This is a genomic window from Pseudomonas brassicacearum (assembly GCF_000585995.1).
In the GTDB taxonomy this organism is placed as follows: Bacteria; Pseudomonadota; Gammaproteobacteria; order Pseudomonadales; family Pseudomonadaceae; genus Aquipseudomonas; species Aquipseudomonas brassicacearum_A.
Window position 1 is genome coordinate 6,093,924 of the sequence record NZ_CP007410.1, and the last position, 115,343, is coordinate 6,209,266.

General features: G+C 61.2%; 101 protein-coding genes, 1 pseudogene and 1 riboswitch (1 of these 103 only partly in view). Of the genes and pseudogenes, 53 read left to right on the forward strand and 49 right to left on the reverse strand.

The annotated features are described in order from the left end of the window. Positions 1–92: 92 nt before the first annotated feature. From CD58_RS26245 to CD58_RS26260, 4 genes are all read left to right on the forward strand, one after another. Entirely contained in the window at positions 93–1,223 is a 1,131-nt protein-coding gene (locus tag CD58_RS26245; RefSeq protein WP_025215845.1) for a PepSY-associated TM helix domain-containing protein, read from the forward strand. Then, complete coding sequence (locus CD58_RS26250; protein ID WP_025215846.1) at positions 1,220–1,399, forward strand: hypothetical protein; 180 nt, start codon at positions 1,220–1,222, stop codon at positions 1,397–1,399. Before CD58_RS26245 ends, CD58_RS26250 begins: the two co-directional genes overlap by 4 nt. Before the next feature lie 205 nt (positions 1,400–1,604). Further along, positions 1,605–2,903 carry an MFS transporter gene (locus tag CD58_RS26255; protein WP_025215847.1) on the forward strand — a complete coding sequence of 433 codons (1,299 nt, stop codon included), beginning with the start codon at positions 1,605–1,607 and terminating at the stop codon, positions 2,901–2,903. Between the two features lie 101 nt (positions 2,904–3,004). Further along, positions 3,005–3,634: a glutathione S-transferase N-terminal domain-containing protein gene (locus tag CD58_RS26260; protein ID WP_025215848.1), complete on the forward strand. Its 630-nt coding sequence runs from the start codon at positions 3,005–3,007 to the stop codon at positions 3,632–3,634. On the opposite strand, the gene CD58_RS31170 is transcribed toward CD58_RS26260, so the two are convergent. The 6 genes from CD58_RS31170 to CD58_RS26290 all read right to left on the reverse strand — a co-directional run bounded on the left by CD58_RS31170 (position 3,631) and on the right by CD58_RS26290 (position 9,136). After that, positions 3,631–3,891, reverse strand: a complete 261-nt coding sequence (locus tag CD58_RS31170) for a hypothetical protein (RefSeq protein WP_025215849.1) — start codon at positions 3,889–3,891, stop codon at positions 3,631–3,633. The genes CD58_RS26260 and CD58_RS31170 overlap by 4 nt on opposite strands. Beyond that, entirely contained in the window at positions 3,888–5,261 is a 1,374-nt protein-coding gene (gene creD / locus CD58_RS26270; RefSeq protein ID WP_025215850.1) for a cell envelope integrity protein CreD, read from the reverse strand. Before creD ends, CD58_RS31170 begins: the two co-directional genes overlap by 4 nt. 54 nt (positions 5,262–5,315) lie before the next feature. Further along, positions 5,316–6,290: an alpha/beta hydrolase gene (locus tag CD58_RS26275; RefSeq protein ID WP_025215851.1), complete on the reverse strand. Its 975-nt coding sequence runs from the start codon at positions 6,288–6,290 to the stop codon at positions 5,316–5,318. Between the two features lie 171 nt (positions 6,291–6,461). Beyond that, positions 6,462–7,880, reverse strand: a complete 1,419-nt coding sequence (gene creC / locus CD58_RS26280) for a two-component system sensor histidine kinase CreC (RefSeq protein ID WP_025215852.1) — start codon at positions 7,878–7,880, stop codon at positions 6,462–6,464. Beyond that, positions 7,880–8,560 (reverse strand): two-component system response regulator CreB, encoded by a 681-nt coding sequence (creB, locus tag CD58_RS26285; RefSeq protein WP_025215853.1) that lies wholly within the window; start codon positions 8,558–8,560, stop codon positions 7,880–7,882. Before creB ends, creC begins: the two co-directional genes overlap by 1 nt. Before the next feature lie 69 nt (positions 8,561–8,629). Then, positions 8,630–9,136, reverse strand: coding sequence for an ATP-dependent zinc protease (locus tag CD58_RS26290; RefSeq protein ID WP_025215854.1), 507 nt, complete (start codon positions 9,134–9,136; stop codon positions 8,630–8,632). Positions 9,137–9,428: 292 nt separating this feature from the next. On the opposite strand from CD58_RS26290, the gene CD58_RS26295 reads away from it, so the two are divergent. Then, entirely contained in the window at positions 9,429–10,316 is an 888-nt protein-coding gene (locus tag CD58_RS26295) for an acyltransferase (protein ID WP_025215855.1), read from the forward strand. Here CD58_RS26295 and CD58_RS26300 read toward each other — a convergent pair whose 3' ends face one another. Continuing rightward, positions 10,317–10,895 carry a DUF2780 domain-containing protein gene (locus CD58_RS26300; protein ID WP_025215856.1) on the reverse strand — a complete coding sequence of 193 codons (579 nt, stop codon included), beginning with the start codon at positions 10,893–10,895 and terminating at the stop codon, positions 10,317–10,319. It abuts the gene before it with no gap. A gap of 297 nt (positions 10,896–11,192) precedes the next feature. On the opposite strand from CD58_RS26300, the gene CD58_RS26305 reads away from it, so the two are divergent. From CD58_RS26305 to CD58_RS26315, 4 genes are all read left to right on the forward strand, one after another. Next, positions 11,193–11,600: a hypothetical protein gene (locus CD58_RS26305; RefSeq protein ID WP_025215857.1), complete on the forward strand. Its 408-nt coding sequence runs from the start codon at positions 11,193–11,195 to the stop codon at positions 11,598–11,600. A 106-nt stretch (positions 11,601–11,706) separates the two neighbouring features. Beyond that, positions 11,707–12,282: a hypothetical protein gene (locus CD58_RS26310; RefSeq protein ID WP_025215858.1), complete on the forward strand. Its 576-nt coding sequence runs from the start codon at positions 11,707–11,709 to the stop codon at positions 12,280–12,282. A gap of 408 nt (positions 12,283–12,690) precedes the next feature. After that, positions 12,691–12,858 (forward strand): hypothetical protein, encoded by a 168-nt coding sequence (locus CD58_RS31310; protein ID WP_200868896.1) that lies wholly within the window; start codon positions 12,691–12,693, stop codon positions 12,856–12,858. Positions 12,859–13,037: 179 nt separating this feature from the next. After that, positions 13,038–13,283: a cold-shock protein gene (locus CD58_RS26315; protein ID WP_025215859.1), complete on the forward strand. Its 246-nt coding sequence runs from the start codon at positions 13,038–13,040 to the stop codon at positions 13,281–13,283. A gap of 96 nt (positions 13,284–13,379) precedes the next feature. Here CD58_RS26315 and fdhA read toward each other — a convergent pair whose 3' ends face one another. The 8 genes from fdhA to CD58_RS26355 all read right to left on the reverse strand — a co-directional run bounded on the left by fdhA (position 13,380) and on the right by CD58_RS26355 (position 23,536). Further along, entirely contained in the window at positions 13,380–14,579 is a 1,200-nt protein-coding gene (gene fdhA / locus CD58_RS26320) for a formaldehyde dehydrogenase, glutathione-independent (RefSeq protein ID WP_025215860.1), read from the reverse strand. 223 nt (positions 14,580–14,802) lie between these two features. Continuing rightward, on the reverse strand, positions 14,803–15,660 hold the full coding sequence (purU, locus tag CD58_RS26325; RefSeq protein ID WP_025215861.1) for a formyltetrahydrofolate deformylase: 858 nt from the start codon (positions 15,658–15,660) through the stop codon (positions 14,803–14,805). Between the two features lie 157 nt (positions 15,661–15,817). Beyond that, positions 15,818–16,450, reverse strand: coding sequence for a sarcosine oxidase subunit gamma (locus CD58_RS26330; protein WP_025215862.1), 633 nt, complete (start codon positions 16,448–16,450; stop codon positions 15,818–15,820). A 192-nt stretch (positions 16,451–16,642) separates the two neighbouring features. Next, a complete protein-coding gene (locus CD58_RS26335; protein WP_025215863.1) occupies positions 16,643–19,660 on the reverse strand; it encodes a sarcosine oxidase subunit alpha in 3,018 nt (1,005 codons plus the stop codon). Then, positions 19,657–19,986, reverse strand: a complete 330-nt coding sequence (locus CD58_RS26340) for a sarcosine oxidase subunit delta (RefSeq protein ID WP_003177604.1) — start codon at positions 19,984–19,986, stop codon at positions 19,657–19,659. The genes CD58_RS26335 and CD58_RS26340 overlap by 4 nt, the downstream gene beginning before the upstream one ends. Before the next feature lie 14 nt (positions 19,987–20,000). Next, positions 20,001–21,251: a sarcosine oxidase subunit beta gene (locus tag CD58_RS26345; protein WP_003177603.1), complete on the reverse strand. Its 1,251-nt coding sequence runs from the start codon at positions 21,249–21,251 to the stop codon at positions 20,001–20,003. A 21-nt stretch (positions 21,252–21,272) separates the two neighbouring features. After that, positions 21,273–22,526 (reverse strand): serine hydroxymethyltransferase, encoded by a 1,254-nt coding sequence (glyA, locus tag CD58_RS26350; protein WP_025215864.1) that lies wholly within the window; start codon positions 22,524–22,526, stop codon positions 21,273–21,275. Between the two features lie 305 nt (positions 22,527–22,831). Next, positions 22,832–23,536: a TraX family protein gene (locus CD58_RS26355; RefSeq protein ID WP_025215865.1), complete on the reverse strand. Its 705-nt coding sequence runs from the start codon at positions 23,534–23,536 to the stop codon at positions 22,832–22,834. Positions 23,537–23,731: 195 nt separating this feature from the next. On the opposite strand from CD58_RS26355, the gene CD58_RS26360 reads away from it, so the two are divergent. Next, a complete protein-coding gene (locus CD58_RS26360) occupies positions 23,732–24,772 on the forward strand; it encodes a threonine aldolase family protein (protein ID WP_025215866.1) in 1,041 nt (346 codons plus the stop codon). Positions 24,773–24,926: 154 nt separating this feature from the next. Here CD58_RS26360 and gbcB read toward each other — a convergent pair whose 3' ends face one another. Beyond that, positions 24,927–26,027 carry a glycine-betaine demethylase subunit GbcB gene (gene gbcB / locus CD58_RS26365; RefSeq protein WP_025215867.1) on the reverse strand — a complete coding sequence of 367 codons (1,101 nt, stop codon included), beginning with the start codon at positions 26,025–26,027 and terminating at the stop codon, positions 24,927–24,929. A gap of 281 nt (positions 26,028–26,308) precedes the next feature. Between gbcB and gbcA the strand changes: the two genes are divergently transcribed. Next, positions 26,309–27,604 carry a glycine-betaine demethylase subunit GbcA gene (gene gbcA, locus CD58_RS26370; protein WP_025215868.1) on the forward strand — a complete coding sequence of 432 codons (1,296 nt, stop codon included), beginning with the start codon at positions 26,309–26,311 and terminating at the stop codon, positions 27,602–27,604. 114 nt (positions 27,605–27,718) lie between these two features. On the opposite strand, the gene CD58_RS26375 is transcribed toward gbcA, so the two are convergent. From CD58_RS26375 to CD58_RS26420, 10 genes are all read right to left on the reverse strand, one after another. Continuing rightward, positions 27,719–28,963, reverse strand: coding sequence for a metallophosphoesterase (locus CD58_RS26375; protein WP_025215869.1), 1,245 nt, complete (start codon positions 28,961–28,963; stop codon positions 27,719–27,721). Between the two features lie 27 nt (positions 28,964–28,990). Continuing rightward, positions 28,991–30,859, reverse strand: coding sequence for a c-type cytochrome (locus tag CD58_RS26380; protein WP_025215870.1), 1,869 nt, complete (start codon positions 30,857–30,859; stop codon positions 28,991–28,993). A 154-nt stretch (positions 30,860–31,013) separates the two neighbouring features. Next, on the reverse strand, positions 31,014–34,466 hold the full coding sequence (locus CD58_RS26385) for a GMC oxidoreductase (RefSeq protein WP_025215871.1): 3,453 nt from the start codon (positions 34,464–34,466) through the stop codon (positions 31,014–31,016). A 1,136-nt stretch (positions 34,467–35,602) separates the two neighbouring features. Continuing rightward, on the reverse strand, positions 35,603–36,169 hold the full coding sequence (locus tag CD58_RS26390) for a GNAT family N-acetyltransferase (RefSeq protein ID WP_025215872.1): 567 nt from the start codon (positions 36,167–36,169) through the stop codon (positions 35,603–35,605). Between the two features lie 323 nt (positions 36,170–36,492). Further along, entirely contained in the window at positions 36,493–37,263 is a 771-nt protein-coding gene (locus CD58_RS26395) for an electron transfer flavoprotein subunit beta (RefSeq protein WP_025215873.1), read from the reverse strand. A 12-nt stretch (positions 37,264–37,275) separates the two neighbouring features. Then, entirely contained in the window at positions 37,276–38,496 is a 1,221-nt protein-coding gene (locus CD58_RS26400) for an electron transfer flavoprotein subunit alpha/FixB family protein (protein WP_025215874.1), read from the reverse strand. After that, positions 38,496–40,445: a dimethylglycine demethylation protein DgcB gene (gene dgcB / locus CD58_RS26405; protein WP_025215875.1), complete on the reverse strand. Its 1,950-nt coding sequence runs from the start codon at positions 40,443–40,445 to the stop codon at positions 38,496–38,498. The genes CD58_RS26400 and dgcB overlap by 1 nt, the downstream gene beginning before the upstream one ends. Positions 40,446–40,652: 207 nt before the next feature. Next, the gene (gene dgcA / locus CD58_RS26410; RefSeq protein WP_025215876.1) at positions 40,653–42,713 is read right to left on the reverse strand and encodes a dimethylglycine demethylation protein DgcA; all 2,061 of its coding nucleotides are present in this window, start codon (positions 42,711–42,713) and stop codon (positions 40,653–40,655) included. Between the two features lie 15 nt (positions 42,714–42,728). After that, positions 42,729–43,259 (reverse strand): DUF5943 domain-containing protein, encoded by a 531-nt coding sequence (locus tag CD58_RS26415; RefSeq protein WP_025215877.1) that lies wholly within the window; start codon positions 43,257–43,259, stop codon positions 42,729–42,731. 80 nt (positions 43,260–43,339) lie between these two features. Further along, entirely contained in the window at positions 43,340–44,317 is a 978-nt protein-coding gene (locus CD58_RS26420; RefSeq protein WP_014340593.1) for a dipeptidase, read from the reverse strand. A 235-nt stretch (positions 44,318–44,552) separates the two neighbouring features. On the opposite strand from CD58_RS26420, the gene CD58_RS26425 reads away from it, so the two are divergent. The 5 genes from CD58_RS26425 (at position 44,553) to CD58_RS26445 (ending at position 47,120) form a co-directional block, all read left to right on the forward strand. Next, positions 44,553–44,954, forward strand: coding sequence for a lysozyme inhibitor LprI family protein (locus CD58_RS26425; RefSeq protein WP_025215878.1), 402 nt, complete (start codon positions 44,553–44,555; stop codon positions 44,952–44,954). A 102-nt stretch (positions 44,955–45,056) separates the two neighbouring features. Continuing rightward, the gene (locus CD58_RS26430; RefSeq protein ID WP_025215879.1) at positions 45,057–45,311 is read left to right on the forward strand and encodes a type II toxin-antitoxin system RelE family toxin; all 255 of its coding nucleotides are present in this window, start codon (positions 45,057–45,059) and stop codon (positions 45,309–45,311) included. Beyond that, entirely contained in the window at positions 45,295–45,618 is a 324-nt protein-coding gene (locus tag CD58_RS26435; RefSeq protein WP_025215880.1) for a helix-turn-helix domain-containing protein, read from the forward strand. Before CD58_RS26430 ends, CD58_RS26435 begins: the two co-directional genes overlap by 17 nt. 222 nt (positions 45,619–45,840) lie before the next feature. Then, complete coding sequence (locus CD58_RS26440; RefSeq protein WP_025215881.1) at positions 45,841–46,617, forward strand: hypothetical protein; 777 nt, start codon at positions 45,841–45,843, stop codon at positions 46,615–46,617. A gap of 86 nt (positions 46,618–46,703) precedes the next feature. Further along, the gene (locus tag CD58_RS26445) at positions 46,704–47,120 is read left to right on the forward strand and encodes a DUF3010 family protein (protein WP_025215882.1); all 417 of its coding nucleotides are present in this window, start codon (positions 46,704–46,706) and stop codon (positions 47,118–47,120) included. Between the two features lie 173 nt (positions 47,121–47,293). Here the strand turns inward: CD58_RS26445 and CD58_RS26450 are convergent, their stop codons facing one another. Together CD58_RS26450 and CD58_RS26455 are read right to left on the reverse strand one after the other, a co-directional pair. Continuing rightward, the gene (locus tag CD58_RS26450) at positions 47,294–48,469 is read right to left on the reverse strand and encodes an AAA family ATPase (RefSeq protein WP_025215883.1); all 1,176 of its coding nucleotides are present in this window, start codon (positions 48,467–48,469) and stop codon (positions 47,294–47,296) included. A gap of 68 nt (positions 48,470–48,537) precedes the next feature. Beyond that, a complete protein-coding gene (locus tag CD58_RS26455) occupies positions 48,538–49,497 on the reverse strand; it encodes a GlxA family transcriptional regulator (RefSeq protein ID WP_025215884.1) in 960 nt (319 codons plus the stop codon). Positions 49,498–49,717: 220 nt separating this feature from the next. Here CD58_RS26455 and CD58_RS26460 point away from each other — a divergent pair, with 220 nt between their 5' ends. From CD58_RS26460 to CD58_RS26485, 6 genes are all read left to right on the forward strand, one after another. Further along, positions 49,718–50,662 (forward strand): choline ABC transporter substrate-binding protein, encoded by a 945-nt coding sequence (locus CD58_RS26460; protein WP_025215885.1) that lies wholly within the window; start codon positions 49,718–49,720, stop codon positions 50,660–50,662. Between the two features lie 71 nt (positions 50,663–50,733). Next, on the forward strand, positions 50,734–51,621 hold the full coding sequence (locus tag CD58_RS26465) for a 3-keto-5-aminohexanoate cleavage protein (RefSeq protein ID WP_025215886.1): 888 nt from the start codon (positions 50,734–50,736) through the stop codon (positions 51,619–51,621). Between the two features lie 184 nt (positions 51,622–51,805). Continuing rightward, the gene (locus CD58_RS26470) at positions 51,806–52,771 is read left to right on the forward strand and encodes an L-carnitine dehydrogenase (RefSeq protein ID WP_025215887.1); all 966 of its coding nucleotides are present in this window, start codon (positions 51,806–51,808) and stop codon (positions 52,769–52,771) included. 181 nt (positions 52,772–52,952) lie between these two features. Beyond that, entirely contained in the window at positions 52,953–53,429 is a 477-nt protein-coding gene (locus CD58_RS26475; RefSeq protein WP_025215888.1) for a thioesterase family protein, read from the forward strand. 22 nt (positions 53,430–53,451) lie between these two features. Then, positions 53,452–54,615 carry a gamma-butyrobetaine dioxygenase gene (locus tag CD58_RS26480; RefSeq protein ID WP_025215889.1) on the forward strand — a complete coding sequence of 388 codons (1,164 nt, stop codon included), beginning with the start codon at positions 53,452–53,454 and terminating at the stop codon, positions 54,613–54,615. Positions 54,616–54,996: 381 nt separating this feature from the next. Further along, positions 54,997–55,260, forward strand: a complete 264-nt coding sequence (locus tag CD58_RS26485) for a hypothetical protein (protein ID WP_025215890.1) — start codon at positions 54,997–54,999, stop codon at positions 55,258–55,260. A gap of 143 nt (positions 55,261–55,403) precedes the next feature. Here CD58_RS26485 and CD58_RS26490 read toward each other — a convergent pair whose 3' ends face one another. Beyond that, complete coding sequence (locus CD58_RS26490) at positions 55,404–56,507, reverse strand: GlxA family transcriptional regulator (protein ID WP_025215891.1); 1,104 nt, start codon at positions 56,505–56,507, stop codon at positions 55,404–55,406. Positions 56,508–57,096: 589 nt separating this feature from the next. Next, on the reverse strand, positions 57,097–58,473 hold the full coding sequence (locus CD58_RS26495; protein WP_025215892.1) for an L-serine ammonia-lyase: 1,377 nt from the start codon (positions 58,471–58,473) through the stop codon (positions 57,097–57,099). Positions 58,474–58,902: 429 nt separating this feature from the next. Here CD58_RS26495 and CD58_RS26500 point away from each other — a divergent pair, with 429 nt between their 5' ends. From CD58_RS26500 to yccS, 12 genes are all read left to right on the forward strand, one after another. Continuing rightward, positions 58,903–59,850 (forward strand): choline ABC transporter substrate-binding protein, encoded by a 948-nt coding sequence (locus CD58_RS26500; protein WP_025215893.1) that lies wholly within the window; start codon positions 58,903–58,905, stop codon positions 59,848–59,850. 66 nt (positions 59,851–59,916) lie between these two features. Further along, complete coding sequence (gene choW, locus CD58_RS26505; protein WP_025215894.1) at positions 59,917–60,762, forward strand: choline ABC transporter permease subunit; 846 nt, start codon at positions 59,917–59,919, stop codon at positions 60,760–60,762. After that, a complete protein-coding gene (gene choV, locus CD58_RS26510) occupies positions 60,759–61,937 on the forward strand; it encodes a choline ABC transporter ATP-binding protein (RefSeq protein WP_025215895.1) in 1,179 nt (392 codons plus the stop codon). Before choW ends, choV begins: the two co-directional genes overlap by 4 nt. A gap of 476 nt (positions 61,938–62,413) precedes the next feature. Beyond that, positions 62,414–63,034, forward strand: coding sequence for a transcriptional regulator BetI (betI, locus tag CD58_RS26515; protein WP_025215896.1), 621 nt, complete (start codon positions 62,414–62,416; stop codon positions 63,032–63,034). 79 nt (positions 63,035–63,113) lie between these two features. Continuing rightward, positions 63,114–64,586 carry a betaine-aldehyde dehydrogenase gene (gene betB, locus CD58_RS26520; protein ID WP_025215897.1) on the forward strand — a complete coding sequence of 491 codons (1,473 nt, stop codon included), beginning with the start codon at positions 63,114–63,116 and terminating at the stop codon, positions 64,584–64,586. A gap of 218 nt (positions 64,587–64,804) precedes the next feature. Next, the gene (gene betA / locus CD58_RS26525) at positions 64,805–66,508 is read left to right on the forward strand and encodes a choline dehydrogenase (RefSeq protein WP_025215898.1); all 1,704 of its coding nucleotides are present in this window, start codon (positions 64,805–64,807) and stop codon (positions 66,506–66,508) included. A gap of 368 nt (positions 66,509–66,876) precedes the next feature. Continuing rightward, positions 66,877–68,319: a TldD/PmbA family protein gene (locus tag CD58_RS26530; protein ID WP_025215899.1), complete on the forward strand. Its 1,443-nt coding sequence runs from the start codon at positions 66,877–66,879 to the stop codon at positions 68,317–68,319. Continuing rightward, complete coding sequence (locus tag CD58_RS26535; RefSeq protein WP_025215900.1) at positions 68,319–69,656, forward strand: TldD/PmbA family protein; 1,338 nt, start codon at positions 68,319–68,321, stop codon at positions 69,654–69,656. Before CD58_RS26530 ends, CD58_RS26535 begins: the two co-directional genes overlap by 1 nt. Before the next feature lie 197 nt (positions 69,657–69,853). Further along, complete coding sequence (gene mdtD, locus CD58_RS26540) at positions 69,854–71,281, forward strand: multidrug transporter subunit MdtD (protein WP_025215901.1); 1,428 nt, start codon at positions 69,854–69,856, stop codon at positions 71,279–71,281. Positions 71,282–71,587: 306 nt separating this feature from the next. Further along, positions 71,588–72,925 carry an ATP-dependent RNA helicase DbpA gene (dbpA, locus tag CD58_RS26545; RefSeq protein ID WP_235195335.1) on the forward strand — a complete coding sequence of 446 codons (1,338 nt, stop codon included), beginning with the start codon at positions 71,588–71,590 and terminating at the stop codon, positions 72,923–72,925. Between the two features lie 194 nt (positions 72,926–73,119). After that, positions 73,120–74,298 (forward strand): NAD(P)/FAD-dependent oxidoreductase, encoded by a 1,179-nt coding sequence (locus tag CD58_RS26550; RefSeq protein WP_025215903.1) that lies wholly within the window; start codon positions 73,120–73,122, stop codon positions 74,296–74,298. 276 nt (positions 74,299–74,574) lie between these two features. Further along, on the forward strand, positions 74,575–76,758 hold the full coding sequence (gene yccS, locus CD58_RS26555) for a YccS family putative transporter (protein ID WP_025215904.1): 2,184 nt from the start codon (positions 74,575–74,577) through the stop codon (positions 76,756–76,758). 121 nt (positions 76,759–76,879) lie between these two features. On the opposite strand, the gene CD58_RS26560 is transcribed toward yccS, so the two are convergent. Beyond that, complete coding sequence (locus CD58_RS26560) at positions 76,880–77,617, reverse strand: substrate-binding periplasmic protein (RefSeq protein WP_025215905.1); 738 nt, start codon at positions 77,615–77,617, stop codon at positions 76,880–76,882. Positions 77,618–77,878: 261 nt separating this feature from the next. Here CD58_RS26560 and CD58_RS26565 point away from each other — a divergent pair, with 261 nt between their 5' ends. Then, positions 77,879–78,331, forward strand: coding sequence for a GNAT family N-acetyltransferase (locus CD58_RS26565; RefSeq protein WP_025215906.1), 453 nt, complete (start codon positions 77,879–77,881; stop codon positions 78,329–78,331). A 98-nt stretch (positions 78,332–78,429) separates the two neighbouring features. Here CD58_RS26565 and CD58_RS26570 read toward each other — a convergent pair whose 3' ends face one another. The 3 genes from CD58_RS26570 to CD58_RS26580 are packed head-to-tail and all read right to left on the reverse strand — an operon-like array spanning position 78,430 to position 81,399. After that, positions 78,430–78,726 (reverse strand): winged helix-turn-helix domain-containing protein, encoded by a 297-nt coding sequence (locus CD58_RS26570; RefSeq protein ID WP_025215907.1) that lies wholly within the window; start codon positions 78,724–78,726, stop codon positions 78,430–78,432. Between the two features lie 4 nt (positions 78,727–78,730). Then, positions 78,731–79,234, reverse strand: a complete 504-nt coding sequence (locus CD58_RS26575) for a M48 family metallopeptidase (protein ID WP_025215908.1) — start codon at positions 79,232–79,234, stop codon at positions 78,731–78,733. Positions 79,235–79,275: 41 nt separating this feature from the next. Further along, a complete protein-coding gene (locus CD58_RS26580) occupies positions 79,276–81,399 on the reverse strand; it encodes a putative bifunctional diguanylate cyclase/phosphodiesterase (protein ID WP_025215909.1) in 2,124 nt (707 codons plus the stop codon). A 323-nt stretch (positions 81,400–81,722) separates the two neighbouring features. On the opposite strand from CD58_RS26580, the gene CD58_RS26585 reads away from it, so the two are divergent. The 6 genes from CD58_RS26585 (at position 81,723) to CD58_RS26610 (ending at position 86,543) form a co-directional block, all read left to right on the forward strand. Beyond that, the gene (locus CD58_RS26585) at positions 81,723–82,388 is read left to right on the forward strand and encodes a polysaccharide lyase family 7 protein (protein ID WP_025215910.1); all 666 of its coding nucleotides are present in this window, start codon (positions 81,723–81,725) and stop codon (positions 82,386–82,388) included. A gap of 280 nt (positions 82,389–82,668) precedes the next feature. Next, the gene (locus CD58_RS26590; RefSeq protein WP_025215911.1) at positions 82,669–83,337 is read left to right on the forward strand and encodes a polysaccharide lyase family 7 protein; all 669 of its coding nucleotides are present in this window, start codon (positions 82,669–82,671) and stop codon (positions 83,335–83,337) included. Between the two features lie 330 nt (positions 83,338–83,667). Then, on the forward strand, positions 83,668–84,336 hold the full coding sequence (locus CD58_RS26595) for a polysaccharide lyase family 7 protein (protein ID WP_025215912.1): 669 nt from the start codon (positions 83,668–83,670) through the stop codon (positions 84,334–84,336). Between the two features lie 738 nt (positions 84,337–85,074). Next, on the forward strand, positions 85,075–85,359 hold the full coding sequence (locus CD58_RS26600) for a hypothetical protein (protein ID WP_025215913.1): 285 nt from the start codon (positions 85,075–85,077) through the stop codon (positions 85,357–85,359). Between the two features lie 129 nt (positions 85,360–85,488). Then, on the forward strand, positions 85,489–85,767 hold the full coding sequence (locus CD58_RS26605; protein ID WP_025215914.1) for a ribbon-helix-helix domain-containing protein: 279 nt from the start codon (positions 85,489–85,491) through the stop codon (positions 85,765–85,767). Between the two features lie 266 nt (positions 85,768–86,033). Further along, complete coding sequence (locus CD58_RS26610; RefSeq protein ID WP_025215915.1) at positions 86,034–86,543, forward strand: RICIN domain-containing protein; 510 nt, start codon at positions 86,034–86,036, stop codon at positions 86,541–86,543. A 537-nt stretch (positions 86,544–87,080) separates the two neighbouring features. On the opposite strand, the gene fba is transcribed toward CD58_RS26610, so the two are convergent. The 6 genes from fba to tkt form a co-directional block, all read right to left on the reverse strand. Next, positions 87,081–88,145, reverse strand: coding sequence for a class II fructose-bisphosphate aldolase (fba, locus tag CD58_RS26615; protein ID WP_003177554.1), 1,065 nt, complete (start codon positions 88,143–88,145; stop codon positions 87,081–87,083). A 245-nt stretch (positions 88,146–88,390) separates the two neighbouring features. Continuing rightward, positions 88,391–88,726, reverse strand: coding sequence for an MliC family protein (locus CD58_RS26620; protein WP_025215916.1), 336 nt, complete (start codon positions 88,724–88,726; stop codon positions 88,391–88,393). Positions 88,727–88,782: 56 nt separating this feature from the next. Further along, positions 88,783–89,010 (reverse strand): hypothetical protein, encoded by a 228-nt coding sequence (locus tag CD58_RS26625; RefSeq protein ID WP_025215917.1) that lies wholly within the window; start codon positions 89,008–89,010, stop codon positions 88,783–88,785. Positions 89,011–89,041: 31 nt separating this feature from the next. Then, the gene (locus tag CD58_RS26630; protein WP_025215918.1) at positions 89,042–90,205 is read right to left on the reverse strand and encodes a phosphoglycerate kinase; all 1,164 of its coding nucleotides are present in this window, start codon (positions 90,203–90,205) and stop codon (positions 89,042–89,044) included. A 24-nt stretch (positions 90,206–90,229) separates the two neighbouring features. Then, complete coding sequence (gene epd, locus CD58_RS26635) at positions 90,230–91,300, reverse strand: erythrose-4-phosphate dehydrogenase (protein ID WP_025215919.1); 1,071 nt, start codon at positions 91,298–91,300, stop codon at positions 90,230–90,232. 148 nt (positions 91,301–91,448) lie between these two features. Continuing rightward, positions 91,449–93,446, reverse strand: a complete 1,998-nt coding sequence (gene tkt, locus CD58_RS26640; RefSeq protein WP_025215920.1) for a transketolase — start codon at positions 93,444–93,446, stop codon at positions 91,449–91,451. Between the two features lie 30 nt (positions 93,447–93,476). On the opposite strand from tkt, the gene CD58_RS31025 reads away from it, so the two are divergent. The 3 genes and pseudogenes from CD58_RS31025 to metK all read left to right on the forward strand — a co-directional run bounded on the left by CD58_RS31025 (position 93,477) and on the right by metK (position 95,923). Beyond that, entirely contained in the window at positions 93,477–93,707 is a 231-nt protein-coding gene (locus tag CD58_RS31025) for a hypothetical protein (RefSeq protein WP_144238637.1), read from the forward strand. Between the two features lie 11 nt (positions 93,708–93,718). Continuing rightward, positions 93,719–94,713 (forward strand): annotated as a pseudogene (locus CD58_RS26645) (ArsR/SmtB family transcription factor). Between the two features lie 19 nt (positions 94,714–94,732). After that, the gene (metK, locus tag CD58_RS26650; RefSeq protein WP_025215921.1) at positions 94,733–95,923 is read left to right on the forward strand and encodes a methionine adenosyltransferase; all 1,191 of its coding nucleotides are present in this window, start codon (positions 94,733–94,735) and stop codon (positions 95,921–95,923) included. Between the two features lie 255 nt (positions 95,924–96,178). Here the strand turns inward: metK and CD58_RS26655 are convergent, their stop codons facing one another. After that, positions 96,179–96,799: a LysE family translocator gene (locus CD58_RS26655; RefSeq protein WP_025215922.1), complete on the reverse strand. Its 621-nt coding sequence runs from the start codon at positions 96,797–96,799 to the stop codon at positions 96,179–96,181. 208 nt (positions 96,800–97,007) lie between these two features. On the opposite strand from CD58_RS26655, the gene ligB reads away from it, so the two are divergent. Continuing rightward, positions 97,008–98,681, forward strand: a complete 1,674-nt coding sequence (ligB, locus tag CD58_RS26660) for an NAD-dependent DNA ligase LigB (protein WP_025215923.1) — start codon at positions 97,008–97,010, stop codon at positions 98,679–98,681. A gap of 91 nt (positions 98,682–98,772) precedes the next feature. Further along, entirely contained in the window at positions 98,773–99,177 is a 405-nt protein-coding gene (locus CD58_RS26665) for a DUF1090 domain-containing protein (protein ID WP_025215924.1), read from the forward strand. Between the two features lie 138 nt (positions 99,178–99,315). Here CD58_RS26665 and CD58_RS26670 read toward each other — a convergent pair whose 3' ends face one another. Beyond that, positions 99,316–99,765: a c-type cytochrome gene (locus CD58_RS26670; protein ID WP_025215925.1), complete on the reverse strand. Its 450-nt coding sequence runs from the start codon at positions 99,763–99,765 to the stop codon at positions 99,316–99,318. Between the two features lie 125 nt (positions 99,766–99,890). Between CD58_RS26670 and CD58_RS26675 the strand changes: the two genes are divergently transcribed. Beyond that, the gene (locus CD58_RS26675; RefSeq protein WP_025215926.1) at positions 99,891–101,078 is read left to right on the forward strand and encodes a murein transglycosylase A; all 1,188 of its coding nucleotides are present in this window, start codon (positions 99,891–99,893) and stop codon (positions 101,076–101,078) included. Between the two features lie 152 nt (positions 101,079–101,230). On the opposite strand, the gene CD58_RS26680 is transcribed toward CD58_RS26675, so the two are convergent. Together CD58_RS26680 and CD58_RS26685 are read right to left on the reverse strand one after the other, a co-directional pair. Continuing rightward, a complete protein-coding gene (locus CD58_RS26680; protein ID WP_025215927.1) occupies positions 101,231–101,614 on the reverse strand; it encodes an MAPEG family protein in 384 nt (127 codons plus the stop codon). A gap of 49 nt (positions 101,615–101,663) precedes the next feature. After that, positions 101,664–102,497, reverse strand: a complete 834-nt coding sequence (locus tag CD58_RS26685; RefSeq protein ID WP_025215928.1) for an EamA family transporter — start codon at positions 102,495–102,497, stop codon at positions 101,664–101,666. Positions 102,498–102,692: 195 nt separating this feature from the next. Between CD58_RS26685 and CD58_RS26690 the strand changes: the two genes are divergently transcribed. Continuing rightward, complete coding sequence (locus CD58_RS26690) at positions 102,693–103,853, forward strand: MFS transporter (protein ID WP_025215929.1); 1,161 nt, start codon at positions 102,693–102,695, stop codon at positions 103,851–103,853. Positions 103,854–103,900: 47 nt separating this feature from the next. On the opposite strand, the gene CD58_RS26695 is transcribed toward CD58_RS26690, so the two are convergent. Continuing rightward, positions 103,901–104,782, reverse strand: a complete 882-nt coding sequence (locus tag CD58_RS26695; protein ID WP_025215930.1) for a formate/nitrite transporter family protein — start codon at positions 104,780–104,782, stop codon at positions 103,901–103,903. A gap of 250 nt (positions 104,783–105,032) precedes the next feature. Further along, on the reverse strand, positions 105,033–105,434 hold the full coding sequence (locus tag CD58_RS26700; protein WP_025215931.1) for an acyl-CoA thioesterase: 402 nt from the start codon (positions 105,432–105,434) through the stop codon (positions 105,033–105,035). A gap of 192 nt (positions 105,435–105,626) precedes the next feature. After that, a riboswitch (S-adenosyl-L-homocysteine riboswitch) is annotated at positions 105,627–105,733 on the forward strand. 23 nt (positions 105,734–105,756) lie between these two features. Here CD58_RS26700 and ahcY point away from each other — a divergent pair. From ahcY to CD58_RS26720, 4 genes are all read left to right on the forward strand, one after another. After that, a complete protein-coding gene (gene ahcY, locus CD58_RS26705) occupies positions 105,757–107,166 on the forward strand; it encodes an adenosylhomocysteinase (RefSeq protein WP_025215932.1) in 1,410 nt (469 codons plus the stop codon). 161 nt (positions 107,167–107,327) lie between these two features. Continuing rightward, on the forward strand, positions 107,328–108,173 hold the full coding sequence (gene metF, locus CD58_RS26710; protein WP_025215933.1) for a methylenetetrahydrofolate reductase [NAD(P)H]: 846 nt from the start codon (positions 107,328–107,330) through the stop codon (positions 108,171–108,173). A 155-nt stretch (positions 108,174–108,328) separates the two neighbouring features. Further along, entirely contained in the window at positions 108,329–109,105 is a 777-nt protein-coding gene (locus tag CD58_RS26715) for a transporter substrate-binding domain-containing protein (RefSeq protein ID WP_025215934.1), read from the forward strand. A 266-nt stretch (positions 109,106–109,371) separates the two neighbouring features. Then, positions 109,372–111,249 carry a DEAD/DEAH box helicase gene (locus tag CD58_RS26720; protein WP_025215935.1) on the forward strand — a complete coding sequence of 626 codons (1,878 nt, stop codon included), beginning with the start codon at positions 109,372–109,374 and terminating at the stop codon, positions 111,247–111,249. A 248-nt stretch (positions 111,250–111,497) separates the two neighbouring features. Here the strand turns inward: CD58_RS26720 and CD58_RS26725 are convergent, their stop codons facing one another. The 3 genes from CD58_RS26725 to CD58_RS26735 form a co-directional block, all read right to left on the reverse strand. After that, positions 111,498–112,094 (reverse strand): YceI family protein, encoded by a 597-nt coding sequence (locus tag CD58_RS26725; RefSeq protein ID WP_025215936.1) that lies wholly within the window; start codon positions 112,092–112,094, stop codon positions 111,498–111,500. Between the two features lie 32 nt (positions 112,095–112,126). Next, a complete protein-coding gene (locus CD58_RS26730; RefSeq protein ID WP_025215937.1) occupies positions 112,127–112,678 on the reverse strand; it encodes a cytochrome b in 552 nt (183 codons plus the stop codon). A gap of 309 nt (positions 112,679–112,987) precedes the next feature. Then, positions 112,988–114,760, reverse strand: a complete 1,773-nt coding sequence (locus tag CD58_RS26735; RefSeq protein WP_025215938.1) for a flavin monoamine oxidase family protein — start codon at positions 114,758–114,760, stop codon at positions 112,988–112,990. Between the two features lie 224 nt (positions 114,761–114,984). Between CD58_RS26735 and CD58_RS26740 the strand changes: the two genes are divergently transcribed. Then, on the forward strand, positions 114,985–115,343 hold the beginning of the coding sequence (locus tag CD58_RS26740; RefSeq protein ID WP_025215939.1) for an adenosylmethionine--8-amino-7-oxononanoate transaminase. 1,048 nt of this gene lie beyond the right edge of the window; the window shows 359 of its 1,407 coding nt (coding positions 1–359); its start codon is at positions 114,985–114,987; its stop codon lies off the right edge, out of view.

The window sequence follows — 115,343 nt, forward strand, 5'->3', positions numbered from 1 at the left end:
CACCGCTTTCGCGAGCAAGCTCGCTCCCACAGGTTTCGCGGCTTGACTGATGGAGCTCAGGCATCAGGGTCCTCTTGCATTTCGGATCGCTCATGAAAAGCAAAACCATCCGCCGCTGGTCCTTCGTCCACACCTGGACCAGCCTGATCTGCACGGTGTTCCTGCTGATGCTGGCGATCACCGGGCTGCCGTTGATTTTCCATCATGAAATCGAGCAACTGCTGGGCGACGCGCCCGAATTCCGGGAGATGCCCGCCGACACGCCACACCTGGATCTCCAGCAATTAGTGGAAAAGGCCAAGGCCCATCGTCCAGGCGAAGTGGTCCAGTATTTCGGCTGGGACGAAGACGAGCCCAACGGCATCTTCACCATCATGGCGCCGACACCGGACACCGAGCCCAATTCCTCCCATACCTTCATGCTTGATGCGCGTACCGGCGATGCCCTGGAAATGCCCTCGGCCAATGGCGGCTTCATGATGGTCATGCTGCGCCTGCACGTGGACATGTTCGCCGGGTTGCCGGGCAAGTTGCTGCTCGCCTTCATGGGCTTGTTGTTTGTGGTTGCCATTGTTTCCGGCGTGGTCCTGTACCTGCCGTTCATGCGGCGCTTGAAGTTCGGCACGGTGCGCCAGGACAAATCCACACGCCTGCGCTGGCTCGACCTGCACAACCTGATCGGCGTGGTGACGCTGGTCTGGGCACTGACCGTGGGCGTTACGGGCGTGATTGCCGCGTGCGCCGACCTGATCATCGCCGCCTGGCGCAACGACAGCCTCAGCGCCATGGTCGAACCCTATCGCAACACCCCGCCGCTGACGCAATTGGCACCGGCCACCCGTTTGCTCGACATCGCCAAGGACGTCGCGCCGGGCATGGAGCCGAGTTTCATCGCCTTCCCCGGCACGCTGTTTTCCAGCCAACACCACTACGGCGTGTTCATGAAAGGCAGCACCCACCTGACCTCCCATTTGCTGACGCCGGTATTGATCGATGCCAGCACCCTGGAAGTCACCGCCGTGGCCGAGCGGCCGTGGTACATGGACGTCATGAGCCTGTCCCTGCCGTTGCACTTCGGCGACTACGGTGGCCGGCCAATGCAGATCTTCTGGGCGACCCTCGACGTGCTGACCATCATCGTCCTTGGCAGCGGCGTCTACCTGTGGCTGGTGCGGCGCAAAGCGGCCAAGCGCGCAACCGTTGGCACGGAGGTCGCCTTGTGAAGCCTCGGCAGTCGAGTTTCTGGAAGGTGTTTGGTATTCCCCTGGTGATCGGTGCGCTGTGCGCGGCAGGGTTGTTCAGCGCATTGCTGGGTGACGGTCTGTGGGACGCCGTCAGTTGGCTGGGGTTGGGTATACCCTCCGTGTTGGCGGTGTGGGGATTGATCCCACGCCGCTGATTCATCCAGGCGTGCACTTGCCAGAGTGGGCGCCCCCTCTCTCTTCGTCCTACGACAACCGCGAGCGCGCTGGTTGTTTCAGACCGCCCAGCCTTTGACATATTTGTTGACAAATTAATTCTTGACCCTCTATAAGTGCGCACGTTGTACGACAACCTACAACAAGCATGCGACGCCAAATCCAAAAATAATTGATGGTGAAGTAATGAAAATCAAAGGCATCCGCTGGTGGATGGTCGGCCTGGTCACGGCCGGCCTGATGGTCAACTACCTGGCTCGCAACACCCTCTCGGTGGCCGCGCCCACCCTGATGAGCGAAATGAACATCTCCACCGAGCAGTACTCTCACATCGTCGTGGCCTGGCAGATTTGCTATGCCCTGATGCAACCAGTGGCCGGGTACATCATCGATGCCATCGGTACCAAGATGGGCTTCGCCATTTTCGCCTTCGCCTGGTCCATCGCCTGCGCCGCAGCGGCCATGGCTTCGGGCTGGCAGGGCCTGGCGTTTTTCCGCGGTTTGCTTGGCCTGACGGAAGCCGCGGGGCTGCCGGCTGCGGTAAAGACCTCAACCGAATGGTTCCCGGCCAAGGAACGCTCGGTGGCCATTGGCTGGTTCAACATCGGTTCATCAATCGGCGCCGTGCTGGCTCCGCCGCTGGTGGTCTGGGCGATCCTGAACAGTGGTTGGGAGCTGGCGTTCCTGATCGTTGGCGGCCTGGGCGTGGCCTGGACGTTTCTCTGGCTGATCTTTTACAAGCATCCACGCGACCAGAAGCTCCTGGGCGACACCGAGCGTGATTACATCCTCAGCGGCCAGGAAGCTCACTTTCAAGACCCGACGCCGAAGAAAGGCAGCTGGAAACGCATCATCGCCAGCCGCAACTTCTACGCCATCGCCAGCGCGCGGATCCTCTCCGAGCCGGCCTGGCAGACGTTCAACGCCTGGATCCCGCTGTACCTGATGACCGAGCGGCACATGAACATCAAGGAGATCGCGATGTTCGCCTGGCTGCCGTTCCTGGCCGCCGACCTGGGCTGCGTGCTGGGCGGCTACCTGAGCCCGTTCTTCCACAAGTACTGCAAGGTGTCGTTGTTCACCTCGCGCAAGATGGTCCTGCTGTTCGGCGCCTCGTGCATGATCGGCCCGGCTTGCATCGGCCTGGTCGCCAGTCCGTACACCGCGATCGCCCTGCTGTGCGTCGGCGGGTTTGCCCACCAGACCTTGTCCGGAGCGCTATACGCCATCACGTCCGACTCGTTCGGCAAGAATGAAGTCGCCACCGCCACCGGCATGGGCGGGATGTTCGGTTACCTGGGCGCCGCGGCCTTCACCCTGCTGTTTGGCGTGATGGTGACCAAGATCGGCTACAGCCCGCTGTTCGTGCTGCTGGCCATCTTCGATGTGGTCGCCGCGTTCATCGTCTGGACCGTCGCCCGGGAACTCAAGCAGCAACCGACTACATCGGCGCCAGAGCCGCAGGCTCTTCAACCGGCCACCTGATGCATCGCGCGACCGGGCGCCTTCGCCTCGGTCGCGCCTGCCTTGAACACGGATGAACGCGCTATGCTGCGCAACAAGTCCCATTGAATCGAGACGTTGCCATGTCCACCCCCAGCATGACGCTGTTCCACAACCCCGCTTCGCCCTTCGTTCGCAAGGTCCTGGTGCTGCTGCACGAAACCGGTCAGCAGGACCGCGTGGCGTTGCAGCTCAGCCAGCTCACGCCGGTCAAGCCGGATCGGGCACTCATCGATGACAATCCGCTGAGCAAAATCCCGGCCCTGCGCCTGGCCAACGGCAGCGTGATCCACGACAGCCGGGTCATTCTCGATTACCTCGACCACCAGCACGTCGGCAACCCGCTGATCCCCCGCGATGGCGCGGCTCGCTGGCGGCGCCTGACCCTGGCCTCCCTGGCCGACGGGATCATGGATGCGGCCGTGATGATCCGCTACGAGACTGCCCTGCGCCCAACGGAAAAGCACTGGGACGAATGGCTCGAGGCGCAACGGGACAAGATTCGCCGCGCCTTGGGCATGCTCGAGGCCGAGGCAATTGCCGAACTGGCTTGCCATTTCGACGTGGCCTCCATCAGCGTGGCCTGCGCCTTGGGCTACCTGGACCTGCGCCATCCGGACCTGGAATGGCGCAAGGCCCACACGCAACTGGCGGCGTGGTTCGCCGAGGTCAGTTTGCGGCCTTCAATGGTAGCGACCGTGCCCAAGGTTTAGTGCTGCACTGGCTGTACCGGCCCCATCGCGAGCAAGCTCGCTCCCACATTTGATCCGTTGCCCGGATAATCGAGGTCTCCTGTGGGAGCGAGCGCACTCCCACATTTGGCTTCGTTGCCTGGGTAAACGAGGTCTCCTGTGGGAGCGAGCTTGCTCGCGATAGGGCCACTGCGGTCCAGCGGAAACAACCCGGCAATCAGCGCCACCAGCATCGCCCCCTCCCGCTGATCCTCACGCAACCCCAACGACCGGCTCATTTCACCTCTCCCAGATCGAAGGCCATTGCAGCGGCCGGCTTCGACCCCACCCCATACCAGTCCAGCTTGCGGGTCAGCACCATGAACACGCCCAACAGGCCGAACAGCAACAGCGAGCCCATCAACAAGGCGTAGTCCTCTGCGCTCAACAAGCCGTAGAGCAAGCCGTACAACCCCGCCAGCCCCGCCGAAAACCCCAGGCCATGGCTCACGCTGCGCAGCACATGGCAGACATAAAAGCCGATCAGCAACACACAGGCACTGGCCGATACCAGGTACGCCAGGGCGAAGCCAATGTGCTCCGACAATGACAGCAGCAACAGGTAAAAGAACGCCAGCGCCACACCCACCAGCGCGTACTGGACCGGGTGCACCGCCAGGCTCTTGAGCACTTCGAAAAGGAAGAAACCGGCGAAGGTCAGGGCGATGAACAGCAGCGCATATTTGATCGCCCGGTCGCTCTTGAGGTACTGGTCCACCGGGTCGACGAAACTCACACCGAAGGCACGGCTGCGGAACGCTTCACAGCCATCGCTGGGCTCGCAGGCTTGCAGTGTTTCCAGGAGGTTGGTGGAGAAAAACGACGTCTGCCAGTCCGCACTGAAGCCCTGTTCATTGATGTCGCGTTTGATGGGCAGGAAATTGCCGATGAAGCTGGGGTGCGGCCAGTCGGCTGACAGATGCACTTTGGTGGACTTGCCCACCGGCAGAATCTGCAGCTCGCCCGTGCCTTGCAGGCGCAGGTCGAAACCGAAGGTCAGCTCAGGGCTGCCCTGGGCAGTGACCATCGGCAGCGGCACATGCACACCCTGCCCCAGCCAGCCGAGCCGCGAGCCAGGCAGGAAGTCGACGGTCTGCTGGTTGAGCGTCAGGGTCAGCGCGTTCTCAATGCCGCGGATGTCACTGATGCCCACGCTCAGGTACGGTTCGTCGAAGCGGTAATCGGCAAAGTCCTTGGTGGCGACACCGTAATGCTCAGGCACCTTGAAGCGGCCATCGATCCGGCTGTCGGCATGGAACAACCGCGCTTCGTAAATCCCCCGGGCACGGGTTTCGGTGCGGACCTGGCCATCGAGCTCGAATTCCTCTGGCAAGAAATACAACTCGCCACTTTGCTCGACGGTTTCCAAGAACCGCACACCGGTCTTCTCATTGGTATTCCAGACCTTCACGTTCTTGCGAAACGGCACCACGATCATCGGCCCGATGAGTTGCTGGCTGTGGCTGGAGCTGCGGGCGATGTCCTGCAACACCCCGTCGCGCAGCTCCTGGCGCTCGTCGATGAGGCCGTTGATCATCATCAGCGGGATCATCAGCAAGAGAATCAATAGGGCGATCATGCCCAGTTTTATGGCGAGGCTGCGGTTCATGTGGGGCTCTCCCTGTTCGAATGAGGGAGAGTCTGGGGTGGCTGTGTGCTCGGCTTATGGAGCGATTGTGGAGATTGTGTGGAGACTGCCCTCGTCGTGCTGGGCGCGAACGCCGGTATCCGCCACGTCCACGACCTGGAAAGCTTCGCGCAGGGAATCCTCCATCAGTTGCCAAGCCTCCTCGGCCGACTCGTCCGGCCCCAGGTGGGTGAACATATGGTCGCAACCTTCAAACATTCGCTGACGCACGGGCACGCCGGCCTGACGCAATTTCTCGGCGTAGGCCTCGCCCTCGCCGCGCAAGATATCGTACTGCGCAGTGATCACCGTGGCCGCCGGCATCCCCACCAGCGCATCGACCGGCGCCAGCAAGGGCGACGCCAACGGGTCGAGCGCCTGTACCGGATCGCTCAGGTAGCAGCGGGTGAAGAAGCGCATCAGGCCGACGCCGAGCAAGGGACGAGCAATGGTGGAAGTCTTCAGCGCCGGGTCCTGGGCCAGGTCCAGCGCCGCATAGTCGATCAATTGATGCACCACTTTCAGTGTTCGATGACCTCGCGCCAGACCTGCCACCACGGTGGCCAAATTGCCGCCGGCGCTATGGCCACCGACGGCGATCCGCTGGGGATCGATGCCCAACGCTTCGGCCTGGGCAGCCAACCACTCGAGCACGGCAAAACATTGCCGTGGCCCGGCGGGAAAGACCTGCTCTGGCGCCAGCGCATAGTCCAGGTTGACCACCAGGCAGTTCAGGTTGTGGGCCAGTCGACGGCAATAGCTATCGTCGTGCTCGGGTGTCCCGGCGACAAAACCACCTCCGTGGAAATTCAAATACACCGGCAGCGGCGTCGATGACTGGGAATGGGGCCAGTAGAACAACGCCCGCGCTGGCCCCCACGGAGTGGCAATGATTTGTTCGGCCACGGCGCGCAACGGAAACAGCGCGGCGTCATAGGTGAACTTCGCCTTCATTCGCTTGGCGAAGGCACGCAGCAACTTGGCCTGCCATTTTTGCCAGAGGGTGACCATGCTCATACTCCCGGTTGTGTAGCCACGAATAGGACCAACGGACCGAAAGTCATCGCGCCGTAAGGCAGGGCGTGCTGACAGGTCTAGTTATTGTTCGTCAGTGCTGAGCGAAAACTAAACCTAAAAATTGATTATGTAAATTAACCAATAACAAAATTAATCAAATTTCCCTCAAGGCAACCGCAGCACCACCTCCACCCCACCCTCGACATTGCCAATCCTGAATTCACCCCCGTGCAACTGCACCACTTCCTCCACAAAGTTGAGCCCCAGGCCGGTACTCTTGCGGCCGCTGTCCGGTCGCGGCAGGGAGTAGAAGCGCTCGCTCAGGCGCGGCAGGGCGTAGTCGGGAATCGGGTCGGCCTGATTGAACAAGCGGATCTCGACGTGGCTGCCGACGCGCTCGGCACTGATGCGCAGCAATCCATGGGCGGGGGTAAAGTCCAGGGCGTTTTCCAGCAGATTACCCAGGGCCTGGCGCAACAGAAATGCCTCGCCCGTTAGCGTCAGGTCGGCGGCAATGTGTTGCTCGACCTTTAGCTGACGACTTTCGATCCAGCCACCGCGCGCTTCCAGCAGCTCATCCAGCAAAGCCACCAACGGCACGGCGACCACGTCCTCCAACCCCTGTCGTTGTTCGACCTGGGCCAGGTTGAGCAAGCGTTCGATCAGTTGCTGCATGCGCACGCTTTCGCTGCCGATGTTGCTGACAAACCGCTGGTGCTGGGCCGCAGGCATATCACTTTGCAGCAGCTCGGCAGCTCCGCGGATCGCCGCCAGCGGGCTCTTGAGCTCGTGGGTCAGGGTGTGCACGTAACGCTCGACGTAGGCCTTGCCTTCGAGTTGGGTGCGCATGTGTTCCACCGCGCCCGCCAGTTGCTCGAACTCGCCGCCGCGATAATGCGGCACTTCCACCCGGCGTCCCTGGCTGACCGCCTGGGCGTAGGTCGTCAAACGGCGCAACGCTGCGCTGAGCCACCACGACAGCAAGGCCCCCAACAACAGGCCCAGGACGACCAACCCCGCGCCATACGCCAAGAGCCGCCGCTCCGTGCGGTCGATATAAGGCTGCAGCGAGCTGTTGGGCTTGGCGACAGTGACGACACCAATGATCCGGCCATGGTCGCGAATCGGAGCGCCGACGTGCATCACCGAAGACGTAGGATCATCCGCAACGCTGCGGGTCGAACGGGCGCCATAGTGACCGCGCAGGGTCAGGTAAACGTCGTTCCAGCGCGAATAATCCTGGCCCACCGCCACGCCACTGGAATCGAGCACCACGATGCCCTTGGCATCCGTGACGTAGATGCGATGGCTGACCTGGTTTTTCGGCAAGCCCCAGATCGTCGCCGCCGGTTGGCGCTCGCCATAGGCCTTGAGCAGCTGCGGCCAACGATTCTGGTTGAGGGTGCCGGCCTTGAAATCGTCCCGCAGGATCTCGGCCATCAGGTTGGCGGTGTCCACCAGGGTTTCTTCGGTGGACTGGCGCACGCCGGGGCGGATCTCTTCCATGACCGTGTTGAGCACGAAATACCCGGTCAAACCGATAAACAGTACATACACCAGGAAGATCCGGATCCCCAGTGACATCAGCTGTGCCCCGGGCTGTAGCTGTAGCCCAGGCCCCGGTGCGTCTGGATCGGTTCGGCCTCAGCCCGGACCAGGCGCAACTTGGCGCGCACACTCTTGATATGGCTGTCGATGCTGCGCTCATAGCCGGCATCACTGGCCACGCCCAGGGCGTCGAGCAATTGTTCGCGGCTGAAGACCCGCTCGGGTTGTTCCAGCAGACAATTCAGCAGGCGAAATTCGTGGCGCGTGAGGTTCAGCGGTTTACCGCGATAGTTGATCTGCACCCGGTCGCTGTCCACCTGGAACAACGCCGTGCCCACGTCCGCCGTCGGTCGCGGCGCCACGCGCTTGAGGATCGCCCGGACCCTGGCCGCCACCTCGCGGGGGCTGAAGGGTTTGACCACATAATCGTCGGCGCCGATTTCCAGCCCCACGACCCGATCGATCTCGCCATCCCGGGCTGTAAGAAAGATGACCGGAACGTCGCTGAAACGTCTGAGATTTTTACAAGTCTCGAATCCGCTGATATCCGGCAGGCCCACATCAAGGATGATCAGGTCGGCCGGGGTGTTTTTCTGGTGCTCGAGCGCCGCGGCGCCGAGGCTCAGCCATGTGGTGTCGAAACCCTCCCCTTGCAGGGCAAACACCAACGTATCGGCGATGGCGGCTTCGTCTTCGACAATCAGGATATGAGGCATGGCTTGCGAGCCCGGCAATAAAGTTGCCGGAACGGTGCCCCAAGGCTTGGGGCACGTCAATCAGGGAAATCAGCAGTCGGGTTTGTCCGCCGTAAAGCGACGGGCCGGGTTCACCGCCGCACCAAACTCGCGCAGGGCCTTGGCGCCGATCAGCAGCGGGTAATTGAAGCTGCTGCGGTCGGTCAGGTTGACCTCCACGGTGCGCTTGACGTTACCCAGGCACAGTTCCAGATCCACCACCGGGCGCTTGGTCGGCGCGATTTTTTCGTCGTCATCCTCATCCTCTTCGGAGCGGGTCTTGATCTTGCTGATGCGCGCGATCTTGTGCTCGTAGAGTTTATTGCTCGCACCTTTGGTCGCCAGGCGGAAGCGCACCCAGTCGTCGCCGTCGCGGGTGAACGTTTCGATGTCCTTCGCCGACAGCGAGGCAGTCAGGGCGCCAGTGTCCATCTTGGCCTTGAGCACTTCGCCACCGATTTCCGGCAGCGCGATGTATTCGTAGCGCCCGTACAGGGTCGGCTCGGCGGCCAGCACTGGAAGGGCCACCAGGGAAAGCAGGGCGAGAAAGGATTTCATGCAATAGGGCTTCCTGTGTGGGTGGGGGTTTAGACCGTGACGGGTGAATTCGTTCGGTTGGACAGGTACCTGTGGCGAGGGATCTTGCTCCCGCTCGACTGCGCAGCAGTCGCAAAATCGACTCGATCATGGCCACTATGGGGGGCCGCTTCGCAGCCCAGCGGGAGCAATCTCTGGCCACAAAAGCCAACCCAGCATACCCGCCAAAAGGTGAAACATTCGTCCACGCCGATTTGGCCTGCCGCCCGAAGCTGCTTATCATGGCCCGCCCACCCGTTTGCAAGAGTCATGTATGCGCCGCCTGCTCACCGGCTGTTTCGTCACGTTGCTGTTGTTACTCAACACCCTGGTGCTGTTTGGGCCGCTGATGGTGTTCGCCCTGCTCAAACTGATCCTGCCCGGGCGCTTTCGCGACTATGCCTCCTGGGCAGTGATGTGGATCGCCGAGACCTGGGCCGAAATCGACAAACTGATCTTTGCCCTGTGCATCCCCACCCGCTGGGACATTAGCGGTGGCGCGAACCTGCGTGGCGATACGTCTTACCTGGTGATCAGCAATCACCAATCCTGGGTAGACATCCCTGCCCTGGTCCAGACCCTCAACCGGCGCACGCCGTTCTTCAAATTCTTCCTAAAGAAAGAGCTGATCTGGGTGCCGTTCCTCGGCCTGGCCTGGTGGGCATTGGACTACCCCTTCATGAAGCGCTACACCAAGGCCTTCCTGGCCAAGAACCCGGAGCTGGCTGGCAAGGACTTGGAGATCACCCGCCAGGCCTGCGAACTGTTCAAGCGCCAACCGGTCACCGTGGTGAACTACCTCGAAGGTACGCGCTTCACCGCCGCCAAAAGCCAACAGCAACAGTCACCCTTCACCCACCTGCTCAAACCCAAGGCCGGTGGCGTAGCGTTCGTGCTGGCGGCGATGGGAGAACAACTGGACGCGGTACTGGACGTGACGGTGGTGTACCCGCAAGAGCGGATTCCCGGGTTCTGGGATTTGATCAGCGGCGCGGTGCCCCGGGTCATCATCGACATCCAGACCCGCGAGCTGGACCCGGCGCTGTGGCAGGGCGATTACGAAAACGACCCGCTGTTCCGCCAGCATGTCCAGGACTGGGTCAACCAGCTCTGGAGCGAAAAGGATCGGCGCATCGCGGCCTTGCGCAGCGAGCGTGGCTGATCAGATACCGGCGCCGGCACCCCAGATACCGCCCAGGTTTTGTAGCAGCGAACTGGCCACGCCTTGTTGGCCGAGGTATTGAAGGATCACTGGAGCAAACTGGCCAATCATGCCGCTGTCCATGCCCAGCGCACTGAAGGCATTGTTCAGGTCATGGGTGTCCTTGACGTTACCCAGCAGCCCGTCGAGCAAAGCATTTTTATCCGATCCACCACCGAGCAAGCCGCCAAGGCCATTGAGCCCGCCGATGGCGCTGTTACCGGCGATCTGATCGAGGCCCGGCACGCTTTTGCTCAGTTCAGAAAACTGCGGCTCGCTGAGCCGGTTTTTCGCCAGCCCCAACATTGCACCGGCACCGCCGATGGCCTGTTCCGGAGTGATCTTAAGCTCCGAGCCCAGGGTGTTGAGCAGCCCCGCGGCTTTCGGTGCAGCGGCCACAGCGCCCTCTCCCTGTTCAGCCTGATTGCCCTGCATTGCCGACACCACATTGGCCGCATCACTGAGGCTGAACTGCGCGAAGGCTGGGCTGGCTGCCAGCGTCAACAGGCAAGACAGGGCAAAACCGCGTGAAACCTTCATTCGAACATCCTCTGAACCCTGAAAAAACCGCCCGTGAGGGGCGGCGCAAAATCGAGCGTTGGACTGGGTTGGGCAAGGATTGTTCCTCCTCCGCGATTTACATCCGAATATGCCTGAATCCATTAAATCCTTCGGTCACTTCCACTTTTCATGAAGTTTTGAGTTTGTTATCGCCAAACGCTTGCAGATCAATCGTACGTAATTCCAATTCAAGATAAACAACTGTCAGTCTTGACAGTAGTTCTCGCCACACATAGCCGCAAACATGTCGCCGACACAAAAAGTGGAGGCTGACACATGCGAAACATACTGACTGTCGGCGGCGCTGGAATGCTCTTGCTAATCATCGGCCATGTCCATGCCGGTGAGATAACCTGTCCTGCCGTCACGCAAATCCATAGGGACACTGGATCGATAGAGGTTCAGGATGATCACGAATGGGAGAGCCACAGCGTCGTGGGAGTGGCCAACCCTGCCCTGTTGCAATTCAACGGTGCCGAGTTCGCGATCCATGAATCGGACGCAGATAACCAGGCCCCGACGAGGGCAACCATTACTTGCAAGTACGGTGCGATCAACCTGACGCTGGAATATCTTCAAGTCCAAGAGCCGACCCTGCTGCCATGGACGGATAATCGTTGTGAAAGCCCGGACATAAAAACGTGCAAGCTGATCAATGCTGATGACTTCCACGGTAGCTTTTGACGGTGAATCACAACGAATTAATTGTCCCAGCGCTGCGCCTCTAAAACACCCTGCCATTGGTTGCACGGTTACCGTACAGTGCCGCTTCCTCCTGCAGAGTTTGCCTATGAATGTAAAAATTGGCGGAGCGACCCTCGCGGTCATCCTGGCGGGCATGCTCATTGCCTTCGGCGTCACCGAATGCCAGCGGGGCCCGCTGAATCCGGAACTTGCCGACGACATCAGCGAAGCGCAAAAGACCTGGCTGACCATCGAACACCGCATCAAGCGCTCCGATCCGGCCCTGACCGAGGTGAGCCGCGATCGGCAGGCGCTGACCGTGCTCTACCGTCCAGGTGCTTGCGCGGATGACTGCGAGCCCTGGGTCCCGCACATGCTGCGCGTGGTCGGCCACGGCCTGGCGGCGCTCAATGGCGCGCCAGGAGGCAAGCAATACACGCAAGTGACGGTCAAGGCACGAGTGCTCGCCGACGATGACGTGGAGCTGGTCTACGACATGCAGGGCTTCGACGCCATCAAGACGCAACAGGGTGGCTACGTCACCTTTGCCAGCATGCCCCGCAATCTGAATTTCAGCGGCGCTGCATTGGCCCAGGCGCAAGACTATTGCCAAGGCCCTAGCGCGCGGGGTTTCTACCCTGAATTCTGCGACCGGGTCGGGGCCGCAACTGCACGTCAATAACCGTGGCGAGGGAGCTTGCTCCCGCTCGAGTGCGAAGCGCTCGCCGCTGGTATCTGAAACGCAGGGGGCTGCTGTCCCTTTGTGGCGAGGGGATTTATCCCCGCTGGGCTGCGAGCAGCCCTAAAGCCGCGAACTCAATCCTCCTGACACACCGAGTTGCCTGGTTTGGGGGCTGCTTCGCAGCCCAGCGGGAGCAATCTCTGGCCACAGTGGACGCGGTGTTCCTGCCTGAATACTCACGACCAAAAATCCCACAACTACTTGGGAAATCCCCCGCAACTTCGAACCTTGCACCGCTCTACAGACGAAAACCTATAGTTCGTCTCGGTCGTCCAGTGGGCGACCCGGGTTTGGCGACTCGGAAAACCACGGTCAGAACTCCTATTTTTTATCAATGAGGCTCTAGCCATGAACCCATACATCCCCATCACCGGCGTCGACTGCACCCCTGCCACCCTGTTCATCGATACCCAAGCCCCCCTCGACTTCGCCCTGCTCCTGGCGATTCCGTTGCGCGATGGCTGCGATGTACTGGACGTGATCGGCCGCCGCTTACAGGTGCAAGCCATGGCATGACCGCCACGTGACCGTCATCTGAATATCACCTGTAATCGGTTATTCCCTCTCGGTATTGCCTACTGTCAACTCTGACAGTAGGCAGCGATTTGCCCCGATCCTAAGCTCCCGTTGTGTCAACGAAAACAAGGCCATGGGCAACCACGCCTTTATCCATTCGGGCAAGCAGGACAATAAAAATGAACGACCGAATCAAGGGAACCGTTAAATGGTTTAACGATGCAAAGGGCTATGGCTTCATTACGTGCGGCAAAGGCGGCGAGGAATTGTTCGTTCACTACTCGGCGATATCCGGGGAAGGTTATAAAACCTTGAAAGAGAGACAAACCGTCTCCTTTGAAATCGAGCAGGGAGCCAAAGGCATGCAGGCCACGAGAGTGACGCCGGAAAAAAGACTGCACCATTCAGGGAACTGCGAAGATTAACTCCTGAGCGACAGCAGTGCCAGAACGGTGCTGTCTAAACCGACGAATAAAAAGGGCGACATCACTGTCGCCCTTTTTCCGTCTTGCCTTTACCGCTTACGCCGCACTAAACAACTTATGCGGATCAATCACAAACTTCTTCGGCACGCCCGCATCGAACTCGCCATAGCCTTTCGGCGCGTCGTCCAGGCTGATCACCTGTACGCCGACGATTTCCGCGATGTTGATGCGGTCCCACATGATCGCCTGCATCAGCTGGCGGTTGTACTTCATCACCGGGGTCTGGCCGGTGTGGAAGCTGTGGGATTTAGCCCAGCCAAGGCCGAAGCGGATGCTCAGGCTGCCCATTTTCGCCGCGGCATCGACTGCGCCCGGGTCTTCGGTGACGTAGAGGCCGGGGATGCCGATCTTGCCGGCGACACGGACCACGCCCATCAACGAGTTGAGTACGGTGGCCGGGGCTTCGTGCTTGACGCCGTCATGGCCATGACCACGGGCTTCGAAGCCGACGCAGTCAACGGCGCAATCCACTTCTGGCTCGCCCAGCAGTGCAGCGATTTGCTCGTGCAGCGGGGTGTCGGTGGACAGGTCGACAACTTCGAAACCTTGAGCCTTGGCATGGGCCAGGCGGACTGAGTTGACGTCACCGATGATCACTACCGCAGCGCCCAACAGGCGTGCGGAAGCGGCAGCCGCCAGGCCAACCGGACCGGCGCCGGCGATGTAGACGGTGCTGCCAGGCCCCACGCCCGCGGTAACGGCGCCGTGGTAGCCGGTCGGCAGGATGTCGGACAGGCAAGTCAGGTCGCGGATTTTCTCCATGGCCTTGTCGCGGTCCGGCAGTTTCAGCAGGTTGAAGTCGGCGTACGGCACCAGCACGTATTCGGCCTGGCCACCGGTCCAGTCGCCCATGTCCACGTAACCGTAGGCACCGCCGGCACGGGCCGGGTTGACGGTCAGGCAGACGCCTGTGTGTTGCTCTTTGCAGGAACGGCAGCGCCCGCAAGCCACGTTGAACGGCACCGACACCAGATCACCGATTTTCAGGTTCTCGACATCGCTGCCCTTTTCAATCACTTCACCAGTGATTTCATGACCCAGGACCAGACCGGTCTGAGCCGTGGTACGGCCGCGCACCATGTGCTGGTCAGAGCCGCAGATGTTGGTGGAGACCACGCGCAGGATGACACCATGCTCAATCTTCCTGCCGCGCGGGTCCTGCATTTTTGGATAGTCGATTTTCTGTACTTCGACCTTACCGTTGCCGAGATACACGACACCACGATTACCAGACATGCTTTCACCTCGCTGTTGTTTTTATGGAACTGCGTTGCCCAGGCAGGCAGCGCGTTGATTGCTCGGGTAGTGCTTGTGTCTTGTTTCTTTGTTGGTTGTAAGGGCCTCTTCGCGGGCAAGCCCGCTCCCACATTGTGTTTTGGTGGACTTGGCATCTTCTTACCGACACAAATCCTGTGGGAGCGGGCTTGCTCGCGAATGGCTGCGAAGCGGCCCCAAAAATCTAAAGAACGACCGTGCGATTGGCGTTCAAGAACACCCTTCTTTCAATGTGATACCCCACCGCCCGGGCCAAGGTGAGCCCTTCGATATCCCGGCCCTTGGCGATCAGGTCTTCGGGATAGTGGCTGTGGTCCACCACTTCCACGCCTTGGGCGATGATCGGGCCTTCGTCCAAGTCGTTGTTGATGTAGTGCGCCGTGGCGCCGACCAGTTTCACGCCCTTGTTGTAGGCCTGGTGATACGGCTTGGCGCCCTTGAAACCCGGCAGCAGGGAGTGGTGGATGTTGATCGCCTTGCCGTCGAGCTTGCGGCACAACTCCGGCGACAACACTTGCATGTAGCGGGCGAGAATCACCAACTCGGCGCCGGTGTCTTCGATCACCTGCCACACCTGCCGCTCCTGGGAGGGCTTGTCGTTCGGGTCCAGGGGGAAATGGTAGTAGGGAATCTGGTGCCAGTCGGCCAACGGCTTGAGGTCCGGGTGGTTGGACACCACGGCCACCACGTCCATGGACAATTGGCCGATGCGTTGACGATAGAGCAGGTCGTTGAGGCAGTGATCAGCCTTGGACACCATGATCACGACTTTGGGCCGGTAGTTGGGCGCGGTCAGTTCGAAGACCATGCCAAAGGCTTCGGCACGTTCGGCCAGGCCGCTGCGAAAGTTTTGCTCGTCAAAGCCATCCGGCTGGCGGAATTCCACGCGAATGAAGAAACGCCCCGAGAGCCGGTCGTCGAAGGAATGGTGCTCGGTGACGTAGCAGCCCTGCTCGAACAGAAAGCGGGTCACCGCATCCACCGTACCGAGCACACTGGGGCAGTCGGCGGTGAGAATCCATGTGTCTGGGGCGCGACTCATTGCGGTGACTCCTGTTCAAATTAACTGGGCGACAAACAACCCTGTGGCGAGGGAGCTTGCTCCCGCTCGGTTGCGTAGCAACCGCCAAAAGCGAGGGCCGCTTCGCAGCCCAGCGGGAGCAAGCTCCCTCGCCACAAAAGCAGTCCAAGGCCATCAATCAGGCCTGCACGCTCAACCCATACTCAGCCGCGGCATCCTGCAACCATAGCCACCAGTAATCGGAGAAGCTGCGGCGGATCACCAGTTCCCAGGTGTCTTCGGCGGTGTGGCGGATCACCAGTTGCGACTTGGCAAACACAGTGCCCACGGCCTTGCCCACCGGGAAGTTGCTGGGATGTACATCGTAGCTGGTGGATTTCATCAGCACGTCGCGCACGTTCGGGCCGGACAGCTCAAGGATCTGCTGGCCGCCGCTGACGTTGACGATCTGGATATGCAGGTCACCCAAGGCTTCGCGCAATTTTTTCTCGGCGGCAAACTCTTCACCGCTTGGCACCACCAGCAGCCACTCGTCCGGGCCGAGCCATTGCAGGCTGGTTTCACCCTTGACGATGACGGCCAGGGCGCCCGGCAATTCCAGGCCCAGGGCCTTGTGCACGCCGGCGGCGAACGCCGGGTCGTGGCCATCGCCACGAATGGTCAGATGGCCCAGGAGTTTTTTCTCGCGCACGGTCACACCGGCGTTCTTGCGGCCCTTGCCTACCAGGCTGGCGAGGTCGGCATGGTGCAGCGACGACTCGGCCTTGGCCCCGGTGGTTGGGCGTTGTTGGTACACGTTGACTGCGGTCATGTGGAGCACCTGTCTGAATGCTGTTGAGTCAAACTCTTGTGGTGGCTGTGAGGCCGTCATCGCGAGCAAGCTCGCTCCCACAATGGATTGATGCCTGGCTCAAATTTCATTGGCGACTTCGATCCTGTGGGAGCGAGCTTGCTCGCGATGGGAGCGACTCGGTATCGCCCCCTCCCACAGCACCTCAAGCCACTAAATATTCTGCCGATCCCCCTTCGGATCGAAGAACACCGAAGAAACAATCTCTGCCTCGATCACGCTGCCATCGGCCAATGGCGCGAACACTCGCTCGCCCATCCGCTTGAGGCCGCCCTTGACCACACCCATGGCAAATGAATAACCCAGGGAGTTGTGGGCATAGCTGGAGGTCACGTGGCCGACCATGGTCATCGGGATCGCCTGCTTGGTGTTGAACACCAGTTGCGCGCCTTCCGGCAGCCAGACATTCGGGTCGATCGGCTTGAGGCCCACCAGTTGCTTGCGGTCCTCACGCACACAGTCTTCGCGATTCATGCCACGCCAGCCGATCCACGAGAAAGGTTTGGTGCGGCCTACGCACCAGCCCATGTTCAAGTCGTCCGGGGTCATCGAGCTGTCGGTGTCCTGGCCGACGATGATGAAGCCCTTCTCGGCCCGCAGTACGTGCATGGTCTCGGTGCCGTACGGGGTCAGGTTGTATTTCTTACCCGCCTCGACGATCTGCTCGAGCACGCCCATGGCGTAGTCGGCCTGTACGTTGATTTCGTACGACAGCTCACCGGTGAACGAGATCCGGAACACCCGCGCCGGCACGCCGCCCACCAGGCCTTCCTTCCAGGTCATGAACGGGAAAGCGTCCTTGTCCAGGTCGATGTCGGTGACGTCGCTCAGCAGCTTGCGGCTGTTGGGGCCCGACAGGGTCATGGTCGCCCAGTGGTCGGTGACCGAGGTGAAGTACACCTTCAGGTCCGGCCATTCGGTCTGGTGATAGATCTCCAGCCATTGCAGCACGCGCGCCGCGCCGCCAGTGGTGGTGGTCATCAGGAAGTGGTTGTCCGCCAGACAGGCCGTTACGCCGTCGTCGAAGACCATGCCGTCTTCCTTGCACATCAGGCCGTAGCGGGCCTTGCCCACGTCGAGCTTGGTCCAGGCGTTGGTGTAGACGCGGTTGAGGAACTCGCGGGCATCCGGGCCCTGGATGTCGATCTTGCCCAGGGTCGAGGCGTCCAGCAGGCCGACGCTGTCGCGCACGGCCTTGCATTCGCGCTTGACCGCAGCGTGCAGGTCTTCGCCATTCTTTGGGAAGTACCATGGGCGCTTCCATTGGCCGACGTCTTCGAATTCAGCACCGTTTTTTACATGCCAGGCATGCAGCGCGGTGAAGCGCACCGGTTCGAAGATGTGCCCACAGTGCCGGCCGGCTACGGCGCCGAAAGTCACTGGCGTGTAGTTCGGGCGGAACATGGTGGTGCCCATCTGCGGGATGCTCACGTTCAGCGAGCGGGCCGCGATGGCCAGGCCGTTGACGTTGCCCAGCTTGCCCTGGTCGGTGCCGAAGCCCAGTGCGGTGTAGCGCTTGACGTGCTCCACCGACTCGAAGCCTTCGCGGGTGGCGAGTTCGATGGCGGCGGCGGTGACGTCATTCTGCAGGTCGACGAATTGCTTCGGCGCCCGTGCGGTGGATTTTTCGTGCGGCACCTGGAACAGCGCCAGGGTCGGTTCTTCATGACGGCTCAGGGCTTTGGGCAACACGCCCTCCACCGCTTTGAAGCCGGCTTCACTGGCCGCGCGCACGCCGCCCTCGAAGCCATCGGCCAAGGTATCGCCGAGGCTGTAGACGCCATTCACGCCGCCCACGCACACACGTTTCTGCGGTGCCTCGCCCGGTACGAAACCGAGGATGTCTTCACGCCAGATCGGCTTGCCGCCCAAGTGCGAAGCCAGGTGAACCACCGGGCTGTAGCCGCCGGAAGTGGCCACCAGGTCGCAGTCCAGCCATTCGCCAGGGCTGGTGACTTTATGGGCACGGACGTCGATCGCGGCAACACGTGCCCCGGTGACGCGCTTGCTGCCACGGGCCTCGACCACGGCGCTGCCGGTGAGGATGCGAATGCCTTTGGCACGCGCCTCTTCTACCAGCGCACCACGAGGGTTGGTGCGGGCGTCGGCGATAGCCACCACTTGCAGGCTGGCGTCGATCCAGTCCAGGGCTACGCGATAGGCGTGGTCGTTGTTGGTGCTCAACACCAGTTTCTTGCCCGGTGCCACGCCGTAGCGGCGCACGTAGGTGGACACCGCGCCGGCCAGCATGTTGCCCGGCACGTCGTTGTTGCCGTAGACCAGTGGCCGTTCGCAGGCACCGGTCGCCAGCACCACGCGCTTGGCGCGGACACGGTTGATGCGCTGGCGGACCTGGCCAATCGGCGCACGGTCACCGAGGTGGTCGGTGAGGCGCTCGTGAATGGTCAGGAAGTTATGGTCGTGGTAACCGTTCACCGTGGCGCGAGGCAGCAGCACCACGTCGGGCATCGACTTGAGTTCAGCGACAACAGAGGCTACCCATTCGGTTGCTGGCTTGCCGTCCAGGCTCTCGCGGGAGTCGAGCAGGCTGCCGCCGAACTCTTCCTGCTCATCAGCCAAAATCACCCGTGCACCGCTGCGGGCTGCGGCCAATGCGGCGGCCAGGCCGGCAGGGCCGGCGCCGACAATCAGCACGTCGCAGTGACGGTTCATGTAGTCGTAGGTGTCCGGATCGTTCTCGGTCGGCGAGCGACCTAACCCTGCGGCCTTACGGATGTACTTCTCGTAAGTCATCCAGAACGATTGCGGGTACATGAAGGTTTTGTAGTAGAAACCCGGCGGCATCAGCTTGCCGCCGACCTTGCCGAGAATGCCCATCATGTCGTTGTTCACGTTCGGCCAGCCGTTGGTGCTGGTGGCGACCAAACCTTGATACAGCGCCTGTTGCGTGGCGCGCACGTTAGGGATCTGCGTGGCTTCGGTAGCACCGATCTGCAGCACCGCGTTCGGCTCTTCGGCGCCGGCGGCGAAGATGCCGCGCGGGCGGGAATACTTGAAGCTGCGACCAATGATGTCGACGCCGTTGGCCAGCAATGCCGCGGCCAGGGAATCGCCCTCAAAGCCTTTGTAGGTCTGGCCGTTGAAGGTAAAGCTCAGCACTTTGTTGCGGTCGATCCGTCCGCCGTTGGACAGGCGATTGATCTGGCTCATACCTTCTCTCCCAGAGCCTGTGCAGCCGCTTTCGGACTGTCAGCCTTGTCGGTGAACTGCGGCTTTTGGCCGATCTTGTAGGTTTCGAGAATCTCGTAGGTCACGGTGTCACGGGTCGCGTTGAAGTACTGACGGCAACCGGCGACGTGGTCCCACAATTCATGGTGCAACCCGCGTGGGTTGTCACGGAAGAACATGTAGTCGCCCCACTCCGCGTCGGTGCAGGCGTTCGGATCCAGCGGACGCGGGATGTGCGCCTGGCCGGATGCATGGAATTCCTCTTCGGAGCGCAGTTCGCCGCAGTGAGGACAGAAGATGTGCAACATAGGGATTTCTCCTGTTAGTGGGCGACGGCAGCAGCGCCGTGTTCGTCGATCAGTGCGCCGTTGTGGAAACGGTCGATGGAAAACGGCGCGGCCAGTGGGTGCATTTCACCCTTGGCCAGGCTTGCAGCGAAGACGTTGCCCGAGCCCGGGGTGGCCTTGAAGCCGCCGGTGCCCCAACCGCAGTTGAAGAACATGTTCGGCACCGGAGTCTTGGAGATGATCGGGCAGGCGTCCGGCGTGGTGTCGACGATGCCGCCCCACTGGCGGTTCATGCGCACTCGCGAAAGCACCGGGAACATCTCGACGATGGCCTGGACGGTGTGTTCGATCACCGGGTAGGAGCCGCGCTGGCCGTAGCCGTTGTAGCCGTCGATACCGGCACCGATCACCAGGTCGCCCTTGTCGGACTGGCTGATGTAGCCGTGCACGGCGTTGGACATGATCACGCTGTCGATAATCGGCTTGATCGGCTCGGACACCAGCGCTTGCAGCGGGTGGGATTCGATCGGCAGGCGGAAGCCGGCGAGCTTGGCCATGTGCCCGGAGTTACCGGCGGTCACCACACCGACGCGCTTGGCGCCGATGAAGCCCTTGTTGGTTTCCACACCGATGCACACGCCGTTTTCCTTGCGGAAACCGATCACTTCGGTCTGCTGGATCAGGTCCACGCCCAAGGCATCGGCGGCCCGGGCAAAGCCCCAGGCCACGGCATCGTGACGGGCCACGCCGCCGCGACGCTGGACGGTGGCGCCCATCACCGGGTAGCGGGTGTTTTTCGAGCAATCCAGGTAAGGAATTTCGTCAGCCACTTGCTTGGCGTTGAGCAGTTCGCCGTCCACGCCGTTGAGGCGGTTGGCGCTGACTCGACGCTCGGAATCACGGATGTCCTGCAGGGTGTGGCACAGGTTGTAGACGCCACGCTGGGAGAACATCACGTTGTAGTTCAAGTCCTGGGACAGGCCTTCCCAGAGCTTCATCGCGTGTTCGTACAGGTGGGCCGATTCGTCCCACAGGTAGTTGGAGCGCACGATGGTGGTGTTGCGCGCGGTGTTACCGCCGCCCAGCCAGCCTTTCTCGACCACGGCCACGTTGGTGATGCCGTGTTCTTTAGCCAGGTAATAGGCGGTCGCCAGACCATGCCCGCCGCCGCCGACGATGACCACGTCGTAGACTTTTTTCGGTGTCGGCGTACGCCACATCCGCTGCCAGTTTTCGTGATGGCTGAGAGAGTGCTTGAAGAGGCCGAAGCCCGAATAGCGTTGCATAGTCATTACTCCAAAACCGACTCAGCGATAAACCGGGAAGTCCGCGCACAGGGCCGCTACTTGCTGGGCAACGTTGGCCTCGACATCGGCGTCGCCGAGGTTGTCGAGGATGTCGCAGATCCAGCCGGCCAGCGTGACGCACTGGGAGACCTTGAAACCGCGAGTGGTCACCGCCGGGGTGCCGATGCGCAGACCCGAAGTCACGAACGGCGATTGCGGATCGTTCGGCACAGCGTTCTTGTTCACGGTGATGTGGGCGCGGCCCAAGGCAGCATCGGCATCCTTGCCGGTCAGGCCCTGACGAATCAGGCTGACCAGGAACAGGTGGTTATCGGTGCCACCGGACACTACATCGTAGCCGCGCTTGATGAACACGCCAGCCATGGCCTGGGCGTTATCGATCACTTGCTGCTGGTAAACCTTGAAGCCTGGCTCCGCCGCTTCCTTGAAGCACACTGCCTTGCCGGCGATCACGTGCATCAGCGGGCCGCCCTGGGCGCCCGGGAATACTGCGGCGTTGAGCTTTTTCTCGATCTCTTCGTTGGCCTTGGCCAGGATCAGGCCACCACGTGGACCGCGCAGGGTTTTGTGGGTGGTGGTGGTGACCACGTCGGCGTACGGCAGCGGGTTCGGGTACAGACCGGCGGCGACCAGACCGGCCACGTGGGCCATGTCGACGAACAGCAGGGCACCGACTTTGTCGGCGATCTGACGGAAACGTGGGAAGTCGAGGGTCTTGGAGTAAGCCGAGAAACCGGCCACGATCATTTTCGGCTTGTGCTCGACCGCCAGGCGCTCAACTTCGTCGTAGTCGATCAGGCCGGTGGTGGTGTCGATGCCGTATTGCACCGCGTTATAGAGCTTGCCCGAGGACGACACTTTGGCGCCGTGGGTCAGGTGACCACCGTGGGCCAGGCTCATGCCCAGGATGGTGTCGCCGGCCTGCAGCAAGGCCAGGTACACGGCGCTGTTGGCCGAAGACCCGGAGTGCGGCTGGACGTTGGCGTAATCGGCGCCGAACAGTTGCTTGGCGCGTTCGATGGCCAGGGCTTCGACTTTGTCGACGTGCTCGCAGCCACCGTAGTAGCGCTTGCCCGGATAGCCTTCGGCGTACTTGTTGGTCAGGCCGCTGCCCTGGGCCTGCATCACGCGCTTGCTGGTGTAGTTTTCTGACGCGATCAGCTCGATGTGATCTTCCTGGCGTTGCTCTTCGGCGTTCATCGCCGCCAGCAGTGCATCGTCGTAACCTTGAATCTGATCTTGCTTGCTGAACATCGCGTCTCTCCCAGCGGCGGCGGTGCGCCTTTCGTCTCGGTGAGGCACGGACCATTCGGTCGTGCCCTTTGGATGCGATGGTATGGCCGGCGCAGGCAGGTCAAATGCCTATGGACGCCACACAAAGGTGCGTTTACGACATGCACTCAAATGGAATGGAACACCGACCCTGTGGCGAGGGAGCTTGCTCCCGCTCGACTGCGAAGCAGTCGTAAAACCGGCAAAAGCGGTGCAGCTGACAAATCACCTTCTCAGGCTTGGGCTACTTCGTAGCCCAGCGGGAGCAAGCTCCCTCGCCACAAGGGCTATGCGGCGATCTGGCGAACCGCGAGCAACAGTAGAAAATGCGCGGGATAAAGGCCATACGCCCAGCGCCGCATCGCCGGTGGCTGAAAACGACCGGCCTGTCGCAAAAGCATCAGCCCAAGCCCTGGCGCAATCAGGCAAGCCACCAACCCCCACAACGCCACCGCATCCCCCAGCCACGCCGCGCCATACAACACCCGCCATTGATTGGCCGCCACGCACACCAACCCTGGCAACAACGCGAAATACCAGGGCCGGCGCAACACCAGCAACATCGCCAGCGGCAGCAGCACGCCAAAGAAGCCGAACATCAATTGCGACGAAAACAACGCCGCCAACAGCAACGCTCCCAGCGCCAGGCCTCGCGCCTCCAAGGTCGGCGTCTGCCAGCTACGCGCCACCAACAGCCCCAGGGTCAGGGTTGGCAGTACATTCAGGGTGGCGGGGTCGGGGAAGAACAGCCGGTAGGGAATCTCGCTCACAGCGCTGAACAACAGCAGCCAGCCCAAATAACGCCACGGGCCGGCGCTGGCTCCGGTACGCCCCAGGTTCGCTGCCATTGCCAGACAGAACCACGGAAACGCCAGGCGTCCCGGTACGTACAGCCAATCGACGGAGAACCCGACATATCGCAGATGATCGAGCACCATCGCCAACAGAGCCAGCCACTTGAGCAGGTCCAGGGCCCCGTCACGGCGGCTCATGTGTACAGCGGCCCAATGGCTTTGTGAGTTTCTGACAGCAACATCCGGTGTGTTCCCCCGCTAATCTTGGGTAAAGTGCGCACCAACATCGACCACGGCGCTGCGGACCCAAGCACGCCAGACCATGGAACCCCTCACCCGGGAATTCCGCCAGGGAACTCTTTACCCAGGACTCTCTACCTCAGGAGCAAGGCCATGACCGACAAGAGTCAACAGTTTGCCAGCGACAACTATTCCGGTATTTGCCCCGAAGCCTGGGCGGCCATGGAAGAAGCCAACCAGGGCCACCAGCGTGCCTACGGTGACGACGAGTGGACCCATCGCGCGGCGGACGATTTCCGTGCCCTGTTCGAAACCGACTGCGAAGTGTTCTTCGCGTTCAATGGCACGGCGGCCAACTCCCTGGCGCTGTCCTCACTGTGCCAGAGTTACCACAGCGTGATCTGCTCGGAAACCGCCCACGTCGAAACCGACGAATGTGGCGCGCCAGAATTTTTCTCCAATGGTTCCAAGCTGTTGGTCGCACGCACTGAAAACGGCAAGCTGACCCCCGAAGCCATCCGCGAGATCGCCCTCAAGCGCCAGGACATTCATTATCCCAAGCCACGGGTCGTGACCCTGACCCAGGCCACGGAAGTCGGCAGCGTCTACACCCCGGATGAAATCCGCGCCATCAGCGTCACCTGCAAGGAATTGGGGCTGAACCTGCACATGGACGGCGCGCGGTTCTCCAATGCCTGTGCCTTCCTCGGCTGCTCCCCGGCGGACCTGACCTGGAAGGTCGGCGTGGACGTGTTGTGTTTCGGCGGTACGAAAAACGGCATGGCGGTGGGTGAAGCGATCCTGTTCTTCAATCACGACCTGGCGGTGGACTTCGACTACCGCTGCAAACAGGCCGGGCAACTAGCCTCGAAAATGCGCTTTCTCTCCGCGCCCTGGGTCGGCCTGCTGCACAACGATGCCTGGCTCAAGCACGCCCGCCACGCCAACCACTGCGCCCAATTGCTCGCGCAACTGGTGAGCGACATTCCTGGCGTGGAACTGATGTTCCCGGTCCAGGCCAACGGCGTATTCCTGCAACTCTCGGAACCGGCCATCGCCGCCCTCACTGCCCGGGGCTGGCGTTTCTACACCTTCATCGGCAAGGGCGGCGCCCGCTTCATGTGTTCGTGGGATACCGAAGAAGCGCGGGTGCGGGAATTGGCGGTGGCTATTCGGGAAGTGATGAGTCTTTAAGGCGTCTACCCAAAGCCAGGGTGGCTTTGGGAGGCTTTTGTGGCGAGGGAGCTTGCTCCCGCTGGGCTGCGCAGCAGCCCCCAGATTTCAGAAGCAACGACTGCTGCGCAGCCGAGCGGGAGCAAGCTCCCTCGCCACAGGGGGCCGCCGCTGATCAGAACTCGATCCGCACATCCCCCTTCGGCACGCTGCAGCACGACAGGATGTACCCTTCGGCCTCGTCGTCCTCGGTGATCCCGCCGTTGTGGTCCATTTCCACTTCCCCGCCCAGCTTCAATACCTTGCAGGTTCCGCAGATGCCCATGCCGCAAGCCTTGGGGATCATCATGCCGAGCTTGGCGGCGGCGGCGTGGACGGTTTCGCCCGGGCCCACGCGAATGCTTTTGCCGGAAGAGGTGAACTCCACCAGATGCAGATCGGCGGCATCGACTTGCGGTGCGTCGGCGGCCTGTTCGGCTTGTTCCACGGCGTCGGCGCGGGCTTCCGGTGGCGTGGCGCCGAAGGACTCCTCGTGATAACGCGTCATGTCGAAGCCGGCGGCTTCCAACAGACGCTTGACCGCATTCATGTACGGCGTCGGGCCGCAGCAGAATACTTCGCGCTCCAGGAAGTCCGGCGTCATCAGCTCCAGCATCTTGTGGTTCAGGTAACCGCGATAACCGGCCCAAGGCTCACCCAAACCGTGCTTTTCGCAAATCAGATGCAGGTTGAAGTTGTCGATCCGCGACGCCATGTGCTCCAGCTCGCGGTGGTAGATGATGTCCTTGGGCGAGCGGGCGCTGTGGATGAATACCATGTCGACGTTGGCGTTGGTGTCGTAGTACCAACGCGCCATGGACATCACCGGGGTGATACCGACGCCGCCGCTGAGGTAAAGCACCTTGGGGCTGGAGAAGTCGATGGCGTTGAACAACCCAACCGGCCCGTGCACCGCCAGCTCCTGGCCTTCGTGCAGGGTGTCATGCAGCCAGTTGGAAACCTTGCCCCCCGGCACGCGCTTGATGGTCACCGAGAAACTGTAGGGCACCGACGGCGAGCTGGAGATCGTGTAGGAGCGCATGATCGGCTGGCCTTCGATTTCCAGCTCGAGGGTGACAAACTGTCCTGGCTTGAAAAAGAACAGGATCGGCTGGTCAGCCATGAAGCAGAACGTGCGCACATCCCAGGTTTCCTGGATGACTTTGACGCAACGCACGATATGTCGGCCATTGGCCCAGGTCTGGGTCGTGACCGGGTTCAGGAAGTTATTGGACATGCTGATCTCCACGGCCGACTACCGGCCTTCATGATGGCGATTGTGCGCAGGCGCCTGAACGGCCATTTACCTATCTGCGACATTCACATACTTATCGCGACCAGCCCTTAACTACAGGGCCTTACGCGTCGGGAACAGATTGGGCCATGTCGCCCATGGATAAGGTTCGGCCCCTGCGCGGCCCCACACTCGCCCCAACAGACAAACAATATTTTTTGCCTTGCGTAGCACAACCGATCAGCCACTTTCGCGGCCACGTAGAGGGCCTTGAGGATAAAACGATGGACGTCACCACTACCCTGAGCCTGGGCGATCCGCTGGAACCCGCACGCAAGGCCACCGCACAGATGCTACAGGAGCGCGAGCGCACGTTCTCGCTGCCTCAGCCGTTCTACAGCGATGAGCGCCTGTTTGATATCGACATGCAGGAAATCTTCCAGAAGGAATGGTTGATCGCCGGCATGACCTGCGAAATCCCGGCCAAGGGCAACTACCTGACCCTGCAAGTCGGCAAGAACCCGATCATCGTGATTCGCGGCGCCGACGGCGTGGTGCATGCCTTCCATAACGTTTGCCGTCACCGTGGTTCGCGGTTGTGCACCAGTGAAAAGGGCAAGGTCGCCAAACTGGTTTGCCATTACCACCAGTGGACCTACGAGCTGGACGGTCGCCTGCTGTTCGCCGGCACCGAAATGGGCGCCGACTTCGACATGAAGCAATACGGCTTGAAACCCGTGAACGTGAAGACCGCCGGTGGCTACATCTTCATCAGCCTGGCGGAGAACCCGCCGGCCATTGATGACTTCCTGGCGACCTTGACCCACTACATGGAACCCTACGACATGGAAAACACCAAGGTGGCGGTGCAAACCACCTTGATGGAAAAGGCCAACTGGAAGCTGGTGCTGGAAAACAACCGCGAGTGCTACCACTGCGGCGGCGCGCACCCGGAACTGCTCAAGACCCTGCTGGAATGGGACGACGTCACCGACCCGCGCGCCGACCAGGCCTTCAAGGACCACGTGGCCGCCTCCGCCGCCGCCTGGGATGCCGAGAAGATCCCTTACGCCCACGCCAGTTTCGGCCTGCGTAACCGCATCGTGCGCATGCCGCTGCTCAAGGGCACCGTGTCGATGACCATGGACGGCAAGCAAGGCTGCGCCAAGCTGATGGGCCGCATCAAGAACCCGGACCTGGGCTCGATGCGCATCCTGCACCTGCCGCACTCGTGGAACCACTGCATGGGCGACCACATCATCGTGTTCACCGTGTGGCCGATCAGCGCCCAGGAAACCATGGTCACCACCAAGTGGATCGTGCACAAGGACGCGGTCGAAGGCGTGGACTACGACGTGGCGCGCATGCGCCAGGTCTGGGACGCCACCAACGACCAGGACCGTCGCCTGGCCGAAGAAAACCAGCGCGGCATCAATTCCACCGCCTACCAACCGGGCCCGTACTCCAAGACCTATGAGTTCGGCGTGGTGAACTTCGTGGACTGGTACAGCGAGCGCATGCTCAACAACCTGGGGGCCGAGCCAGCGCCGTACCTCAAGGGCGTTCCGGTCCAGGGCTAAAATCAAAAGCTTCGCGAGCAAGCCCGCTCCCACAGTTGACCGAGTTTCTTCAGAAAGAATGCGGTCGAATGTGGGAGCGGGCTTGCTCGCGAAGACGGTCTCCCATTCACCCGATTACTGTGAAGACCACCGCACCGACCCATCCTCCCCATAAAACGTCTCGACAATCTCCTCCCCCTTCAGCCGCACCTTCACATACCCATTCAACACCCGCTGCGGATACGCCTCGTCTCCCGCCAACTGCGTTTCCGACCACAACACCCGGGCATGCCCATTCAACTCGCTGGTAGTACCGTAGGGAATCGCCCCGTGCCCGGCGCAGCGCGCATGCAGCCCGCCTTGCGGCGCGTAGCAGATACCGTTGTGCAAATGCCCCCAATACCAATAATCCGGCTCGCGCCCCAAGGCATCGCACACCGGTTGGTAAAGCGCCGTCTTGTTGTGACCGGAAATATCAAAACCCTGGTGATGACTGAGCACCATGAGTTTCTTGCGCTTGGGCAGGGTCTTCATCCACTCGATCTGCTGGGTGTTTAGGGTACCGTCCATGTACAGGTTCATGGCATCCGAGGCGTAGGCGCTGTCGAGGCCGACCACCAGCCAGTCGTCGTTGTACAAGGCAAAGTAGCTGGTGCCCTGCTGCACCGGGAAACGCTTGGACAGTTCCTTGAAATAGCCGTGGGCACCGCTGTACATCTCGTGGTTGGAGTTAAGGGTGAACGAGCCATGCTTACCCTGAGGCCAGCCGACCATGTCGACGTCTTCCTGGGAATGGGTGCCAGCGTAATACACGTCACCCAGATGGATGGTGAAATCGGCCAGGGCCAGTTGCATCTGGTTGGCCACCGCCACCGCCGGCGCATGACTGTCGAACGGCCCGGTGCCCCAGTCGCCAGCGATAGCCAGCACCACGTCGTTGTCCATTTTCACCAACGCCGGGTTGGTAGCGAACGGCGCGTGGTGGCGCAGGTTCTCGATCCACTTGAGCAGCGCCTCGCTCCACAACAGGTCCAGCAGTTCCCATTTGCGACAACCCAGCAAGGTGCCGTCCTTGAGCACCCGGGTCGGCAACTCGTCCTCGCTTTGCGGCAGGGGCGTGGCGTTGCCGATCTTGAGGATCGACAAGCCGTGCGACAACTCCCATGGCACGGCCGGTTCGTCATCCGGCAGGTCGCCGTGGTCGATGACGTGCCGCGCCTGGTCGTGCCCCCTTTGCAGCAACTTGACGATGGCCTGGAACTCCTCGGGTTCCAGATCGTTGACGAGTTTCTTCCAGGACATCTCCAGCCGTGTGACCAACCCGTGCAGGCGGACCTTGACCTTGTCGAACTCATGTTCCCAATGGTGCAGTAATGACATGTGAACGCTCCTTCGCATTGCCCTGGGCTACAGGGTTTTCATGAATTCGATCAGGGCCCGTTTGTCGACGTCCGACAGCTGCGTGCCATACAAATGGCCGCTGTTGTGGTTGCCTTCCAGGCGGGTGTCGTATTTGAAATCTGCCGACGCCTTCATCTGCGCGCCGCTGGTGATAAAGCCAACCTTCTCCTGGTCGTAAATGTCGGAGCCGGTGTAGAACACTTGCGGCCGTTGCTCCGGCGGTTGCAGCAAATCCCACAGGGTCGGCACCGAGCCGTTGTGCAGGTACGGCGCCCGCAGCCAGACGCCGTCGGTGGGCGTGTTGCTGTAGCTTTGGGTCTTGCGGTAGGCGCCGAAGTCGAACGGTGGTTTCTTGAAGCCGTGGAACGCCGTCACCAGCCCGGTGGTGAAGGAGTTCAGGCGATGGGGGTCGGTGCCCAACTGATCGATGTTGGTGGTGACCTGGCCCGTGTCGGTGCGGCCGAAGTCATGACAACTGGCGCAGTTTTTCTCCCAGATCGGTTTGCCCTGGGCGACTTTCGCCTGATCCAGGGCGAACGGCCAGGCCGGTGCCTTGTGCCCCAGCAACCAATTGGTCACCCGGTTGAAACTCGGCGGCAGCACCGATTGCGGCGTCGCCCCCACGGCCATGGCCGCTGCGTAATTGCGCTCGTGGATCTTGTTGTTATTGCCGTCCCAATGCAGGTACATGGACTCGCGGGGTTTCTGGTTCCAGACCTGGGGTAAGTCCACGGTGCCAATGGTGGAGTCATCCGGGAAGCCGAACACCACCATTTTGGTCGGGTTGAAAGTGTCGGTCCGCCCCGGCCCCTGGGCTGGCCGCAGTTTCTGCCAGGCGTAGGCCTGCTTCTGCTTGAGCAGCGCACTCTTGGCCATCGGGATGATCAGGTAACGGTTGTACAGCTTCTCGAAAAAGCCCAGTTGGAACTTGCCATTGATCGCCGCCATCACCGCATCCGGGGTGAATTTCGGGTCGCTGGCGCAATCGTAGGCGAACCACTGGAAGGCTTGCAGTTGCAGGGTATTGGCCGGCGCGGTGGCGACCGGAACCGCTACGTCACTGGCGTTGGCCCGGTAGGAACCGGTGTGGCACAGGGCGCAGTTCGGTTCCACCGTGGGGTAGCCGAGCTGCCGCTTGGCCATGCCGATGGGCAGGTCCTTGCCGTTTTCGTAGAGAAAACCGAACACCTCGTAACCGCCCGGCTTGGGCAGTTTTTCCGGGCACATCTGCGGCAATACGGCGAACAGGTAATACGGAATCCGTGCCTCGATGCCCAGGCCGATGGCGGCGTATTTGTAATGGTCTTCATCGGAGGCGAAGTCTGGCTGTGGCACTTCGCGGATCATCTGGTACCAGGTCTGGTAGCCGATGAAACCCAGCACCAGCACAACCACCAGCATGCCGACCTTGAAGCCATGGCTGTGCCAGCGCCGCGCCCAGCCGGCACGCCATTCGCGCCAACCGGCGCAGAGCAAGGCCAGTGGACGATTGGCCACCGGGCTGCCCAGGTACAGCAGCACGCCCAGGATCAGGAACATGCTCAAGTCGCCCATCAACATGGGGATGAACAATGGGCCCTGGTTGTTGGTGTTGATCAAGTAGATCCAAAACACCACCGCCACCAACCGCGACAGCACGCACAACCACGAATGCACCACGAAACGCGGCGCGTTGAACCCCGAGGGCATGTAGAACAGGCTGATCCCCACCAGCAACATGCCGGCGTTCTCGAGCCAGGGATCGGACAACACGGGCGGCAGGCCGAGCATGGACGTCAGCAACGCCGGCGCGAACAGCGCCGGAATCGCGAAGACCATGTTCATGACAATCCCCACCCAGATGATGCGTTGGAACCAGCGGATGTAAGTGTTCATGGCATCCATTTCCTTATTCTTGAACCGGAGCAAAGCTTTTGTGGCGAGGGAGCTTGCTCCCGCTGGGTCGCGCAGCGGCCCCCAGATTTCAGGAGCGACGACTGCTTCGCAGCCGAGCGGGAGCAAGCTCCCTCGCCACGGGTCAGTTGTCCTCCTAACCGAGGGCGGTCTTCTCCAGGTGCTCAAGAATGATCGGATACACATCCACCACCGCATCCTTGCCGAACATGCAATCGATGTGGCCGTAGCCCGGCACTTCGTGGCGGCTGAACAATTGCGGGCCGTGCATATCGCACAGTCGCTCATAGGTCTTGAGGGTGCTCTGCGGCAGGTAGCATTGGTTGTCGGCGCCGCTGATGAAGCAGATCGGCAACTTCAGCCGATCGAAATGCGGCATGTAGACGTCGTTGCCCTTGAAGTCCACCAAGTGCCCCTTACGCACAATCAGCGCCAGGTGCTCGAAAGTGTGCATGTTCGATTCGCCGAACAATTCGTGCAGGTTGTCGTGCAAGGTTTCGTTGAGGGTGTCGTGGCGGTACAGCGACGCATACATGAATGTGATGCGGTGGCAGACCGGGTTGGTGCAGTAGCCCTGGGCCTCGATCCGGGCATAACCGTTGAGGGCCTTGTCGTAGAGTTTGTTGAACCAGTTTTCCTTGGTGTCGGCGTAAGCCGTGAGGGACTTGATGCCAATGGCGTCGAGCATGCCCGGCAAGTGCAGCCCGGCTTTCAAACCGGTAGCGGTGGCCACCACCGTGTCGGCGGCGATCTGTGAACAGACCACCGAGCGCACCCCTTGCAACCCCGCCAGCATCGACATGAAGAAGGTCGTCGCGCCATAACAATGCACCACGCACTGCACGTCACGGGCCAGGGTCGCTAGCTGGATCTGCTCGATAGCCGCCTTGAAATCGTACTGGGCCACCTGGTCGCCGTTCCATTCGTGCTTGCTGGCCGGCAACAGGATGCTCACCCGCAAGTCCAGGAGCCAGACGTCGTACTCGTGCTTGCACAGGTACTCCAGCAAGTTGGTATGGATGGTGTCGGTGGAGAAAATATTCGAGCCCACGCCCAGGCCATGCACCAGCATCACCGGGCCCTTGCTGCCGGCCTGGTAACGGGTCAGGCGCAGCTCGACGTTGTCTTCGGTCGGGAAGAAATGCACGGTCGGCGCCGGGGCATCCAGCGGTCGTTTGAGACGGGGCGGGGCGTCCGGGTTGAAGTAGATATCGCCGGCGAAGACCCCGCCATAGCTCTCCCACAAGATGCCGGCGAAGAACTTGCCGAACCGCGCCAGCGCCTCCACGCGCTCGCGCTCGTTGCGGGCGTTGAGCACTTTCATGGTGGTCATCTGCTTGGCGAAGTCAGCCGGCAGAATGTGCATCACCCCCGAGCCGATCACCTCGCCGGTCTTGTCCGGTCCGCGATACAGCGTGACATACAACGTGCTGGTGTCGTGCCAGATGTTCAGCACGCCGTCGTCCTCGGGCACGGTCTTGAAGGCGCTGAAGTAGTAATCGCTGCCGTCCTCGGCAGTCAGCTTCATGTCGTAGTTCATGTGCCGCACGCCGACCTGTTCCTGGTATTGCTCGAACAGGTTGAACACGCCATTGCTGGCGACCAGTGGTTTAGGCGAGAGCAGCGGCGCATCCAGGGTGCCCACCAGGGTCGCGGCGTGTTCCGGTTCCTTGATCAGCCGATTGAGGTCGGCGGCGGTGATGGTCAGGGTGAACTCGATGGACGAGTTGTCGGCCTTGCCGCGCTTGGCCGCCGCTTCGTACAGGGTCAGATCGGTGCCCTGGGCCTGGGTGAAGGCGCTGGAAAAGTAGCCCTTCATGGTTTCGGTGAACTGCACGCCGAGGGTCGGCGGCGCCACGGGTTTGCGTGGGGCCGAGGGCAGCGTGTAGTCGATGATCCAGCCCCAGTCAGCCGCCAGCAGACCCATGTTGCGCTCGCTCACCGCCGAGATGGTCAGCAGCGGGTTGACCGCCAGGGAGGTGGGGATCACCGCACCGTCGGTCACGTAGAGGCCGGGGTAGACATCCGTGCCGCTGGCGCCGCTGAACACCTGGCCCTTATGGTTGACCACGCCTTGCGTCGCATCTTCACCCATCACGCAACCGCCCAACGGATGGACCGACACGATGCTGTGCTTGAGCAGCTTGGTCCAGATCGGGTTCTCGACCCAGATCCCACCGAGCGCCTTGGTGCTCTGGTGCAAGCGCTCATTGCCGAGGGTGACGTTTTCCTGCTCGCCAACGCCGGGCCAATCGATGCGCAACTGGTCCTTGTTGTCGAGCACCATGCGGCCTTTGCCGTTGTCGTGACTCATGATCAGGTAGGTCTGCATGTTATGCAGCGCGCCGTAATACGGGCCACGCAGGAAACTCTCGGCTTCCCGGCCTTTGTATTTGAGGCTGGCCCCGAACCCCGTGTCGGTGGGCACCCCGATCATCTCGGCGAACGCGGCCATGCTCGGCACCATGGGCCGGCCAAGGGCGCCGGGGATCGAGCCCTCCTCGATGACCATGCGGCTGCGCCAGTCGCCTTCGGTGCGCATGTCGATGATCGAGGTGATGCACGGGCCCACCGGCTCCAGCTCCTTGGCCGAATGGGCGCCGAAGCCAATGCCGTTGATGGTCTGGTCGCAGTTGTGGCCGAAGCCGAGGATGTCGCCGTTGCCGCTCATGTTCTCGCCCAACTGGGCGGACATCGACAGGCCTTTGTCCCGGGACCGCAACATGATCTCGGTGGAACCCAGGGTCCCGGCGGACACCACCACGATGTCGGCACGCACGAACAGGGTCGGCGCCGAGAACAGCTCGCGGCCACTGCCCAGGTACTGGAAGTGCACGATCCAGCCATTGCCGTCGCGCTCCAGGTGCCTGACTTCGGCCTGGCAGAAAATCTCCGCGCCGTGGTTCCAGGCATCTGGCAGGTAATTCATCAACGTGGTGTTCTTCGCCTTGTTGTTACACCCCGAGACGCAATCGCCACAACCGTTGCACGGCAATTGCTCGACGCCGACGTGGTTGAGGTTGTTGGGCAGTTTGTCGAAGGTCACATTGATGGGCGGCTTGTAGAAATGCGCGTCCTGCTTGAGGTAACTCGCCGATTTGCGGTTGGCGTCGAGCTTGGGCAGCTTCGGCGACGAATCCGGATAAGGATTGGGCTTGAGCATCTCCCGGGCCCGCGCATAGCCCTCCTTGAGCAGCGTGTCGCGGTGTTCACGCACCGCCAGCGGCCAGCGCGGATCATCGAACACACCGGGCTCCGGCTCGAGGGAAACGTTGGCATTGATCAGCGATGTGCCGCCCAGGCCGCAACCGACCACCACGTTCTGCTGGGCGTTGACGTGCAGGTCGAACAGCCCGGTACGCGAACCGATGTGGCCGTCCGGGTCGTGCACCTGCAGTTCCTCGGTGGCGGCGAGCATGGTGTTGGGGTATTCGCCGGGCTGGATCTCCCGGCCACGCTCCAGCAGGCACACTTTGCGTCCGGCCCGGGACAGGCGCGAAGCAGCGATACCGCCGCCATAGCCCGAGCCGATAACGATCACGTCGTAATGCTCCTGGATGTCACTGATGGGGGTCGAGATCCGTGTCATGTTCAAGTCCTCTCAAGGCAGATGGGGCAACTCTGCGGTTGCCTGCAAATCAGGCGCACGAACGCCTGGCCACTATCCCGTACGGGTTCGAGCGGCAGTCAGCGGTGTTACGGGGGAACGCGGGGACCTACTGGGGCGCTATAGCCGCGCACGCTGGTTGACGGCGCGACGACGGGGGCGTTTGGGCAACGAGGTGGGACGCGTCGGGACGCACGTCACAGGAGAAAACAAATACGAGCGAGGGGGCTGGCTATCCATCATGCGTTCTCCCTGAACCTGATGTGGATACAGTTGCGGTGTCCTTGTGCCATGAGTGAAGACAGACGACCGATCCGCGTCAAGGCAGTTCCTTAGAACTGTATGAAATTTGATCTATCGCGTTTTCGACTATACCCGCCGTGGCTTGCAGCCGTTCGCAAACAACTTATCCACATGACCACCCACAGCAAATGGGGACAAGTACGTCGCGAACGGAATTTTTCTGACGAGAAAGCGAATAAAAACCGTGACTTATGGACAATGACGGTTTTCATGGCAGATAGATCAATTATTGATCAGAGGCTTGAAAGCCTTGCTAGGCCTGACGTGTGGAGGAGAGCGAACACCTTATCCACAGAAGCGCCAACAGTGTTTGGGGGTAATTTTGACGATTCTGTGGAAAACCGCTTCAACGCTCGGTAAATCTGGATTTTGAAGGGGTTTCTTGGATAAAAATGGCGATTTGATCGTTTATTGATCAACCCCATGGAAGCCCCGCCTCGTATGGCTTGTAGAGGATAGCGAACATCTTATCCACAGAAGCGCCAACAGAGATTGGGGGCAAGTATTGTGATGCGCCTCAGCTTACTCACATACAAAACCCAGTAAAAACCGTAGGTTAGCCTGGTTGTTTTTTGAGCGCTGCCTTGGAGAGCCCGGTTGGCATGGTGTACCGCGAGGGGCGAACAGGTTATCCACAGAGGCGCGCACAGGGATTGTGGGTAACCCCCATACCCACCTGTGGGAGCGGGCTTGCTCGCGAATGCATTTTGTCAGTCTCATTTGGACCGGCTGACCCACCGCTTTCGCGAGCAAGCCCGCTCCCACAGGGATTCGGGCCAACCTGTGCCTCGCACAAGGGTTGCCGCCGTGCCGGTTTAAGGCCGATGCATGAGATACGCTTCCCCCGTCACCCGAATCATCGGATGCGGAACAACCTCGCAGGTCTTGACGATGCTGAAGCCATGGCGCTCGTAAAAGCGCCGGGCGCCGGTGTTCGCGGCATAGTCGATCAGGCTCAGGCCCTTGAGCTGCAACTGATCGGCACGCTGCTGGGCCCGCTCGAGAAAGCGCACGCCCAACCCCTTGTTACGCCAACCCTCATGGAGGGCCAGGCTCGAGATATAGAGGGTGTCGGGCACTTCCATGTCGGCGTAGGGCGCCAGGACCGGGTCTGTCACTGGGGCCGCCTGTGGATCATGATGCGTCACATAAGCGTGCATCATGCCGATGACCTGTCCGTTGGCCTGGGCAACAAGGCAGTTCTGGTAGGAGAAATCGACGTCTTCCCGGGCATAACGCGCGGCGCCCACCTCAAGAAGGTCCTGGCCTGGCTCCGCCAGCTGGCTCCAGATGTAATCCGATGCGCCCTCCGAGGAGATCCGGAACAAACGAGCAATCTCGCGGGTATCCGTGGGCAAGGCCGGACGAATGTCTACTTCCATTGATGTGGCTCCATTGGCTATAAAACCGCCTTTTTTTACGCACAGGTTCGAGGCGCAGCAACAGGCCCGGCCAGCGGTTTTATGGCCGAATGTTGCAGCATGTCAGACGGGTGTTTTTTGAGTGCAGGCCTGAGCGGCCTGGTGTGCGGCAGGAGCCGAACAGGTTATCCACAGAGGCGCACGCAGGCATTGTGGGTAAACACATGCCTCCTGTGGGAGCGAGCTTGCTCGCGATAGCGGCGGATCAGTAGCATTGATGTTGCTGACACGCCGCCATCGCGAGCAAGCTCGCTCCCACAGGGGATTTAGGTGTTCCCAGGCTTTTAGCGAACAACCCCTTCCTCAATCAACAACTTGAGAATCGCCTCGGCCCCAGCCTCCGGGCTCACGCCCTTGAGCACCTGGCCGCCTCCGCCGCTGGCCTTGGCCGTGGCGGCTTTCATACGGTCGGCACCGCTCTTGGCCTTGATCACTTTCAAGCGTTTGGGCCGTGGCTTGGCCGGTTGCAGGGTCGCCACCGCCAGCAAGGTGTCGTCGATCACCTCCACCTCTTCGGCGTGCAACGCCCCGCGCCGGGCCGGGCCGAAGGCGCTTTGCCGAGGCTTGGGCGCGGCGTTATCCACAGTGGCCAAGAACGGCAGACGCACTTTCAGGCGACGCCGTTGACCACGGGGCAAGGCTTGCAGCACCAGGGCCACGCCGTTGTCGATGGATTCGACCTGGGCCAGCCCCACCACCAGCGGCCAGCCGAGGTTTTCCGCCAGCAGGAAGGGGAGCATTCCCGAACCCTCACCGGTTTCCGCCTGGCTACCGGTGAGCACCACTTGGGCGCCGACGTCACGCAGGTAATCGGTCAGGGCCGGCAGCGCATCGGCGCCGATGGGGTTTTCCAGCACGTGCAGTTCATCCAGGCCCATGCCCAAATAAGCGCGCAAGGCCGGTTCGGCGACGTCGCCTGCGTGCAGCACCTGCAGGTCGTTGCCGGCCAGTTGCAGGCCCAGCTCCACGGCGCGGGCGTCCTGCTCGGCACGCCGAGGCCGACCCGAGGTCGGGTGGGCACCGATGGACACCAGGCTGATCACTTGAGTACTCATGGTTGAATCCTTTTAAGCCGCATCGCGCTTGGCTTCGTTGCGGTAAGCCTCTACCGCCGCGATCAAGGCTTGGAGAATCGCCGCACTGTCACCGATCACCGACAGGTCTGCCCGTTTGATCATGTCGCAGCCCGGGTCGAGATTGATCGCCACCACCTTGTCGCAGGCACCGATGCCTTGCAGGTGCTGGATCGCCCCGGAAATCCCCACGGCCACGTAGACCCGCGCCGTGACCCAGGTGCCGGACGCGCCGACCTGACGGTCGCGAGCCATGAAACCATCGTCCACCGCCACCCGCGAAGCGCCCTCGGTGGCGCCCAGGGCCGCAGCGGTCTGGTGGAACAGCGCCCAATCCTTGACCCCGTTGCCGCCGGAGAAAATAAACTCGGCTTCGGCCATCGGGATCGCCCCCGGGTCCACCGCCACCGCGCCCAGGTCTTCGATACGCGACAAACTGCGCGCCACGCTTGTGGATAACTCCACCGGCAGGGCTTCGTGACGGGCTTCACTGACCGGCTCGGCGCATTCGGCCGCCGCCAGGATCAAGCGCGCCAATGGCCGGGCCAGGTCTTGCAGGCCTGCACCGGCGCGGCCAATGCATTCCTCGCCCTTGACCTGCCAGACCCGCGTCGCCGGACGTTCGCCCAGTGCCGCCGCCAAGCGCCGGCCCAGTTCGCCACCACCGGTGCGGCTGTCGGGCAGCAACCAATGGCGAGGGTTGAATTGGTTATCCACAGCCCGCAGGCCCTGAACCCGTTGCTCCGGTGCATAACCGCTGAAGCCCTCACCTTCCAATACCAGCAAACGGTCGACACCGGCCGTGGCGAAGGCGTTTTCCTTGTGCTCGCCGAATACCACGGCCAGCACCGCGCCGTCCGTACCTGCAAGCTGATGGGCCAGGCCCAACAGATCGCGGTCGTGGCTGCTGAGGCGACCACCGACCATGTCCGGCACCACGCTGATGTAGAACGCCGGTTGCGGCACCTGATGCAGCGGCAATTGCACTTCAGCGGCGGCGGTGCGCTTGCTCGCGCCACCCTGCTGGGCGCCGCTGCGGTCGATACGCTTGATGCCGTTGGGGCCGATGAAACCCACGCCGTGGACATTCTTGCGCAAGACACCGTTAGGCCCCATCCAGCTGTGCTGGACCGGTTGCATGGCCGCGTGCAGCGGGTGCAGGCGGTTACGGGCGATCCACTCGGCGCGAGGGTCGCGGCGGATGATGTCGCTCATTAATGCACCTCCGCAGGTTCACGTTTGGCCGGGGTCACTGGCTTGCTTGGGGTCGCGTCTTCGAGCAGCGCGTCGGCCACCAGTTCGGCGATGTCCTTGATCATTGGCCGAGGCTCGACCACGCCCTCAAGCATCGCAGTACATTGTGGACAGCCCACGGCCACCAGCTCGGCGCCGGTTTCGCGGATGTCTTCCATGCGCATGTCCGGAATGCGCTGCTTGCCCGGGATGTCGGTGATCGGCGCGCCGCCACCACCGCCGCAGCAACGCGAACGGAAACCGGAGCGCTGCATCTCCTTGACCTCGATGCCCAGCGCACGCAGCACTTGGCGCGGTGCCTCGTATTCGCCGTTGTAGCGACCCAGGTAGCACGGGTCGTGATACGTCACGCTGTCGCCCTTGTGCTGGCCAAGGTTCAGGGCGCCGGCGTCGATGATTTCCGCCAGGTAGGTGCTGTGGTGCTGCACCAGGTAGTTGCCATCGAAGGCGCCGTATTCGTTTTTCAGCACGTGGAAGCTGTGGGGGTCGCAGGTGACGATGCGGTTGAAGCTGTATTTGGCCAGGGTCTGGATGTTGCGTTTGGCCAACAGCTGGAACGTCGCTTCGTCGCCCAGGCGCCGGGCCACGTCACCGCTGTCGCGCTCTTCGAGACCGAGCACGGCGAAGTCGACTTTCGCCGCCTTGAGCACTTTGACGAAAGCCCGCAGGGTGCGCTGGTTGCGCATGTCAAAGGCACCGTCGCCGACCCAGAACAGCACGTCGGCGGATTTCTTCTCGCTGAGCAGGTTCAGGTTCAGATCCGCCGCCCAGTTCATCCGCCCACCCGGGGCAAAGCCACCAGGGTTGTCGGTGGCGATGAGGTTTTCCAGGACCTCGGCACCTTTGTTTGGCGTGGCGCCTTTTTCCAGGGTCAGGTGACGACGCATGTCGACGATGGCATCGACGTGCTCGATCATCATCGGGCATTCCTCGACGCACGCGCGGCAGGTGGTGCAAGACCACAGGGTCTCGGCGTCTACCAGGCCGTTGACGATCGGCTGATGGGGATTGCCAGCATGCTCGCCCACAGGTTTACCCGGGTATGGGCTGCCAGCGAATTTCGCATCGGTGCCGCCGGCCAGGCCGACGACCATGTCCTGGATAAGTTTTTTCGGGTTCAGCGGCTGGCCGGCGGCAAAGGCCGGGCAGGCCGCTTCACACTTGCCGCACTGCACGCAGGCGTCGAAGCCCAGCAGTTGGTTCCAGGTGAAGTCCTTGGGTTTCTCCACGCCCAGTGGCGCGGCGGGATCGTTCAGGTCCAACGGCTTGAGCCCGGTGGAACGGCCGCCGCCAAAGCGCTCGGCACGACGGTGCCAGGCCAGGTGCAGGGCACCGGCGAAGGCGTGCTTCATCGGTCCGCCCCAGGTCATGCCGAAGAACAATTCCGACACGCCCCACAACACACCGACACCCAGGACCGCTGCCACCAGCCAACCGCCGAAGTTCTCCGGCAGGATGCCCGCCACCGGCAGGGTCACCAGGAAGAACGACGCCGAAAACGCCAGCAGGCTTTTTGGCAGGCGCATCCACGGGCCCTTGGACAAACGGGCAGGCGGATTGCGCCGACGCAGGTAGACGAAGATCGCACCGACAAACATCACGGCCGACATCAACAGCAAGGCGTAGCCGAGGAAGCGGTTATGCAGGCCAAACCCGTGGACCAGGATCGCCAGCACCACCGACGCCACCGCACCACCGGCCGTGGCGACGTGGGTGTTGGCAATGTATTTGTCCCGCGCCACTACGTGGTGCAAATCCACCATGTAGCGCTTGGGCATGGCGAAGAGACCGCCGATCAGGTCGACCTTGGACGGTCGCCCCCGGCGCCACATATTCACCCGCCGCAAGGCGCCAAGGACCGCAAGGCCCAGGGCTGCGAACAGCAGGATTGGAAGAAGGGTGTTCAGCATAGGTGTTGCTCCCAAAGACGCAGGATCATGTGCGCGCCAGTGAGAGCGACGCACCTACTTGTGGCGAGGGAGCTTGCTCCCGCTGGAGCGCGAAGCGCTCCCAAAACAGCCCCAGGCGTAAACCTGATGCTTCTCGACTGATGATTGGGGCTGCTTCGCAGCCCAGCGGGAGCAAGCTCCCTCGCCACAGGTAATGGTGGTAATCCGTTAGAAATCCTTGCACAGCCGCAGGGCGTCGTAGATGGCCGCGTGGGTGTTCCGCTGGGCCACGCAGTCACCGATGCGGAACAGCAGGTAGCCATCGCCGCTCTGCTCCAGGCACGGCTGGGGCTTGATCGCGAACAAGGCTTCGACGTCGATCTGGCCCTTGTTGCGCGAACCTTCCTTGAGCGCGTAGTAGATTTCTTCATCTGGCCGCACGCCGTTTTCCACCACCACCTGGTCCACCACGCGTTCTTCCTTGGCCCCGGTGTATTCGTTCTCCAGCACCGCCACCAGCTTGTCGCCTTCGCGGTAGACCTTCTCCAGCATCATGTCCCCGGTCATGATCACTTCCTTGGGGTACATGCTGCGGTAGTAGGTGGGGAACGAAGTCCCGCCGATGGCGACGCCCGGCTTGATATCGTCGGTGACGATCTCGACCTGGCTGCCCTTGTCAGCGAGGAAGTCGGCCACCGACATACCGGTGAACTCGCAAATGGTGTCGTAGACCAGCACGTTCTTGCCTGGCGCGACCTTGCCGTCGAGCACGTCCCAGCTGCTGACCACCAGCCCTTCGGCGGCGCCCCAGTGCTCGTTCTGCTCCAGGAACGGATGACCGCCAACGGCCAGCACCACCACGTCCGGACGCAAGTCCATGATGGTCGCCGCATCCGCCGCCACGCCCAGGCGCAGGTCGACTTTCAGCCGCGCCAGTTCCAGCTGGAACCAGCGGGTGATACCGGCGATCTGGTCCCGTTGCGGGGCTTTCGAGGCCGTGGTGATCTGCCCACCGATGAATTCTTTTTTCTCGAACAGGGTCACGTCGTGCCCACGTTCGGCGGCCACACGCGCCGCTTCCATCCCCGCTGGGCCAGCACCGACGACGACCACTTTACGCTTGGGCCCGGTGGACTTCTCGATGATGTGCGGCACACCCATGTATTCACGGGACGTCGCGGCGTTCTGGATGCACAGCACGTCCAGGCCCTGGTACTGGCGGTCGATGCAGTAGTTGGCGCCGACGCACTGCTTGATCTGGTCGATCTGGCCCATCTTGATCTTGGCGATCAGGTGCGGGTCGGCGATATGGGCGCGGGTCATGCCGACCATGTCGACGTAGCCGCCTTCCAGGATCCGCGTAGCCTGGTTCGGGTCCTTGATGTTCTGCGCGTGCAGCACCGGGACCTTGACCACTTCCTTGATACCGGCAGCCAAGTGCAGGAACGGCTCCGGTGGATAACTCATGTTCGGGATAACGTTGGCCAGGGTGTTGTGGGTGTCGCAACCCGAACCCACCACACCGATGAAATCCAGCATGCCGGTATCGTCGTAGTACTTGGCGATCTGCTTCATGTCCTCGTGGGACAAGCCGTCCGGGTGGAACTCGTCGCCGCACAGGCGCATGCCCACGCAGAAATCGTCGCCCACTTCGGCGCGTACGGCTTTCAACACTTCCAGGCCGAACTTCATCCGGCCCTCGAAGCTGCCGCCCCACTCGTCGGTACGCTTGTTGACCCGCGGGCTCCAGAACTGGTCGATCATGTGCTGGTGCACGGCGGACAGCTCGACGCCGTCCAGGCCACCGGCCTTGGCGCGCTTGGCGGCGCTGGCGTAGTTGCCGATCACCCGCCAGATTTCTTCCGGCTCGATGGTCTTGCACGTGGCGCGGTGCACCGGCTCACGCACACCGGACGGCGACATCAGGGTCGGCCAGTTGAAGCCGTCCCAACGCGAGCGACGGCCCATGTGGGTAATCTGGATCATGATCTTGGCGCCATGCTTGTGCATGGCGTCGGCCAGGTTCTGGAAGTGCGGGATGATGCGGTCGGTGGACAGGTTCACCGAGCTCCACCATTCCTGCGGGCTGTCGATGGCGACCACCGAGGAGCCACCACAGATCGCCAGGCCGATGCCGCCCTTGGCCTTTTCTTCGTAATACTTCACGTACCGGTCGGTGGTCATGCCGCCGTCGGTGGCGTAGACCTCGGCGTGAGCAGTGCTGAGCACGCGGTTACGGATGGTCAGTTTGCCGATCTGGATCGGCTGGAACATTGCTTCAAAAGCCATGGCGCGATCCTCGACTTACAACGGCTTGACGATGAACAGGCCGTCGTCGTGGCCTTCTTCGGAACCGCCGTAGACCTGCTCGGCCACGGTGCGGATCGAACTGCCGCGCGCGGCAAGAATCTGGTCCATGGCGCCGGCGAACCAGCCAGTGAACATGTAGTCGACCTTGCGCCCGACCTTGCCGTACACGTAGACGAACGCCGAGTGCTCGAGCTTGACGCTGGCGGTGCCTTTGTCGAGGTCGATGTCCTGGATCTTGAACAAGCCCCAACCACGCTGCGACAGGCGCTTCATGTAGTGCTCGAACACCGCGACGCCTTCCAGGCCGTGGCATTCGGCTTCTTTTTCGCACCAGTGCCAGGCGGATTTGTAGCCGGCCTTGTAGAGAATCTCGGCGTAGGCGTCGGCGCCCAGCACTTCTTCGATGCCCATGTGGTTATTGACGAAGAAGTGACGCGGCACGTAGAGCATCGGCAGGGCATCGGAGGTCCAGATACCGGTTTCGCTGTCGACTTCGATAGGCAGTTGGGGGGCGATTTTGGCCATGAAAACTTGACTCCGGAAATGCGTGATATTGCCTGCGGCGCACAGGGCCGCAGGTAAAGGATTCAGCGGTGCGGCGGCGGTTATTCGCCCCAGACGTCTTTGAGGACGTTGACCCAGTTCTCACCCATGATCTTGCGCACCACCCGCTCAGGGTGACCGCGCTTGAGCAGCGTCTCGGTGAGGTTCGGGAACTCGCCCACGGTACGGATGCCCAGGGGGTTGATGATCTTGCCGAAGCTGGTCAGACGACGGGCGTAGCCCTTGTCGTGGGTCAGCATTTCGAAGAAGTCCTGGCCGTGACCCTGGGTGAAGTCGGTGCCGATGCCGATGGCGTCTTCACCGACGATGTTCATGGTGTATTCAATGGCTTCGGCGTAGTCGTCGATGGTCGAATCGATGCCCTTGGCCAGGAACGGCGCGAACATGGTCACGCCGACAAAGCCGCCGTGATCGGCAATGAACTTCAGTTCTTCATCGGACTTGTTGCGCGGGTGTTCTTTCAAGCCGGACGGCAGGCAGTGGGAATAGCAGACCGGCTTCTTCGATTCGAGGATGACTTCTTCGGAGGTCTTGGAACCGACGTGGGACAGGTCGCACATGATGCCGACGCGGTTCATCTCGGCGACGATTTCGCGACCGAAGCCCGACAGGCCGCCGTCACGCTCGTAGCAGCCGGTGCCGACCAGGTTCTGGGTGTTGTAGCACATCTGCACCACACCCACGCCGAGCTGCTTGAAGATCTCGACGTAGCCGAGCTGGTCTTCGAAGGCGTGGGCGTTCTGGAAGCCGAAGATGATGCCGGTCTTGCCCTGTTCCTTGGCGCGACGGATGTCGGCGGTGGTTTTCACCGGGATCACCAGGTCGCTGTTTTCGCGGATCAGTTTCTGGCTGGCCGCGATGTTGTTGATGGTGGCCTGGAAGCCTTCCCACACCGACACGGTGCAGTTGGCCGCGGTCAGGCCGCCCTTGCGCATGTCTTCGAACAGGTCGCGGTTCCACTTGGCAATGATCAGCCCGTCGATAACGATGCTGTCGGCGTGCAATTCGGCTGGGCTCATCAGGCAGTCCCCTTTTATCAGCGATTCATGCGCCGAATCGTGTGCCGGCGCTTTGGGGCCAGCATATGCCTGAGGGCCGTGGCGACCGGGTGCAAAAACGACAGGGGAATTGCCGAAAGCGTCAATCCGCGACAAAGGGCTATGCCAGGCCCACCCTGCCCGTCTGTTCTTTACCCCGCGCTTGCGCCAGAATCCGCCGCATCACTGGTTTTCACTGGACTTGAGCGGCAACGCGATGAAATCAATCTTCCTGGCTTTGGCACTGATCAGCACCCTGGCACATGCAACCGAAGACACCGAGCCCAATCCCTGCGACGAAGTTGAAAACGACGTCCAGACGCTGGCCTGCTCGGCCTATGGCAAAACCGCCGCCGAACAACTGCTCAATGAAAACCTGCAGAGCCTCTTTGAGCGCTTGCAAACTCGCTACGCCAGCGACAAGGCCCAACTCAACGACATCACCACCAAGATCAAGGCCGCCCAACAACTGTGGCTGAAACAGCGCGACGCCGACTGCGCCATCGCCGCCTTCCCGGCCAAACCCGGCAGCGAAGCCTACAAAATCGCCGAAAACGACTGCATGGCCCAGGTAAGCGATGATCGGTCGGAGTTTTTGGAGTCGATTGGGCAGGAGTGAAGGGTTAGCCACGGAGCAATATCCAGACATCGTTCACGCGTTGGCCCTGGAAGGAATATAAGTCAGGATTCGCAAATCTTATAAAAGACTTATATCCTTTCCATGAACACTATCCACTGGACCAGAAAAGCCGTTAAGCAGCTTTTGAAATTGCACTCAGCCCATCAGGCCCAGGTTCGGGATGCCGTTACGGCGCTCGCCCAGATGCCTGATGTGGTCAATGTCAAAGCGCTTGTCGGTCATGACCGTGCGTACCGCCTACGGGTAGGCAGCTACCGAGTCATGTTCGATTGGGACGGGGCGATCAAGGTCGTCAGCATTCAAGAGGTCAAGAAACGCGATGAACGCACCTACTGATATTCAGATCATCAACGATGCAGACGGAAACCCGGCATTTGTGGTCATTCCGTACGCACAATACGTTGCACAAAAACTGGAACCCGATCTGATTCCCCATGAAGTGGTCAGCCGTATCGTCGACGGCGCTACGCCTATCCGCGCCTGGCGCGAACACCTGAAGCTGACTCAGGATGAAGTTGCCAGGCGCCTGGGTATTTCTCAACCGGCGTTTGCCCAGCAGGAATCGGTCGCCAAGCCTCGCCGGGCTACCCGCGAGAAAATTGCCACTGCCTTTGGTATCCATGCTGATCAGTTGGAACTGTAGCCTCCCTCTGTTACCGGAGTAACCCAGCAGAGATTGGACTTCGGATCCTGTCAACCCTGACAGTATCCGAAGCGAAAAGAGCGGCTTAAGATCAGCTCATGACAGGCATTCGCGCTAATTGGTGATATCACCATCAATGACCTGACACCTGAACATAGGCTGCATACCCGTCCGAGCCTGGCTGTACAGACGAGTCCCACACGACAATCAAGGGATTTTCGTATGCTCTCTCTTACCGCGTTGCCTTTATATGGGTTAACTATTTTTATCGCCATCGTGGCGGGAATCGAAGCCGGTCGCCAGATTGGCAATCGTCACTTGGCCCTGGATCCTGCCGGCGCTCGTCAGGGTATCGGGGCCATCGAAGGCGCGGTGTTTGGCCTGCTGGCGCTGCTGATTGCCTTTACTTTTTCCGGCGCGGCCACACGTCTTGATCAACGGCGCGCACTGATCGTGGCCGAAACCAATGCCATGGGCACCGCCTGGCTACGCCTGGATCTGCTACCGGCGAGCGAGCAACCGGCCGTGCGCCAGGCGTTCAAGGATTACGTCGACACCCGCATCGAGTATTACCGCGACCTGCGCGAAGACGAACTCGACGAAGCCGCCCATGATCACGCCAGTGCTTTGCAACAGATCATCTGGAAACGCACGATCGCCGCCCTGCAACAGATGCCCACCCCGACCCTGGGGGTCAGTGTGCTGCAAGCACAAAATGAAATGATCGATATCACTACGACCCGCGCCGTGGCCCATGAAACCCACCCGCCCCTGGTCATTTACCTGATGCTGGTGACCATGGCCCTGATCAGCGCCCTGCTGATCGGCTATGGCATGGCGGGGACAAAGCGGCGCAACTGGCTGCACAGCCTGGGTTACGCGGCGGTCATGGTCTGCGTGCTGTATGTGATCCTGGACTTCGAATACCCCCGCTTCGGCGTCATCCGGGTCGATTACTTCGACAAGATCATGCTTGATCTGCGCCAAAGCATGAACTGAGTGGGCCGCAGGTGAAAAATCAGCGCGGCGTTCCAGACCAAGATGGATAAACTGCAACTCCACACCTCCAGGCATCAAGGGTTCCAATGATCATTTGCGGCATCGAAATCAAAGGCAGCGAAGCGATTATCGCCGTCGCCTCGCTGGAGCAGCAGGCGTTGAACCATATCGCGTTGAATACCAAGAAAATCGCCCTGGACGACGATGACGAAGCCGCCAACGTCAAGGCGTTTGCCGCCCAGGTACGGGCGTTCGTGGCGGAGCATGGCATCGAACGCATCGCGATCAAGAAGCGCAGCAAGAAAGGCGAGTTCGCCGGCGGACCGACCACGTTCAAGATTGAAGGGGTTTTCCAGTTGCTGGAAGGCTGCGAGGTGACGCTGCTGTCACCGCAGACTATCAACGCGCAGCACAAGAAACATGACTTCGCCTTGCCGGCGACGCTGAACAAGTATCAGCATGAGGCGTACAAGGCGGCGTGTTCGGCGTTGATGAAGAAATAGACCTTTTCCAGCCGAACACAATACCTGTGGCGAGGGAGCTTGCTCCCGCTCGGCTGCGCAGCAGTCGTAAACCGGTTTGCAGGGTTCACCTGTTGCACCATGGCGTCTGGTTTTGGGGCGGCTGCGCCACCCAGCGGGAGCAAGCTCCCTCGCCACAGAATGTATTCCCAGGTTCAATGTTGCTTGCGATACCCCTTCAACCAATCCGCAAATGCTTTGTCCTCCAAGGCGTAGCCACCGCGATTGGACTTCCACACCAACTCCTTGTCACGCAGCGCGTCGATGCAGGATTGGATGGTCTGGGTGCCAGGCACGACTTCGCTGCCCATGCTCCTGAGCACCTTGCCCACGGCCTCCAGCGTTGAATCGGTGAAGGGCGCAAAGGGTTCGTTGGTTTGCGAGCGCTCGGCCATGACCTGCAGCACTGCCCGTTGCGGCACCGTCAAGGCGTTCCAGGCGCTTTCAAACTCGGTCCAGACGCCAGCACGGAGCATTTCGGCGCTGTTGCGCAGCAATTCGCCCAGGTGGCTCGCCTCACCCAGTTCCAAGGCAATTTCGCCAATGATGCTGCGCAGCATTTCAGGGCGGCGCCCTACCAACTCGAAGGCCTGGTCCAAATCATCGGCATTGAACTGATTGGTTTGGGCCAGATGCGCGTTCAAATGGGCAGCGTAGGCTTTGGTGAACTCTTTACCCAGCAATGGGAAGGCGGTGATGCTGGATCCGTAGAACGGTTGGTTACGGCTGAGTACCAAGTGCGCGAGTTTGTCGCGATTGGAGCCGGTGAACACCAGGCGCAGGCCGCTGGTATCTCCCTCGCGGCCTTGGTTGAGTTGATCGCGGGCGGCCTTGAGGGCGAACATCGCGTTGACCCCGGCCTCGGTGGTCAACGCATGTTGGGCTTCGTCGATCACCAGCACCACGGTTTTATCGGCGGCACTGTGCAACAACTCCAGTGCCTGGGTCAGCGTCGCCCCCTCGGGCAGTTGCGGCAGGCTGAAATCCCAGGACAACGTGCGCAAGAAGCTGAGTTTGTCGATGCCCATGGATTTGGCCAGCTTGCGGATCCCCTTTTCATAAGGCACCAGTGCCCCGGCGATTGCCGAAGCGATCAGGTCGGCAGGGTCTTTCTCCTTATTGGCCCACAGGTCGACGTAGACCGCGAGCCAGCCGCGGGTTTCGCACTCGGGAATCAAGTCTTCGCGCAGGAACGTACTTTTTCCGGTACGTCTCGGAGCGGCCAGGAACAGGCCTGAGGTGTAATCCTGGATCCCGGCGCCGACCAGCCCATCGACAATATTGCGGGCCAGATCAGGGCGTCGGAATACAAAACCGGGGTGCTTGGACATGGCTTTATACTCAATTATGGCGACAGGTATAATTTATAGTCGCGAGTATAATTGAGTATAAAAGCCTGTCAAACCACCTCCCGCCCATCCCCCTGCCGCCGCCGATCCTCCCGTGGACAGCGCGCGAACCGGGCCCGGTAACTGCGGGTGAAGTACGACGGTGATTCAAAGCCGCAGGCGATGCTCACTTCCAGCACGCTCATGTCGGTCTGGCGCAGCAGTTGCCGGGCCTTTTCCAGGCGCAAGCGCAGGTAGAAGTTGCTCGGGGTGTCGTTCAGGTGCAGGCGGAACAGGCGTTCGAGCTGACGTCGGGTGACGTTGATGGATTCGGCCAGGGCCAAGGTGCTCAGGGGCGGTTCGCTGTGGGTTTCCATCTCGCCGATGACGTGCACCAGTTTCTTGTTGCGGATGCCGTAGCGACTGGCGATTTCCATGCGCTGGTGATCTTTGCGCGGGCGGATGCGGCCGAGCACGAACTGCTCGCTGACCTGGATCGCCAGTTCCGAACCGTGGGCCTGGCCGATCAGGTCCAGCATCAGGTCGATGGAAGCCGTGCCGCCCGCGCAAGTAATGCGGCGACGGTCGATTTCGAACAGCTCCTGGGTCACGCTGAGCTGTGGATAAGACTCCTTGAACGCTTCGATCGCTTCCCAATGCAGGGTCACGCGATGCCCTTCCAGCAAACCCGCTTCGGCCAGGACCACACTGCCCGTGTCGATGCCGCCCAGGGTCACACCTTCGCTGTCCAGCCGGTGCAGCCAGCGCTCCAAGGCCGGGGTGGCGAACTTCAGCGGTTCGAACCCCGCCACTATCCAGAGGGTCGCGCCCTTTTTCAGCGGCTCCAGCGCGGCATCGGCGTTGACCGACATGCCATTGCTCGCCAGCACCGCTCCACCATCGACACTCAACACATGCCAACGATACAGCTCGCCGCGAAAACGATTGGCGACCCGCAACGGCTCGATGGCCGAAATGAAGCCGATGGCTGAAAAGCCCGGCATCAACAAGAAGTAGAAATCCTGGGACATGGAGCGCACTCGGTTGGCGGGTAGCGTGCGGATCTTGATACGCCAGTTGCAAGGGCTGTTCAAGCGCTGGAGGTACGTATTCGTGAAACAGGACACCAGGTCGCTGCAGTGCAAGAGCACGTCGCCGCTGTGCGCTTTGCACGACCCGGGGCTGCGTAACTTGGCATCACCGGCGCGCAGACGCCGGAACCCATAACAATAAGCTGCCGAGGAACCCGACATGAAACGACTGATCAGCTCCTGCGTTCTTGCACTCAGCGGTACCACTTTACTCAATGGCGTCGCCATGGCCGCCGAACCCGCCGCGTGCCAGAACGTGCGCCTGGGTGTGGTCAACTGGACCGACGTCATCGCCACCAGCGCCCTGACCCAAGTGATGCTCGATGGCCTCGGCTACAAGACCAAGCAGACCAGCGCCTCCCAGCAAATCATCTTCGCCGGCATTCGCGACCAGCGCCTGGACCTGTTCCTGGGCTACTGGAACCCGCTGATGACCCAGACCATCACCCCATTTGTCGAAGCCAAGCAGGTCAAGGTCCTGGAACAGCCAAGCCTCAAGGACGCCCGCGCCACCCTGGCCGTGCCGACTTACCTGGCCGACAAGGGCCTGAAGACGTTCGCCGACATCGCCAAATTCGAGAAAGAACTGGGCGGCAAGATCTATGGCATCGAACCGGGCTCGGGTGCCAATACCCAGATCAAGGCAATGATCGCCAAGAACCAGTTCGGCCTGGGCAAATTCCAACTGGTCGAGTCCAGCGAGGCCGGCATGCTCGCCGCCGTGGACCGCGCCGTGCGGCGCAAGGAAGCCGTGGTGTTCTTTGGCTGGGCGCCGCACCCGATGAACGTCAACGTGCAAATGACCTATCTCACCGGCAGCGAAGACGCCCTCGGCCCGAACGAAGGCATGGCCACCGTGTGGACCGTCACTGCACCGAGCTACGCCGAGCAATGCCCGAACGTCGGTCGCTTGCTGAGCAACCTGACATTCACCGCCGAAGACGAGAGCCGGATGATGCAGCCGTTGCTGGATCACAAGGACCCGCTCGAATCGGCCCGGCAATGGCTCAAGGATCATCCGCAAGACAAGCAGCGCTGGCTCGAAGGCGTGACCACCTTCGACGGCAAGCCGGCCGCCGACAACCTGAAACTCACCAGTAACTGACCCGCCGTTATCCATCTGCGCAGCGCCAAAGGGCTGCGCAGTGACTTACCACGCCTGAAGGAATCCGCACCATGAACCACGACGTCATCATCACCTGCGCACTCACCGGTGCTGGCGACACGACCGCCAAGAGCCCTCACGTCCCGGTCACCCCGAAACAGATCGCCGCAGCCGCCATCGAGGCCGCGAAGGCCGGGGCCACGGTGGTCCACTGCCACGTTCGCGACCCGCAGACCGGCAAGTTCAGCCGTGACGTGGCGCTGTACCGCGAAGTAATGGAGCGCATCCGTGAGGCCGACGTGGACATCATCGTCAACCTCACCGCCGGCATGGGCGGTGACCTGGAGATCGGCGCTGGCGAACGGCCGATGGAGTTTGGTCCCAATACTGACCTGGTGGGCCCGCTGACCCGCCTGGCCCACGTCGAAGAGCTGTTGCCGGAAATCTGCACCCTGGATTGCGGCACCCTGAACTTCGGCGACGGCGACACCATTTACGTCTCCACCCCGGCACAACTGCGCGCCGGCGCCAAGCGCATCACTGAACTGGGGGTCAAGGCCGAGCTGGAAATCTTCGACACCGGCCACCTGTGGTTCGCCAAGCAACTGATCAAGGAAGGCCTGCTGGACAACCCGCTGTTCCAGCTCTGCCTGGGCATCCCGTGGGGCGCACCGGCCGACACCACCACGATGAAAGCCATGGTCGACAACTTGCCGGCAGACGCCGTGTGGGCCGGCTTCGGCATCGGCCGCATGCAAATGCCAATGGCCGCCCAGGCCGTACTGCTCGGCGGCAACGTGCGGGTCGGGCTGGAAGACAACCTGTGGCTGGACAAAGGCGTGCTCGCCACCAACGGCCAACTGGTGGAACGCGCTGGCGAAATCCTCAGCCGCCTTGGGGCGCGTGTGCTCACCCCAGCAGAAGGCCGCAAGAAAATGGGCCTGACCCCGCGCGGCTAAACCGAACGTGCACATTGGATCTGCGGTAACAGCAGATCTTAAGACTACCCAAGATCGAGTGTGGGAGCGGGCTTGCTCGCGAAGGGGCCGGTACATCCGATGGATCTTCTGTGAAAGGAATTCCGTCTTCGCGAGCAAGCCCGCTCCCCCATTAGCAATCAGCGAATTACTCAGGAAAATCACCATGAGCTTTATCACCGACATCAAGACCTTCGCCGCCCTGGGCAGCGGTGTGATCGGCAGCGGCTGGGTCAGCCGCGCCCTGGCCCATGGCCTGGACGTCGTGGCCTGGGACCCGGCACCCGGTGCCGAAGCGGCGCTGCGCAAGCGCGTCGCCAATGCCTGGGGCGCACTGGAAAAACAGGGCCTGGCACCCGGCGCCTCGCAGGATCGGCTGCGCTTTGTCGCCACCATCGAGGAGTGCGTGCGCGACGCCGACTTCATCCAGGAAAGCGCCCCCGAGCGCCTGGCGCTGAAACTCGAACTGCACGGTCAGATCAGCGCCGCCGCCAAGCCAAACGCGCTGATCGGCTCCAGCACTTCGGGGCTTTTGCCCAGTGAGTTCTACGAAGGTTGCACGCACCCGGAACGTTGCGTGGTCGGGCACCCATTCAACCCGGTTTACCTGCTGCCGCTGGTGGAAGTGGTGGGCGGCAGGAACACCGCGCCCGAAGCGGTGCAAGCCGCCATGCAAGTGTATGAATCCCTCGGCATGCGGCCGCTGCATGTACGCAAGGAAGTACCCGGTTTCATCGCCGACCGGCTGCTCGAAGCGCTGTGGCGCGAGGCATTGCACCTGGTCAACGACGGCGTGGCCACCACCGGGGAAATCGACGACGCCATCCGTTTCGGTGCCGGGTTGCGCTGGTCGTTCATGGGCACGTTCCTGACCTACACACTGGCCGGCGGCGATGCCGGGATGCGCCATTTCATGGCCCAGTTCGGCCCGGCGCTACAACTGCCATGGACCTACCTGCCGGCGCCGGAGCTGACCGAGAAGCTGATCGACGATGTGGTGGACGGGACAAGCGAGCAACTGGGCAGCCACAGTATTTCGGCGCTGGAGCGCTATCGTGATGATTGTTTGTTGGCGGTGCTGGAGGCGGTGAAGACCACCAAGGCCAAGCATGGCATGGCGTTCAGCGAATAAACACTACCCCTTGTGGTGAGGGAGCTTGCTCCCGCTCGGCCGCGAAGCGGTCCGTAAAACCAGCGAATGCGATTTGACTGATACACCGCATAGGCCGGTTTTGGGACTGCTTCGCAGTCCAGCGGGAGCAAGCTCCCTCGCCACAAATGGGTACACCAGCGACTATTTGTGGAGTTCCGCCATGCCCACCCTCACCACCTACCAAACCCGCGTCCGCCCCGAATGGGTCGATTACAACGGCCACCTGCGCGATGCCTTCTACCTGCTGATTTTCAGCTATGCCACCGACGCGCTGATGGACCGGCTCGGCATGGACAGCCAGAACCGCGAGGCCAGCGGCCACTCGCTGTTCACCCTCGAACTGCACCTCAATTACCTGCACGAAGTGAAGCTCGACGCAGACGTGGAAGTACGCACGCAAATCATCGGCCATGACGCCAAGCGCCTGCACCTCTACCACAGCCTGCACCTGGCCGGCGGCGACAAAGAGCTGGCCGGCAATGAGCAGATGCTGCTTCACGTCGACCTGGCGGGTCCGCGCTCGGCGCCCTTCACGCAGCAGACCCTGGGCACACTCACCGCCCTGCTCGATGAACAGTCCGATCTGCCGCCCCCGGCCTATATCGGCCGGGTCATCGCCCTGCCACCTGCCCGCTAAGTCACACGAACAGGAGATCGCCATGAACACTGCCGCCGCGTTTGCCGACTTCCGCCGCTATCCCCTGATCTGCGCGCTGGGTGCTGTAACGTCCTTGGCCGACCGGGTGCAGGTCACCTGGGTCGACGGCCGGGTCAGCCCTTTCCATCATCAGTGGCTGCGGGACAACTGCCCTTGCCCTCAATGCGTCTACACCGTCACCCGCGAACAAGTACTGGAAATCGTCGACGTGCCTGAAGACAGCGCAGCCGGTGCGATCCGCCTCGATGGCGAAGGCTGCCTGTGCGTCGATTGGCAGGACGGTCACCAGAGCCGCTTCGACCCGGGCTGGCTACGGGCCCATGCCTATGATGAGCAGTCCAGGGCCGAACGCCTGGCGAGCAAGCCCAAAAGCCAGTTATGGCGGCACGATCTGCAACTGCCGGTGTTCGATTACCAGGCCCTGATGGATGACGCCGATGCGCTGTTGCAATGGCTGCTGGCGGTGCGCGACATCGGCCTGACGCAAGTGCGCGGCGTGCCCACCGAACCCGGTTCGCTGAAACAGATTGCCCAGCGCATTTCGTTCATTCGTGAGAGCAACTTCGGCGTGCTGTTCAACGTGCAATCCAAGGCCGACGCCGACAGCAACGCCTACACCGCTTTCAACCTGCCACTGCACAGCGACCTGCCAACCCGGGAGTTACAACCTGGGCTGCAGTTTTTGCATTGCCTGGTGAATGAAGCCGACGGCGGCGAGAGCATTTTTGTCGACGGTTTTGCCATCGCCGAGACGCTGCGCCAGGAAGATCCCGAAGCCTTTGCCACTCTGTGCGAAATCCCGGTGGAGTTTCGCAACAAGGATCGCCACAGCGACTACCGCTGCCTGGCGCCCATCATTGCGCTGGATGCACTGGGGCATGTCGCGGAAATCCGCATGGCGAATTTCCTGCGCGGGCCGTTCGACACCACCGTCGAGCAAATGCCCAGGCTTTACCGCGCCTACCGACGCTTCATCGCCCTGACCCGCGCACCACAGTTTCGTGTGATGCAACGACTCGAACCCGGCCAGCTCTGGTGCTTCGACAACCGCCGTACGCTCCATGCCCGCAACGCCTTTGACCCGGCTTCCGGGGCGCGGCATTTCCAGGGGTGTTATGTGGATCGGGATGAGTTGTTGTCGCGGATTCTGGTGTTGCAGAGGTAGACCGCGTCATCGTTCATCGCGAGCAAGCTCGCTCCCACAGGGGGCTGTGTCGTTCAAAAAACCTAATGTGGGAGCGAGCTTGCTTGCGATAGCGCTCTGTCGAACAACCCATCACTCCCTGATTCTCACAGGCAAAAAAATCCCCGATCAAGCCGTGACAGGATCGGGGCAGGAGCGTTACTGGAGGAGCTGTTGCGCGAGGGTGACCAAACCATCGTGATTCAGCTTGAGTTCAGTGTGCCCAGTCCGGATTAGCGGGAGTTAGCCGAAAACGACCTGCTCATAGGTATCCGGGCCATTGCGACAGTTTGCCCTTGCCGCCGCTTCGGGTGGCTACCAGAATCGAGGCACGACCCCAATCCCTGAATAAGGAAAAGCGTCATGATGCACGCCGAATTGATCGACCAGGAAGACCTGCTGGGCCAGCTCAAGGCCCTGGGGCTCCAGATACCCAGCGGCTCCACCGCCGAGCAGGCCTGCGAGTGCGCCGTGCGGGGTTTGGACCAGGCCCGTGCCAATGAACTGCGCCTGATGGTCAAGAGGATGTACACCAGCAGTGCGACCATCCTGCCGGCCGTGCGCCAGGCGATCGATAAGCAATTGCTGCCGGCATTGGCGCAATACCAGCAGAACCACAACGCCTGACCCTGTGGCGAGGGAGCTTGCTCCCGCTCGACCGCGAAGCGGTCGTAAAACCAGCGAATGCAATTTGACTGATGCACCGCATAGGCCGGTTTTGGGACTGCTTCGCAGTCCAGCGGGAGCAAGCTCCCTCGCCACAAAAGCTGCTAGAGCCTCACACTGGCAAACGTCGACTCATTACGCGCCTGGCTCAACGCCGACAGCGGGCCGGACAACGGCGACAGCACCAAGGCCTGTGGCAACGGCAACATCGCCACCTGTTGCGTGGTATTGGAGCCTACGCGTTCGTCGCGCGGTGGAATGCCGAAGTATTCGCGGTAGCACTTGGAGAAGTGCGGCGTGGAGACGAAGCCACACACCGACGCCACCTCGATGATCGACATCGGCGTCTGCTTGAGCAGTTGCCGCGCACGAATCAACCGCAACTTGAGGTAATAGCGCGACGGTGAGCAATGCAGGTACTTCTGGAACAAGCGCTCCAGCTGACGCCGGGACACGGCGACGTACACCGCCAGCTCGTCCAGGTCGATCGGCTCTTCAAGGTTGGCCTCCATCAGCGCGACGATTTCCTGCAACTTCGGCTGGTTGGTGCCAAGCATGTGCTTGAGCGGTACACGCTGGTGATCCTGCTCGTTGCGGATGCGCTCATAGACAAACATTTCGGAGATCGCTGCCGACAGTTCGCGACCGTGATCGCGGCTGATCAGGTGCAGCATCATGTCCAACGGTGCGGTGCCGCCGGAGCTGGTGAAGCGGTTGCGGTCGAGGGTGAACAGACGGGTGCTCATCGATACCCGTGGAAAGGCTTCCTGCATCGCGGCCAGGCACTCCCAGTGCACGCTGCAATCGAAGCCGTCCAGCAGGCCGGCGCAGGCCAAGGCCCAACTGCCGGTGCAGACCGCACCGAGACGACGGGATTGACGGGCCTGGCCTTGCAGCCATGACACGTGTTCGCGGGTCACAGTGCGCTGGATGCCGATACCGCCACACACAATGACGGTGTCCAGTGCCGGCGCCTTGTGCATGGAGGCGTCCGGGGTGATCTGTAAACCGTCACTGGCCCACACCTGCCCACCGTCGACGGTAAGGGTGGTCCAGCGATACAGCTCGCGACCGGACAGTTGGTTGGCCATGCGTAGCGGTTCTACCGCGGACGCCAGGGAAATCAGCGTGAAATTGTCCAGCAGCAAAAAGCCGATGGATTGAGGCGCACGGTTCTGGGGTTGGGCCCCGGAGTTGGTCGTCGTCATCGCGGTATCTCCTCACACAAAGCGGGTGATGGCCTCAGGCGGAGGCTCTTTTTATTGGTTGTTTGCCATCGTTTTCCACAAGGGAGACGGGCTTTACAGCGATACAGCAATTGCCATGCCTAAATTGAATACGCGTTCAATAAATCCTGAAAACGACATCGCAACCTGTCTATATAAGGCGCATTTCGAGTGCCGGCTATCAGGGGCTATCAATGGTGTCAGGCACCTGTCACGCGGTGCCGTGAGCAGATCGGTAGCACTTGTGGGAACTGGGCTGCGGGGCTTGCGCAACAGGTATCACCACGGGTGCGGCGACGGACGGTCGAGCGGCGTACAACGGTTGACTCGACCGTTTGTCTCTTATCTGTTTGCGACGCGCTAAAAGGTGGCGTGTTTCAGGATCCATGTGCATTTCGCGAGCAGTTTTAAATCTTGGTGGCGAGGGGATTTGTGGCGAGGGGATTTATCCCCGCTGGGCTGCAAAGCAGCCCTCGATTCATACACCTTGATGTATCTGCAAAACCATAGGGGCCGCTTCGCGACCCAACGGGGATAAATCCCCTCGCCACAGGACTGTGAATACAGTGGATCAGCACTCCACCGCACTGACCGCCAAACCACCGCGCGAGGTTTCTTTGTATTTGTCATGCATGTCGGCACCGGTATCGCGCATGGTGCGGATCACCCGGTCCAGGGAGATGAAATGCTGGCCATCACCACGCAGCGCCATTTGCGCGGCATTGATGGCTTTCACCGCGGCAATCGCGTTGCGCTCGATGCACGGCACTTGCACCAGGCCGCCCACCGGGTCGCAGGTCAGGCCAAGGTTGTGTTCCAGGCCGATTTCCGCCGCGTTGCACAGTTGCTCCGGCGTGGCGCCGAGGATCTCCGCCAGCCCCGCCGCCGCCATGGCGCAGGCCGAGCCTACTTCGCCCTGGCAACCCACTTCGGCACCGGAGATCGATGCATTCTTTTTGCACAGGATCCCTACCGCCGCCGCGCCGAGGAAGTAATCCACCACGTTGGCGTCAGTGACCGCTTCGCTGAATTTCATGAAGTAATGCAACACCGCCGGAATGATCCCAGCCGCGCCATTGGTCGGCGCCGTGACCATGCGCCCGCCGGCGGCGTTTTCTTCGTTGACCGCCAGGGCGAACAGATTGACCCACTCCATGGCGCTCAGGGTCGAGCCGATCACATTGGGCTTGTTCAGCTCTTGCAGGCTGCGGTGCAACTTGGCCGCACGCCGACGTACGTTCAGACCGCCAGGCAGGATGCCTTCGTGCTTGAGGCCCTGCTCGACACAATCCTGCATGGCGCGCCAGAGTTTCATCAGGCCGCTGCGAATCTCGTCTTCCGAGCGCCAGACCTTCTCGTTGGCCATCATCAACTCGGCCACCCGCAGATTGTGGGTGCGGCACAGATTGAGCAGCTCTTCGGCGCTGGAAAAATCGTAAGGCAGTTCGGTGCGGTCCAGATCCACCACGCCGCTGGACGCCTGGGCCTCATCGACGACAAAGCCACCACCCACTGAATAATAGGTATCACGGTGCAACTCGCCGTGGTCGCCCTCGGCCACCAGCGTCATCGCGTTGGGGTGGAACGGCAGGTTCTCGTCGATCAGGCGCATGTCCCGGGACCAGATGAAAGGCACCGGTAGGCGACCATCCAACAACAAAGTCTGGGTTTCACGCAGCAGCTCGATGCGCGGGCCGATCTGCGACGGGTCGATTGCGTCCGGCCATTCGCCCATCAGGCCCATGATCACCGCGTTGTCGCTGCCATGGCCGATGCCGGTGGCCGAAAGCGAACCGTAAAGCTGAACTTCCAGGCGCGTGACTTGTTCCAAAAGACCCCGCTCACGCAAGACTTGCGCGAATAACGCCGCAGCGCGCATTGGGCCGACGGTGTGTGAGCTGGACGGACCGATACCGATTTTGAACAAGTCGAATACGCTGATTGCCATGGCAGAGAACCTCCAGAACGGGCACGTCCGGGCGCAAGAGCGCCCGGTGGCGGAGCTGCTACGCTCAACGCCGGGATGCCCGCATCATCCGTTTTTTGCCTTGGAGGTCGACGTCTGACACCGACGCAATCATGCCCAGCAACGCCGCCAGGCTTTTGCCCAGGTTTTACGCCGTTTTTTTGCAGATCAGGAGGCTGCCGAGGCCGGAAAAAACCTATAAACGACGTCACCAACACTGGATGCGACCCTCCCTGTACTGGATACGACTCACCCTGTAGGCGTCAGATTTGCACTGGTACATGATCGGTTACGGCTCGTTTGCAAGGCCGCGTGTCAGAAGAGTGCCCACGCGCCACCAACCGCAACATCCAAAATAAGCGTGCGGCTGTCCTGACCGGACACCGCCGAGAAAACACCAGGAGTCCACCCATGAAAGGTTCCAAGCCGTTGTTGTTGGCCGCCATGCTGAGTCTTCCGATGCTGGCCAACGCTGCAGAACCCGCGCAATGCAGCACCGTCAACTTCTCCGACGTCGGCTGGACCGACATCACCGTGACCACCGCCACCACCAGCGTGGTGCTCGACGCTCTGGGCTACAAGACCAAGACCACCATGATTTCCGTACCAGTGACGTACAAGTCCCTGGCCGACGGCAAGAACATGGACGTGTTCCTCGGCAACTGGATGCCGACCATGGAAAACGACATCAAGGCCTACCGCGAAGCCGGCACCGTGGAAACCGTGCGCACCAACCTCAAGGGCGCCAAATACACCCTCGCCGTGCCTCAGGCCCTGTACGACAAAGGCCTGCATGACTTCGCCGACATCCCCAAATTCAAGAAAGAACTGGACGGCAAGATCTACGGGATCGAGCCTGGCAACGACGGCAACCGCCTGATCCAGAGCATGATCGAAAAGAACGCCTTTGGCCTGAAGGACGCAGGTTTCAAGGTCGTCGAGTCGAGTGAAGCGGGCATGCTTTCGCAGGTCGACCGGGCCTCCAAACGCGGCACCGATGTGGTGTTCCTTGGCTGGGCGCCACACCCGATGAACACCCGTTTCAAGATTCAATACCTGACCGGCGGCGACGACTTCTTCGGCCCGGACTTCGGTGCCGCCACCGTCGCGACCAACACCCGCAAGGGCTACAGCCAGGAATGCAGCAACGTTGGCCAGCTGTTGAAAAACCTTGAGTTCACCGTCGACATGGAAAGCACGCTGATGGGCAACGTGCTCGACGACAAGATGAAACCTGAAGCCGCCGCCAAGGCCTGGCTGAAGAAAAACCCACAGGTACTCGATACCTGGCTCGCTGGCGTGACCACCATTGACGGTAAACCAGGCCTGGAGGCCGTGAAAGCCAAGCTCGCGCAGTAACGCTTTTATGCCGGGCGAGTTTACTCGCCCGGGCTGTTTATCCCTTGCATGCGGACGTTCACTACCATGCTGATTGATCAGAAAATACCCTTAGGCCAGTACATCGCGAGCTTCGTCGAATGGTTGACGCAAAATGGCGCCAGCACCTTCGACGCAATCGCCCTGTTTCTGGAAACGATGATTCACGGCGTGACGTTCGCGCTGACCTGGTTCAACCCACTGGCCTTGATCGGCCTCATCGCCCTGCTGGCTCACTTTATCCAACGCAAATGGGGCCTGACCGTCTTCGTCATCGCCTCCTTCCTGCTGATCCTGAATCTGGGGTACTGGCAGGAGACCATGGAAACCCTCGCCCAGGTGCTGTTCGCGACCCTGGTCTGCGTCCTGATCGGCGTGCCGCTGGGCATTGTTGCCGCGCACAAGCCGATGTTTTACACACTAATGCGTCCGGTGCTCGATCTGATGCAGACCGTACCGACCTTCGTGTACCTCATTCCTACCCTGACCCTTTTCGGTCTGGGTGTGGTCCCAGGCTTGATCTCCACGGTGGTGTTCGCGATTGCCGCGCCCATCCGCTTGACCTACCTGGGTATCCGCGACGTTCCGGAAGAACTGATGGACGCCGGCAAAGCCTTCGGCTGCTCCCGTCGCCAGCTCCTGTCGCGCATTGAACTGCCCCACGCGATGCCAAGCATCGCGGCCGGTATCACCCAGTGCATCATGCTGTCGTTGTCGATGGTGGTGATCGCCGCACTGGTGGGCGCCGACGGCCTGGGCAAACCCGTGGTCAACGCACTGAACACCGCCGATATCGCCCTGGGCTTCGAAGCTGGCCTGGCGATCGTACTGCTGGCGATCATGCTCGACCGAATCTGCAAGCAACCCGACGCCAAAGTAGGGGGTGACGCATGAGCATAATCCGCTTCGAAGAAGTCGACGTGATCTTCTCCAAAGATCCACGCGAAGCCCTGAAACTGCTCGACCAGGGCATGACCCGCAACGAAATCCTGAAGAAAACCGGGCAAATCGTGGGTGTTGAAAAAGCCAGCCTGGATGTCGAAAAAGGCGAAATCTGCGTGTTGATGGGCCTGTCCGGCTCTGGCAAATCCAGCCTGCTGCGCTGCATCAACGGCTTGAACACCGTGAGTCGTGGCAAGTTGTTCGTCGAACACGAAGGTCGGCAGATCGACATCGCCTCCTGCACCCCCGCCGAACTGAAGATGATGCGCACCAAACGCATCGCCATGGTGTTCCAGAAGTTCGCCCTGATGCCTTGGCTGACAGTGCGCGAGAACATCAGCTTCGGCCTGGAAATGCAGGGCCGCCCGGAGAAGGACCGACGCAAGCTGGTGGATGAAAAGCTTGAGCTGGTGGGCCTGACCCAATGGCGCAACAAGAAACCCAACGAGTTGTCCGGCGGCATGCAGCAACGGGTCGGCCTGGCCCGCGCCCTGGCGATGGACGCCGACATCCTGCTGATGGACGAACCCTTCTCGGCCCTCGACCCGCTGATCCGCCAAGGCCTGCAGGACGAACTGCTGGAGCTGCAACGCAAGCTGAGCAAGACCATCGTGTTCGTCAGCCACGACCTCGACGAAGCCCTGAAGCTGGGCAGCCGCATCGCGATCATGAAAGACGGCCGGATCGTCCAATACAGCTCGCCGGAAGAAATCGTCTTGAATCCGGCGGACGACTACGTGCGCACCTTCGTCGCCCACACCAACCCGCTCAACGTCCTTTGCGGCCGCAGCCTGATGCGCACCCTGGACAACTGCAAGCGCATCAACGGTTCGGTATGCCTGGACCCGGGCGGCGATTCCTGGCTCGACCTGGCCGAAGGCAACACCATCAAGGGTGCCCGCCAGAACGGCGCGGCGCTGGACCTGCAAAACTGGGCACCGGGCCAATCCGTCGAAGACCTGGGCCGCCGTCCGACCCTGGTGGACTCCAATATCGGCATGCGCGATGCGTTGCAGATCCGCTACCAGACCGGCAACAAACTGGTACTGCACGACAACCAGAAAGTCGTCGGGATCCTGGGCGACAGCGAGCTGTACCACGCCCTGCTCGGCAAGAACCTGGGCTAAGCCCACGCACACAAAAACGCCGCGAGAGGATCGCGGCGTTTTTGTCTGTGCAGTGCTGACTGCTGACTGCTGACAAGCTTGACCTGGAATGCAAACAACTGTGGCGAGGGGATTTATCCCCGCTGGGCTGCGCAGCAGCCCCAAAAAATGCGAACTCATTCTGTCTGACACACCGCGACACCTGGCTCTGGGGGCTGCTTCGCAGCCCAACGGGGATAAATCCCCTCGCCACAACAATGTTCCAGCCATCGATGCGCGTTTGGCTTCTACACCAACCGACGAGTGTTATAAAGACATCCCGAAAAAGTCCTCGCCCCTGATGCTGCGGGTTTTCACACATGGAATCCCGGCAAACAGCGACGACTTGTCATAGAACTTTGTTTTTGTTGATTGAACGTTCAATCAAAACAAAATAGACTGGCTTTCAATCCGGCAGACGACACTCGCCCACCGGATGGCCTAAGGAGATGTGCTAGATGCCCAAGGTCGGTATGCAACCCATCCGCCGCCAACAATTGATCGAAGCCACGCTGCAAGCGGTCGATCAGGTCGGGATGGGGGACGCCAGCATTGCGCTGATCGCCCGTTTGGCCGGTGTCTCCAACGGCATCATCAGTCACTACTTTCAGGACAAGAATGGCCTGATCGCGGCCACGGCCCAGTACCTGATGACTGTCCTGAGCGAGAACGTCACCGCACGCCGTCGCGCGCTTGAGGATTCGAGCCCGCGGGCGCACTTGAAGGTGATCATCGAAGGCAACTTCGACGCCAGCCAGGTCAATGGCCCGGCAATGAAAACCTGGTTGGCCTTCTGGGCCACCAGCATGCATCACCCGTCATTGCACAGGTTGCAGCGGATCAACGATCACCGTCTGTATTCCAACCTGTGCAGTCAGTTCCGCCGCGTGTTGCCTCTTGATGAGGCCCGCAGCGCGGCACGGGGCCTGGCCGCCCTGATTGACGGTTTGTGGTTGCGCGGGGCGCTGTCGGGAGACGCGTTCGATACCGCCCAGGCACACCGGATCGCTTACGAATACATGGATTTTCAACTGGCCAAAGCAGGGGTACCAGAGCACACAGAACCGCTCGGCTCCTGAACCGCCGCCGAACCGCGTAGTCAGCTATAGACGACACGCCCGGTGGCCAGCCAACCACTTATGCACTTGCGAGGACTTTATGGCCCGTTTCGAACTGCAAAAACTCTACATCGATGGCGCGTACAGCGACGCCAGCGGCGACGCCACTTTCGAAGCCATCAACCCTGCCAACGGTGAAGTGCTCGCCCAAGTGCAGCGTGCAACGTTCGAGGACGTCGAGCGCGCGGTGGTCAGCGCCGAAAAGGGCCAGAAAGTCTGGGCTGCCATGACCGCCATGCAGCGGTCGCGCATCCTGCGCCGCGCCGTGGAGATCCTGCGCGAGCGCAACGATGAGCTGGCCGCCCTGGAAACCCTGGACACCGGCAAGGCCTACTCCGAAACCCGCTACGTCGACATCGTCACCGGTGCCGACGTGCTGGAATACTACGCCGGCCTGGTGCCGGCCATTGAAGGCGAACAGGTTCCGCTGCGCACCACTTCGTTCGTCTACACCCGCCGCGAGCCCCTGGGTGTGGTGGCCGGGATCGGCGCGTGGAACTACCCGATCCAGATCGCCCTGTGGAAATCCGCACCGGCCCTGGCCGCCGGCAACGCAATGATCTTCAAACCGAGCGAAGTCACCTCGCTGACCACCCTGAAACTGGCCGAGATCTACACCGAAGCCGGCGTTCCAGCGGGTGTGTTCAACGTCCTGACCGGCAGCGGCCGTGAAGTCGGTACCTGGCTGACCGAGCACCCGCGTATCGAGAAAATATCCTTCACCGGCGGCACCGACACCGGCAAGAAAGTCATGGCCAGTGCCTCGAGTTCTTCGCTCAAAGACGTGACCATGGAACTGGGCGGCAAGTCGCCGCTGATCATCTTCGACGACGCCGACCTGGATCGCGCCGCCGACACCGCGATGATGGCCAACTTCTACAGCTCCGGCCAAGTCTGCACCAACGGCACCCGGGTGTTCGTGCCGAGCCATCTCAAGGCCGCCTTCGAAGCCAAGATCGCCGAGCGCGTGGCGCGTATCCGCATCGGCAATCCAGAGGACGAAAACACCAACTTCGGCCCGCTGGTGAGCTTCGCCCACATGGAAAGCGTGTTGGGCTACATCGAGAAAGGCAAGGCCGAGGGCGCGCGCCTGCTGTGCGGCGGCGCTCGTTTGACCGAGGGCGAATTGGCCAAGGGCGCGTTCGTTGCCCCGACCGTGTTCACCGACTGCACCGACGAGATGACCATCGTGCGCGAGGAAATCTTCGGCCCGGTGATGAGCATCCTCACTTATGACACCGAAGAAGAAGTAATCCGCCGCGCCAACGACACCGATTTCGGCCTGGCCGCCGGCGTCGTGACCCGCGACCTGAACCGCGCCCACCGTGTGATCCACCAGCTCGAAGCGGGCATTTGCTGGATCAACGCCTGGGGCGAATCGGCCGCTGAAATGCCGGTCGGTGGCTACAAGCAATCGGGCGTGGGCCGTGAGAACGGCATCAGTTCTTTGAACAACTTCACGCGCATCAAATCGGTACAGGTCGAGTTGGGCGATTACGCGTCGGTGTTCTGACCTGAGGCGAGGCCTTGAGTGAACGCTGTTGTGGCGAGGGGATTTATCCCCGTGGGGCTGCGTAGCAGCCCCTCCCCAAGGCCCCCCATTCTTCAGACAAACCCAGTCGCTGATTTACGACTGCTGCGCAGCCGAACGGGGATAAATCCCCTCGCCACAGGTTATGCGGCGTCAAGGCAACCGCGACCTGAACCCAATTCAAAAAGAGGGTGCATTTCATGTCCCACGTATTCGACTACATCATCATCGGCGCCGGCTCGGCCGGTAACACCCTGGCCACCCGCCTGACCGAAGACGAGGGCGTCACCGTCCTGCTGCTCGAAGCCGGCGGCCCGGACTATCGCCTCGACTTCCGCACACAAATGCCCGCCGCCCTGGCGTTCCCGCTGCAGGGCCGGCGCTACAACTGGGCCTACGAGACCGACCCAGAGCCGCACATGAACGGTCGCCGGATGGAGTGCGGTCGCGGCAAGGGGCTGGGCGGTTCTTCGCTGATCAACGGCATGTGCTACATCCGCGGCAACGCCCTGGACTATGACAACTGGTCAAAACTGCCTGGTCTTGAGGACTGGACGTACCTGGACTGCCTGCCCTACTTCAGAAAAGCGGAGACTCGGGACATCGGCCCGAACGATTACCACGGCGGCGACGGCCCGGTCAGCGTGACCACGCCCAAGGCCGGCAACAACCCGCTGTTCCACGCCATGGTCGAGGCCGGTGTGCAGGCCGGTTACCCGCGTACCGAAGACCTCAACGGCTACCAGCAGGAAGGTTTCGGCCCGATGGACCGCACCGTCACGCCCAACGGCCGTCGCGCCAGTACCGCGCGCGGTTACCTGGATATCGCCAAGAAGCGCTCGACACTGACCATCGTGACTCACGCCCTGACCGACAAGATCGTGTTCGAAGGCAAACGCGCCGTCGGTGTGCGTTACCTGGTGGGCGCTGCCGAAGAGCGCGTCGAGGCCCGGGCGCGCAAGGAAGTGCTGCTGTGCTCCGGCGCCATCGCCTCGCCGCAGATCCTGCAACGCTCCGGCGTCGGTCCGGCCAAATTACTGGAAAGCCTCGACATCCCGGTGGTCCACGACCTGCCGGGCGTCGGTGAAAACCTCCAGGATCACCTTGAGCTGTACCTGCAATACGCCTGCACCCAACCGGTTTCGCTGTACCCGTCGCTGCTCTGGTACAACCAGCCGGCCATTGGTGCCGAGTGGCTGTTCAACGGCACCGGCATCGGCGCCAGCAACCAGTTCGAGGCCGGCGGTTTCATCCGCACCCGGCCGGATTTCGATTGGCCGAACATCCAGTATCACTTCCTGCCGGTGGCGATTAACTACAACGGCAGCAACGGTGTGAAGGAACATGGCTTCCAGGCGCACATGGGCTCCATGCGTTCGCCAAGCCGTGGCCGGGTCCAGGTCAAGTCCAAGGATCCACGCCAGTACCCGAGCATCCTGTTCAACTACATGGCGACCGAACAAGACTGGCAGGAATTTCGCGATGGCATCCGCCTGACCCGCGAGATCATGCAGCAGCCGGCGCTCGATCCGTTCCGTGGTCGCGAGATCAGCCCGGGTATCGAGGTGCAGACGGACGAGCAACTGGACCAGTTCATCCGCGAACACGCCGAAACCGCGTTCCATCCGTCCTGCTCGTGCAAGATGGGCACCGACGCCATGGCGGTGGTGGATGGCGAAGGTCGCGTGCATGGCATGCAGGGGCTGCGCGTGGTGGATGCCTCGATCATGCCGATCATCACCACCGGCAACCTGAACGCGCCGACGATCATGATCGCCGAGAAAATCGCCGACAAGATCCGTGGTCGCAAGCCATTGCCACGCAGCACTGCCCCGTACTACGTGGCCGGCGACGCGCCGGTGCGCGGCAAGCCGATGCGGGAAGTGGGGCCAATGGCCCAGTAAGACTCAGGACCGTCATCGCGAGCAAGCTCGCTCCCACATTGGATCTGCGGCAGACACAGATTTTGTGCCTGACAACCATCAACTGTGGGAGCGGGCTTGCTCGCGAAGGGGCCTTCACAGCCAACATCTTCACTGCCTGTCACACCGCTTTCGCGAGCAAGCCCGCTCCCACATTGGATCTGCGGCAGACACAGATTTTGTGGTCACTGAAGATCCTATGTGGGAGCGAGCTTGCTCGCGATAACGTCCGCCCTGACACCTCAGTATTCCCTTCTACCTTGATCCCGCCCCCACCCCAGGCCTAATCTAGAGCCGCCGCGTCAAATCACCGCACTGCGCCGCACCCTCGCTCCAGACAAGGAGGTTCCATGTTCGACTTCTACCCCCAGCTCAAGCAGCGTTTTGCTGCCTTGCGCACGGGCGCTGAATTCTTTTCCCTGCGTTATGTGCGCGAGTCCGGCCAGCATTTGTCGGTGCGCAAGAATGTCGCCGAACCGCCCAGCCTTGGCCGTGATGAAGGCGCGATGCTCACCGCGCGGGTCAATGGCGTCGAGGCGTATGCCGCCACCAACGATCTGTCCCTGGCCGGCCTGCAAGCGGCGCTGGAGCGGGCCGAGCAACAAGCCCGCCGGCTCAAGCCCCATGCCCTGCTCGACTTGCGCGAACAATCGGTGTCCAGCGACCGCGCCGATTACTGCTCGCCCCATTTCGACCAGGCCTTCCCCTCCCTGAGCGATTGCTACCAGTTGCTCGGTGCCGAGTCGGCCGCGGTGCCCCAGGACGAACGCCTGGTGAATTGGCAAGTCAGCATCGGCCTGACCCAGGTCGAACAGATCTACCTCAACAGCGCCGGCGCTGAACTGCGCCAGGCCCAGCGCTTTGTCTACCCGTCGCTGGAGGTCACCGCCTTCGACGGCCACGACAGCCAAACCCGCACCCTGGGCCGGGAAAACTTCGGCCAGCAAGGTGGCTTCGATGTGATCAGCCGCTGCGGCCTGATCGGCGCCGGGCCAAAAATCGCTGATCAGGCCCTGCAATTGCTGATGGCACCGAACACCCCGCAAGGCCCCCGCGACCTGCTGCTGATGCCCGACCAGATGATGCTGCAGATACACGAGTCCATCGGCCATCCGCTGGAGCTGGACCGCATCCTGGGGGACGAACGCAATTACGCCGGCACCAGCTTCGTCAAGACCAGCGACTTCGGACACCTGCAATACGGCTCCAGCCTGTTGAACGTGACGTTCGACCCGAACATTCCCGAGGAACTGGCGAGCTACAGCCATGACGACGACGGCAGTGCCGCGAGCAAACAATTCCTGATTCGTGAAGGTCGGCTGCTGCGCCCGCTGGGCGGTGCACTGTCGCAGTTCCGCGCTGGCCTGGACGGCGTTGCCAACAGCCGCGCCTGCGGTTGGAACCGCCCGCCCATCGACCGCATGGCGAACCTGAACATCGAACCCGGCGACCAGCCCCTGGAGCAACTGATCCAGGGCATCGAGCGCGGCGTGCTGATGCGCACCAACCGCTCCTGGTCCATCGACGATGCCCGCAACAAATTCCAGTTCGGCTGCGAGTGGGGCCAGTTGATTGAGAACGGCGAACTCAAGGGCGTGGTGAAGAACCCCAACTACCGGGGCATTTCCGCACAATTCTGGAAGAGCCTGCGCGCCGTGGGCGATGCCAGTACCTCCCAGGTCCTGGGCACACCGAACTGTGGCAAGGGCGAACCGAACCAGGTCATCCGTGTCGGCCATGCGTCGCCGGCCTGTGTGTTCAGCAACGTCGATGTGTTTGGGGGAGATGCCTGATGAGTACAGTCAATAATCAGGCTGGGGCGTTCAAGGCGCTGGTCGACTGGCTGCGCGACGCCCTGCATGGGCCGGAACAGTTCACCCTCGGCTACGCCGCCGAGTCCTCGGCCTTCGTGCGCTTCAACCATGGCAAGGTCCGCCAGGCCGGGCAAGTGCAACAGGCCAATGTCAGTTTCAAACTGATCGACGACGGTCGCCACGCCGACTTGCAGATCACCTTGTCCGGTGAAGCCGAGACGGATTTGCAACGCTTGGCCGAAGGCCTGCAACAACTGCGCGAAACCTTGCCGTTGCTGCCCCGCGATCCGTACCTGCTGCTCAATCACAACCACTGGCAGAGCCACAACGTACAGGACCATCCGCTGCCGGACACCGAGCAGGTCGTGGCCGAAATCACCCGCGCCGCCGAAGGCCTGGACCTGGTGGGGTTCTATGCCGCCGGGCCCATCAGCCGTGGCTTTGCCAGTTCTTCGGGGGCGTTCGGCTGGCATCAGGCCAACAGCTTCAACTTCGATTTCAGCCTGTTCCATGAAAACGGCCAGGCCGTGAAAGCCAGTTACGCCGGGCATGCGTGGAGCGGCGAAGGGTTTGCCCAGCGCTTCGAACAGGCCCGTCAGCAATTGGCGTTCCTGGGCCGACCGCTGCGAACGCTGCCGCCCGGCGAGTACCGCGCCTACCTGGCGCCGGCCGCGCTGGAAGAGATCATGGGCATGCTCAGCTGGGGCGGGTTCTCGGCCCGGGCGATTGCCAGTAAGCAGAGCCCGTTGCAGAAGTTCTACGCCAGCGAAGCCCACTTCAGCCCCACCGTATGGCTGCACGAGCAGGTCAGCGGCTCCTTGAGCCCGGCGTTTTCCGACGAAGGCTATCCTCGCAATGACCTGGCGCTGATCGCCAAGGGCACGGCCAATGCGCGGCTGGTCAACTCCCGCAGCGCCGCCGAATACGGCCTCACCACCAACGGCGCCAGCAGCTATGAATACCCCACGGCGCTGGTCATGCAGGAAGGTCTGCTGGAGCAGAAACACATCCTCGACGCCCTCGGCACCGGGCTGTACATCAGCAACCTCTGGTACCTGAACTACTCGGACCAGCCGGCCGCACGCCTGACCGGCATGACCCGCTTTGCCACGTTCTGGGTCGAGAACGGCCAGATTGTCGCGCCGGTCAGCACCATGCGTTTCGACGACAGTGTCTACAGCCTGCTCGGCTCACAACTCGAAAGCCTGACCCAAGAGCGGGAACTTCTGCTCTCGGCCAGCACCTACAGCCAGCGAGCCACGGCCTCGATGTTGTTGCCGGGGGCGCTGGTGAAGCGGTTGACCTTGACGTTGTAATGACCGGAGTTCGACCCCCTGTGGCGAGGGAGCTTGCTCGCGCTCGACGGCGCAGCAGTCGCAAAACCCTGCTGACCCAACGCACCTGAAACACCGCGGTGCCTGGTTTCAGGGTTGCTTCGCAACCCAGCGGGAGCAAGCTCCCTCGCCACAACAGCGGCACCTGTTCCTGATCAACACGCCATACAAGAGGTCCCATGCCCAACCGCGCACCGCTCGACGCCGTCACCGCCCGCTGGCTTCCGTGGGTCGTGGCAATCGCCTTCTTCATGCAGTCCCTGGACGGGACCATCCTCAACACCGCCCTGCCCGCCATGGCCCGTGACCTGGCGGAAAACCCGCTGCGCATGCAGGGCGTGATCATTGCCTACATGCTCACCGTGGCGCTGTTGATCCCGGCCTCGGGCTGGATCGCCGACCGCTTTGGCACCAAGAAGATTTTCTTCGGCGCGATCCTGTTGTTCAGCTTCGGCTCGCTGCTGTGTGCCCTGTCCAGTTCGTTGAGCATGCTGATCGGTGCCCGGGTCATCCAGGGCCTGGGCGGCGCGCTGATGCTGCCGGTGGGCAGGCTGGTGGTGCTGCGGGCCTACCCGCGCTCGGAACTGGTGCGGATCATGGGCTTCATCACCATTCCAGGCCTGCTCGGCCCGCTGATCGGCCCGACCATGGGCGGCTGGATGGTGGAGTACCTGACCTGGCACTGGATCTTCATCATCAACCTGCCGGTGGGCGTGATCGGTTGTTATGCGGTGTGGAAGTTCATCCCCGACCTGCGCGGCAGCGAGCGCACCCGGTTCGATGGCCTGGGGTTCCTGCTGTTCGGCGCGGCGATGGTACTGATCACCGTCGCCATGGAGGGCCTGGGCGAACTGCACCTGCCGCACCTGCGGGTGATGCTGTTGCTGTTCGGCGGCATGGCCTGCCTGGCGGCCTATTGGCTGCGGGCCGGGCACGTCGAGAATGCGCTGTTCCCGCCGTCGCTGTTCAAGACCCGGACCTTCGCCGTGGGCATCCTTGGCAACCTGTTCGCGCGTCTGGGCAGCGGCGCCCTGCCGTTCCTGGTGCCGTTGCTGCTGCAAGTGGCCCTGGGTTACTCGCCGTCCCAAGCCGGGATGAGCATGCTGCCCCTGGCGGCGGCGGCCATGGTTGCCAAATCCGTGGCCCGGCCGCTGATCGAACGCCTGGGCTATCGCATCGTCCTGACCGGCAACACCCTCGCCCTGGGCCTGATGCTGGCGAGCATGGGCCTGGTCAGCGAACAGACGCCGTATTGGCTGCTGCTGGCGCAACTGGCGGTGTTGGGGGCGATCAACTCGCTGCAATTCACCGCGATGAATACCGTGACCCTGATCGACTTGGACGACGCCAGCGCCAGCAGCGGCAACAGCCTGCTGTCGGTAGTGGCGCAACTGTCCCTGAGCCTCGGCGTGGCCTGCGCCGGCGCCTTGCTCGGCGGCTTTACGGCCCAGGTCGGTAACGACGGCGTGGACACGGTGCTGGGGGCGTTCCAGCTGACGTTCGTGACGGTGGGGATCATGGCGATGCTGGCGGCGACGATTTTTTCCCAGCTGTCGAAGCAGGATGGGCGGCGCGTCAAGCGGCCGGATGAGCATATCGAGCATTAATCCAGGCGCTTGGAACGCTGTCTGGGCATGTTGGCTCTTGTGGCGAGGGAGCTTGCTCCCGCTGGGGTGCGAAGCGCCCCCAAAATCGGTCAACACGGTGTAACTGAAATATCGCGTCGCCTGGGTTACGACTGCTGCGCAGCCGAGCGGGAGCAAGCTCCCTCGCCACAGGGGCCACACCACGTTCGTCCAGAACTTTCGAAAGAAGTGGCACGAGGCTGCTACACTGCGCGACATTTTGTTTTGCAGGCCAGTCCCGTGACCACCATTGCCACCGCTTTTAATACTTTGCCGCTGTCCGCCGCCATGCTGGCTAACCTCGAATCACTCGGTTATGCCCAGATGACGCCGATCCAGGCGCAGAGCTTGCCGGTGATTCTCAAGGGCATGGACCTGATCGCCCAGGCCAAGACCGGCAGCGGCAAGACCGCGGCTTTTGGCATCGGCCTGCTGAACCCGATCAACCCGCGCTTCTTCGGTTGCCAAGCGCTGGTGATGTGCCCGACCCGCGAACTGGCCGACCAAGTGGCCAAGGAAATCCGCCGCCTGGCCCGCGCCGAAGACAACATCAAGGTCCTGACCCTGTGCGGTGGCGTGTCTTTCGGCCCGCAGATCGCCTCCCTTGAACACGGCGCCCACATCATCGTCGGCACGCCCGGGCGTATCCAGCAGCACCTGCGCAAGGGCTCGCTGGTGCTCGACGGCCTCAACACGCTGATCCTCGACGAAGCCGACCGCATGCTCGACATGGGCTTCTACGACGCCATCGAAGACATCATCCAGCAGACCCCGGAACGCCGCCAGACGCTGCTGTTCTCGGCCACGTACCCGGTGGGCATCAAGCAACTGTCGTCCAAATTCATGCGCAACCCGCAGCAAGTGAAGGCCGAGGCGTTTCACTCCGACGCGCAGATCGAGCAGCGCTTCTACGAGATCTCCCCCGAGGAGCGCATGGACGCGGTGGTCAAGGTGCTGGCGCATTTCCGTCCGGCCTCCTGCGTGGCGTTCTGCTTCACCAAGCAGCAGGTCCAGGAAACCGTCGATCACCTGACGTCCAAAGGCATTTCCGCCGTCGGCCTGCACGGCGACCTGGAACAGCGTGACCGTGACCAGGTACTGGCGATGTTCGCCAACCGCAGCACCTCGGTGCTGGTGGCCACCGACGTCGCGGCCCGCGGCCTGGACATCGATGCCCTGGACATGGTGATCAACGTCGAGCTGGCCCGGGACTCGGAAATTCATATCCACCGCGTGGGTCGTACTGGCCGGGCCGGGGAAAAAGGCATCGCCATCAGCCTGGTGGCGCCGTCCGAAGCCCACCGCGCCCAGGCCATCGAGCAACTGCAGAAGTCGCCGCTGAGCTGGGATCAACTGGACAACCTCAAGTCCCAGGGCGGCGCTCCGCTGCTGCCGGTCATGAGCACCCTGTGCATCGGTGCCGGGCGCAAGGACAAAGTCCGCCCCGGCGACATCCTCGGCGCCCTGACCGGCGACGCCGGCATCCCCGGTGCCCAGGTCGGCAAGATCGCGATTTTCGATTTCCAGGCCTATGTGGCCGTGGAACGCGGCATCGCCAAGCAGGCGCTGCAACGCCTGAACGATGGCAAGATCAAGGGGCGGTCGTTGCGGGTGCGAATTCTCTGACCGCTGCTGATCCACCCTGTGGCGAGGGAGCTTGCTCACGCTGGGCTGCGCAGCAGCCCCAAAAGCGATGAACCCGGTGCTCCAGACAGTTCGCGTTCGTTGGTTTTGCGACCGCTTCGCGCTCGAGCGGGAGCAAGCTCCCTCGCCACAAGAGCAACCCCCTGCCAGACCCCAGATATTCAGAGGACACCGTTTTGCGCTCTACCGAAGTCGTGATCATTGGCGCTGGCGCCGCAGGGTTGATGTGCGCGCTAACCGCCGCCGCGCGCGGGCGGCAGGTGCTGTTGCTGGACCACGCCAACAAGGCCGGCAAGAAAATCCTCATGTCCGGCGGTGGACGCTGCAATTTCACCAACATGTACACCGAGCCGGGCAATTTTCTCTCGCAGAACCCACACTTCTGCAAATCAGCCCTGGCCCGCTACACCCAATGGGATTTCATCGCCCTGGTGGCCAAGCACGGCGTGCCCTATCACGAGAAAAAGCTCGGCCAGTTGTTTTGCGATAACAAGTCCAGCGACATCCTCGGCCTGCTGCTGGATGAATGCGAGCAAGCCGGCGTCAGCCTGCACCTGGACACCTCGATCACCCAGATCGAAAAAACCGCCGGCGGCTACCTGCTGCAAACCACCCTCGACGCCATCGCCTGCCAGTCCTTGGTGATCGCCACGGGCGGACTGTCGATCCCGACCCTGGGGGCGACCGGTTTCGGCTATCAGGTGGCGAAACAGTTTGGACATGAGTTGTTGCCGACCCGCGCCGGCCTGGTGCCGTTCACCATCACCGATCAGCTCAAGGCGCTGTGCACCGAGCTGTCGGGCACCTCGGTGGATTGCCTGGTGAGCTGCAACGACCAGAGCTTTCGCGAGAACATCCTGTTCACCCACCGTGGCCTGAGCGGCCCGGCGATCCTGCAGATTTCCTCGTTCTGGGAACCGGGGGACACGGTGCAGATCAACCTGCTGCCAGACCACGACGTGCCGCAATGGCTGCAACAGCAACAGGCCGAACGCCCCAACAGCGAACTGAAAACCCTGCTGGGCGAGCTGTTCACCAAGAAAATGGCCAACCTGCTGGCCGATACCTGGTTCGTCTCCAAACCCATGAAGCAATACACCCACGCGGAGCTGGCGGACATTGCCGAGAAGCTGGCGAGCTGGAATGTCGTTCCGGCCGGCACTGAAGGCTACCGTACCGCCGAAGTCACCCTCGGCGGCGTCGACACCCGGGAAGTCTCGTCCAAGACCATGGAGTCCCTGAAAAGCCCCGGGCTGTATTTCATTGGCGAAGTGCTGGACGTCACCGGGCACCTGGGCGGGTTCAACTTCCAGTGGGCCTGGGCTTCGGGTTATGCGGCGGCGCAGTACGTCTGATCCCAACCTGTGTCGAGCCTGCCTTTGTGGCGAGGGAGCTTGCTCCCGCTCGACTGCGCAGCAGTCGCAAGACAGGCACCTCGTGCTGTCTGAATAAACTCAGTGCATCAGAAAGGGCTGCTTCGCAGCCCAGCGGGAGCAAGCTCCCTCGCCACAGGTGCAGTGGACTCAGGTGCATCCCGGAATACTTTTTGCTGTCAGATGTGATCGCCGCCATTGCGTCGGCGTCATTACTGCCTCAATTTAGCGTCATTGCCCGTCAGGCCCGTGCACTTCATGTCATCGACCTCGTTTAGCCAGTCTCTGCGTCGCCTTTGGGCGTTGGATAAGTTCAGTTATAGCGTGCGGGTATTCATCGCCCTGACCGGCAGCATGGGGCTGTGCTGGTACCTGGATGAGATGGCGCTGCTGATTCCCCTGTTCCTGGGCATCATCGCCAGCGCCCTGGCCGAGACCGACGACAGTTGGCAGGGCCGCCTCACTGCGCTGGCCGTGACCCTGGTGTGCTTCACCGTCGCGGCGCTGTCGGTGGAGTTGCTGTTCCCCTACCCCATCCTGTTCATCATCGCCCTGGCCCTGGCGAGCTTTGGCCTGACCATGCTCGGCGCCTTGGGTGAACGCTATGGCGCGATTGCCTCGGCCACCTTGATTCTGTCGGTCTACACCATGATCGGCGTGGACCAGCGTGGTGGCGCGGTTAACGACTTCTGGCACGAGCCTCTGCTGCTGGTGGCCGGCGCTACGTGGTACGGCCTGCTTTCGGTGCTGTGGCAAGCACTGTTTTCCAACCAACCGGTGCAGCAAAGCCTGGCGCGGCTGTTTCGCGAGTTGGGACGTTACCTGAAACTCAAGTCCTCGCTCCTGGAGCCGATCCGCCAGCTGGACGTCGAGGCCCGTCGCCTGGAACTGGCCCAACAGAACGGCCGGGTGGTCGCGGCGCTCAACAGCGCGAAGGAAATCATCCTGCACCGCGTGGGCAATGGCCGACCGGGTTCGAAGGTCAGCCGCTACCTGAAGCTGTACTTCCTCGCCCAAGACATCCACGAACGCGCCAGTTCCTCCCATTACCCCTACAACGCCTTGGCCGAGGCGTTCTTCCACAGCGATGTGCTGTTCCGCTGCCAACGCCTGCTGCGCCAGCAAGGCAAAGCCTGCCAGGCGCTGGCCGAGTCGATCCAACTGCGCCAACCGTTCGTCTACGACCACACCTTCGCTGAAGCCCTCAACGATCTGCACGCGTCGCTGGAACATCTGCGCATCCAGAGCAACCCGGCCTGGCGCGGTTTGCTGCGTTCGTTGCGGGCACTGGCGGCGAACCTGGGCACCATGGACCGCCTGCTCAGCGATGCGAGCAACCCCGACGCCCTGGCCGACGCCACCGACAGCAGCCTGCTGGACCGCTCGCCGCGCAACCTCAAGGACGTCTGGCTGCGCCTGCGCACACAGCTCACGCCCACCTCGCTGCTGTTCCGCCATGCCCTGCGATTGCCCCTGGCCCTGAGCGTGGGCTACGCCGTGGTGCATATGATCCACCCGTCCCAGGGTTACTGGATCATCCTCACCACGCTGTTCGTTTGCCAACCCAACTACGGTGCCACCCGGCGCAAGCTCGGCCAGCGGATCATCGGCACCGCCATCGGCCTGACCGTGGCCTGGGCGCTGTTCGATCTGTTTCCCAACCCGCTGGTGCAATCGTGCTTCGCCATTGCCGCCGGGGTGGTGTTCTTTACCAACCGCACGACCCGCTACACCCTGGCGACGGCGGCGATCACCATCATGGTGCTGTTCTGCTTCAACCAGGTGGGCGACGGCTACGGGCTGCTGCTGCCGCGGCTATTCGATACCTTGCTCGGCAGCCTGATCGCCGGGCTTGCGGTGTTCCTGTTCCTGCCGGACTGGCAGGGCCGGCGGCTGAACAAAGTGCTGGCCAACACGCTGACCTGCAACAGCATTTACCTGCGCCAGATCATGCAGCAATACGCCGCCGGCAAAAGTGACGACCTGGCCTATCGCCTGGCCCGACGCAACGCCCACAACGCCGATGCCGCCCTGTCCACCACCCTGGCCAACATGCTGATGGAACCGGGGCATTTCCGTAAGGAAGCCGATGTGGGCTTCCGCTTCTTGGTGCTGTCCCACACCTTGCTCAGTTACCTGTCAGGCCTGGGCGCCCACCGAGGTACCGAATTGCCGGCGGATGTGCGCCAGCAGCTGATCGACGGGGCGGGAGTAAAACTGGCAACTAGCATCGACGAAATCGCCCAAGGCCTGGCGAGTAAAACGCCGATTGTGATCCAGAGCGACGAGGAGGAAGCCCTGGCCAACGAGCTTGAGCAGATGCCCGATGACATTGACGAAGGGCAGCGGTTGGTGCAGACGCAATTGGGGTTGATCTGTCGTCAGCTGGGGCCCTTGCGGACCCTGGCGGCGCATTTGATCAAGGACACCAGTGAGGCTTGAGAACTGTGGTGAATGGGCCGGCCTCTTCGCGAGCAAGCCCGCTCCCACATTTGGAATGCATTCTCCTGTGGGAGCGGGCTTGCTCGCGAAGGGGCCAGCCCAGGCAACTCATCCACTGGGCTCACATCCCATGTTGCTTCAGTAACCGCTCATAACTCCCATCCGCCTTCATCGCCGCAATCTCCCGATCAAACCCCGCCACGATCTGCTCATGCTCCGGGTTCTTGAGGCTGACCAGGATGTGCAGGCTGTTTTCACTCAAGGGCTTGGGCAGGAATTCCACGGCGTTACGCACCTTGGCGGATTCGCGGGACAGGTAATAACGGGCGACGTATTCGTCTTCCAGGGTCAACTTCACGCGGTCGGCCACCAGCATGCGCACGGCCATCGCGAAGTTATGCACAGGGACTTTCTGCATCTGCCGGTCTTCATCGAATGCCTTGGAGTAGGCGTAGCCGCGCACCACGGCGATGGGATAGGCATACAGCTGTTGCAGGTTGTCGAAATCGATCGGGGCGTCCTTGCGCTTGATGAAGCGCACCCGGTTGAGCAGGTATTCAGCCGAGAACTGGCCGATATGGGTGCGCTCTTCGCTGTACCAGGCGTTGATCAGCACGTCATAGCGTCCCTCACCGATGCCCAGCATCGCCCGGGCCCAGGGCACCTGTTCGAAATCAGTGGCATAACCGGCCCGCGCCAGCGCCGTGCTGACGATATCGGTCGCCAAGCCACCGTTGATCAACGTGGAATCGGTGAAGGGCGGCCAGCCATCGGCGACCAGACGCAACTTCTGTGCGCAAGCGTTGTGGCTCAGCAACAGCAACCCGATCAAACCAAGAGCTCGATGCAATCGCGGCATGCCAGACATCCTTGACGGGTTCAAAGCCCGGTTTGTTTTTAGCCGGAACTCCAAGGATATCCTCGGATATCCGGTCCTAACGTTAGCTCATTGAAACCGTTGCGCAGCCCTGGATCGAAGATTACACAAAGAAGACAACGCCGCGATAAAGGAATGATGGCATTTTGGCCTTTGTCACAGATTTTTTGCTGGATCTGGCGAGAGACTTCCGAAGACAGCGCGCTTAATATCGGCATCAGGTTCTTAAGGAAATTCAAAAAAATGGACATCGATTGGGTCTGCAAACACCACAGTGACCTGAGCAAGGAGCAGCTGTATGCCATCCTCAAGTTGCGTGCCGAAGTCTTCGTCGTCGAACAGAACTGTGCCTACCCGGACGTCGACGGCCTGGACCTGGAGGGCGACACCTGTCATTTGATGGCGTGGCAGGGCAATCACCTGGTGGCCTACCTGCGCTTGCTCGATCCGCACTCGCAAAACAGCGACGTGGTGATCGGGCGTGTGATCATCGCGCCAGAAGTCCGGGGCAAGGGATTGGGCCATCAACTGATGGAACAGGGACTCAAGCACGCCGAGAAGCACTGGCCCGGTACGTCGATCTCATTATCGGCCCAGGCGCATTTGCAGGGGTACTACGGGCGGTATGGGTTTGAACCGGTGGGGGTGGAGTATCTGGAGGATGGTATTCCACACATTGGAATGCATCGCCCCTGAGGGCGCCATCGCGAGCAAGCTCGCTCCCACAGGGATACGCATTCCAAATGTGGGAGCGAGCTTGCTCGCGATAGGGCCAGCCCAAACACCCCTTGCATTCAGGGATACTCGAGCACCGCCTTGATCCCCTGCAAATTCCCCTCGATCCAGCGCCGATCGATCGCCCCCCAATCGCGAATCCGGTAACACCCGGCGTGGTTACGGGCGCCTTCTTCCTGTTCGAACTCACACACAATATCCAGGTCCGCCAGCGCCGCAACGGTGTCCTGGGCGGTACGCCGCGGCATGCCGGTGACTTCGGTGAGCGCGGGGATGTTGCTGGCCACGCCGCTGTCGATCAGGTAGGCCACGTACAAACGGCGATAGAAGCTGCTTTTGGTCTTGCTGACGTCCATCCGGTCATTCCTTGTGTTGTTGCAGATCACGCCAGGTCAGGTACACCCGCAAGTCGAATTCCAACTGGTGATACCCCGGCAGCATGTGCTCGCAGAGCTGGTAGAACGCCTTGTTGTGGTCCGATTCCTTGAAGTGGGCCAACTCATGCACCACGATCATTTTCAGGAATTCAGGCGCCGCGTCCTTGAACAACGACGCAATGCGGATTTCCTTCTTGGCCTTGAGCTTGCCGCCCTGCACCCGTGAGACGGCGGTGTGCAGGCCGAGGGCGCGGTGGGTCAGGTCGAGACGGTTGTCGAACAGCACCTTATCGATGGCCGGCGCGTTGCGCAGGTATTGTTGCTTGAGTTCCTGCGCATAACCGTACAGAGCCTTGTCGCTCTGGACCGCATGTCGGTCGGGATAGCGCTGCTGCAGGTAATCGCCCAGCCGATCCTGGGCAATCAATTGCTGCACTTGTGCTTGCAGGGCGGCGGGATAGGCCTGGAGGTATTTGAGCGCAGTCATCGGTGGCAACACAGTCACAAAAGGCCGCCAGTGTAGCGAATTCAGGCCTGCACCGCGCTCCAGTCAAATGGCTTGGCAAAGGTATCGGTGTCTTCGGCCATCAGCGGTCGCGCCACGAGGAAGCCTTGCACATACTCGCAGCCATGGGTCTTGAGCCACAGGTATTGCTCCGGTGTCTCGACCCCTTCGGCGATCACCCGCAAGCCCAACTGTCGACACAGACCGATCACCGAAGCGGCCAGTGCCGCGTCCCGGGGCGAGTCAGGTAAACGGGCAATCAGGTGCCGGTCGAGCTTGAGGGTATCGAGTTCAAGGTCGCGCAGATGCGCCAGCGAGCACGGCCCCGAACCGAAGTCATCCAGCGCCACCCGCACCCCGAGGTGTCGCAGCAGCCGCAGTTGCTTATGGGTTTCGTCGGGGTTGCGCATCAGCGCGTCCTCGGTCACCTCCACCTCCAACTGTCGGGGCTTCAAGGCATGGCGATCGAGGACCTGGCGCAATTCGGTCACCAAGTTCGGCATGCCAAACTGGGTGCTGCTCAGGCTCACCCCCAACACCAGGTCATCAGCAAACATCCGCTCCCAGACTTTACGCTGGGCCGCGCTGCGATGATAAATCCAACTGCCCAGCCGACTGATCAACCGCGCCTCCTCCAGCAACGGCAGGAACAGCCCCGGGGGTACGTCGCCGACGCTCGGGTGCTGCCAGCGCAACAGCGCTTCGAACCCACGGATCCGGCCGTCGGCAATGGCCACCTGGGGCTGATAGACCATATTGAAGTCACGGTTCTCGATGGCCGAGCGCACGCTTTCCTCGAGCATCAGCCTTGAACGGGCTCGACCGTTCATTTCGTGATCATAAAAACGGTATTGCTGGCGGCCGGCACGCTTGGCTTCGTACATGGCGATGTCGGACGCGCGCAGCAAACCATCAAGATTGGACCCGCAATCCGGGTAGGTGGCGATGCCGATACTGGCCCCCAGCGCCACGTCCATGCCTTCGATCTGCTGACAGATCGAGACACGTTCGATGAGTTTTTCCGCGATCTTGGCCGCATGCTCCGGGAGCTCCAGGTCCAGCAGTGCCGTGAATTCGTCTCCGCCAAGCCGGGCCAGGATGTCGAACGGGCGCAGGCACGCTTTCAATTGTTCCGACACCCAACGCAACACCCGATCACCGGCGTCATGGCCCAGTGAGTCATTGACGCGCTTGAAACCGTCGAGATCCAGGTACAGCAACACCCAATTGCTTTCCGACCGTTCGCTGCGCATCAACAGGTTTTCCGCCGTCTGATAAAACCCCCTGCGGTTGAGCAAACCGGTCAATGGGTCAGTGACCGCCTGGAACTCGAGTTGCTGGTGCAAGTGGCGAACCACCGACATGTCCTGGAGTGTCACCACCATCGCCTTCTGCTCGGCGGGCAGCGGCGCACAGGACAAGGCCACTGACACTTGCTGCCCAGGCGCGGTGCGCAGGACAGCGTCGTGCAAACGCCAGGTTTCGCCACGGCCATAAGCAATGTGGATATCGGAACCGATCCATTCGGGGATATGAGGCTTCTGCAGGAAGTCCAGGAATGGCATCCCCTGCAACTGATCGACGGTGGCGTTGAGCAAACGGCACGTAGACGGGTTGGCGAAGCGGATACAGCCGCTCTCATCCACCACCAGGATCCCTTCGGCGGCGTTGTCCAGCACCGAGGCGTTGAACGCCCTGGCCGCCTCCAGATCCTGGCTCAGGCGCTGCAAGGCCCGGCGATTGCGTTGGTGTTCCAGCAACGCCTGGACCTTGGGCTTGAGGATCTGCGGGTCGAAAGGTTTGAACAGGTAATCCACGGCGCCACTGGCGTAGCCCTTGATCACCGCATCCTGGGATTGTTCGTTGGCGGTCAGGAAAATGATCGGCGTAAGCCGCGTGCGCTGGCTGCCGCGCATCAGGCGCGCCACTTCGAAGCCGTCCATGTCCGGCATCTGCACATCCAGCAGAACGAGGTCGATGTCGTGTTCGAGCAGCAGATTAAGGGCCTCGATACCCGAGGACGCGGTCATCACCTTCCAATCCTGACGCTGCAACAACGCTCGCATGCTGAGCAGGTTTTCGGGGTAATCATCAACAATCAAAAGGACAGAGCTGTCTTCGCCAAGCGGTGGTTGCGCGCATTCCATGCTGCTTCTCTTATCGGGCGCCACGTCCGTTTTTTACGTAGCAACGCGGACAAATACTGTGATCTCACTCTAGACCGTGAATCCCGAAAGCAGTAGGTGTCATCGCGCCATCATCCAGACAAAGCCCGAAATAGCCGACTAACGGTCACCCACCTCAGGCACAAAAGCTGCACAGACAACTTCGACGGACAATTGACGTCAGCCGTCTGCCGAACGGCTGTCGGCAGTTTCTTCCGTCGTTTGCCAATACGCCCGAAAAAGACCGGCCTAGAGCCTTGCTTTGTGGCGTGCAACTTTTTCATCGAGTGACAGAGGATCCCACCATGATCGATCTCTCAACCTGGAACCTGAGCATTCCCGAAGGCAGCCCGCCGGCCACCATCGAAACGTCCCAACTCGTGCAAGGGTTCCAGGACACGTATTTCCACTCCGACTCCGGCACGGTTTTTTTCTGGGCACCGGTGACCGGCGCCACAACCGCTAATGCTATTTATCCGCGCAGTGAACTTCGTGAAACCTACAGCAACGGCACTTTGCGCAATTGGCTGTACCCGGCGGCGGACAACAAGCTGGCTGCCACCCTGGCCGTCAGCCAGGTGCCCAGCACCGGCAAGCTCGTAATTGGCCAGATCCACGCCAAGGACAGCACCAGCCCGATGGTGAAACTGGAATACCAATACAAAACCTACAGCTCCACCGGCAACATCGTTGCCAAGGTGCGCATGCGCCCGGACGACGAAACAGGCCAGGTCATCACCATCGCCACGGGCATCAAGCTGAATCAATCCTTCTCTTACCTAATCCACCTCAGCCCCGCCGGCGTCCTGACCATCAATGGCGCGGGTTACCAGTGGAGCTCTCCCATCAGCTCCACTTGGAGCGACAAACCGCTGTACTTCAAGGCGGGCGTGTACGTGCAGGACAACACCGGTTATCCCACCGAAGGCGGGAACGTGACGTTCAGCCTGCTGGATATCGATCACATCTAGGCGCTTTGCGTGGCGCCATGGCAGCAACGCAATGCTGCCCGCCCGGGCGACCCTATCAATGCACAATCGTTCATGGCGAGCTCGAAACTACCGACTAACGGTTATCCATCCAGGCACAGATGCTGCAAACGACCTATTCGACGGACATTTGACGTCAAACATCCGCCGGATGGTTATTCAAAAAACTCCTTCCTGCGTGATCAACACACTCCAAATGCTCGGAGTAGAGCCTCCCGCTTTGGTACTCAGCACTTTTACGCCCGTTACGCAGGATCCGACCATGATCGATCTGAACACTTGGAACTTGAGCATCCCCGAAGGCAGCCCGGCAATGACCATCGAAACGCCTCGGCTGGCACAAGGATTCAAGGACGACTATTTCCACTCCGACACCGGCACGCTGTTCTTCTGGGCGCCGGTGACCGGCACCAAGACTGCAAACGCGATTTATCCACGCAGCGAATTGCGAGAAACCTACAGCGACGGCACCCTGCGCAATTGGTTGTATCCGGCGGCGGACAACATCCTGCGTGCTGCAGTAACCGTCAACCAGGTGCCCAGCAGCGGCAAGATCGTGATCGGTCAGATCCACACCAAAGACAGCACCAGCCCCATGGTGAAACTGGAGTACCAGTACAAAACCTACAGCTCCACCGGCAACATCGTCGCCAAGGTGCGCATGCGCCCCGACGACGAAACCGGCCAGGTCATCACCATCGCCACTGGCGTGAAGCTCGACCGCAGCTTTACCTACATGATCCATCTCAGTCCGAAGGGCGCACTGGGCATCAGCGCGGCAGGCTACAACTGGAGAACCACTATCGACCCGTCCTGGAAGGTCAAGCCGCTGTACTTCAAGGCGGGCGTGTATGTGCAGGACAACACCGGCTACACCACCGAAGGCGGAAAAGTGACGTTCAGCCTGCTGGAAATCAACCACAACATCTGATCGTTTTTCCTGGCGCCATGGCAGCACGGATGCTGCTTGCGTCGCCCCCTCCCCACGCTTCGCATTCGCACCTCACCCTCGATCGAGCACACGACCCGCAGCAGTGCCATATCGCTATCGTTCAAAAAAAATCCGCTTTAACCGACTAACGGTCGCTTGTCTCGGGCACCAAAGCGGCAAACGCCACTCTGACGGTCTGCTGACGCCAACCCTCCGCCGGAATCACGTGAAAAACGTTCGATCCTGCTTCCTCCTGGCGTCTGCCAAAGCGCGTCTTAGAGCCTCCGGCTGTGGCGTAAATCATTTCTTATGTACAGAAAGGATCCGAGCATGGTCGATCTTGCAACCTGGAACTTGAGCATCCCCGAGGGCAGCCCGCCGAAAACCATTGAAACGCCTCGGCTGGTGGATGGGTTCAAGGATAAATATTTCAACTCCGAAGGCAGCACGGTGTATTTCTGGTCACCTGTCACCGGCACCAAGACTGAAAACGCGGTCTACCCGCGCAGCGAATTGCGGGAGACTTATAAAGACGGCACCTTGCGCAACTGGCTGTATCCCGATGCCGACAATAAATTGAGCGCGACCCTGGTCGTCAATCAGGTGCCCAGCAGCGGCAAGATCGTGATTGGGCAGATTCATGCCAAGGACAGCAGCAAACCGATGGTGAAACTGGAGTACCAGTACAAGGATGACGGCAAGACTGGCGATATCGTTGCCAAGGTCCGCATGCGTCCTGATGACGATGAGGGTCGGGTTATTACTGTGGCCAGCGGCGTGAAGCTTTCCCAGTCCTTCAGTTATCGGCTTCACCTTGATCGAACCGGCGACTTGGGTATTACTGCGGCGGGTCGTAGTTGGTACACCACCATCAGCTCCCAATGGAAGGTCAAACCGTTGTATTTCAAGGCTGGCGTGTATGTGCAGGACAACAGTGGGTATACCAGCGAAGGTGGGAAGGTGACGTTCAGTAAGTTGGATATCGATCACAACACTTGACCTGAGTGCTTTCGATAGAGAGCTACCGTGTGTATATCCGTTGCTGCGGTCACGGCTACTGGCGGTTCCGCTCTTACAGCGGCTCACTTTTGAGAAGCGCAAAAGTAAGCAAAACGCTCTTGCCCCACCACTCGGTGCCTCGCTTAGGCTCGGCATGCCCTCTCTCCGGCATTGCTCCGTGGGCCCGCCGCGAAGGGCCATCCATGGCCCAGCGCGGCTATCCCGGCATCCATGCCGGGATGCCCACTACGCAATGCCTGCGTTCGGCCAGCGTGGTTTAACGGGGCGCCCCAGATCAAAAGCACGCCCGAGGCGGCCTTATAGCCGACCTGTCTCTTTGTCGTACTCCGCTCCAATTGTGGGAGCGAGCTTGCTCGCGATGGCGGCCTGACAGCCGACTAGGATTTGGGGGATGGCCGGAGATTTTGATCGTTCCCCCGGCCTTCTGAAAATCTCGTAGGAATCCCCCTTTGTGGCGAGGGGATTTATCCCCGCTGGGCTGCGAAGCAGCCCCTCTTTTCGTCAGACCGACCCCATGCCCAGGGGTTTACGGCGGCTGCGCCACCGAGCGGGAGCAAGCTCCCTCGCCACAGAGGTTGTGGGCGTCCTACAGGTCGGTTGTCGCGTCAAAAATCCCCTTCTATAGTTCGGTTCACCTGCTGGCTTTGGTTAGCGGAGGGTTTCGCAGCCCTATCGAGGAATACATGGCATTTCTTTTTCTTCGAGGACTTCAACCTTATGTCGACAAATCAATCATCCAACAGCTTCACCCCGCTAACCCCAATCGCCACCACCCACCCCGTCCTGTTCATCGATAAAACAGCCCCACTGACCGAACTCCACGCCTGCGCCAGCGAACGCCTGCACGCCACCCTCGACTACCTGACGCTCATGGCCTGCACCACACTGCGCGATTCAGCAGAGACCGACATCAACACCATAACCAACATCGCCCGGATCATGGTCCAGGATGTAGCGGATGTTTTTGGAGTGATTGAACAGCGCGGGCTCGAAGGGCAATAAAGCTCCTCTGGTGGGAGCGAGCTTGCTCGCGATAGCGCTGGATCATCCGCAGGGATTTGACCGACACGGCGCTATCACGAGCAAGCTCGCCCATTTTGAAATCGAAGAATCAAATCCAGGGGATTCATCATGCACAGCACCCAACAGCTCAGCATCACTCTGCCTAACCAGTTGACCGAAAGGGTGAAAGCCAAGGTGGCTGCTGGTGAATACGACACTGAAAGCGAAGTCATTCGTGATGGCCTCCGGGCGCTGCTGGCCCGTGATCGCGCTCTGGAAAACTGGCTCGTAGGCCAAGTAGCCCCCGCTTACGATGCATTGAAAGCTGATCTCTCACGCGCGCTGAGCGTCGATGAAGTGCGCTCCCGATTGGCGGCAGAGCACCAGAGTGCCACTATAAAATCATAGTGATATATAGCGGCGTAGGGCTCTCCGAACTGAAGGTTTCCCCAGTCACAATCGTCACCACCGCTGGATCTTTTCCGCGATCATGACGTAATGGATTGACATATCTAAATTCCTATTTTGTTCATAGAGCACATGCGAGGTTAAAAAAATCGTCTATCAACCTGTCAATCCTGACAGTAGCGCACAGTTCGATCTCAGAGCAGGATGTTCGATAACGGCGATCAGGACATTCGCGCCTGCGCTGAACCGTATATAAGGAGCACATCATGCAAGATGACATCGGTCGTAAAACTAGAGCCTCCGATAAAACAATCGGCGGAACCCTTGGCCTGAAAGCCGTAGATATTGAACGTGGCACCTATAAAATTTACTCCAATTTGGATTACAGGATGCTGGTGGACATGTCGTTAACCGCAAACGCAGATGGCACTCACAACGTGAAATTATACCGAGACACCAACGCACTCGAATCCACATGGTTCATTGACCTACCAGCCTACAGAGATTTCGAAATTTCCAATAAAAGAAATGAGTCATTAAAACTCGCAAAGGCTCGGTCAGATAACGACTATAACGCAGTAGCAGATCCTGCCCCGGACGATGACCGGGACCAGTGGTATTTTGCTGACGCGGGCTCTGGAGTGGTCTATATAATAAATGAGCCGTACCGTTCAGCCTTGGAAGTTATGGACGACAACGCCCCGAGCAATGCCAACATCGCCCTCCGTCCGTTCAATGGAGAAGATCAACAAAAATTTAGACTCATGAAGCTTTAATAAACATCATCCCAATACAAGAAGTCACCCCTTTGCCTCTAACGTTCTCAATAGATAGAACAAGAATCAAGAAACGCCGTTGATGTACACTCTGACAAACCAACCTATCAGCGGACAAATAAAACATTGCAACTCTAAGCTACGCTAAGGATTGAAGAGTTGTCAGCACAGTTGGTCAACTCACTCGTAGGAGGGGTGGATATTCAAAGGATTCCGCCTTTTCTTGCGACTCTGCCACTAAAAGAGCCAGAAGAACTTATTCCTAAATACCGTGTAACTGGACGAACACCGATCAGCACGCCAATCAGGCCAATTGTTATTAGCTGTAGTCCTTTGCGCGCCGTAGCGGGCGTATCCTCCCCAAGGCAGTTGAATTTAGAATCAACACAATGTCGCCTATAACGGACTTTTTCTAAGATCAGACTCTTTACGTCCTTTATAACAGATATTTCAAGCCCTCGATGTGAACGTACCGAAGCCGAATGCCGTCCGTAAAAAAACCCGCATCACTGCGGGTTTTCTCACACCACTAAAGCCTCAGTTGACCTTAGCGTTCAACTCACCCTTCAAATACCGCTGATACATCGCTTCCAGCGAAATCGGCTTGATCTTCGAAGCATTACCCGCCGTCCCAAACGCCTCATACCGCGCAATGCACACATCACGCATCGCAGTCACGGTAGCGCCAAAGAACTTACGCGGATCAAACTCGCTCGGATTGGTCGCCATCAAACGACGCATGGCACCGGTAGAGGCCAGACGCAGGTCGGTGTCGATGTTGACCTTGCGCACGCCGTACTTGATGCCTTCGACGATTTCTTCAACCGGCACGCCGTAGGTTTCTTTGATGTCGCCGCCATACTGGTTGATGATCGCCAGCCACTCTTGCGGTACCGAGGACGAACCGTGCATCACCAGGTGGGTGTTGGGGATGCGCTTGTGGATTTCCTTGATGCGGTCGATCGCCAGCACGTCGCCGGTAGGCGGCTTGGTGAACTTGTAGGCGCCGTGGCTGGTGCCGATGGCGATGGCCAAGGCGTCAACTTGGGTCTTCTTGACGAAGTCCGCAGCTTCTTCCGGGTCGGTCAGCATCTGGCTGTGATCCAGCACGCCTTCGGCGCCGATGCCGTCTTCTTCACCGGCCATGCCGGTTTCCAGCGAGCCCAGGCAACCCAGTTCGCCTTCCACCGAAACGCCGCAGGCGTGGGCCATGGCGACGGTTTGCTGGGTGACGCGCACGTTGTATTCGTAATCGGTCGGGGTCTTGCCGTCTTCGCCCAGGGAGCCGTCCATCATGACCGAGCTGAAGCCCAGTTGAATGGAGCGCTGGCAGACGTCCGGGCTGGTGCCGTGGTCCTGGTGCATGCACACCGGGATGTGCGGGAATTCTTCGATCGCCGCCAGGATCAGGTGACGCAGGAACGGCGCACCGGCGTATTTGCGGGCGCCGGCCGAAGCCTGGACGATCACCGGAGAGTCAGTCTTGTCAGCGGCTTCCATGATGGCGCGCATCTGCTCAAGGTTGTTGACGTTAAAGGCTGGGACGCCGTAGCCGAATTCGGCTGCGTGGTCCAGCATCTGACGCATGCTGATAAGTGCCATTGTGTATGTCTCTCCCGGTCGAGGGTCGTTAATCGTGCCAGCCTGCCGGAGCGGCGGCGGCTATTCAAGTCATTGCGGATCGGGGGGCGGCCCCGGCCTGCGTGTTCGGTGAAACAAAATCTCAAAACTATAGAGGCCCCTGTGGGAGCGGGCTTGCTCGCGAATGCGGTTTCACATTCAGCGGATATGCAAGCTGACCCGCCGCATTCGCGAGCAAGCCCGCTCCCACATTGGACCTCTGTGGATCAATTGGCCTTGCAACCACGGCCAATCAAGTCATTGGTGGCGACCCAATACACCAGGCCTTCCTCACCCTTGACGTGAAAAGCCAGCATGTCGTCGCTGTACAGCGAACCTTCAGCACCCGGCTCAAGCTTCAGGCGATAAACCTTATCGGCGCCGCCCAGGCGTACATCGACTTCCTTGTGGGCGGTATCGGTGTAGCGCCAGAGCACTTTGGCCTCGCTGTCACAGGTCCAGGTCGTCCAGCTGTCCGCCGCAGGTTCGGATGAGAGTGACAAACCCAACTGCGCGCAACCGGCCAACATTGCCAACGCCACAACGGCGATCAAGCCTTTCATCCGTGTTCCTCGACTGACCGCACACGCTGCCAGCCATGAGTTAAGAGTCAGACCCGTCAAGGACAACCATGTTCCTTGGCGGGGGTTTGCGTCTCGTATTTATCCAGGCCATCGGGCCCGGAACGCTTGTTCAGCACCGGGTTGGTCTCGGCCTGCCAGTCTGCCTGGTAGCAACCCTCTTCAGGCGCCGGCGTCCCGGTTTCCGGGGCCGACGGGGCCTTCGGGCTGCTCGAGCAGGCCACCAACATCGTCACGGCCATTAGCAACGTGAACGTCTTGACCATTACCACACTCCTTTGCCTGGTCAACGCAGCTTCAGGCCTTGGCCCGGCTTTCCAGGACTTCCACGGCCGGCAGTACCTTGCCTTCGACGAATTCGAGGAACGCGCCACCACCGGTAGAAATGTAGGAGATCTGATCGGCCACGCCATATTTGTCGATGGCCGCCAGGGTGTCGCCGCCACCAGCGATAGAGAACGCGGAGCTTTCGGCGATGGCCTGGGCCAGCACCTTGGTGCCGTTGCCGAACTGGTCGAACTCGAACACACCGACCGGGCCGTTCCACAGGATAGTCTGGGAAGATTTCAACAGTTCGGCGAAATGGGCGGCAGTTTGCGGACCGATGTCGAGAATCATGTCGTCCTCGGCCACATCAGCGATCAGCTTGACGGTGGCGGTGGCGCTTTCGGCAAATTCCTTGGCCACCACTACGTCCACCGGCAACGGCACGCTGACTTTGGCGGCGATTTCCCGGGCGGTGTCCAGCAGGTCTGGCTCGTACAGGGACTTGCCGACCGGATGACCGGCCGCGGCCAGGAACGTATTGGCGATGCCGCCGCCGACGATCAATTGGTTGCACACCTGGCTCAGGCTGTTGAGCACGTCGAGCTTGGTGGAAACCTTGGAGCCGGCCACGATGGCGGCCATTGGCTGGGCCGGGGAGCCCAGGGCCTTGCCCAGCGCGTCCAATTCGGCGGCCAGCAGCGGGCCGGCGGCGGCCACTTTGGCGAACTTCGCCACGCCGTGGGTCGAACCCTCGGCGCGGTGGGCGGTGCCAAAGGCGTCCATCACGAACACGTCGCACAGGGCCGCGTATTGCTGGGCCAGTTCGTCAGCGTTCTTTTTCTCGCCCTTGTTGAAGCGCACGTTTTCGAACAGCACGACGTCGCCGGCCTTCACGTCCACGCCGCCCAGGTAGTCAGCGACCAGTGGCACGTCACGGCCCAAGGCCTTGCTCAGGTAATCGGCTACCGGCTTGAGGCTGTTCTCGGCCGAGAATTCGCCTTCGGTCGGACGGCCCAGGTGCGAGCAGACCATCACGGCCGCGCCTTTTTCCAGGGCCAGCTTGATGGTCGGCAGCGAAGCCAGGATGCGCGCGTCGCTGGTGACAACACCGTCCTTGACGGGAACGTTGAGGTCTTCGCGGATCAGTACGCGCTTACCTTGCAGATCGAGGTCGGACATCTTCAACACGGTCATGGGTCGCAATTCCTGGATAACTGTTTAGAGAGCAGGTTTGTTGGAAGCAGCAAGCGAAGTCGCTGTTTGCAGATAATGTTCAGCGACGTCCAGCATTCGGTTGGCAAAACCCCATTCGTTGTCGAACCAAGCCAGGATGTTCACGAGCCGTGGCCCGGAAACACGGGTCTGGCTGGCATCGACAATGGCCGAATGCGGGTCATGATTAAAATCACAACTGGCGTGAGGCAACTCGGTGTAGGCCAGCAGGCCTTTGAGCGGGCCGCTGGTGGCGGCTTCGCGCAGGATCCGGTTGACCTCGGTGGCGTCGGTATCGCTCACGGTCTGCATCGTTATATCGAGGCAGGACACGTTGACGGTCGGCACCCGCACGGCTTTGGCCTGAATTCGCCCCGCAAGTTCCGGGAGCAGCCGCTCGATGCCTCTCGCCAGACCAGTGGACACCGGAATCACCGACTGGAACGCCGAACGGGTACGACGCAAGTCTTCATGGTGATAGGCGTCGATCACCGGCTGATCGTTCATCGCCGAGTGAATGGTGGTGATCGACACGTACTCCAGGCCAATGGCCTGGTCCAGCAGGCGCAACAGCGGCACGCCGCAGTTGGTGGTGCAGGACGCGTTGGACACCAGCAGTTCATCGCCGGTCAGGCAATCCTGGTTCACGCCGTAGACGATGGTCGCGTCCACATCCGCTTCGCTGGCCATCGGCTGGGAGAACAGCACCCGTGGCGCACCGGCCGCGAGAAAACGCTGACCGTCTTCGCGGGTGTGGTAGGCACCGGAGCACTCAAGCACCAGATCGACGTCCAGGGACGCCCAGTCGATGCCTTCGGGGGTGGCACTGCGCAGGACCTTCACGCAGTCGCCATTAATATGCAGACAATCGCCCTCGACCCGCACTTCGCCGGGAAACCGGCCGTGGGTGGAGTCAAAGCGTGTCAGGTATTCGATGCTGGCCATGTCGGCCAGATCGTTGATGGCCACAATCTCGAACCCAGCCTTGGCTCCTCGCTCGAACAACGCACGCAAGACGCAACGACCAATCCGGCCGTAGCCGTTGAGTGCAACTTTGTAGGGACGCGGTTGGGGCATGGGGTTCTCTGACCTGGTTGAATCCATTGAGGCAGTGTCGTCTGAGCCACCGCTATCGCGAGCAAGCTCGCTCCCACAGGGTCGGTGAAAATCCTTGTGGGAGCGAGCTTGCTCGCGATGGCGTCAGAACAGACAACCTGTTTGCGGATCAGTCTTCCAGCAGCTCTTCAGCCTGACCCAGGATGTTCTCCAGGGTGAAGCCGAATTCCTCGAACAGCGCCGGCGCGGGCGCCGATTCGCCGTAGGTGGTCATGCCGATCACGCGGCCTTCCAGGCCCACGTACTTGTACCAGTAATCGGCGTGAGCAGCCTCGATGGCGATCCGGGCGCTGACTTGCAGCGGCAACACCGCCTGCTTGTAGCCGGCGTCCTGGGCGTCGAACACGCTGGTGCACGGCATGGACACTACGCGCACGTTGCGGCCTTGCTCGGTCAGCTTGTCGTAGGCCTGAACGGCCAGGCCGACTTCGGAGCCGGTGGCGATCAGGATCAGTTCCGGCTCGCCGATGCAGTCCTTGAGCACGTAGCCGCCGCGGGTGATGTCGTCGATCTGGCCGGCATCGCGGGTTTGGTGCTGCAGGTTCTGGCGGGAGAAGATCAGCGCCGAAGGGCCATCTTTACGCTCGAGGGCGTATTTCCAGGCCACTGCCGATTCCACGGCATCGCAAGGGCGCCAGGTGTCAAGGTTCGGGGTGCAACGCAGGCTCGCCAGTTGCTCGATCGGCTGGTGAGTCGGGCCGTCTTCGCCCAGGCCGATGGAATCGTGGGTGAATACGTAGAGCACGCGCTTTTTCATCAGGGCCGACATGCGCACGGCGTTGCGGGCATATTCCATGAACATCAGGAAGGTCGCGCCGTAAGGCACCAGGCCACCGTGCAGCGTCACGCCGTTCATGATCGCGCTCATGCCGAACTCGCGAACGCCGTAGTACATGTAGTTGCCGCTGGCGTCCTCGGCGCTGACGCCCTTGCAACCTTTCCACAGGGTCAGGTTGGAACCGGCCAGGTCGGCCGAACCGCCCAGCAGTTCCGGCAGCAGCGGGCCAAAGGCGTTCAGGGTGTTCTGGCTGGCCTTGCGGCTGGCGATGGTTTCGCCCTTGGCGGCCACTTCAGCGATGTAGGCCGAGGCTTTTTCGGCGAAATCGGCGGGCAGCTCGCCGCTGAGGCGACGGACCAGTTCATTGGCCAGTTCAGGGAATTCGGCGGAATAAGCCGCGAAACGCTGGTCCCACTCGGCTTCGAGCGCACGACCTTTTTCCTTGGCATCCCACTCGGCATAGATGTCGGCCGGGATTTCGAACGGGCCATGGTTCCACTTCAACGCGGCGCGGGTCAGGGCGATTTCCTCGGCACCCAGTGGCGCGCCGTGGCAGTCTTCCTTGCCTTGCTTGTTGGGCGAACCGAAACCGATGGTGGTCTTGCAGCAGATCAGGGTCGGCTGGGCGCTCTTGCGGGCCGTCTCGATGGCGGTCTTGATTTCTTCCGGATCGTGGCCGTCGACATTGCGGATCACCAGCCAGTTGTAGGCTTCGAAGCGCTTGGGGGTGTCGTCGGTGAACCAGCCTTCGACTTCACCGTCGATGGAGATGCCGTTGTCGTCGTAGAAAGCGATCAGCTTGTCCAGGCCCAAGGTGCCGGCCAGGGAGGCGACTTCGTGGGAAATGCCTTCCATCATGCAGCCATCACCCAGGAACACGTAGGTGTGGTGATCGACGACGTTATGGCCTGGGCGGTTGAACTGCGCCGCCAGGACTTTTTCCGCCAGGGCAAAGCCCACGGCGTTGGCCAGGCCTTGGCCCAATGGACCGGTGGTGGTTTCCACGCCTGGGGTGTAGCCGTATTCCGGGTGGCCCGGGGTACGGCTGTGCAGTTGGCGGAAATTCTTCAGGTCATCGATCGACAGGTCGTAACCGGTCAGGTGCAGCAGCGAGTAAATCAACATCGAGCCGTGGCCGTTGGACAGCACGAAGCGGTCACGGTCGGCGAAGGCTGGGTTGCTCGGGCTGTGCTTGAGGTAGTCGCGCCAAAGCACCTCGGCGATATCCGCCATACCCATAGGGGCACCCGGATGGCCGCTGTTGGCTTTTTGCACGGCATCCATGCTGAGGGCACGAATGGCATTGGCACGCTCACGACGGCTGGGCATCGCTGATCTCCTGCGGGAATTGAATCGAGAATGAATAAAACGAAACTGAAAAAAGGCGAGCATTTTCCCTCACCCACCCGCCTCGGGGCAATGACAGATAGTCATGCAAAGGCGTTTTTCCGGTGGATAAAGTCCCTTTCTCCAGGTGAAACCTTTCCGCTGATGGGCTGTAGAGTCAAGCACCTTCTGGGAAGTGCCATTTATCGAGCAATATCAAAACTTTTTGATATTGCCCTTGCGATGATCCAGACCCCTCTCTAGACTGCCGCCCTATGAACTTACGCGTGCCTTCCATTCGCCATGACGATTGCGATGAGCTGGCGGCCCTTTGCAAGGCCGGCGGCGATCCGTTGCGGCTCAATGTATTGCGCGCCCTGGCCAACGATTCGTTCGGCGTGCTGGAACTGGCGCAGATCTTCGGCATCGGCCAGTCCGGCATGAGCCACCACCTCAAGGTCCTGGCCCAGGCCGACCTGGTGGCGACCCGCCGCGAAGGCAACGCCATTTTTTACCGCCGCGCCCTCCCCCACACCGATCTTTTGGGGGCAAGCTACACGCTGCGTTGCTAGAGGAAGTGGACGAACTGGACCTGCCCCCCGACGTGCAGGCCCGCATCGCCCAGGTACACGGACAACGGGCCGCCGCCAGCCAGGACTTTTTCGCACGGGTGGCCGAGAAGTTTCGTGCCCAGCAAGACCTGATCGCCGGATTGCCGCAATACCGTGAAAGCGTCGTGGCGCTGCTGGATAAATTGAGCTTCGAACCCACCGCCACCGCCATCGAAGTCGGCCCCGGCGACGGCGCTTTCCTGCCGGAACTGGCGCGGCGCTTCAGCCAAGTGACCGCGCTGGACAACAGCCCGGCCATGCTCGAACTGGCGCGCCAGGTGTGCGAGCGTGAAACCTTGGCTAATGTCAGCCTGCAGCTGGCCGATGCCTTGGATGGCGTGAGCCTGCAGGCCGACTGCGTGGTATTGAACATGGTGCTGCACCATTTCGCCGCGCCGGCCGACGCACTCCGGCACATGGCCGGCCTGCTGCAACCAGGCGGTAGCCTGTTGGTGACAGAGTTATGCAGCCACAACCAGAGTTGGGCCAGGGAGGCCTGCGGTGATCTCTGGTTGGGGTTTGAACAGGACGATCTGGCCCGTTGGGCCACCGCTGCGGGCCTCGTGCCCGGGGAAAGCCTCTATGTAGGCTTACGTAATGGTTTCCAGATTCAGGTCCGCCATTTTCAGCGACCGGCTGGCGACACTCACCATCGGTAACTTGTAGGAAAACATCGAGATGAGCGAATACTCCCTTTTCACCTCCGAGTCCGTGTCTGAAGGGCATCCGGACAAAATCGCCGACCAGATTTCTGATGCGGTGCTGGACGCCATCATTGCTGAAGACAAGTTCGCCCGCGTGGCGTGCGAGACTCTGGTGAAAACGGGCGTGGCGATCATCGCCGGCGAAGTCACCACCTCGGCCTGGGTCGACCTGGAACAAATCGTTCGTGACGTCATCCTGGGCATCGGCTACAACAGCTCCGACGTCGGTTTCGACGGCGCGACCTGCGGTGTGATGAACATCATCGGCAAGCAGTCTCCCGACATCAACCAGGGCGTTGACCGTGCCAAGCCTGAAGATCAGGGCGCCGGCGACCAGGGCCTGATGTTCGGCTACGCCAGCAATGAAACCGACGTGCTGATGCCAGCACCGATCACCTTCTCGCACCAGTTGGTCCAGCGTCAGGCCGAAGCGCGTAAATCCGGCCTGCTGCCTTGGCTGCGCCCGGACGCCAAGTCCCAAGTGACGTGCCGTTACGAAGGCGGCAAGGTAGTCGGTATCGACGCCGTCGTGCTGTCGACCCAGCACAACCCGGAAGTCTCCTACAAAGACTTGCGCGAAGGCGTGATGGAACTGATCGTCAAGCACGTGCTGCCTGCCGAGTTGCTGTCCAAGGACACCCAGTTCCACATCAACCCGACCGGCCAGTTCATCATTGGCGGCCCGGTGGGCGACTGCGGCCTGACCGGTCGCAAGATCATCGTCGACAGCTACGGCGGCATGGCCCGTCACGGCGGCGGCGCGTTCTCCGGCAAGGATCCATCGAAGGTTGACCGTTCGGCGGCCTATGCCGGTCGTTATGTCGCCAAGAACATCGTCGCCGCAGGCCTGGCCGAGCGTTGCGAGATCCAGGTGTCCTACGCCATCGGCGTCGCCCAGCCTACGTCGATCTCGCTGAACACCTTCGGCACCGGCAAGATCAGCGATGACAAAATCATCAAGCTGGTTCGTGATGTGTTCGACCTGCGTCCATACGCCATCACCACGATGCTCGACCTGCTGCACCCGATGTACCAGGAAACCGCAGCCTACGGTCACTTCGGCCGCACGCCGCAAACCAAGACGGTCGGTGACGATACCTTCACCACCTTCACTTGGGAAAAAACCGACCGCGCCGACGCCCTGCGCGCCGCTGCCGGCCTGTAAGACCTGCTGGTACGAAAAAGCCCCTGGCGACTGGGTCGCCGGGGGCTTTTTTTTCAAAAATTGAAGTCAAGCACCGCCCTGTGGTGAGGGGATTTGTCCCCGCTGGGCTGCGCAGCGGCCCCCAAATCAGCGGCCTCGGCGTGTCAGGTTATCCATGCTTGACCATTTTGGGGCTGCTTCGCAGCCCAGCGGGGATAAATCCCCTCGCCACAGGGGGGCCATGTCCCCCGGCCCCAACAGGGACCGTCAGTGAATCTAGGTCCGTCGCGCCACCAGCAAAAACGACGCCGCACTGGCCAGCAGCCCTGCACACATCCGATTGAACAGCCGCTTGCCGCTAGGCCGGGCAAACAGCCGCCGCGCATAAATGCCCATGTAGCAGTACAACCCGATGGCGACGCACTCCAGCGCCAGGAACAAACCGCCCAGCACGGCGAACTGTTGGGTGACGGTGCCCGTGCGGTCGACGAACTGCGGCAGGAACGCGGTAAACAACAGGATCGCCTTCGGATTGCCGATCGCCACCAGGAATTCCTGGCGCGCCAGGCTGGTCATGCTCATCGCCGTGATCGCGGCTTCGTTTCCGGCCTCAGGCTGTGCCCGCCACAACTGCACCGCGAGGTAGAAAAGATAACCGGCACCGACCAGCTTGATCCCCAGGAACAGCAACTCCGAGGTGTGCAGCACAGCAGTGAGCCCTACCGCCGCCAAGGCGATCATGATTGCAAATGCCGCTAGTCGCCCGATGCCACCGCTGCACGCCCGGACGAAGCCATAGCGCGAAGCGTTGCTGATGGACAGCAGGTTATTCGGCCCCGGCGCCATGTTCAGCGCGAAGCAGGCCGGAATGAAAACAGCGAGGGTCGTCGGGTCCATCGTGGGCGCTCCAGGCAGAGGCAGGTCGAGGACTCATTCTGCGCCGGCTATGGATGGGTTCAAGGGACAGTTGTGCGGTTAAATCCCGCCGCACTGTACCGCCGCGACTTCGCCATCAGGCCCTGCAAAATCCGGTAACGCTCCAAGCCTCGCAGCTTCCGCCACAGTGACTAGCCTTCCAGTACACCACCCAAGCAAGGATGCTTAGATGCTGCCGTTATTACGTGCCCTCAGCTGTTTTGTCCTCCTCACACCTCCTGTCTTCGCAGCGCCCTGCCCCGATTGGCCCACCGAACGCGCCCAGGCAGAGATCATCGCCCTGCAACGGCAAATCGACAGCTGGGACGACAGTTATCACCGACTGGGTCGCTCCCTGGTTGCCGATGAACTTTATGATCAGTCCCGCACACAACTGGGCCGATGGCGCCGTTGCTTTAGCCTCGAGGCGCCCGGCAATCCCTTGCTCACGGCGGGCGGGAAGATACCGCACCCGGTTGTTCATACCGGTCTGGATAAACTCAAGGATGCCGACGCCGTGGAGGCCTGGTTGCAAAATCGCAAGGACGTCTGGGCGCAACCGAAAGTCGACGGCGTGGCGGTGACCTTGATCTATCGCGAAGGACACCTGCAGCAGGCAATCAGCCGTGGCGACGGCGTGCAAGGACACGACTGGACCCCGAATGCGCGCAAAATCGGCGCCATCCCCCAACGGTTGCGCCAGCCTCGGGACCTGGTCGTCCAGGGCGAGTTGTACTGGCGGTTGCTCACTCATGTCCAGGCCAGCAGCGGCAGTCTCAACGCCCGGGGAACCGTGACAGGCCTGATGGCCCGCACGAATATGACGGCGCAGGAGGCGGCGGACATTGGCCTGTTTGTCTGGGACTGGCCTGAAGGGCCGACCACCCTGCCCGAACGGATGGCCGCGCTGAGTGAGCTGGGCTTCGCTGACACGCTCCATTACAACCAGCCTGTCCAGGTTCTGGCCGATGCCGAGCACTGGCGCGACCACTGGTATCGCACGCCGCTGCCATTCGCCAGCGACGGTATTGTCCTGCGCCAGAGCCGCCGCCCACCCGCCGACCGCTGGCAGGCCAGGGCGCCGTTCTGGAGCGTGGCCTGGAAATACCCCTATGCCCAAGCCTTGGCCGAAGTGCGCAAGGTGCGCTTCAAGATCGGTCGTACCGGGCGCATCACGCCCGTATTGGAACTCGAGCCGGTCATGCTCGATGACCGGCGAATCCGTCGGGTGAGCGTCAGTTCCCTCAAGCGTTGGGAGGAGATGGACATCCGTCCTGGCGACCAGGTCGCCATCAGCCTGGCCGGACTGACCATTCCACGCCTCGACAGCGTCGTGCTGCGCAGCATCGAGCGGCAGGACCTCAACGCCCCTGCGGCAGCCGATTATCACTTCTTGAGTTGCTGGCAACCGACCCCCGGCTGCGAAAGCCAGTTCCTCGCGCGCCTGGATTGGCTCAGCGGCAAACACGGGCTCGCCCTGCCCCATGTCGGCCCGGGCACCTGGAAAAAACTCCTGGCCGCCGGTCGACTCGACGGATTACTGGATTGGTTGACCCTCGATGCCGCCGAGCTTGCTAACATTGCTGGCTTCGGTGAATACAGCAGCGCTCGCCTGCTCGCCAGTTTGCACAGTGCCCGGCAGCGCCCGTTCGAACAATGGCTCAAGGCCCTCGGCCTGCCGCCCACCGGAGAGGCCCGGCTAGAGGGGCCGTGGCAGGCGTTGGCCGAGCGCGACACCGAACAATGGCAAGCCGAAGCTGGCATCGGACCGGGACGCGCCGCGCAATTGAGCGCTTTTTTCCGCGACCCGCAGGTGCTGGCTTTGAGTGAAATATTACGCACTGCCGGGGTCGATGGTTTTTGACGCAAGCCCCGAGCAGTTGAACCCAAGGGGCAAACGTGCGTTCCAACAGCGCATCTGTACCGACCGCTCGCGAGTTTTTTACGGAGTTGCTATGAATTTCCTGTCCCCCGTTGCCCTGCTGGTCTTATGCAGCGCCATGGCCGCCCCTTTGATGGCGGACGAGCAAGCACCGGACACACCGGAGCTCACTGGCTGCGCAGCCAAGCGCCAGGGCATCATCAACCAGATCGAACTGGCCAAGTCCCGCGGCAACCAGGACCAGCAGGCGGGCCTGGAGACTGCGTTAAACGAAGTCACCACCCAATGCACCGACGCTTCCTTGCGCAAGGAGCGTGAAAACAAGGTGCTCGACGCCAAGCATGAGGTCAGTCGGCGTCAGGCCGATCTGGAAAAGGCCATGAAAAAAGGCGACGCCGAGCGAATCAACAAGCGCAAGGACAAGCTGGCCGCCTCCCGCAAGGAGTTGCAGGAAGCGGTGGATGAGTTGGATAAGTAGCAGCTGCAAGCTGCAAGCTGCAAGCTGCAAGCTGCAAGCTGCAAGCTGCAAGCTGCAAGCTGCAAGCTGCAAGCTGCAAGCTGCAAGTGTGGAGCTTTGAGCTTGCCGCTTGAAACTTGAAGCTCGCAGCTGCTTTATTCAATGATCGCGAAACTCTTTATGACAGGCGCTGCACGCATCCTCGACCTTCTGCACCGCCGGCCCCAGGTAACTGGCCTTGTAGGGCTGGACGTTGCTGGCGGTCACCAACTCACCGGTGGCTGCTTCAAGGCTACGGGCCAGGTCCTGGAAGCGCGCCTGCTTTTGCCAGACCTCATCCAGGGCGCTGGTGTGGTCTTGCTCGCGTACCGGCGGAAAGTGCTTCCACGGTTCGTGGGACAGTTGATCCAGTTTCACCGCGCCTTCAGCAAATCGCGCGCCGTCGAACGGGACTCGGCCACGCAACATGCCACCCAACTCTTCGTTGGTCTTGAGCATCTGTTTGAAAATAGCCTTGCGCTGGCCCAGGGGAGAATTGGGATCGACGCCGCCACAGGCGGACAACAGCAGGCAGGCCAGCACGGCCATGGAAAATCGTTTTACAAACATCTTGGCCTCGGGGCAGGAAACGGCAGTTAGTATCCTCGGGTCATCGGTAAAGACCAATGGCCCTATCAACAATACGGGTTGTTCGAGTGCCTGACAGCGTTCGAATGACTGCAAAGGAAATCTTCATGAACAGCCGCTTCAAGACCTGGCACAAAGGCTTGGCATTGACCCTACCGTTGATCGCGCTGCTGGCCGGCTGCAATCGCGGCGACAAGGTCGAAAAGCCGCAGACACACGCCCTCGCCACTTATGTCAGCGCGCCGTGGGAAGCCTTGCCGTCGGTATCCGATGAAGACCTGCTGGCCGGCTTCGGCTCCTGGCGCAGCGCTTGCACCCGGCTCAAGGTCGATGCGACCTGGGGACCCACCTGCGCCGCAGCGACCAATGTGCCGCAGACCGCAGCAGCCGTACGCGATTTCCTCAAACAGAACCTGGACGTTTATGGCCTGCGCTCGGGGGACAACAGCCCCAACGGGCTGATCACCGGCTACTACGAGCCAGTCTACCCCGGCAGCCTCAAACAGACCGCCACCGCGAACGTCCCGGTGTACGGCGTGCCGGACGACATGATCATCGTGGCGCTGGACAGTATCTACCCCGAACTCAAGGGCAAACGCCTGCGCGGTCGCCTCGAAGGCCGGGTGCTCAAGCCCTACGACGACGCGGCCACCATCGAAACCAACGGGGTGAAGGCACCGGTGATTGCCTGGCTGACCGACCCGATGAACCTGCAGTTCTTGCAGATCCAGGGCTCGGGACGCATCCGGCTCAATGACGGCCGCCTGTTGCGCATCGGCTATGCCGACCAGAATGGCCATCCTTACCGGCCCATCGGGCGCTGGCTGGTGGAACAGGGCGAATTGAAGAAAGAAGACGTGACCATGGGCACCATCAGCGCCTGGGCCAAGGCCAACCCGAACCGGATTCCCGAGCTGCTGGGCAGCAACCCCAGCTACGTGTTTTTCAACCGCAACCCTGACAGCAACGAAGGCCCACGAGGCTCGCTGAATGTGCCGCTGACCGCCGGCTACAGCGTGGCGGTGGACCGCAAGGTGATTCCGCTGGGCAGCCTGCTGTGGCTATCCACGACGCGCCCCGATGGCAGCGCATTGAACCGGCCGGTCGCCGCCCAGGACACCGGTGGTGCGATTGCCGGCGAAGTCCGGGCGGACCTGTTCTGGGGCACGGGCGAGGCGGCGGGGCAATTGGCCGGGGACATGAAGCAACAGGGCCAGATCTGGATGCTGTGGCCCAAGGGCGTGGCGTTGCCGCAAGTGCCGCAGGTGGCGAATGCGGTCAGTGCCAACCCCTAAGGAATGAGGTGCTTTGTCCGACCCCATCGCGAGCAAGCTCGCTCCCACAGTTGATCTCCAGTGAACACATATTTTGTGTACGGCTAGATCCAATGTGGGAGCGGGCTTGCCCGCGAAGAGGCCGGGACAGACACAGTGAAAATCAGGCCGGTTCAGACCGAAACAAAGAAGAAACTCAGCACCAACCCCACCCCCACGAACCACACCAGCGAACGCAGGATCGCCCAGTCCGCCAGATAGCAAATGATGTAGAGCAGGCGACTGGTGATGAACAATACCGCCAGCACATTGATGGTCACCAGCTCGGCATTGCCGGCCAGGTGCGCGACGATCACGGCGGCGGCAAAAAACGGGCTGATTTCAAAGCTGTTCAGTTGCGCGGCGTAGGCACGTCGGGGAGCGCCTTCGAGCGAGTCCAGAAAATCCCGCGGGTCGTGGTTATCTTGCAGCCGGTATTTCCCACCGGCCTTGGCGATCCCGATACACAGGTAAGGCAGGAGAAAAGCAATCAACACACACCACAGGGCAACCGTCATACCGCACTTCCTTTTTGAGTTTTATAGAGAATCGAGCGCCAGGCGCCGGTCAGGCTTTCATCACCAGCATGCCAAGCAGCACCAGCCCGCAGGCTAAGAGCCGCGGCCGGCCAAAAGGTTCTTTCAGGTAGCGCATGCCGAACAGCACCACCAGGATCACGCTGATCTCCCGCAGTGCCGCCGCTTCGGCGATCGAGCCCAGTTGCATGGCCCATAGCACCAGAGCGTAGCTGAACAATACGCAGAATCCGACCGCCAACCCCAGCCGCCACTGTTCGTGCCAGAACCGCATGAACGCCGGTCGTTTGCTCACCAACGCCAGCAAGGGGAAGGGCCAGGCGCTGAGCAGCGTGACCCAGACCAGGTAGTCCAGCGGATGGGACCAACGCCGCAAGGCATGGCCGTCAATAAAGGTGTAGCAACCGATGCACAGGCCGATCAGCGCCACCACCGGCAGCATCGACCAGGGCAGCCGCGCCCCACCACCGCCCTGCCACAACAGACAGAGCATGCCGAACGGGATCAGCAGGATGCCGAGGATCTGCTGGGTCGTCAGCGCTTCACCGGCAAAGATAAAGGTCAGGGCCAGCACCACCAGCGGCGACAGGCCACGCATCAGCGGATAGACCAGCCCCAGGTCACCGACCCGATACGCCTGGATCAGCAAATAGCGATACAACAGCTCAAACGCCGCCGATGCCAGGATCCACGGCCAGATATCCAACGGTGGCAGCGCCACGAAGCCCAGGGCCAAGGCGACGAACAGCAACGCCACGCTGTCCATGCAAGCCACCACCAGCAAACGCTCGCCGCTGAACTTGATCAGCGTATTCCACGCCGCATGCAACAGCGCCGCTACCAATACCAAGACCGTTGCAAGCACGGCACGCCCCTTATCCATTCAGAGAATTGATTCGCCATCCATCAGCAGCCGTTTTATACTGCTGGCGACCACGCCGCACTCAGTTGCGCATAAGCCAATTCCAATAATTCTGCTGCTGCCCTGTTCGTTCGAACCAGGGTGCCGGCATGCGTATGCCTGATCAGAGCGTCAAGACTACAGACAGAGACCCTGCGCATGCCACTCGCCTTGCTTGCTTTGGCCGTTGCCGCTTTCGGCATCGGCACGACTGAATTCGTCATCATGGGGCTGCTGCCCGATGTCGCCCGCGACCTGGCGGTGAGCATTCCCCAGGCCGGACTGCTGATCACCGGCTACGCCCTGGGCGTGGTGTTTGGCGCGCCGATCCTGGCCATCGGCACCGCCAACATGCCGCGCAAGGCTACGCTGCTGGGCATGACGCTGATGTTCATCCTCGGCAACGTACTCTGTGCCCTGGCGCCAAACTACACCACACTGATGGCTGCCCGGGTCATCACAGCCCTGTGTCACGGTGCCTTCTTTGGCATCGGCTCGGTGGTGGCGGCCGGTCTGGTAGCGCCAAACAAACGGGCCCAGGCGATTGCAATGATGTTCACCGGCCTGACCCTGGCCAACGTGTTGGGCGTACCGTTGGGCACAGCCCTGGGCCAATACGCCGGCTGGCGCTCGACCTTCTGGGCGGTGTCGGTCATCGGCGTAATAGCGGCCATTGCCCAATGGGTCTGGCTGCCCAGGGAAATCCCCATGGAAAAAGCCAACCTGGCCAGCGAGTTCAAGGTCCTGGGCAAGGCCAATGTATTGCTGGCCCTGGGCATGAGCGTGCTGGCCTCCACCAGCCTGTTCAGCGTGTTCACCTACATCGCGCCGATCCTGCAAGACATCACCGGCGTCAGTCCCCATGGCATCACCGTCATGCTGCTGTTGTTCGGTGTCGGCCTGACGGCGGGTAGCTTCCTCGGCGGACGCCTGGCCGACCGGCGCCTGTTGCCTTCACTGGTGGGCATGGCCCTGGCCGTGGTGCTGGTGCTCGCCGCGTTCAGCCAAACCAGCCAGTCGGTGATTCCGGCGGCGATCACCCTGGTGTTGTGGGGTATTTTCGCCTTTGCCTTGTGCCCGATCCTGCAACTGCTGATCATCGACCAGGCTTTTGAGGCGCCAAACCTCGGCTCGACCCTGAACCAGAGCGCCTTCAATCTCGGCAACGCGGCCGGGGCTTGGATGGGTGGGTTGGTGGTGGCCAGTGGGGCTGACCTGGCGGACCTACCATGGACTGGGGCCGCTGTCGGCGGCCTGACGACGTTGACGGCGTTGTTCTATATCTACCGACAACGGCGCTTGGCGGCAGTCGCTGTTTAAGGAACGCTTTCAGTCATCGCCTGAAGCACCTGCGATCAGGCTCCCGCCTACTCCGAGTCGATGGGCTGCTTTGCCGCTTTTGCAGGATTATCCTTGGGCTGGCCTACTTCGCTGCGAATCTGCGCATGACTGATCAAGGCAAAGATAAAGCTCCCGCCGACAATATTGCCTGCCAACGTCGGCCCGGCGAACACCATCCAAAAGTCCTCCCACGGCAACTGCCCGGCAAAGACCAGATACGACACTTCGGCCGAGCCGACGACAATGTGGGTGAAGTCCCCGAGCGCCATCAGGTAGGTGATGAGGATGATGATCCACATCTTGGCGCTTTCCATGGACGGGATCATCCAGACCATGGTGGCGATCATCCAGCCGGAAATGATGCCCTTGGCGAACATCTGGCCGGTGTCGTTTTCCATGACCTTGCGCCCGATTTCCAGAAAGGCCTGGTCAGTGCGCTGGTCAAAAATCGGCAGGTGCAGCATCACGTAAGCCACCAACAAGGTGCCACACAGGTTGCCTACCAGCACCACGCCCCAGAGCCGCAATAGTCGACCGAAGTTGCCCAGGGTGGGTTTACTCATGATCGGCAGCACAGCGGTCAGGGTGTTTTCGGTGAATAGCTGCTGGCGGGCGAGGATCACCGCGAGAAAGCCGGCGCAGTAACCGAAACTGGCGATCACCTTGAAGCCTTCGTGGTCGGGCAGCCGGGAGTTGAGTAAACCCATCGCCATCAACGACAGGCCCATGGTCAAGCCGGCGGCCAGGGCCGACCACCAGAGCGCGGCGATACTGCGCTCCAGTTCCTGATTACCCTGGGTCCGGATGATTTCATGCAGCACCGCAGCCCGCGGCGGCTGGTTGCGGTCGACTTCATGCTGTTCCTGAGCCGAAAGATCAGGGGTCTTGCCTTCTTCGTGGGTGTCCATACAGCTCCTGAACCAGTGGCGTGATGTACCTACGACACGCGGCGTTGGGAGCTGTTCAGTGGTGCCCCAAATACAAAATGTGGGAGCGAGCTTGCTCGCGATAGCGGTGGGTCGGTTTGCATCAGTGTTGAATGTGCAAACGTCATCGCGAGCAAGCTCGCTCCCACAGGGGGGGGGCGGCAAACCTGAATCTCGACCCTCACCGCAGCTCCCTTGTGGGAGCGAGCTCGCGATGACAGCGCCGCCGATCTCACTCGACGACATCATCCTTGAACTGATCCTTGACGTACTTGATCTCGGTCTGCCCATGAGGCGCCGGCAAGCCGTCTTCGCCGAGATTGACGAAAACCATTTTTTCCACGGTCAGGATGCTCTTGCGGGTGATTTTGTTGCGCACCTCGCAAGTCAGGGTGATGGAGGTGCGGCCAAACTCGGTGGCGGTGATGCCCAGCTCGATGATGTCGCCCTGGCGCGAAGCACTGACAAAGTTGATTTCCGAGATGTACTTGGTGACCACGCGCTGGTTGCCGAGCTGGACGATGGCATAGATCGCCGCTTCTTCGTCGATCCAGCGCAACAGGCTGCCGCCGAACAGCGTACCGTTGGGGTTGAGGTCTTCGGGCTTGACCCATTTGCGGGTGTGGAAATTCATGTTCACTCCTGAGCGTCTGGCCGATGAATGCCTGCATCATGGCAGACCGGGCTGCCCGGCTCTACGTCGCGGGCCCTATAACGGTCATCGGCAATTTTGATTTGCCCGACAGAAACCCTTTTGGAAGATCCGATTAGCCCGTTATAATCGCCTCCGTTTTACCCGGTCCACGCTTTGGACCGTTCCCGCCACCTGTCCGAGGGGCGCTGCAGCAGGCTCGACCTGTCAGGCTCGGATGGGGCGTTGTTTGTACGGGGCTCCCCGCACGGACACTAAACGCACAACGGCGCCCATTCGCATACATTACGAATGGAGGCTCTTCATGAGCGCTGTTATCACGCCTGCCACTTTTACTGACTACAAAGTCGCCGATATGTCCCTGGCCGCCTGGGGCCGTCGCGAAATCATCATCGCCGAATCCGAAATGCCAGCCCTGATGGGTCTGCGGCGCAAGTATGCCGGCGAGCAACCGCTCAAGGGCGCGAAGATCCTCGGCTGCATCCACATGACCATCCAGACCGCCGTGCTGATCGAAACCCTGATTGCCCTGGGTGCCGAAGTGCGTTGGTCGTCCTGCAACATTTTCTCGACCCAGGACCAGGCCGCTGCCGCCATTGCCGCTGCCGGCATCCCGGTATTCGCCTGGAAAGGCGAGACTGAGCAAGAGTACGAGTGGTGCCTGGAGCAAACCATCCTCAAGGATGGCCAGCCATGGGCCACCAACATGATCCTCGACGACGGCGGCGACCTGACCGAGCTGCTGCACAAGAAATACCCGGCCGTGCTGGAAAAAGTCCATGGCGTGACCGAAGAAACCACCACCGGCGTCCACCGTCTGCTGGACATGCTGGCCAAGGGCGAGCTGAAGATCCCGGCCATCAACGTCAACGACTCGGTGACCAAGAGCAAGAACGACAACAAATACGGTTGCCGTCACAGCCTCAACGACGCCATCAAGCGCGGCACCGACCACCTGTTGTCCGGCAAGCAGGCGCTGGTGATCGGCTACGGTGACGTGGGCAAGGGTTCGGCCCAGTCCCTGCGCCAGGAAGGCATGATCGTCAAGGTCTCGGAAGTCGACCCGATCTGCGCCATGCAAGCCTGCATGGACGGTTTCGAGCTGGTTTCGCCGTTCATCGACGGGATCAACGACGGCACCGAAGCCAGCATCGACAAGGCATTGCTGGGCAAGATCGACCTGATCGTGACCACCACCGGCAACGTCAATGTCTGTGATGCCAACATGCTCAAGGCCCTGAAAAAGCGCGCTGTGGTCTGCAACATCGGTCACTTCGACAATGAAATCGACACGGCTTTCATGCGCAAGAACTGGGCATGGGAAGAAGTGAAGCCACAGGTCCACAAGGTTCACCGCACCGGCACCGGCAGCTTCGACCCGCAGAACGACGACTACCTGATCCTGTTGGCCGAAGGCCGCCTGGTCAACCTGGGCAACGCCACCGGCCACCCAAGCCGCATCATGGACGGCTCGTTCGCCAACCAGGTCCTGGCCCAGATCTTCCTGTTCGGCCAGAAATATGCCGATCTGTCGCCCGCCCAGAAAGCCGAGCGCCTGACCGTGGAAGTACTGCCCAAGAAACTCGACGAAGAAGTGGCCCTGGAAATGGTCCGCGGTTTCGGCGGCGTGGTTACCCAACTGACCAAGCAGCAGGCTGACTACATCGGCGTGACCGTCGAAGGCCCGTTCAAGCCGCACGCTTACCGCTACTGATCGGCTCTATTGCCTGCTCTCCCTGTGGGAGCGGGCTTGCTCGCGAAGGCGGAGGATCAGGCGACATCAATGTTGAATGATGAACCGCCTTCGCGAGCAAGCCCGCTCCCACATTGGGATGCGCCAGGCTTTCAGCCCTACGAGTTTCCAAGGATATGACCATGTCCCAAGACCGTCGCTACAGCTTCGAGTTCTTCCCAACGAAGACCGATGCTGGGCATGAAAAACTGATCGCCACTGCCCGTCAGCTGGCGAGCTACAACCCCGATTTCTTCTCCTGCACCTATGGCGCCGGCGGTTCGACCCGAGACCGCACGATGAACACCGTGTTGCAGCTCGAAAGCGAAGTCAAAATCCCGGCCGCCCCCCACCTGTCTTGCGTGGGCGACAGCAAGGACGACCTGCGCAGCTTGCTGACCCAGTACAAGGCGGCAGGCATCAAGCGCATCGTTGCCTTGCGCGGTGACCTGCCCTCGGGCATGGGCATGGCCAGCGGCGAGCTGCGCCATGCCAACGACCTGGTTGAATTCATTCGTGAAGAAACCGGCGAGCACTTCCACATCGAAGTCGCGGCGTACCCGGAAATGCATCCCCAGGCACGTAATTTCGAAGACGACCTGCGCAACTTCGTACGCAAGGCCAACGCCGGCGCCAACAGTGCGATCACCCAGTACTTCTTCAACGCCGACAGCTATTTCTACTTCGTCGAGCGCATACGCAAGATGGGCGTCGACATTCCTGTCGTGCCGGGGATCATGCCGATCACCAACTACAGCAAGCTGGCGCGCTTTTCCGACGCCTGCGGGGCGGAAATCCCACGCTGGATCCGCAAGCAACTGGAAGCCTACGGCGACGATACGTCCAGCATCCAAAGCTTCGGCCAGGACGTTATTACGCAAATGTGTGAGCGTTTGCTCCAAGGTGGTGCGCCGGGGTTGCATTTCTATACGTTGAACCAGGCCGAAGCCAGCCTGGCGGTATGGAACAATCTCAAGCTGCCGCGTTAACCGCTAACGCCGCAGTTACAAAAGGCCCTGGTGAAAACCAGGGCCTTTTTTATTCAGTTGTTGCGCCGCCCCCGCCCTGATGCAGGCAAAAGGCAACTAAGGCCCGAGCCAGAGCACTCTAGCTATTTGATCAGCTCTCGTCGTAACCTCAGGCCATGCCCGTTATTGCCCAGTTACTCACTGCCCTTCTTCTCTTCTGCCTGAGCATGGCTGCCCGGGCCGAGAAGTTGCGCATTGTCACCGAACCCTGGGCACCTTATGTCTACGAAGAAAACGGCAAGATGCTGGGCCTGGACTACGAAACCACGGCCATTGTGTTCAAACGCCTGGGTATCGATGTGGAATGGCAGTTCCTGCCATGGAAGCGTTGCCTGGTGATGCTGGAACAGGGGCTGGCGGACGGAGCGCTGGACATTTTTCACAGCGACGAACGCGATGCCATGCTGCTCTATCCCAGCGAACCCCTGTCGGAGGTGGAGTTCGTGATGTTCTACGCCAACGCCCGGCCCTATCCGTTTCGCACGCTCGACGACCTGGGCGGCTTGACCGTCGGCACATCGCCCGGCTACCTGTACAGCCAGGCTTTTAGCGAATCGTCCCTGTTCAAGCGTGAAACGGCGCCGACCCACGAAGCCAACTTCGGCAAGTTGCAGCTGGGCCGGATCGACCTGCTCATCACCGACCGCCGGGTGGGCCGGCATGTGCTCAAGCAAATGCAGCTGGGCGACCAGATCACCGAGAATCCGATGGTCGTGAGCCGTCAAAGCCAATACCTGGCAGTACGGCGCAACGCCGGGATGGATTTGCTGGTGCAACGTTTCGGCGCCGAACTCAAGCGTTTCAAGCGCGAACCGGCCTATGCCGAACTCAGTGCCCGCTACGGGGCTGACCTGGTTACCAAAGCAGCGGCGCCCTACCCGGCGCCACACTGAAATAAACCGTTGAGCAGCAGGAAAGCGGCGCACGGCGTTTGCTCTGTTATACTCCGGCCTTCCCGCCAGGCTCACGCCCGGACGCCCGGTCTTGCAAAAGGCATCCCGACACCGCTACAGCGCAGCTTTCAGCCCGCGCGAGCCCTGTCCGGACCCGTCTTTCAGACTCGGCAGGACCGGACGGGGTGACGTCTTTTTATTGAACGTCATTCGCGCCCGGCAAGACTATCCCATTGGGCCAGGCCCTCACTAAAACAGGATTACTCATGTCCTTTGCTTCCCTCGGTCTCTCCGAGGCTTTAGTCCGCGCCATCGAGGCCGCCGGCTACACCCAGCCTACCCCGGTGCAACAGCGGGCCATTCCCGCCGTGTTGCAAGGTCGTGACCTGATGGTTGCGGCGCAGACAGGCACTGGTAAAACCGGTGGTTTCGCCCTCCCGATCCTGGAGCGGTTGTTCCCCAACGGTCACCCAGACAAATCCCAGCGTCACGGCCCGCGTCAACCGCGCGTACTGGTCCTGACCCCAACCCGCGAACTGGCTGCCCAGGTCCACGAGAGCTTCAAGGTCTATGCTCGCGACCTGAAATTCGTCAGCGCCTGCATTTTCGGCGGCGTCGGCATGAACCCCCAGGTCCAGGCCATGTCCCGTGGCGTCGACGTGCTGGTGGCGTGCCCCGGTCGCTTGCTGGACCTGGCCGGCCAGGGCAGCGTCGATCTGTCCCACGTTGAAATCCTCGTGCTGGACGAAGCCGACCGCATGCTCGACATGGGCTTCGTCCATGACGTGAAGAAAGTGCTGGCCCGCCTGCCTGCCAAACGCCAGAACCTGCTGTTTTCGGCGACGTTCTCCAAGGACATCACCGACCTGGCGGGCAAGCTGCTGCACAACCCGGAACGCATCGAAGTCACGCCGCCGAACACCACGGTCGAGCGCATCGAACAGCGTGTGTTCCGCCTGCCGGCCAGCCACAAGCGTGCCTTGCTGGCGCACCTAATTACCGCTGGTGCCTGGGAACAGGTCCTGGTGTTCACCCGCACCAAGCACGGCGCCAATCGTCTGGCCGAGTACCTGGACAAACACGGCCTGCCGGCCGTGGCGATCCACGGCAACAAGAGCCAGAACGCCCGCACCAAGGCCCTGGCCGACTTCAAGGCCGGCGAAGTGCGCATCCTGGTGGCCACCGACATCGCCGCCCGCGGCCTGGACATCGACCAGTTGCCCCACGTGGTCAACTTCGAGCTGCCTAACGTCGATGAAGACTACGTCCACCGTATCGGCCGTACCGGCCGGGCCGGTCGTTCGGGTGAAGCGATCTCGCTGGTTGCGCCGGACGAAGAGAAACTGCTCAAAAGCATCGAGCGCATGACCAAGCAGAAAATCTCCGACGGCGACCTGATGGGTTTCGATGCCAGCACGATCGAGGCCGAGAAGCCTGAAGTGCGTGAACGTCCGGACGTGCGCAACCCACGCAATGCCCGTGGCCCACGCGGCGACGGCCCGAATGGCGGCGGTGGCGGCGGCGGCGGGCGCAAGGACAAAGGCAAGGATAAGGGCAAGGAAAAATCGGCCAGCAATAGCACTGGTCGTGGCGAACGCCCAGCCCGTGAGCAGAAGCCTCGCGAAGGTACGCCGGCCCGTGAACAGCAGCGTCCGGCACCTCGCGCCGCTGCTGATCGTGCTCCGGACGAGTTCCTGGACGACGATGTCGATAACTTCGGTAACCGTGTCGACTACGTGCCGCAGCAGAAACCGGCCCAAGGGCGCGGCCGTCGCCCAGGTGCCCCGGCACAAGGCGCGGGTGCAACTACAGGCGCACCGCGCAGCGGCCAGCCACAGGGTCGCCAGAACGGTCCACGCAACAGCAACGGCTCGTCCACTGGTACTCCGCCGGCCAAGCGCAGCGGCCCGCGCAATGGCGCCCCTCGCGACGGCCAGGCCCGCCGCGAAGACACCCGCCCGCGCCGCCCGGCCCGTGACGACCAGCCTCGCCAGGAACCCGCCGTGCAGGCTCCGCGTGGCAACCAGCCAAAGATCATGCACAAGGAGTCGAAAGCCGATCGCTTCCCGACACCTGAACAGCTGGATCAACTGCCAAGCCGTCCACGGGGCGAGAAGCCGGCGTTGCTGACACGCAATCGCTGAGTTTTTTCAAGCCGTGAAAAAGCCCCGGGTCTCGCGACCCGGGGCTTTTTTTGCCCGACACAATTCCAAATGTGGGAGCGAGCTTGCTCGCGAAGGCGGCGTGTCAGCAGCACATCTATCAACTGACACACCGCCTTCGCGGGCAAGCCCGCTCCCACAGGGGTTCTGCACTGGCTGCTCGATTTTCATAGCCCAATAAAAACGCCCCTGATCCCAAGACCAGAGGCGTTTTTTGTCAGGCGCGAAAGTTACTTCGCTTTGACACCTTCAAACGAGACGTACAGTTCGACCGCGTCGGAGGTTGGGCCCAGGTCTTTCTGCTTGCCGAAGTCCGAACGCTTGATGCTGGTGGTGCCTTCGAAGCCAGCACGGTAGCCGCCCCATGGGTCCTTGCCTTCACCCAGGAAGGTGGCCTTGACCACGACCGGCTTGGTCACGCCCAGCAGGGTCAGGTCACCGGTCACGTCCGCAGTTTCTTTGCCATCGGCGTTTTTACCGGTGGATTTGACGCTGGTGGAAACGAAGGTGGCCTTGCCGAACTTGCTGGCGTTCAGGAAGTCAGCGCTGGCGATGTGCTTGTCGCGCTCGGCGTGGTTGGTGAACACACTGGCGGTATTCACGTTGAACTCGATCTTGCTGGCTTCAGGCTTGGCGGCGTCGAAGCTGAACTTGCCGTCGATGTCCTTGAAGGTACCGGTGATGTAGCTGTAGCCCAGGTGGCTGATCTTGAAGTCGACGAAGGCGTGCTGGCCTTCCTTGTCGACCACGTAGTCGGCAGCCATGGCCTGGCCGGCCGACAGCAGGGCGGAACCAATTGCCAGGGCGGCGAGCGTCTTTTTCAACATGCTTTCTATTCCTTTGGAGTCGAGGTTGAACATCAGGCTTGGCGTCCCAGCATGCGCTTGAGGGTCGCGTCACGGTCGATAAAGTGGTGTTTCAATGCTGCCAACGCATGAAGGCCGGAAAAAATGACCAGCGCCCATGCCAGGTAGAAGTGAATCTCGCCGGCGACGTCTGCCTGATCGGGCAGTCCGGACACCAGCGCGGGTACTTCGAACAAACCAAACACCGGGATCCCGACACCGTCTGCGGTGGAAATCAGGTAACCGGCGATCATCACGGCGAACAACCCGAGATACAGGGCGCTATGGCCGAGCTTGGCGCCGATACGGGTGAGCCGCCCATAGCTTTGCAGGGTGGGTGGCGGCGGGCTGACGAAACGCCAGATCACCCGCAGCAACATCGCCGCCAGCAGCACCAGGCCAATGCTCTTGTGCAGGTCCGGCGCGTCTTTGCGCCAGGTGCTGTAGTAGTCCAGGCCGACCATCCACAGGCCCAGGGCGAACAAACCGTACACCACCAGCGCAATGCCCCAGTGCAGGACGATACTGACCCAGCCATAACGAGAAGAAGAGTTGCGTAGCTGCATTGCTCATATCCTGTAAAAACTGCGTCCAAGACTAGCGAGTTATCTATCGATTTAAAGCGGAAATTTTCGCTTTGAAATATCGAGAAATACGATCATCAGTCTGGAAGGGATGGGTTAAGGAAAGATTAAAGCCAATACAGCGCGTGATAGCGGTCGTGTCAGGGCGGGCCTTATCGCGAGCAAGCTCGCACACAAGGATCGCGTCCGGCCTGGCACCGCCAACCAATGTGGGAGCGAGCTTGTTCGCGATGGCGATTCACAGGCAAAAAAAAGCGCGGCTGACACGCCGCGCTTTTTAGTCACCGAGCCTTACTGAGCCTTGGTCTCAGTCGCTGCCGGTGTTGTCGCTGCCGGTTTGGTCGCCGGTTTGGTCGCCGGTTTCTTCGCCGGCGTGGCGCTCTTCACTGGCGCTTTTTTAGCCGGGGTCTTGGCGGCAGGCTTTTTCGCGGCCGGTTTGGTTGTGGTTTTCTTGGCGGGCTCAACCTTGGCCGGAGCCGCCGGTGCTGGTGGTGCAACCGGCGCTGGAGCGGGTACCGGCGCAGGGGCTGGGGCAGGCGCTACTGGTTCTGGTGCCTTGACCGGCTCCGGTTTCTTCTCGTCATCCGAGCCACCAAACAGATTACTGAAGAAGTTGCCCTTCTTCGCCGCCACCGCACCGGCAGCTGCGGCCGTTGCAGCCGGCGCGACCTTGGGCGGTTCGAACGACTTGCCCGCCGCCAGGTCTTCAACCTGGCTGGCGGCCCGCTGGCCGCTGCGCAATGCGCCTTCCAGTGTGCCCGGATACAGGGTGTCGGTGTGTTCACCGGCAAAGGCTACGCGCTGCAACGGCTTTTCCCACAGGCGCCAGTATTTGCTGATCTGGCCCGGACCAAAGGCCAGGTACGCGCCGCCCATGGACGGGTCGGTGCTGTAGCGGCGGATTTCATAACCGGTGAATGCGCCACGGGCCTGGGGATAAAACGCGTGCAGGCGGATCAGCACCTGGTCAACCATCTGCTTGTCGCCGAAGGCCTGCATCACCCGGGCGTTGTCCCCGGACAAGTTGATGACCACGTTGGCGCCGCCCTTCATGGCCGGCTCGATCCACATCATGCCCAGGCCGGCGTTGCTGTAGATCTCGCCCGACATGCGCGCCTTGCTGTCCCAGACCGGCGTCTTGAACTTGAGCATGATCTGGTCGCGCCAGCCGTAGTTGGTGCCCTTGATCGCGCCTTGATGCTGGGCGTCCAGGGCCGGGGTCAGCTGGATTTTGCTCAGGGCCCGCAGTGGCACGGCCAGCACCACGTAGTCAGCCTGGTAACCGACGCTGCCAACCTTGACGGTCACGCCGTCCTTGTCTTGTGAGATGGCCGATACAGGTGAGCCGGTCTTGATGACTTTCAGTTGCTTGACGAACGCCTGGGCCAGGGTCGGACTGCCGCCCAGCAGCCGCGAGGCCCGCAGGTCGCGGTCGGAGACGCCACGGTAGACCCGGTTCTGTTGTGCGAAATACAGCAACGACAGGCGCGAAGGTTCGTCGTAGCGGGTGCGAATCTCCTGGTTCACCAACTGACGCGCAGTGGCCGGCAGTTGCAGGCGGTCGAGCCAGTTGGACACGGTGATCTGGTCCAAGGAGTGCAGGGTGCTGGTGGCCGCCGGGTTCTGCGGATCCTCAATGGAGCGCGCCAGGTCGTCCAGGGTGGTTTCGTAGCGCTTGAGGGCTTCGGCCGTTGCTGGCTGCTTGGTCGCCAGGTCAGCGGCGGTGTAGTAGGTACCGTCGATCAGGTAGCTGGGGGTGCGCACGAATTCCGGAGCTGGCGTGGTGCTCAGCTTGAAGGTCGAGACGTACTTGTTCAGCACTGGCTGCGTCTTCTCATTGCCGATCCACTCGCTGGTGGCCATGCCCGAGCGACCGCCCAGGCTCGGCTTGGCTTCCAGCAGGGTCACGCCCCAGCCTTTGTTCTGCAGCTCATAGGCCGCCGTGAGCCCCGCCAGGCCGCCGCCGATGACGATGGCCGTCGGTTGTTTGTCCTTGGCCAGCGCCGAAACGCTGGACAGCCCTATCATCACCAGCGCACAGGCGCGCAGCCAACCAGCAGACATTCAACGAACTCCGGAGTAAACGTAGGTAATTTCAGTTTCTCGAGCCAGACAGCTCAGAAGAGCCGCGAAGAATACGTCAGCCATCAAAGCGCCGCCAGCGGCGTCTATCGCCTCGTTCAAAGTAGCGGGAACGACACAATGGGTTGTCCCCAGGGCCGCCATTGCATAGGCTTGCGCGATTGTTTTGCCCGCGCCCGCCGCGAGCCGCCTCGAGGAGACTGTTAATGGGCCTGAATAACCAGTGGATGCAACGCGACCTCGCGGTGCTGTGGCATCCCTGCACCCAGATGAAAGATCACGAACAGCTGCCGCTGATCCCCATCAAGCGCGGTGAAGGCGTGTGGCTGGAAGACTTCGAAGGCAAGCGCTACCTCGATGCCGTCAGTTCCTGGTGGGTCAACGTGTTCGGCCACGCCAACCCGCGCATCAACCAGCGCATCAAGGATCAGGTCGATCAGCTGGAGCACGTGATCCTCGCCGGATTCAGCCATCAACCGGTGATCGAACTGTCCGAGCGCCTGGTAAAGATGACGCCCGAGGGCCTGACCCGGTGCTTCTACGCCGATAACGGCTCGTCCTGCAT

What these genes read in the sequence shown, in the direction of transcription:
- CD58_RS26610 (WP_025215915.1), top strand. Translation starts at nt 86,034, where the DNA reads ATGCAAGATGACATCGGTCGTAAAACTAGAGCCTCCGATAAAACAATC.
- tkt (WP_025215920.1), bottom strand. Translation starts at nt 93,446, where the DNA reads ATGCCCAGCCGTCGTGAGCGTGCCAATGCCATTCGTGCCCTCAGCATG.
- CD58_RS26315 (WP_025215859.1), top strand. Translation starts at nt 13,038, where the DNA reads ATGAACGACCGAATCAAGGGAACCGTTAAATGGTTTAACGATGCAAAG.
- CD58_RS31170 (WP_025215849.1), bottom strand. Translation starts at nt 3,891, where the DNA reads ATGAGCCGGTCGTTGGGGTTGCGTGAGGATCAGCGGGAGGGGGCGATG.
- glyA (WP_025215864.1), bottom strand. Translation starts at nt 22,526, where the DNA reads ATGTTCAGCAAGCAAGATCAGATTCAAGGTTACGACGATGCACTGCTG.
- CD58_RS26395 (WP_025215873.1), bottom strand. Translation starts at nt 37,263, where the DNA reads ATGAGTACTCAAGTGATCAGCCTGGTGTCCATCGGTGCCCACCCGACC.
- CD58_RS26420 (WP_014340593.1), bottom strand. Translation starts at nt 44,317, where the DNA reads ATGAGCCCAGCCGAATTGCACGCCGACAGCATCGTTATCGACGGGCTG.
- CD58_RS26735 (WP_025215938.1), bottom strand. Translation starts at nt 114,760, where the DNA reads ATGTCTGCTGGTTGGCTGCGCGCCTGTGCGCTGGTGATGATAGGGCTG.
- CD58_RS26440 (WP_025215881.1), top strand. Translation starts at nt 45,841, where the DNA reads ATGCTCTCTCTTACCGCGTTGCCTTTATATGGGTTAACTATTTTTATC.
- metK (WP_025215921.1), top strand. Translation starts at nt 94,733, where the DNA reads ATGAGCGAATACTCCCTTTTCACCTCCGAGTCCGTGTCTGAAGGGCAT.
- CD58_RS26335 (WP_025215863.1), bottom strand. Translation starts at nt 19,660, where the DNA reads ATGAGCCAGATCAATCGCCTGTCCAACGGCGGACGGATCGACCGCAAC.
- CD58_RS26480 (WP_025215889.1), top strand. Translation starts at nt 53,452, where the DNA reads ATGAACACTGCCGCCGCGTTTGCCGACTTCCGCCGCTATCCCCTGATC.
- creD (WP_025215850.1), bottom strand. Translation starts at nt 5,261, where the DNA reads ATGAACCGCAGCCTCGCCATAAAACTGGGCATGATCGCCCTATTGATT.
- CD58_RS26725 (WP_025215936.1), bottom strand. Translation starts at nt 112,094, where the DNA reads ATGTTGAAAAAGACGCTCGCCGCCCTGGCAATTGGTTCCGCCCTGCTG.
- CD58_RS26690 (WP_025215929.1), top strand. Translation starts at nt 102,693, where the DNA reads ATGCCACTCGCCTTGCTTGCTTTGGCCGTTGCCGCTTTCGGCATCGGC.
- CD58_RS26445 (WP_025215882.1), top strand. Translation starts at nt 46,704, where the DNA reads ATGATCATTTGCGGCATCGAAATCAAAGGCAGCGAAGCGATTATCGCC.
- CD58_RS26330 (WP_025215862.1), bottom strand. Translation starts at nt 16,450, where the DNA reads ATGACCGCAGTCAACGTGTACCAACAACGCCCAACCACCGGGGCCAAG.
- CD58_RS26580 (WP_025215909.1), bottom strand. Translation starts at nt 81,399, where the DNA reads ATGGAATGCGCGCAACCACCGCTTGGCGAAGACAGCTCTGTCCTTTTG.
- CD58_RS26590 (WP_025215911.1), top strand. Translation starts at nt 82,669, where the DNA reads ATGATCGATCTGAACACTTGGAACTTGAGCATCCCCGAAGGCAGCCCG.
- CD58_RS26490 (WP_025215891.1), bottom strand. Translation starts at nt 56,507, where the DNA reads ATGACGACGACCAACTCCGGGGCCCAACCCCAGAACCGTGCGCCTCAA.
- CD58_RS26400 (WP_025215874.1), bottom strand. Translation starts at nt 38,496, where the DNA reads ATGAGCGACATCATCCGCCGCGACCCTCGCGCCGAGTGGATCGCCCGT.
- CD58_RS26500 (WP_025215893.1), top strand. Translation starts at nt 58,903, where the DNA reads ATGAAAGGTTCCAAGCCGTTGTTGTTGGCCGCCATGCTGAGTCTTCCG.
- dbpA (WP_235195335.1), top strand. Translation starts at nt 71,588, where the DNA reads ATGCTGGCTAACCTCGAATCACTCGGTTATGCCCAGATGACGCCGATC.
- CD58_RS26495 (WP_025215892.1), bottom strand. Translation starts at nt 58,473, where the DNA reads ATGGCAATCAGCGTATTCGACTTGTTCAAAATCGGTATCGGTCCGTCC.
- creC (WP_025215852.1), bottom strand. Translation starts at nt 7,880, where the DNA reads ATGTCACTGGGGATCCGGATCTTCCTGGTGTATGTACTGTTTATCGGT.
- fdhA (WP_025215860.1), bottom strand. Translation starts at nt 14,579, where the DNA reads ATGTCTGGTAATCGTGGTGTCGTGTATCTCGGCAACGGTAAGGTCGAA.
- dgcB (WP_025215875.1), bottom strand. Translation starts at nt 40,445, where the DNA reads ATGCTGAACACCCTTCTTCCAATCCTGCTGTTCGCAGCCCTGGGCCTT.
- CD58_RS26560 (WP_025215905.1), bottom strand. Translation starts at nt 77,617, where the DNA reads ATGCCGCGATTGCATCGAGCTCTTGGTTTGATCGGGTTGCTGTTGCTG.
- betI (WP_025215896.1), top strand. Translation starts at nt 62,414, where the DNA reads ATGCCCAAGGTCGGTATGCAACCCATCCGCCGCCAACAATTGATCGAA.
- CD58_RS26340 (WP_003177604.1), bottom strand. Translation starts at nt 19,986, where the DNA reads ATGTTGCACATCTTCTGTCCTCACTGCGGCGAACTGCGCTCCGAAGAG.
- CD58_RS26260 (WP_025215848.1), top strand. Translation starts at nt 3,005, where the DNA reads ATGTCCACCCCCAGCATGACGCTGTTCCACAACCCCGCTTCGCCCTTC.
- CD58_RS26620 (WP_025215916.1), bottom strand. Translation starts at nt 88,726, where the DNA reads ATGAAAGGCTTGATCGCCGTTGTGGCGTTGGCAATGTTGGCCGGTTGC.
- yccS (WP_025215904.1), top strand. Translation starts at nt 74,575, where the DNA reads ATGTCATCGACCTCGTTTAGCCAGTCTCTGCGTCGCCTTTGGGCGTTG.
- CD58_RS26245 (WP_025215845.1), top strand. Translation starts at nt 93, where the DNA reads ATGAAAAGCAAAACCATCCGCCGCTGGTCCTTCGTCCACACCTGGACC.
- CD58_RS26595 (WP_025215912.1), top strand. Translation starts at nt 83,668, where the DNA reads ATGGTCGATCTTGCAACCTGGAACTTGAGCATCCCCGAGGGCAGCCCG.
- CD58_RS26450 (WP_025215883.1), bottom strand. Translation starts at nt 48,469, where the DNA reads ATGTCCAAGCACCCCGGTTTTGTATTCCGACGCCCTGATCTGGCCCGC.
- CD58_RS26345 (WP_003177603.1), bottom strand. Translation starts at nt 21,251, where the DNA reads ATGCAACGCTATTCGGGCTTCGGCCTCTTCAAGCACTCTCTCAGCCAT.
- CD58_RS26605 (WP_025215914.1), top strand. Translation starts at nt 85,489, where the DNA reads ATGCACAGCACCCAACAGCTCAGCATCACTCTGCCTAACCAGTTGACC.
- CD58_RS26415 (WP_025215877.1), bottom strand. Translation starts at nt 43,259, where the DNA reads ATGGCCAAAATCGCCCCCCAACTGCCTATCGAAGTCGACAGCGAAACC.
- CD58_RS26290 (WP_025215854.1), bottom strand. Translation starts at nt 9,136, where the DNA reads ATGAAATCCTTTCTCGCCCTGCTTTCCCTGGTGGCCCTTCCAGTGCTG.
- epd (WP_025215919.1), bottom strand. Translation starts at nt 91,300, where the DNA reads ATGCCCCAACCGCGTCCCTACAAAGTTGCACTCAACGGCTACGGCCGG.
- CD58_RS26625 (WP_025215917.1), bottom strand. Translation starts at nt 89,010, where the DNA reads ATGGTCAAGACGTTCACGTTGCTAATGGCCGTGACGATGTTGGTGGCC.
- CD58_RS26575 (WP_025215908.1), bottom strand. Translation starts at nt 79,234, where the DNA reads ATGACTGCGCTCAAATACCTCCAGGCCTATCCCGCCGCCCTGCAAGCA.
- CD58_RS26695 (WP_025215930.1), bottom strand. Translation starts at nt 104,782, where the DNA reads ATGGACACCCACGAAGAAGGCAAGACCCCTGATCTTTCGGCTCAGGAA.
- CD58_RS26630 (WP_025215918.1), bottom strand. Translation starts at nt 90,205, where the DNA reads ATGACCGTGTTGAAGATGTCCGACCTCGATCTGCAAGGTAAGCGCGTA.
- CD58_RS26600 (WP_025215913.1), top strand. Translation starts at nt 85,075, where the DNA reads ATGTCGACAAATCAATCATCCAACAGCTTCACCCCGCTAACCCCAATC.
- CD58_RS26720 (WP_025215935.1), top strand. Translation starts at nt 109,372, where the DNA reads ATGTCCTTTGCTTCCCTCGGTCTCTCCGAGGCTTTAGTCCGCGCCATC.
- CD58_RS26730 (WP_025215937.1), bottom strand. Translation starts at nt 112,678, where the DNA reads ATGCAGCTACGCAACTCTTCTTCTCGTTATGGCTGGGTCAGTATCGTC.
- gbcB (WP_025215867.1), bottom strand. Translation starts at nt 26,027, where the DNA reads ATGTCCAATAACTTCCTGAACCCGGTCACGACCCAGACCTGGGCCAAT.
- CD58_RS26655 (WP_025215922.1), bottom strand. Translation starts at nt 96,799, where the DNA reads ATGGACCCGACGACCCTCGCTGTTTTCATTCCGGCCTGCTTCGCGCTG.
- CD58_RS26380 (WP_025215870.1), bottom strand. Translation starts at nt 30,859, where the DNA reads ATGAACACTTACATCCGCTGGTTCCAACGCATCATCTGGGTGGGGATT.
- CD58_RS26530 (WP_025215899.1), top strand. Translation starts at nt 66,877, where the DNA reads ATGTTCGACTTCTACCCCCAGCTCAAGCAGCGTTTTGCTGCCTTGCGC.
- gbcA (WP_025215868.1), top strand. Translation starts at nt 26,309, where the DNA reads ATGGACGTCACCACTACCCTGAGCCTGGGCGATCCGCTGGAACCCGCA.
- CD58_RS26475 (WP_025215888.1), top strand. Translation starts at nt 52,953, where the DNA reads ATGCCCACCCTCACCACCTACCAAACCCGCGTCCGCCCCGAATGGGTC.
- ligB (WP_025215923.1), top strand. Translation starts at nt 97,008, where the DNA reads ATGCTGCCGTTATTACGTGCCCTCAGCTGTTTTGTCCTCCTCACACCT.
- CD58_RS26680 (WP_025215927.1), bottom strand. Translation starts at nt 101,614, where the DNA reads ATGACGGTTGCCCTGTGGTGTGTGTTGATTGCTTTTCTCCTGCCTTAC.
- dgcA (WP_025215876.1), bottom strand. Translation starts at nt 42,713, where the DNA reads ATGGCTTTTGAAGCAATGTTCCAGCCGATCCAGATCGGCAAACTGACC.
- CD58_RS26585 (WP_025215910.1), top strand. Translation starts at nt 81,723, where the DNA reads ATGATCGATCTCTCAACCTGGAACCTGAGCATTCCCGAAGGCAGCCCG.
- CD58_RS26300 (WP_025215856.1), bottom strand. Translation starts at nt 10,895, where the DNA reads ATGAAGGTTTCACGCGGTTTTGCCCTGTCTTGCCTGTTGACGCTGGCA.
- CD58_RS26435 (WP_025215880.1), top strand. Translation starts at nt 45,295, where the DNA reads ATGAACGCACCTACTGATATTCAGATCATCAACGATGCAGACGGAAAC.
- CD58_RS26305 (WP_025215857.1), top strand. Translation starts at nt 11,193, where the DNA reads ATGCGAAACATACTGACTGTCGGCGGCGCTGGAATGCTCTTGCTAATC.
- CD58_RS26485 (WP_025215890.1), top strand. Translation starts at nt 54,997, where the DNA reads ATGATGCACGCCGAATTGATCGACCAGGAAGACCTGCTGGGCCAGCTC.
- CD58_RS26255 (WP_025215847.1), top strand. Translation starts at nt 1,605, where the DNA reads ATGAAAATCAAAGGCATCCGCTGGTGGATGGTCGGCCTGGTCACGGCC.
- CD58_RS26455 (WP_025215884.1), bottom strand. Translation starts at nt 49,497, where the DNA reads ATGTCCCAGGATTTCTACTTCTTGTTGATGCCGGGCTTTTCAGCCATC.
- CD58_RS26430 (WP_025215879.1), top strand. Translation starts at nt 45,057, where the DNA reads ATGAACACTATCCACTGGACCAGAAAAGCCGTTAAGCAGCTTTTGAAA.
- CD58_RS26700 (WP_025215931.1), bottom strand. Translation starts at nt 105,434, where the DNA reads ATGAATTTCCACACCCGCAAATGGGTCAAGCCCGAAGACCTCAACCCC.
- choV (WP_025215895.1), top strand. Translation starts at nt 60,759, where the DNA reads ATGAGCATAATCCGCTTCGAAGAAGTCGACGTGATCTTCTCCAAAGAT.
- ahcY (WP_025215932.1), top strand. Translation starts at nt 105,757, where the DNA reads ATGAGCGCTGTTATCACGCCTGCCACTTTTACTGACTACAAAGTCGCC.
- CD58_RS31310 (WP_200868896.1), top strand. Translation starts at nt 12,691, where the DNA reads ATGAACCCATACATCCCCATCACCGGCGTCGACTGCACCCCTGCCACC.
- CD58_RS26275 (WP_025215851.1), bottom strand. Translation starts at nt 6,290, where the DNA reads ATGGTCACCCTCTGGCAAAAATGGCAGGCCAAGTTGCTGCGTGCCTTC.
- CD58_RS26425 (WP_025215878.1), top strand. Translation starts at nt 44,553, where the DNA reads ATGAAATCAATCTTCCTGGCTTTGGCACTGATCAGCACCCTGGCACAT.
- purU (WP_025215861.1), bottom strand. Translation starts at nt 15,660, where the DNA reads ATGAGTCGCGCCCCAGACACATGGATTCTCACCGCCGACTGCCCCAGT.
- CD58_RS26310 (WP_025215858.1), top strand. Translation starts at nt 11,707, where the DNA reads ATGAATGTAAAAATTGGCGGAGCGACCCTCGCGGTCATCCTGGCGGGC.
- CD58_RS31025 (WP_144238637.1), top strand. Translation starts at nt 93,477, where the DNA reads ATGAATAAAACGAAACTGAAAAAAGGCGAGCATTTTCCCTCACCCACC.
- CD58_RS26565 (WP_025215906.1), top strand. Translation starts at nt 77,879, where the DNA reads ATGGACATCGATTGGGTCTGCAAACACCACAGTGACCTGAGCAAGGAG.
- CD58_RS26465 (WP_025215886.1), top strand. Translation starts at nt 50,734, where the DNA reads ATGAACCACGACGTCATCATCACCTGCGCACTCACCGGTGCTGGCGAC.
- metF (WP_025215933.1), top strand. Translation starts at nt 107,328, where the DNA reads ATGTCCCAAGACCGTCGCTACAGCTTCGAGTTCTTCCCAACGAAGACC.
- creB (WP_025215853.1), bottom strand. Translation starts at nt 8,560, where the DNA reads ATGCCTCATATCCTGATTGTCGAAGACGAAGCCGCCATCGCCGATACG.
- CD58_RS26665 (WP_025215924.1), top strand. Translation starts at nt 98,773, where the DNA reads ATGAATTTCCTGTCCCCCGTTGCCCTGCTGGTCTTATGCAGCGCCATG.
- CD58_RS26670 (WP_025215925.1), bottom strand. Translation starts at nt 99,765, where the DNA reads ATGTTTGTAAAACGATTTTCCATGGCCGTGCTGGCCTGCCTGCTGTTG.
- fba (WP_003177554.1), bottom strand. Translation starts at nt 88,145, where the DNA reads ATGGCACTTATCAGCATGCGTCAGATGCTGGACCACGCAGCCGAATTC.
- CD58_RS26385 (WP_025215871.1), bottom strand. Translation starts at nt 34,466, where the DNA reads ATGACACGGATCTCGACCCCCATCAGTGACATCCAGGAGCATTACGAC.
- CD58_RS26360 (WP_025215866.1), top strand. Translation starts at nt 23,732, where the DNA reads ATGACCGACAAGAGTCAACAGTTTGCCAGCGACAACTATTCCGGTATT.
- mdtD (WP_025215901.1), top strand. Translation starts at nt 69,854, where the DNA reads ATGCCCAACCGCGCACCGCTCGACGCCGTCACCGCCCGCTGGCTTCCG.
- CD58_RS26470 (WP_025215887.1), top strand. Translation starts at nt 51,806, where the DNA reads ATGAGCTTTATCACCGACATCAAGACCTTCGCCGCCCTGGGCAGCGGT.
- CD58_RS26715 (WP_025215934.1), top strand. Translation starts at nt 108,329, where the DNA reads ATGCCCGTTATTGCCCAGTTACTCACTGCCCTTCTTCTCTTCTGCCTG.
- choW (WP_025215894.1), top strand. Translation starts at nt 59,917, where the DNA reads ATGCTGATTGATCAGAAAATACCCTTAGGCCAGTACATCGCGAGCTTC.
- betA (WP_025215898.1), top strand. Translation starts at nt 64,805, where the DNA reads ATGTCCCACGTATTCGACTACATCATCATCGGCGCCGGCTCGGCCGGT.
- betB (WP_025215897.1), top strand. Translation starts at nt 63,114, where the DNA reads ATGGCCCGTTTCGAACTGCAAAAACTCTACATCGATGGCGCGTACAGC.
- CD58_RS26375 (WP_025215869.1), bottom strand. Translation starts at nt 28,963, where the DNA reads ATGTCATTACTGCACCATTGGGAACATGAGTTCGACAAGGTCAAGGTC.
- CD58_RS26295 (WP_025215855.1), top strand. Translation starts at nt 9,429, where the DNA reads ATGCGCCGCCTGCTCACCGGCTGTTTCGTCACGTTGCTGTTGTTACTC.
- CD58_RS26570 (WP_025215907.1), bottom strand. Translation starts at nt 78,726, where the DNA reads ATGGACGTCAGCAAGACCAAAAGCAGCTTCTATCGCCGTTTGTACGTG.
- CD58_RS26460 (WP_025215885.1), top strand. Translation starts at nt 49,718, where the DNA reads ATGAAACGACTGATCAGCTCCTGCGTTCTTGCACTCAGCGGTACCACT.
- CD58_RS26355 (WP_025215865.1), bottom strand. Translation starts at nt 23,536, where the DNA reads ATGAGCCGCCGTGACGGGGCCCTGGACCTGCTCAAGTGGCTGGCTCTG.
- CD58_RS26390 (WP_025215872.1), bottom strand. Translation starts at nt 36,169, where the DNA reads ATGGAAGTAGACATTCGTCCGGCCTTGCCCACGGATACCCGCGAGATT.
- CD58_RS26535 (WP_025215900.1), top strand. Translation starts at nt 68,319, where the DNA reads ATGAGTACAGTCAATAATCAGGCTGGGGCGTTCAAGGCGCTGGTCGAC.
- CD58_RS26675 (WP_025215926.1), top strand. Translation starts at nt 99,891, where the DNA reads ATGAACAGCCGCTTCAAGACCTGGCACAAAGGCTTGGCATTGACCCTA.